Here is a 90,316-nt window from a genome sequence, read left to right on the forward strand (position 1 = left end):
GGCACCCGCGCCGGGGGACTGCCGCAGCTCGCCCGGCGGGGGCGGCGGCGGAGCGGAGGCCGAACCCCGGCCGAGGGAGACCGGTGCTCCGCCCGGAGCGGCCGAGCCGCCGCGCAGGGCGGCCGGCGGGGGCGGCGGGGGCACCGAGGCCGACCCCCGGCCGGGCCCCCCGTGCGACGCGTCGGCGGCCGGGGCGGAGGGCGCGCCGGGCAGACCCATCAGACCGGGCAGCGCGTCCGGCGAGGCCAGCATGGTCGCGGCGTGTTCGACGCCGGGACCACCCGGCGGCGGGGTCGCCGGTGCACCCGGAGCCGGGACCCCGGGAGCCGGGACCCCGGGAGCCGGTGCGCCCGGAGCCGGGACGCCGGGGCCACCGGGGCCGGGCGCGCCGGGCAGACCCATCAGGCCGGGCAGGCCGCCCGGTGGCGCGAGCACCGTCGGTGCGGGCTCGGCCGCCGGTACGGCGGCGGGGGGCACCGGGGCCATGCCGTAGCCGCTCTCGGGCAGCAGCACGGTGGCCGCCTCGGCGCCGGGCCGGGACTCGCCGGGCAGGCCGGCGCCGTTGGTGCGCAGACCGTCGGGCAGCAGCACCGTCGCCGCCTCGGCGCCACCGGCCTGCGGCGCGGGGGCGGCCGGCGGGGCGGCGGCAACCGGCGGGGCGAGCGGCGTGTCGGGCGCGGGCGGAGCGACGGGAGGGGCCATCGGCGGCGGTCCGCCGTGACCGGGCGGCGGGGCCAACATGGTCGGCGCGTCCCCGGCCGGGCGCTCGGAGACCGGCGGCGTGGTCAGCAGCGCGGGCGCCGGCACGGCCTCGGGCACCACCGGTGCGACCGGCGCGACGGCGGGGGCCGGCGCGGGCACGACGGGAGGAGCGGCGGCCGGAACCGGGGCCCCGAGCCGCTCCGCCTCGGCGGCGATCGCCGCGGCGCCCGCCTCCTGGAGCCACTGCGGCGGGCTGAGCAGGAAGGACGTCGCCTCGACCGGACCGGGCGCGGGCTTCGCCGCTCCGGCCGGGTTGGCGGCGACCGGCCGCCCGTAGACCTCCTCGTACTGCCGGACCACCTCGTTGACCGGCAGCGCGGGCCAGAGCGTGCTGGCGCCGGAGTCCCGGGCGATCACCAGCCGAGCCTCACCCGCCGAGCCGCCCGAACCCGGATCCACCGGGCCGCCCGCCCCGTCGGAGCCGTCGGCCCGGCCGCCGGAATCACCGGCCGCGCCCTCCACGGGCTGCACCGCCCAGCAGACGAAGCCCAGGTCGAACTCCCGGACCCGTACCTCGCGCTGCTGCGAACGCGGCACCCCGCCGTTGATCCACTCGTCGGCGAGCTCCTGTGCCTGCGCGTACGTCACCACGCCCGGTTCACCCCTGTCCCCTTCGTCCCCGTTTGTTCCGCTACCACCACCGCCGCCGGAGCCGTACGAGCCACGTCAGCCCACCGGCACGGCGCGGGCGAAGCCGCCGTCCACCATCAGCTCCGCGACCGTCTCCAGCTCCGGCGGACTGCCGGCCAACCGGAGCAGGAAGTCGTCGAAGTCCTCGCCGCAGGGCAGCAGCAGCCGGGCGACCCGCTCCTCGGGCGCCTCGGGTCCGCCGTCGTCGCGGGCGTCGTCGTAGAGGCAGAACCAGACCGAGCCGATCCGGTCGCCGCGCACCTTGAGCGCCACGATGCCGCCCTGGGCGTAGGCGATGCCCAGGTAGTCCTTGGTGAGGTGGTCGCGCAGGCACTTGTTGGCGTAGACGACGTCCTCGGTGCCGTACTCCTCGCTGAGGGTCAGGAACGGCTGGTCGAGCAGCAACCCGAGCTCGGGACCGAGCGCCACGCCGACCGGGGCCCGGCCGCCGGCGAGCTTGAGGAAGGTGCGGTAGGCACCGGGCAGCCGGTAGCCGAGGCGCTCCTCGGCCCGCTGCACCAGGTCCTCGGGGACACCGATCGGGTCGCTGCCGTCCCTGGCGAGCGAGAAGTGCACCGGCCGGCGCTCCTGCAGCGGGCGGGTGCCGCGGCGGCCGTGGTCGGCGGTGGAGGTGGCCAGCCCGCCGTGGTGGCGCAGCAGCGCCTTGACCTCGACCGGGACGAGCTCCATCCGCCGCCAGCCGGGCGCGGCCCGGCCGACCGCGTGGTGCCAGGTCCAGCCGGGCGGGGTGGCGACGGCGGTCTCCAGGTCGGCCCAGAGCGGATGGCCCTGGGTGAACTGCGCGGCGTTGGCCGAGACGTAGTCGGTCAGCCGCAGTTCGTCGACGCCGAAGCCCGGCGGCGGGTCGGCGACCTCGGCCGCGGCGGCCGCGTACGGGCCGAAGTCCGGATGGCCGTACTCGTCCACCCGGACCCCGGCGGGGTGCCGCTCCGCGCGGACCGGGTCCGGGAACTGCACCACCTGACCTGCGTACGCCGCGTTAGGCGCGGCGGCGACGCCGGGCCGACCTGTCGTCATCTGGGAGCCCCCACTGGCTGCTGCAAATTCGGTGCGCTTGCTGGACACCAGCGTAGGGGGTCCCCCCGCGCCCCGGCCCCCCGCCCGGGTGACACCGCACGAGCGGGAGCGCGGGCCGGGACGGCGGACGGGGAGCACGGGCGGGGAGAGCGGCCGGGACGGCGGACGGGGAGCACGGGCGCAGCGGGCCCGGAGGGCTCAGGCGGCGAGCGCCTTGGCCAACGCCTCGGCGACGCGTTCCTGCTGGCCCTCGGTGATCTGCGGGTAGAGCGGCAGGGTGAGCAGCTCCCGGGCGGCCCGCTCGGCCACCGGGAACGCCCCCGCCCCGTGCCCGAGATGGCGGAACGCGGGCTGCAGGTGGACCGGCACGGGGTAGTGGACGCCGGCGCCGATCCCCGCGGCCTGCAAGGCGGCGAGGACGGCGTCGCGGTCCCGGCCGGGCCCGATCCGCACCGCGTACAGGTGCCAGACGTGCTCGTTGCCGGGCGCGGACCGCGGCAGGGTGAGGCCGTCGAACCCGGCCAACAGCCGGTCGTAGCGCCCGGCGGCGGCGCGGCGGGCCTCGTTCCAGGCGGGCAGCCGGCGCAGCTTGGCCCGCAGCACGACGGCCTGCAGGGCGTCCATCCGGGAGTTGAAGCCGAACCGCTCGTGCTCGTACTTGCGGCCCGAGCCGTGGTCGCCGATCAGCCGGACGGCGGCGGCCAGCCCGTCGTCGTCGGTGACGACGGCGCCCGCGTCCCCGTACGCGCCGAGGTTCTTGCCGGGGTAGAAGCTGGTGGCGGAGATCAGCCCGTGGAAGGCACGGCCGTGCTGCCGGGCGCCCTGGGACTGCGCGGCGTCCTCCACCACGGGCCGGCCGGCGGCCAGCTCCAGCAGCGGGGCCATCGGGGCGAGCTGCCCGTTGAGGTGGACGGGCAGCAGTGCGACGGCGCCGGGCAGGGCGTCGGCCGCGCGTTCGGGGTCGATCAGCAGGTGGTCCGGGTCGGCGTCGACCAGTACCGGACGCAGTCCGGCTCGGACCACGGCCTCGGCGGTGGCGACAAAGGTGTTGGCAGGGAGCACCACGCCGCCGCCGGGCCGCAGGTCGAGGGCGCGCAGGGCCAGTTCGAGCGCGTCGGTGCCGTTGGCGGCGCCCACGCAGTGCCGGGTGCCGGAGAAGGCCGCGTACTCCTGCTCGAAGCCGGCCGTCTCGGGGCCCTTGATGTAGCCGCCGGTGGCGAGCACCCGGTCGAAACCGGCCCGGACCTCGGCCTCCACCTCGGCGTGCGCGGCCTTCAGGTCCACGAGCGGAACGGGCCGGTCGCCGGGCTGCTCGACGGACTGACCGATGGGCTGCTCGACGGACTGATCGGTGGTCATCCTGTTCTCCCCCTGGGGCGTCTCGGCGGATCGGAGCGGGCGTACGGCGGTGACGGCCCGCCCGCGAGCGGGTCCGGGCGCAGCGGGCGGCCCCCCGGGACCCGAAAGCCCGGGGCCCGGAAGCCCGGCTCAGCCGAGGGCCGCCCGCAGGGCGTCGACCACCCGGTCCTGCTGCTGCTCGGTGAGCGCGTGGTAGAGCGGCAGGATCAGCGAGCGGCGGGTGAGCAGCTCGGTGGCGGGCAGCGGCACCCGGGCGGCGCCCTTGTACGGGGCCTCCAGATGGGCCGCCATGATGCCGCGCCGGGCGGAGACGCCCGCGGCGGCGAGGTGTCCCAGCACCGTGCGGCTGTCGCGGGCGGTGTCCGGCAGCAGCAGCCAGCAGGACTGGTAGTTGGTGCGGCCGTGCGCCGGGTCGGCCACCAGCCGGGCGCCGGTGCCGGCCAGCCGCTCCCGGTACCGCTCGGCGAGTTCGCGCCGCCGGGCGACCATGGCCGGCAGCTTGCGCAGCTGCACCAGGCCGATCGCCGCCTGGATGTCGGTCATCCGGTAGTTGAAGCCGATCTCGTCGTACGTCTCCAGCCGGCCGGCCCCGTCCGTCGCGGCGTGCCGGTCGGCGGCCGAGACGCTCATCCCGTGCTCGCGCAGCCGGCGCAGCCGGGCGGCGAGCGCGCCGTCCTGACAGGTGACCATGCCGCCCTCGCCGGTGGTGAGCAGCTTGCGCGGGTGGAAGGAGTAGGCGGCGAGCGCGGCCGTGCCGCCCACCGGCCGGCCCCGGTGGAGCGAGCCGGCCGCGCAGGCGGCGTCCTCGACCACGGTGGCGCCGCGCGGCTCGACCAGCTCCCGGAGCCCGTCCAGGTCGACCGGGACGCCGCCCTGGTCGACCGCGATCACGGCTCTGGTCCGCCCGGTGAGCAGCGGTTCGACGGTGGCGGGGGTGAGGTTGCCGGTGGTGGCGTCCACGTCGGCGAAGACCGGGACGGCGCCGACGTAGGTGACGGCGTTGGCGGTGGCGATGAAGGAGAGCGAGGGGACGACCACCTCGTCCCCCGGCCCGACGCCGGCACCGACCAGCGCCAGGTGCAGGGCGGTGGTGCAGGAGGAGACCGCGACGGCGTGCGGCACCCCGAGGTGCTCGGCGAAGGCCCGCTCGAACTCGGCGACCCGGGGGCCCTGGGCCACCCAGCCGGAGCGGACGGCCTCGGCGGCGGCGAGGGCCTCCTCCTCGCCGAGCCAGGGGATCATGACGGGGATGGTGGACACAGGTGTACTCCGAACTGCCGTGCAGACAAGGGGACTACTGCTCGCGCCACCAGGCGACCAGCCTGCGCAGGCCGTCGTCGAGGCCCAGTTCGGGCTTCCAGCCGAGGTCGCGCTCGGCGGCGGTGATGTCCGCCAGGCGCCGGACCACGCCGCCGGCCGTGCCCCGGGCGGGGCCGTGCTCGACGTCCAGGTCGGTGCGGTCCATCGCGGCGAGCAGGGCGTCGGCCAGGCCGCGCAGCGAGACCTCGGTGCTGCTGGCGATGTTGTAGACCCGGTCGGTGACGGGCGCCGCGGCGGCCAGCAGGTTGGCCCGGGCGATGTCCTCGGTGTAGACGAAGTCCATGGTCTGCGCGCCGTCTCCGAAGATCAGCGGCGGCTGCCCGGCGGCGATCCGCTCCATCCAGCGGATGAACACCTCCGTGTACTTGCCGTGGACGTCCATCCGGGGCCCGTACACGTTGAAGTACCGGAGCGCGACGTAGTCCAGGCCGGCCATGGCGTGGAAGCTGCGCAGCAGGCCCTCGTTGAAGACCTTGGCCGCCCCGTACAGGGTGTCGTTGTGGTACGGGTGCTGGGTCTCGGGCGTCGGGAAGACGTCGGCGAGGCCGTAGACGGAGGCGGTGGAGGAGGCGATCACCTTGCCGACGCCGACCTCCGCGGCGGCCTCGACCACGTCGAAGGTGCCGTCCACCATGATCTCCAGGGCGAGCCGGGGCTCGGTGGCGCACTGGGTGATCCGGATCGCGGCCAGGTGGAACAGCAGGTCGGTGCCGGGGTCCAGCAGTTCGCGCAGGAGGCCGCGGTCGCGGATGTCACCGTCCACCACCCGCAGCTGCCCCGGTGCGGCGATCTCCTGGGCGTACGCCAGGTTGGCCCTGCGGCCGCGGACGAAGTTGTCGAGCACGATCACCTCGCGGGCGCCCGCCTCGATCAGCTGGTCGACCACGGTGGAGCCGATGGTGCCGGCACCACCCGTGACCAGGCAGCGGGAGCCCTCGATCTGTACAGCGTTCACCGCGCGGCGGCCCTCTCGTGTGCGTCGGACAGTCGGTTGATCGGCACAGCGTCGTCGAGACCGGCGCCGACCGGGACGGTGGCGCCGCCGAGTTCCAGGCTGAGCGAGGCGGCCTCCAGCAGTTGCAGCACGCGCAGCCCGGACCGGCCGTCGGTGAGCGGGGCCCGGCCCTCGGTGATGGCGGCGGCGAACTCGGCCATCACGTTGCGCAGCGCCTCCTGCTCGACCAGCGCGGGCGCGACCATCTCGCCCACCCGGTAGGAGATCAGCGTCTGGTGGCGGATCGCGTCGGTCAGCTCGTCGGGCGGGGTGAGGTCCACGCCGCGGTCGTGCACCGCCAGCCGGGCCTGCGGGTTGAGGTCGTCCCAGACCAGGGTGCGCCGCGAGCCGCCGATGAGGGTGGTGCGGACCTTCGTCGGGGAGAGCCAGTTGACGTGGCAGTGCGCGAGCGCGCCGTTGCTCAGCCGGACCGTCAGGTAGGCCACGCAGGCCCGGCCGGCGCCGATCGGGTCGGCGCCCTGGGCGGACACCCCGACCGGGTCGACGCCCGGCGGCAGCACGAAGTCCAGGATGGAGAGGTCGTGCGGGGCGAGGTCCCAGAGCACGTCCACGTCCGGCTGGACCAGCCCGAGGTTGATCCGCACCGAATCGAAGAACTGGACGTCCCCGATCTCCCCGCCGTGCACCAGCTCGCGGATCCGGCGCACCACGGGCGTGTAGCAGAAGGTGTGGTCGCACATCAGCACCAGCCCGCGCTCCTCGGCGAGCGCCACCAGCTCGGCGGCCTCCTCGGCGGAGGTGGTGATCGGCTTCTCCACCAGGACGTGCTTGCCGGCCTCCAGCGCGGCCCGGACCAGCCGGTAGTGCGCGGCGGCGGGCGTGGCCACGGCGACCGCGCCGACCCGCTCGTCCGCGAGCACCTGCGCGAAGGAGGTGGTGGACCGGACGGTGCTGTACTCCCCCAGCACCCGCCGGGACTTGCTCTCGTCCAGGTCGCAGAGCCAGTGCAGGCGCAGGGCCGGCGTCTGCTGCGCGTTGCGGACCAGGTTCGGGCCCCAGTAGCCGGCGCCGACCACCGCGATCCCGATCGGGTGCGCGGGCGCGGGCTGCGGCGGCACGCCCGGTGTGGGCACGTGCTCGCCGGGCGCCTCGTTGGCGGTTTCCGTCTCCGTCATCGCAAGACCCCCCTTGCTCGACGCCGGGGCGCCCTTGCCCCGGCGGCCTCAACGGCCATACCGAGCAAAGGAGTTGCCGAACCGGCCGATCAACCCCCCAGGGACCGGCCACCCCCTTGGCTCGCTGCTGGAACGCTACCGGCCGCCACCCCCGACCGGGGGCGGATTCGGGAAACCCGGGGACGAGTCGTGACGATCGCGTGCGGATCCGGCCGACGCGACGTGTCCACCGCGCCGGCCGCCACCGCCGACCGCCCGCCGCCGCCCCCCGGTTGTACGGATGTCGGTGCCATTTGACAGGCTTGCCCCGGACTGACCCCGCTCAGCCCCACCACCGGCGGAGAAACAGGAGGAGGACGACGTATGACCACCGGCGAACCGGCCGGCCCGCCCGTGCTGCGCCACCATCGCGACAGCCTGCTGCCCGCCGTCGCCGCCGCCCTGTCGCTGAAGGGCGGCGCGGTGCACACCCTGGCCGGCGACAAGCCCGCCCGGCGCCCGGCCCTGCACCCGCTGGTCGGCGACTTCCTGGACGCACTGCCGCCGGAGCACCGCGAGCGCTTCACCGGCCGCTGCCCGGAGGCCGTCCTGCTCTCCCAGTACCTGGCCGTCGTCGACGGCAAGCGCTCCAAGCGCGCCGCCCGCAAGCCGATGGGCCTGCCCGAGGCCCGCAAGGCGCTCAAGGGCTCGCGGCTGACCACCGTGCGGATCCGCGAGGAGGGCGATCCGGCGCACGGCACCCACGCCCCGCCCTGCCGCTCCTGCGTACCGCTGCTGGAGCACTTCACCGTCCAGAGCGTCGCCGTCGGCCCGCCCGCCCGCTGATCGCGCGCCCTCGTACGCCCCTGTCCCCGAGCCACCGGAGCCCGCCCTGAATCCGCCCAGCCCGCCCCCGCCCCCGCCGAGCACCCTCGGCGGGCCCGCCCCGCGGACCCGCCCGCGCTTCCCGGCCGACGTCGCCGCCGAGCTCAAGGCGGCCGGCTGGCACCCCGGTCGCTGGCAGATCCGCCAGGCCGAGGAGTGGGCCGACGCCCTGGCGGCGCACGGCGGCCCGGCCGGTGTCGGGCACGCGGTGTTCCCGGCGGCGGTGGAGGCCTGGGCCGAGTTCGGCGGCCTCGCCTTCGACCTCGACGGCCCGGGGCGCCAGCTGGCCCGCACGCCCTTCCTGGTGGACCCGCTGTGCGGTCTCCACCAGCCGCGCACCCTGGCCGACCTCGGCCGCGCCCTGGACACCCGGCTCGCCCCGCTCGGCGAGGAGGCGTACGGCCAGGCCCTCCTGGCCGTCGACGAGGAGGGCCGGATCTACAGCCTGGACCACACCGGCGAGTGGTTCCTCGGCCACGGCATCGACCAGGCGATCACCGCCCTCGTCCTCGGCACCGCCCCCGAGCGGCTGCGCACCGCCGACGAGGGCTGATCACCCCCGCAGACCGCCCCGCACCGCCGCGCCGCCGGCCGGGGCGCGGCCCCGGCCGGCGGCCTCACGCCAGCCGGTCGGCCCGCACGGCCAGCCGGGACGGCAGCACCGCCTCCACCCGGAAGCCCCCGTCCGACTCCGGCCCCGCCGAGAAGGTGCCGCCCAGCGCGACCACCCGCTCGCGCATCCCGACCAGTCCGTTGCCCCCGCTGGGCAGCGCCGCCGCGGTCCGCTCACCGCCCGGGCAGGCGTTCACCACGCTGACCCGCACGCCGTTGGGCGCGTAGGCGAGCAGGACGGACACCTGTGCGCCGCCGGCGTGCTTGTGCGCGTTGGTCAGGCCCTCCTGCACCACCCGGTACGCGGTCTGCTCGGCCTCGGTGGTGAACTCCTGGCGGCTGCCGCTGACGGTCAGGGTGACGGCCATCCCGGCCGCCCGCGACTGGTCGACCAGTCGCGGCAGCGCGACCAGCGAGTCCGGCTCCGCCGCGGTGTCGTCCGACATCCGCAGCACCCCGAGGATCTCCCGCAGTTCGTTCAGCGCCTGCCGGCCGACCTCGCCCATCAGCTTGGCGCTCTGCGCCGCCTTCTCCGGGTCCTTCGCCACGATCCGCTCCAGCGCCCCGGCGTGCACCACCATCAGCGACACCCGGTGGGCCACCACGTCGTGCATCTCCCGGGCGATCCTGGTCCGCTCCTCCAGCCGGGCCCGGCGGGCGCGCTCGCGGGCCTGCTCGGCCAGCAGGTCCAGTTCGGTCTCCAGGCCGTGCGCGCGGTCCTTGAGCGACTCGATCAGCCGCCGCCGCGCGCCCACGTACAGGCCGGTCACCACCGGCGGCACGGTCAGACCGACGGCCACCAGCACCGCCAGCAGCACCTGCCCCCAGAGCGGCGGCTCCTCCACCGTCAGGTCGGAGGGGGTGAGCATCGACACCAGCATCACGCCGACCGCCTCGGCGAAGGCCAGGGCCGACAGCGCCACCACCCGGCGGCGCCGGGTCGGCCACTCCCAGGTCTCCGCGAGCGTGTACAGCGACACGGTCAGCAGCACCACGCCCAGCATCCCGGGCATCGCGACCAGCGCCACCAGCACCGGTACCGCCGGCCAGCGCCGCCGCAGCACCAGGGTGGCGCCCGCCAGCGCGCCGAACAGCGCGACCCCGACGATCGCCACCACTCCCAGGTGGACCCGGGGCGCCAGGAAGGCGACCGCGCTGGCCGCACACTCCAGCGCCGCCAGCGCCGCCAGCCCGATGTCCAGGAGAGCGCTGCGCCGCCGCTCCCACCACCAGAACGACCGGCCCCGCTCGCGCTCCCCAGGCGACTTGCTCATAACCCCACAGCCTAAGCGTGAACCTTGATCCATCCCCACCCGGTTCCGTTCCAACACCCGTTCGGGCCCTCAAGTGGTCCAGACCACATGGGACGACTGTGATCTTGTCCGCCATCCGGCCACCTCGCGGACAGCAACCGCCCCGACACCTATGCTGGGTCGCGTCGGACAGCGCGGTCCGCACGCGTCACACCCGCCACACGTGCGCGGAACTGTGACGATGAGCCGTTGCCGAACCCCACCACCACAGGGAGCCAGCCGTGACCGCTCCGGTCCCCACCCCGGCGGACAGCCCCAGCCGTGTCGGCGCAGCCGGCGCCGATGCTGACAACACAGCCCTGCGCGCGGACATCCGCCGTCTCGGCGACCTGCTCGGCGAGACGCTGGTCCGCCAGGAGGGCCCCCAGCTGCTGGGCCTCGTCGAACAGGTCCGACTGCTCAGCCGCACCGACGGCGAGGCCACCGCCGAGCTGCTCTCCGACATCGACCTGGAGACCGCCGCCAAGCTGGTCCGCGCCTTCTCCACCTACTTCCACCTCGCCAACGTCACCGAGCAGGTGCACCGCGGCCGGGAGCTGGCCACCCGCCGCGCCCGCGAGGGCTCGCTGCTCGCCCAGACCGCGGACCAGCTCGCCGAGGCCGACCCGAAGCACCTCGCGGACACCCTGGCACACCTGGCCGTCCGCCCGGTCTTCACCGCGCACCCCACCGAGGCCGCCCGCCGCAGCGTCCTCAACAAGCTCCGCCGGATCGGTGAGCTCCTCGACCGGATCCACCGCGAGCAGATCGCCGCCGGCCTCTCCCACGCCGACCCGGCCCGCACCTCCTCCGCCAAGCGGCAGGCCGACCGCCGCCTCGCCGAGGTCATCGACCTGCTCTGGCAGACCGACGAGCTGCGGATCGCCCGCCCCGAGCCGACCGACGAGGCCCGCAACGCCGTCTACTACCTGGACGAGCTCTACCGCGAGGCCGTCCCCGAGGTCCTGGAGGAGCTGCACGAGGAGCTCGCCCGGGTCGGCCTCACCCTGCCCGACGGCGTCCGCCCGCTCACCTTCGGCACCTGGATCGGCGGCGACCGCGACGGCAACCCGAACGTCACCCCGACGGTCACCTGGGACGTCCTGAACCTCCAGCACGAGTACGGCATCAAGGACGCCCTCGCCGCCGTCGACGACCTGCGCAACTCGCTCTCCACCTCCGAGCGCCTGGCCGGCGCCTCGGTCGAGCTGCTCGCCTCGCTCAACGCCGACCTGAACGTGCTCCCCGAACTGAGCCCGCGCTACAAGCGGATGAACGCCGAGGAGCCCTACCGCCTCAAGGCCACCTGTGTCCGGCTCAAGCTGGAGAACACCCGCGAGCGGCTCGCCCAGGGCACCCCGCACGTCGAGGGCCGCGACTACCTCGGCACCCGCGAGCTCGTCGCCGACCTCCGGCTGATCCAGGAGTCGCTGCGCTCCCACCGCGGCGGGCTGATCGCCGACGGCCGGCTCGCCCGCGCCATCCGCACCATCGAGGCCTTCGGCCTCCAGCTCGCCACCATGGACGTCCGCGAGCACGCCGAGGCCCACCACCACGCCCTCGGCCAGCTCTTCGACCGGCTCGGCGAGGAGGCCTGGCGCTACGCCGACATGCCCCGCGAGTACCGGCAGAAGCTGCTCGCCAAGGAGCTCCGCTCGCGCCGCCCGCTCGCGCCCACCCCGGCTCCGCTGGACGCCGCCGGCACCAAGACCCTCGGCGTCTTCAACACCATCCGCGAGGGCTTCGAGCGGTTCGGCGACGAGATCGTCGAGAGCTACATCATCTCGATGTGCCAGGGCGCCGACGACGTCTTCGCCGCCACCGTGCTGGCCCGCGAGGCCGGCCTGATCGACCTGCACGCCGGTATCGCCAAGATCGGCATCGTGCCGCTGCTGGAGACCACCGACGAGCTCCAGGAGGCCGACCGGATCCTGGACGAGATGCTCTCCGACCCCTCCTACCGGCTGCTCGTCTCGCTGCGCGGCGACGTCCAGGAGGTCATGCTCGGCTACTCCGACTCCTCCAAGTTCGGCGGCATCACCACCTCCCAGTGGGAGATCCACCGCGCCCAGCGCCGGCTGCGCGACGTCGCCCACCGCTACGGCATCCGGCTGCGGCTCTTCCACGGCCGCGGCGGCACCGTCGGCCGCGGCGGCGGCCCCTCGCACGAGGCCATCCTGGCCCAGCCCTGGGGCACCCTGGAGGGCGAGATCAAGGTGACCGAGCAGGGCGAGGTCATCTCCGACAAGTACCTGCTGCCCTCGCTGGCCCGGGAGAACCTGGAACTGACCATCTCCGCCACCCTCTCCGCCTCCGCGCTGCACACCGCGCCGCGCCAGGCCCCCGAGGAGCTGGCCCGCTGGGACGCCGCGATGGACCAGGTCTCCGCGGCCGCCCACACCGCCTACCGCGCCCTGGTCGAGCAGGAGGACCTGCCGAAGTACTTCTTCGCGGCCACCCCGGTCGACCAGCTCGCCTCGCTGCACCTGGGCTCCCGCCCGTCCCGCCGCCCCGACTCCGGCGCGGGCCTGGACGGCCTGCGGGCCATCCCGTGGGTGTTCGGCTGGACCCAGTCCCGCCAGATCGTCCCCGGCTGGTTCGGCGTCGGCGCCGGCCTCGCCGCCGCCCGCGAAGCGGGTCTGGGGGACGTGCTGGACGAGATGTACGGCCAGTGGCACTTCTTCCGCAACTTCCTGTCCAACGTCGCCATGACGCTGGCCAAGACCGACCTGCGGATCGCCCGCCACTACGTCGAGCAGCTGGTGCCCGCCGAGCTGCACCACGTCTTCGACCAGATCACCGCCGAGCACGAGCTGACCCTGCGCGAGGTGCTCCGCCTCACCGGCGAGAACGAGCTGCTGGAGCACAACCCGGTGCTGAAGCAGACCTTCACCGTCCGCGACGCCTACCTCGACCCGATCTCCTACCTCCAGGTCGCGCTGCTGCGCCGGCAGCGCGAGGAGGCCGCCACCGGCCGCCCGGAGGACCCGCTGCGGGCCCGCGCCCTGCTGCTGACCGTGAACGGCATCGCCGCCGGCCTGCGCAACACCGGCTGACCGGCGCCACCGCACCGAAAGGGCCCTGCGACACCCCGTCCGAGGGGGTGTCGCAGGGCCCTTGGCGTCAGGTCAGCCGACCTGCACGACCTCGGCCACCAGCCGGCCGTACCGGGCGACGATCTCCGCCCGGGCACTCTGCGCCTGCGGACTGTCCACCCGCACACCGGCGCCGTCGAGGCAGACCGCCACCCGCCTGATCTCGATCCCGCGGTCCTTCCAGTACCCGGCGGCGTCCGCCGTGATCCGGGTCAGGAGCTCGTCCACCGCGGCTCGCGAGCCGGCCGCCTCCCAGAACACCAACCGCGCGTTCGAGGCCGGCAGCCGCTCCTTCACCCGCGCCCGGACGGCCTGGTCGAAGTCGCCGCCCGGCACCCGCATCACGTACAGCGTGCGGGTCGCCGCGTCCCCGCACGCCCCGAAGTACTGGTCCGGGTACTCGGTGGTGGCCAGTTCCCCGACCACCTGCGCGAGCCGGGTCAGCTCGCTGACCTGCGGCCGGCCCGACGGAGCAGAGGCCGAGCCCGACGGCGAACCCGACGCGGCCCCACCCGGCCGCCCGGACGGCGAACCCGACGACGAACCCGTCGGCCACCAGCCCGGCGAACCCGTCGGCGAACCCGAAGGCCCACCCGTCGGCCACCAGCCCGGCGAACCCGTCGGCGAACCCGAAGGCCCACCCGTCGGCCACCCCGAGGCTGAAGACCCCGTCGGCGAACCCGACGACGAACCCGTCGGCCACCAGCCCGGCGAACCCGTCGGCGAACCCGAAGGCCCACCCGTCGGCCACCCCGAGGCTGAAGACCCCGTCGGCGAACCCGACGACGAACCCGTCGGCCACCAGCCCGGCGAACCCGTCGGCGAACCCGAAGGCCCGCCCGTCGGCCACCCCGAGGCCGAAGACCCCGTCGGCGATGCCGGCGTCACCGGTGTCCCCGAGGCAGCCGGGGGCCCGGTCCAGCCCGGGGTCCGGTTCGCCGAGGGGCCGGCCGTGCAGGCCAGGACCGGCAGCCCGGCCTCGTCCCAGGAGGACCCCGAGCCGCCCGCCCCGCCGGAGGCCGCCACCTGCGCGGTGCCGCCGGTCGCTCCCCCGCCGAACTGCGTCAACACCCCCGCCCCGAGGGCCAGGACCGCCGCCCCCGCCACCACCCGCGCCGTCGTCCGGCGCCGGGCCCGCCGCTGCCCGGCCCGCCGCAGGTCGGCCAGCGGCGGGCTGCCGCCCACCGCCCCCGCCCGCGCGCCGAGCCGGACGGTCAGCTCCTCCTCGAACCCGTCCGCCGCCCCGTCCGCCGTCCTGTCCTCAGCCGCCATGGCCCACCATCTCCCTCGCCGGTGCCAGCTCCTGCCGAAGTGCTCTCATCGCCCGGGCCAGGTGCGTCTTGGCCGTCGCCTGCGAGCAGCCGAGCTCCTCGGCGACCCGCGCCACCGGCAGGTCGACGTAGTAGCGCAGCACCACCGCCGCCCGCTGACGCGGCGGCAGCGTCCGCAGCGCCACCTCCAGCCGCTCGTCCCGTGCGTCCACCGCCGGTGCCGGGGTGTCCGGCAGGAACGGTGTCAGCACCTCCCGCCGGGTCCGCCGCCACCGCGACACGTGGGTGCGGACCATCGTCATGCGGACGTAGCCCTCGGCCGCCCCCGGGTCCCTGATCACACCGCGCCGGGGGTAGACCCGGGCCAGGGCGTCGTGCAGCAGGTCCCGGGCGTCGTGGACGTCCCCCGTGATCAGGAACGCGCCGCCCAGCAGGGACTGGTACCGCGCCGAGACGAACTCGTCGAACGGGTCACTTCCGGTGCCCGCCGACCGGATCGATTCGCGCTTCATGCCCACAGGACGCACCGGCCGCGGAAAACGGATGACACGCGCCGGAAAATGCACAGGGACCGGTGCCCGGCAACCCGGACCCGGCCCCCGCGGACGTCGTCACTCCCCCGGATCGCCCGCGCGGCGGCGCTTCACCCAGAGGGCCGCACCGCCCGCCGCCACGACCAGGCCGCCGCCGACGGCCAGCAGGCCCGCGTCAGCGCCGACCGAGCCGCCGAGCACCGGGCCGAACTGCGCCGAGGCGGGATCCTGGGACACCACACCGGGATCGGGCTCCGCCACCGACTCCGCGTGCGCCACACCGCCGCCGGAGAGCAGCACTCCGGCCGCCCCCAGCGCACCGGCCGTACCGACCCTCCGGCCCAGTCGCCTCAGCCGTACCACCCGGACCGGCCGCAGGCGCCGGATCGGCCGCAAACTCCGCATCGAGAACTCCCCAGGACCCGTTCGCGTACGGGCCTGACGCTATCCGATCCCGCACAGGTTTCTCACACCCATTCAGGTTTGGGGGCCAAGCGTTGTACGACTGTTGCGCGGCCGACCGCGTCCGGCGCCGCCCGCCTCCGCGGCGCCCCGGCAGGAGGTGTGCCGCGGGGACCTGGCCCCTTGCGGAACACCTCTCCTGACGTCCGGTCAGCCGATCGGGGCGGGCCCGCCCCGCACCGCCGGGAGGTACGGCGGTCAGGAGTTGTAGACGCCCTGGGCCCGCTCCAGACCGTCGGAGAGCAACGCCTCCACGGCGTCCGCCGAGCGGTCCACGAACCACTCCAGCTCCTTGCGCTCGGCGCCGGAGAAGTCCTTCAGGACGAAGTCCGCGACCTCCATCCGGCCCGGTGGCCGGCCGATCCCGCAGCGCACCCGGTAGTACTCCGGGCCCAGCGACTTGGTGATCGACTTCAGCCCGTTGTGGCCGTTGTCGCCGCCGCCGAGCTTCAGCCGCAGCGTGGCGTAGTCGATGTCCAGCTCGTCGTGGACGGCCACCACGGCCGAGGCCGGTGCCTTGTAGAAGTCCCGCAGGGCGGTCACCGGGCCGCCCGAGAGGTTCATGAAGGACATCGGCTTGGCCAGCACCACCCGTCGGCCCGACAGCCGCCCCTCGGCCACCTGGGCACGGCTCTTGTGCGCCTTGAACCTGGCACCCATCCGCTGCGCCAGCAGGTCCGCCACCATGAAGCCGATGTTGTGCCGGTTCCGGGCGTACTGCTCCCCCGGGTTGCCCAGCCCGACCACCAGCCAGGGGCCCTCGTACACGTCCTCGCTCATCGCATCGCTCCTCGTGCTCTCGCTCGTCGACATCATCCCGGACACACCGCTGCCCCGGCCGCTCCAGAACGGAGCGGCCGGGGCAGCGGTCAGACGGTGCGAGAGGCTCAGGCCTCGGCGCCGGCCTCGGCCTCGGCGGCCTCGGCGTCGGCGTCGGCCTGCGAGGCCTGGGCGCCGATGACCTGCAGCACGACGGTGTCGGCCTCGACGGCCAGCGTGGTGCCCTTGGGCAGCTCGATGTCACCGGCGGTGATCGAGGCGCCGGCCTCCAGGCCCTCGACCGAGACGGTCACGGACTCGGGCAGGTGGGTGGCCTCGGCCTCGATCGGCAGCGCGTTGAGGACGTGCTCCAGCAGGTTGCCGCCGGGGGCCAGCTCGCCCTCGGTGTGCACGGGGATCTCGACGGTGACCTTCTCGCCGCGCTTCACGAGCAGCAGGTCGACGTGCTCGATGGTGCGCTTGATGGCCTGGCGCTGGATGGCCTTCGGCAGGACGTACTCGTCCTTGCCCTCGATCGGAACGACCAGCAGGGCGTTCGGGGTCTTCAGGGCCATCATCAGGTCGTGGCCGGGCAGGTTCAGGTGAACCGGGGCGTGGCCGTGGCCGTAGACGACACCGGGGACCAGGCCGGCACGACGGGCCCGGCGGGCGGCGCCCTTGCCGAACTCGGAACGGGTCTCAGCGGCGATGCGGATCTCGGACACGACTGCACTCCTCGTGAAAACTGGCGCGGGGGTGCAGGCAACGCGAAAAACCGCCGGGACCACACCCACAGAACGGGGGTCACTCGGCGGCGCACGACCTCTGCCAACAACCGGCAGAACCGGCTCCAGCAGCGCGTCGATCACGGAGCGGGCACCCGACGAGCAGGCACACGGCATCCCTCGCCGAGCAGTTTCACGAGTCTAACCGCACGGGTGGCCTCCCGCGAAATCGGCGGCGGCCCCGGCCCCTGAGGGACCGGGGCCGCCTGCGCGGGGCTTCGTCAGTGCACACCCTCGAACAGGCTGGTGACCGAGCCGTCCTCGAACACCTCGCGGATCGCGGCGGCGATCGACGGGGCGATCGACAGCGTGGTGATCTTGTCCAGCTGGAGCTCGGCCGGGGTCGGCAGGGTGTTGGTGAACACGAACTCGCTGACCCGGGAGTTCTTCAGACGGTCCGCGGCCGGCCCGGAGAGCACACCGTGGGTGGCGGCCACGATCACGTCCGCGGCACCGTTCTCGAACAGCGCGTCGGCCGCGGCGCAGATGGTGCCGGCGGTGTCGATCATGTCGTCGACCAGGACGCAGACCCGGTCCTTGACGTCACCGACCACCTCGGCGGACAGGATGGTGTTGGCCTGCGTCATGTCGCGGCGCTTGTGGATGATCGCCAGCGGCGCACCCAGGCGGTCCGACCACTGGTCGGCGACCTTCACCCGGCCGGCGTCCGGGGACACCACGGTGAGCCGGTCGCGGTCGACCTTCTCGCCCACGTAGTCCGCCAGCAGCGGCAGCGCGAACAGGTGGTCCACCGGGCCGGAGAAGAAGCCCTGGATCTGCGCGGTGTGCAGGTCCACCGCCATGATCCGGTCCGCACCGGCCGTGGCCAGCAGGTCCGCGATCAGGCGGGCCGAGATGGGCTCGCGGCCCAGGTGCTTCTTGTCCTGGCGGGCGTAGCCGTAGAACGGCAGGATCGCGGTGATGCTCCGGGCCGAGGCCCGCTTCAGAGCATCGATCATGATCAGCTGTTCCATGATCCACTGGTTGATGGGAGCCGTGTGGCTCTGCATCACGAAACAGTCCGCACCGCGCGCCGAGTCCAGAAAGCGGACGTAGATCTCACCGTTGGCGAAGTCCAGGGCCTTGGTCGGAACCAGTTCGGTCCCGAGCGACTCGGCCACCTCCCTCGCCAGCTCAGGGTGGGCACGGCCGGAGAAGAGCTTGAGTTTCTTCTCACCCGACGTCGTGATCCCGCTCACTGCACCGTCTCCTCGCGTTGCTGACGCTGAACCCGTCCGCACCGCAGGCAGGCGCGAGCCCGCTGGCGATAGGGGTCGGGGAAATGTCGGTACGCCTGGACACGGGCGGTAAGCCCAGTGGCGCACGTATGTCCCCAAGGTTACGCGCCCGCGCAGAAACCGTCCGCCCCGGGACCGCTCCTCGGACTCCCGCCCGGCCCGTCAGGCCTCCCCGGCCTCCTGCGACGCGGCAGCCGCGGCCTGCGCCGATGTCGTCCCGGGGCGCTTGCGCTCCACCCAGCCGGCGATGTTGCGCTGCTGCGCCCGGCTCACGCCCAGCGCGCCGGCGGGGACGTCGCCGGTGATCACCGAGCCGGCCGCGGTGTAGGCGCCGTCACCGACCGTCACCGGCGCGATGAACATGTTGTCCGAACCGGTCCGGCAGTGCGCCCCGATCACCGTGCGGTGCTTGTTCACCCCGTCGTAGTTCACCGTGACGGAGGCCGCGCCGATGTTGGTGCCCTCGCCGATGGTGGCGTCCCCGATGTAGGACAGGTGCGGCACCTTGGCGCCCTCGCCCAGCTCCGAGTTCTTCACCTCGACGTAGGTGCCGACCTTCGCCTTGCGCGCCAGCCTCGCCCCCGGCCGCAGGTACGCGTACGGGCCGGCGGTGGCGAAGTCGCCCACCTCGGCGCCGTCCGCCGTGGTGTTGCTCACACGCGCGCCGGTGCCGATCCGGGTGTCCTTGATCGTCGAGTTCGGGCCCACCTCGCAGCCCTCGCCCAGATGGGTGGCGCCCTGCAGCTGGGTGCCCGGCAGGACCACGGCGTCCGGCTCGTAGGAGACCTGTACGTCGATCCAGGTGGTCGCCGGGTCCACCACCGTGACGCCCGCGCGCATCGCCCGGTCCAGCAGGCGGTCGTTCAGCAGGCGCCGGGCCTGGGCCAGCTGCACCCGGTCGTTGATGCCCAGGATGTCGCGGTGGTCCGCGGCCACCACGGCGCCGACCCGGTGGCCGGCCGTCCGCAGGATCTCCAGGGTGTCGGTGAGGTACTCCTCGCCCTGCACGTTGTCGGTGGTGACCCGGGACAGCGCCTCGGCCAGCAGCTTGGCGTCGAACGCGAAGACCCCCGAGTTGATCTCGTCGATCGTCCGCTGGGCGTCCGAGGCGTCCTTCTCCTCGACGATCGCCGCGACCGCGCCGTCCGCCTCGTCCCGCAGGATCCGCCCGTAGCCGAACGGGTCGGGGACGACGGCCGTCAGGACGGTGACGCCGTTGCCCTGCTCGGTGTGCGCCCCGGTGAGGGCCGCCAGCGTCGCGCCGGTCAGCAGCGGCGCGTCACCGGTGGTGACGATCACCGTGCCGTCCAGCTCCACCCCGTCGGCCGCCAGGGCCTCCAGCGCGGTGCGGACGGCGTGCCCGGTGCCCTTCTGCTCCTCCTGCACCACGGCGCGCGCCGCCGGGTAGTGCGCCTCCAGGTGCTCCTGCACCTTCTCCCGCATGTGCCCGACCACGACGACCAGCTGCCGCGGCGTCAACTCCTGTGCGGCCGCCACCGCGTGGCCCACCAGCGACCGCCCGCAGACCTCGTGCAGCACCTTGGGCAGGCTGTTCGACTTCATCCTGGTCCCGCCACCGGCGGCAAGCACGACAACGGCGGCAGGCGAATTGGCACTCACGGGGGGAGGCTCCTCAGTCGGTTCACAGAGAGGGCAGTGCAGCCCGGCCGGGACCCAGGCCGGTCGCCTTCGCACAGTCCGCCGAGCAGCCCCGACAATACCGGGGGGCGGGTGATACGCCCGAAACAGAGGCGTCTACTGGCTCCGCCGCTAGGATTCGAACCCAGACAAAGGCCTCCAAAGGGCCCTGTGCTGCCATTACACCACGGCGGATCGATCATCAACTCGCAGCGCCCGGGGCGCTTCGACACAGCCTAAGGGTTGCGGCCGCGTACCTCCACCATCCTGGCGCAGTCGACCCGGGCCGCGCGGATTCCGGGCGTTGTCCATCCAGTCGGGTGAAATACGCCGAGCCGCCCGCGGTCACGTATTCCCCTGACGGCCGAACGCAACCTACGATGCCGTAGGTTACGCAGACGTAACCTTCACCCCCCGCCCTCAAGGGACACCCATGACCATCCAGGCCGGCGAGGCGCGCGCCGATACCGCGCACTCCATCGATCCCGCCCCGACCCTGCTCTCCGCCACCCGCGGCGGAGAGAGCCAGGGGCTCGCCGAGCGGGTCGCGCTCGGGCTGTTCATCGCCGTACCGTTCGCCGCGCTCCTGGCGGCCGTGCCGGTGGCCTGGGGCTGGGGCCTGGGGTGGACCGACCTCGCGATCGCCACCGTCATGTACTTCCTCACCTGCCACGGCATCACGATCGGCTACCACCGCTACTTCACCCACGGCTCCTTCAAGGCCAACAAGGCCCTGCGGGTCGCCCTCGCCGTGGCCGGGTCGCTGGCCATCGAGGGGCCGCTGGTCCGCTGGGTGGCCGACCACCGCAAGCACCACCGGTACAGCGACAAGGACGGCGACCCGCACTCGCCGTGGCGCTACGGCGAGACCGTCCCCGCCCTGCTCAAGGGCCTCTGGTGGGCGCACATGGGCTGGCTCTTCGACGAGGAGCAGACCTCCCAGCTGAAGTACGCGCCGGACCTCGTCGACGACCCGGCCATAAGGCGGATCTCCCGGCTGTTCTGGCTCTGGACCACGATCTCGATGCTGCTCCCGCCCCTGGTCGGCGGGCTGGTCACGCTCTCCTGGCAGGGTGCGCTCTCCGCCTTCTTCTGGGGTTCGCTGGTCCGGGTCGCCCTGCTGCACCACGTCACCTGGTCGATCAACTCGATCTGCCACGCGATCGGCAGCCGCCCGTTCCGCTCCCGCGACCGCTCCGGGAACGTCTGGTGGCTGGCGGTGCTCTCCTGCGGCGAGTCCTGGCACAACCTGCACCACGCGGACCCGACCTCGGCCCGGCACGGCGTGCTGCGCGGCCAGGTCGACTCCTCGGCCCGGCTGATCCGCTGGTTCGAGCTGGCCGGCTGGGCCCGGGACGTCCGCTGGCCGGACGCGCAGCGGATCGCCGCCCGCCGCGCCGCATGAGGGCGCGCCTGCAGCATGATGTAGGGGTGAACGGGAGCAGCGCAGACAGCACAGGCGGCCACGAGAGCACGCGGACGGACGCCGCGCCCGATGCGGCGCAGGCCCGTCCGCGTGCCGCTGCCCCGGCGGGCGCGGCCGCGCCCGCGGGCCGCCGACGGGGCGGCCGGGTGCGGATGACCGGGAAGCAGCGGCGCGAGCAGCTGCTGGAGATCGGCCGGTCGGTGTTCGCGGAGCGCGGCTACGACGGCACCTCGGTGGAGGAGATCGCCGAGCGGGCCGGGGTGTCCAAGCCGGTGGTGTACGAGCACTTCGGGGGCAAGGAGGGGCTCTACGCGGTGGTGGTGGACCGCGAGATGCAGCTGCTGCTGGACATGGTGACGGGGGCGCTGACCGGCGGGCACTCGCGGGAGCTGCTGGAGCAGGCGGCGTTCGCGCTGATGGACTACATCGACACCTCGACGGACGGCTTCAAGATCCTGGTCCGGGACTCCCCGGTGGCCCAGTCGACCGGCACCTTCGCCTCGCTGATCAGCGACATCGCGACGCAGGTGGAGGACATCCTGGGCCTGGAGTTCAAGGCCCGGGGCTTCGACGCGCGGCTCGCCCCGATGTACTCGCAGATGCTGGTGGGGATGGTGGCGCTGACCGGCCAGTGGTGGCTGGAGGTGCGCAAGCCGCAGAAGGCCGAGGTCGCCGCCCACCTGGTGAACCTGGCCTGGCACGGCCTGGAGGGGATGGAGCGGCACCCGAAGCTGGTCGGCGACCGCAAGGCCTAGGGCCCCGGCCTCCCGGGGCCGCTCGTGCCCTACCGCTTCACGCCGACGGCGAAGATCCGCCGGAACGGGAAGACCGTGCCGTGCGGCCCGGCCGGGTAGGCCTCGCGGAGCAGGGCGCCGTACTCGGCGAGGAAGGCCGCCCGCTCGGCCGGGTCGGTGAGCCGGGTGAGCACGGGCCGCAGGGCGGTGCCCTTGACCCACTCCAGGACCGGGTCCGCACCCGGGAGCAGGGTGCTGTAGGTGGTCTCCCAGGCGTCGGTGGAGCAGCCGGCCCCGGCGAGGGCCGCCAGATACGCGCCGGGTTCGTGGACGCCGGCCCGGGTGGCCCCGTCGCCCAGGGCGTCGCGCCAGCGGGGGCTGCTGCGGAGCTCGGCGAGCAGGGTGTGGCTGGGCGCGTCGAAGTTGCCGGGCACCTGGAAGGCGACCACGCCGCCGGACTCCAGTGCCGCGGCCCAGCGGTTCAGCAGGTCGAGGTGCCCCGCGGGCCCGTCCTCCCCCTCCGGTGTGAAGCCGATCCACTGCAGGGCCGCGTTGGAGACGATCAGGTCCGGTGCGGCGGCGGCCGGGTCGTAGACGCGCGCGTCGGCGAGCAGGTAGTCCGCGGTGGGCTCGCCCTCGGTGCGGGCGGCGGCGAGCATCTCGGCGGAGTTGTCGACGCCGGTGATCCGGGCCCGGGGCCAGCGTTCGCGCAGGACGGCGGTGGAGTTGCCGGGGCCGCAGCCGATGTCCAGGATCGTGGCGGCCGCCTCGTGGGCCGGGGCGGGGACGCGGGCGAGCAGGTCGCGCAGCGGGCGGGTCCGTTCGTCGGCGAAGCGCAGGTACTGCTCCGGGTCCCAGACGGGGGTGCTCATGACCGACCTCGCAAGTATCTCGACATCAAGATATCCAGCCGCAGCTTCCACGTTACATTTCTCGATGTCAAGAGACTTCACATCGACACATCCCCCGATACACTGATCGTCATGGAGGACGAGGTCGACCGCCTGGTCGCAGCATGGCGCCGAGAGCGCCCCGACCTCGACGTGGAACCACTTGAGGTGCTCAGCCGGGTCAGCCGGCTCGCCCGGCACCTCGATCGTGCCCGCCGGACGGCCTTCGCCGAGCACGGCCTGGAGCCCTGGGAGTTCGACGTCCTGACGGCACTGCGACGGGCCGGCTCCCCCTACCAGCTCTCCCCAGGCCAGCTGCTCACCCAGACCCTGGTCACCTCCGGCACCATGACCAACCGGATCGACCGATTGACCGGCAAGGGCCTGGTCAAGCGCCTGCCCGACCCGGACGACCGGCGCGGCGTGCTGGTCCGGCTCACCGAGGACGGACGCGACCGGGCCGATCAGGCACTCGCCGGGCTGCTGGCGCACGAGCGCGAGCTGCTGGCCCAGCTCACCGGCACCCAGCAGGGCGAACTCGCCGGACTGCTGCGGCAGCTGGTCGCCCCCTTCGACAACATCCCGAGCTGACCCCCGACCCCGCCGGCCGTCAGAAACCGTCCGGGTACGGGGTGCTGAGCGCCGGCACCGGAGCCGGCTCAGACTCCGCGGTGCGGTAGCCGGGCAGCAGTTCGGCCAGCCGCCGGCGGACCTCCTCGTCGCTGTTGCCCACCGCCGCCTCGTACAGACCGGTCAGGCCGCCCGCGAGGTCCTCGGGGCCGGCGCCGCGCTCGGCCACGGTGGCGTAGATCCGGGCGTGCGCGGTGGGCAGCCGCTCCTCGCCCTCCGAGAACAGCGCCTCGTTCAGCTTCTCGCCCGCCCGCAGGCCGGTGTAGCGGATCTCCACCTCGTCCCGGCCCAGCTGCACCTGCTCGGCGAAGTTGTGCACCAGGTCGACGATCCGCACCGGCTCGCCCATGTCGAGCACGAAGACCTCACCGCCGCGGGCCATCCGACCGGACTCCAGCACCAGCCCGACGGCCTCCTCGATGGTCATGAAGAACCGCGTCACATCGGGGTGGGTGATGGTCACCGGGCCGCCGCTGCGCAGCTGCTCGGCCAGCACCGACAGCAGCGAGCCGCGCGAGCCCAGCACGTTGCCGAAGCGGACCGCGGAGAACACCCCGGTGCCGAGGTTGCGCGCGTCCCGCGCGTTCGCCTGCACGATCAGTTCGGCCAGCCGCTTGCTGGCGCCGAGCACCGAGGTCGGGTCGGCCGCCTTGTCGGTGGAGATCAGGACGAACCGCTCGACACCGGTGGCCAGCGCCGCCTCCACCAGGTGGTCGGTGCCCAGCACATTGGACTTGACCGCCTCACTGGGGTGGCGCTCCAACAGCGGCAGGTGCTTGTGCGCGGCGGCGTGGAAGACCACCTCGGGCTTGAGGTCGCGGAAGATCTGCTGGATCCGCGGCCGGTCCCGGATGTCCGCGATCACCAGTGACTCGTCGGTGAGCAGCGCCTCGCCCCAGATCTCCAGCTGGAGGCGGTGCAGGTTGGACTCGTCGTGGTCCAGCATGTAGAGCGCGCTCGGGTTGAACGCGTGGACCTGGCGGCAGAGTTCGCTGCCGATCGAGCCGCCGGCCCCGGTCACCAGCACCCGCCGGCCCTCGATCACGTCCCGGACGTCGGCGGAGACCACATGCACCTCGTGCCGACCGATCAGCCGGTTGACGTCCAGACTGCGCATGTCCGACCCGACCACCTCACGGCGCAGCGCGGCGAGGAAGGACGGCAGGTAGCGGACGGCGGCGCCGGCCGCGGCGGCGGCGGTGGCCAGGGCCCGGACCCGCTGCGGGGCGAGACCGGGGATGGCGAGCGCGACCGCCTGGACGCGGTGGCGGACGGCGAGCCCGGTGAGCTCGGCCAGGGTGCCGAGGACGGGCACGTCGCCCACCGACCGGCCGGCCTTGGCCGGGTCGTCGTCGAGCAGGCCGATCGGGTCGAGCCCGAACTCCGGTGTCCGGCCGAGGTCGCGGACCAGTGCCGTCCCGGCGGCGCCGGCTCCGACGATCAGGGTGCGCAGGCCCGTCGGTGGTGTCGCGGCGGGGGTGCTCACGGCCGGCGAGGGGGCGTCCGGACCCCCGTTCGCGCCGGGCTGGGCTGTGTGCGGGCGTGCGGAAGTGCTGTGCGGCGACATCTGTCCTCCGGATTTCCCTGACCTGACGGACCTGAGCCGGTACCTGGGTGTGACGGGCCGATCAGCCGGCGCCGGGAGCTGTGGTCGAGGCGACGGACGGCGGAGCTGTGGGCGCGGCCGGCTCGGAGGGGCTGACGCCCGCCCGCCGTGCGACCGCGACGGCGGCCAGGGTGGAGTGCACCCCGAGCTTGCCGAGGACGTTCTGCATGTGGGTGCGCACGGTGTGCGGGGAGAGGTAGAGCCGCTCGGCGACGGCCTGCCGGCCGAGGCCGGCGACCATACAGCGCAGGATCTGCTTCTCCCGGGGGGTGAGCGTGTCGACGAGGCGCTCGCTCTCGGTGCGGTCCCGCCGGGCGGTGGTGAGCTCCCGGATCACACCGGTGAGCAGGGCCGGCGGCAGGTGCGTCTCGTCGCGCAGCACGCCCCGGACCACGGCCAGCAGACGGGCCAGCGAACTCTCCTTGGCCACCCAGCCGGTGGCGCCGGCGTGCAGGGCGCGGGCGGCGCGGAGCGGGTCGTCGGCGGTGGCCAGGACGATCGCCCGCAGCGCGGGATGGTTGCGGCGGGCCCGGGCGAGCAGGGTGATCCCGTCGGGCACCGGGGCGGCGGGGTGGTACCGGTCGGGCGGGTACGGGGCGGTCGAACAGGCCGGGGGCGGGGTGGTGCGGGCCGGCGTGCCGAGGCCCGCGGGCGGTCCGGGGACGGCGGCCGGGCGGCGGGGTGCGGGCAGGGGGAGCGGCGGGCGACGGCGTACGGCGTCGGGCGGGTCCGCTCCGGGCTGGCGCGGTTTGCGCACCCCGTCGGACTCGGCGCCGAGGTCGGCATCGATCAGGACGACGTCGAAGCCCCGGCCCTCGGTGGCGGCGCGCTCCAGCGCCCGCTCCGCGGCGGCCGCACTGCCGGCCGCGCCGACCTCCACGTCGGGCTCGGCGGCGAGCGCCGCGGCCAGCGCCTCGGCGAAGATCCGGTGGTCGTCGACCACCAGGACGCGGATCCGCCCCATCGTCACTCCCCCCTGTTCGGCCGAGCCTGCGCCCGGGGCGCCGACCCGTCCCACCGCCGTGGCCCGGGTACTGCTCCGCCGCCCACCCCCCGGCTCCCGGGAGGACCAAAGCACCGACCCCCACCGGTACCGGAATCAGCGTACGGGGTGGGGGACGGCTCGGTGGGGGTTTGGTGAAGTTTCGTCAGGAGGTGCGAACTTGGCGTGACTTGGTACCCCCGGCGACGCCTTCCGGCGCGCGGCGGGAGAGCAGCAGCGCGGGCAGCAGGGCCAGCGCGAGCAGTGCGACGGCCCACCCGTAGGTCCCGCGGAAGGCCTCCGCGAGGTCGGGGGCGAGCGCGGCCCGCGCCGCCGGGTCCAGGGCCCGCACGGCGGCCAGGCCTCCGTCGGCCGCACCGGGCAGCCGGTCGGCCAGTGCCCCGGCGAGGAGGGCGGACATCAGCGCGGTGCCGACCGAGCCGGAGACCTGCTGGACGATGGTGACCAGGGTGCTGGCGGCCGGGACCTCGACCGGGGCGACGCTGCGGGTGGCGGCCGCCATGGCGGGCATCAGCGTCATGCCGATACCCGTCCCCATCACCACCAGGGCGGCGATCAGGCGCGGGTACGGGGTGTCGGCACCGACCTGGACGGTGAAGCCGAGGAAGCCGGTGGTGGCCACCGCGGCGCCGGCGAGCACGATCCGGCCCGGGGCGAAGCGGTCGGCCAGCCGCCCGGCGAACTGCATCGTGATGCCGGTGGCGAGCGCCTGCGGGATGCCCAGCAGACCGACCTCGGTCGCGCTCTGGCCGCGCAGCAGCTGGTAGTAGAGCGGGAGCAGCAGCATCGAACCGAAGTAGCCGCAGCCGAACAGGGCGATGGTGGCGGCGGGAGCGGCGAACGCCCGGCGGCCCAGGAGGCGCAGGTCGAGCAGCGGTTCACGGGTGGTCAGCGCCCGGACGACGAACCCGGCGACCAGGGCCGCCCCGGCCAGGACGGACACCGGACCGGCCGCGCCGGAGTCCCCGGGCCCGACGCCCAGTCCGTAGATCAGCGCGGCCAGGCCCGGGGAGAGCATCAGCAGGCCGGGCAGGTCCAGCCGGCGGCCGGCGGCCGCGCCGGCGTCGCGGGGCAGCAGCCGGGCGGCCAGGCCGAGCGCGAGCGCGCCGATCGGCAGGTTGACCAGGAAGACCCAGCGCCAGGAGGCCTCGTCGACCAGCCAGCCGCCCAGCACCGGCCCGGCGAGCGGGCCGATCAGCACGGGGATGCCGAGCACGCTCATGGTGCGCCCGGTGCGGGCCGGGTCGCAGGCCCGGAGCAGCACGGTCATCCCGACCGGCATCACCATGCCGCCGCCCAGCCCCTGGAGCACCCGGAAGGCGATCAGCGACGGGGCGTCCCAGGCCGCGCCGGCCAGCAGCGAGCCGAGCACGAAGAGGGCGAGCGCGGTCAGGTAGAGGCGCCGGGCACCGAAGCGTCCGATCGCCCAGGCGGTGACCGGCGTGACGGTGGCGAGCGCGAGGGTGTAGCCGGTGGTCACCCACTGGATGGTGGCCAGCGGGGCCCGGAAGTCCTCGGCGAGGCGGTTGAGCGCGACGTTGACGATCGTGGTGTCGAGGACGGTCATCAGCGAACCGAGGACCACAACCGCGGCGATCGCCGCGGTGCGCGGGCCGGGCGCGGTGGCCGCCTCGGCGGTGGCGGGTGCGGCGGTGCCGGTGGTGCTCATCGGTCCCCCCTTGGGCGACGGGCTTCGGGCTTCGGGCTGTCGGTCCGGGACGCCGTCCGCCGGGGCCCGGTGCGCCGCGGACCGGACGGGTGCGGGCCCGGTGCGCGGCGGGCTCCGGCGGACGGGCGTCGGGTCAGGCGCCGTACGGGCGGGCGGCGCGGGCGTCCCGCAGCGCGTGGGCCCACCAGGTGAGCTGGTCGAGCATGCCCTTGGCGGCGCCGTTCGGGACGGTCGGGTCGACGGGCTCGCCGTCCTCCCCGAAGGCGGCCCAGACACCGTGGAAGCTGACGGAGTCCCGGACGGTGACGGTGTGCAGCTCGGCGAAGATCAGCCGGAGCTGCTCGACCGCGCGCAGCCCGCCGCCGAGGCCGCCGTAGGAGACGAAGCCGACCGGCTTGGCCTGCCACTCGGCGCGGTGCCAGTCGATGGCGTTCTTCAGCACGGCGGGGAAGCTGTGGTTGTACTCGGGCGTGATCACCACGAAGGCGTCCGCGGCGGCCAGCCGCGGCGAGAGCCCGGCGAGGCACTCGGCCTGCTCGGCGGTGGGCTCCTCGCCCAGGTGCGGCAGCGGGTGGTCGGCCAGGTCGATGACGTCGAGGTCCAGATCGGCCCGGTGCCCGGCGGTGCGCAGGAACCACTCGGCGACGGTGGGCGCGACACGGCCCTGGCGGCTGCTGCCGACGATGACGGCGACGCGGTACGGGGTCTCGGACATGACGGTCTCCGGGAGTTGTTCTGGACGGTCACCGCCCGATCGGACGGCACGTCAGGTAAAGTACAACGTGCATGGCAATGAGTACAACGCTTACTGCAAACTTCCTGGGAGGTCCTCGATGACCGGTGAGAACGAAGCGCCGCCCGCACCCCGCCGGGGGCTGGCCGAGAAGCGGCAGGCCATCACCCGGGCCGCCCGGACGGTCTTCGGCCGGGACGGCTACTCCCGCGCCAGCATCGACGCCATCGCAGCGGAGGCCGGGGTGTCCACCCGCACCATCTACAACCACTTCGCGGGCAAGGAACTGCTCTTCCGAACCGTCGTCCAGGAGAGCGCGGGGCAGGTCAGGGACGCCCAGCTGGACGTCATCGAACGCCATCTGGCCAAGGTCACCGACCTGGAGACGGACCTCGTCACACTGGGCCTGGCCTGGGTGGCGGCGCTCACCACCTTCGTCGACCACTTCGCCCTGGTCCGGCAGATCAACGCCGAGGCGGCGCACCTCCCGAAGGACCTGCTGGACGCCTGGCAGGCCACCGGACCGGGCCTGGTCATGGCCGAACTCAGTGCCCGATTCGACGGGTTGGACGACCAGGGCCTGCTGGACGCGCCCGATCCGGCGCGCGCCGCCCAGCACTTCGTCCTGCTCATCGGGAGCGAGATCACCCAGCGCTCCTACTGGGGCGCGCATCCGCTCGCCCCGTCGGAGACCGAGGAGATCGTCACCGCCGGCGTGCAGGCCTTCCTGCGCGCCTATGCCGCACGCCCAGCGCGGTAGCGCCCGGCGTGCGGCGCCCGGCGTGCGGCGTGCGGCGTGCGAGAACGCTGGGGCACCGGAAGGTCCGCGCGGCGTGCCGGAACGCCGAAGCGCCGCCCCCGGAGCGGGAGCGGCGCCTCGCCCACGGCGCGGGCCGCTGCCTACAGGCCGTTCTTCTCCAGGGTGAACTTCCAGGCGTCGGCGACGATGTCGTCCAGGTTCGGGCGGCTCGGGGTCCAGCCCAGCGCCTGGTGGGCGCGCTCGGCGGAGGCCACCAGCACGGCCGGGTCGCCGGCGCGGCGGCCCGAGGTCACCACCGGGATCTCCCGGCCGGTGACGCGCTTGACCGACTCGATCACCTCGCGCACCGAGAAGCCGCTGCCGTTGCCCAGGTTGCAGATCAGGTGCTCGCCCGGCTTGGCCGCGTCCAGCGCCAGCAGGTGCGCCTCGGCCAGGTCCGCGACGTGGATGTAGTCGCGGACGCAGGTGCCGTCCTCGGTCGGGTAGTCGTCGCCGTACACCGCGATGTGCTCGCGCTGCCCGAGCGCGGCCTGGAAGACCAGCGGGATCAGGTGCGACTCGGGGTCGTGCCGCTCGCCGTACGCACCGTACGCGCCGGCCACGTTGAAGTAGCGCAGCGAGACGGCGGCCAGGCCGTGGGCGACGGCCTCACTGGTGATCAGGTGGTCGACGGCCAGCTTGGTGGCGCCGTAGGTGTTGGTCGGCGCGGTGCGGGCGGTCTCGGCGATCGGCACCGACTCCGGCTCGCCGTAGGTGGCGGCGGTGGAGGAGAACACCAGCTTGCGCACGCCCGCCGCGCGCATCGCGCTGATCAGCTCCAGCGAGCCGGCCACGTTGTTGCGCCAGTACTTCTCCGGGTCCGCGACCGACTCGCCGACCTGCGAGGAGGCGGCGAAGTGCAGCACCCCGTCGAAGGAGGCGTCCAGTACGGTGCCGGCCTCCTGGATCCGGCCCTGCACGAACTCCGCACCGGCGGGCACACCCTCACGGAAGCCGGTGGAGAGGTCGTCCAGGACGGTCACCTGGTGTCCCGCCTCCAGCAGGTGGGCGGCGACCACGCTGCCGACATAGCCGGCGCCACCCGTGACCAGGTACTTACTCATGATGAGACCTCCAGCGGGCGATGGTCCGCCGGTGGGCGGCCATCGGTGACGTACATACGACTGGGGCCATTGTCCCTGGCTTCCGGAGTGCCCCGGACCGCGCACCCGACCGCCGCCCCGGGGCTCCGGCCGGGCCGCCCGCTCAGTCCCGCGCCATCCGCTCCAGCAGCCCCGTCCGGGCGGCCACCGCCGCCGCCTCCAGCCGGGTGCGCGCACCGAGCTTCATGAGCACCCGCTGGACATGCGTCCGGGCGGTACTGGCCGCGATCCGCATCCCGGCCGCGATCGCCGCGGTGTCCTCGCCGTCCGCGATCCGGGCCAGCACCTGGACCTCACGGCGGGTCAGCAGCCGCAGCAGCCGCAGCGCCTCGTCGTCCGGCTCCACCGCCGGCCGCAGCAACTGGTCGAAGGCGCCGCGGAGCACGTCCACCGCGACCGCCGCCTCCCCGGCCCGAGCCCGCCCGATGGCCCGCTCGACCACCTCGATCCGCTCGTCGCTGGGCACGTACCCCGCCGCGCCCGCGGCGAACGCAGCTGCCACACCCCGGAGTTCACCGACCGGTCCGAGCACGATGACGGCCACCTCGGGCCGCTCCCGGCGAATCCGGCGCAGCCCCTCGAAGGCACCGGGCTCGGCCGGACCGGCCACCCCGAGCAGGCACACCTCGGGTCGGCGCCCGGCGACCAGGTCGGCGGCGGACCCGGCCGGCGAGCCGACCGCGAGCACCCGGTGGCCACGCAACTGGAGCGCGGTGGCCAGCGCCTCGGCCAGCAACCGGTGGTCGTCGACCACCACGAGTCGAACGCCCATGACACCCTCCCGGTCGGGGTCCGGCTCCGCGCCCGCACCCGGTGGGGCGGGCGGCCGATGACGCACCATCACAGCGCATTCCGTGCCCGACCCGCTAGCCCGCCTCCGCGCCGGCACCACCGGGCGGAAACGAAAAGGACCCTCGCCGTTGGGCGAGGGTCCTTCACTTTGAGCCCCCATGCGGAATCGAACCGCAGACCTTCTCCTTACCATGGAGACGCTCTACCGACTGAGCTATAGGGGCGAACCGGTCGAACAAGGAAGACATTACACGGCCGACGGCCCGGAAGGGAAATCGGCTCCGATCATCCGACCGAGGGCGCCCGACCCCCTCACCGGAGGCATGGCGCGACACCGCCGGAGGGTGCGCCGCACCCGTCGCACGGCTGGTCAGGCCTCGGGGTGCGCCCGGTCGAACTCCTCGCGCGCGACCAGCATCTGCGCCGTCCGGTCCTGCGTCCAGCGACCGACCGGCGCCAGCAGCACGGCCAGCTCCCGGCCGAGCGGCAGCAGGTCGTAGACCACCCGCGGCGGCGTCTCGGGGTGGACGGTGCGCCGCACCAGACCGTTGCGCTCCAGGGTGCGCAGCGACTGGGTGAGCATCTTGCGACTGACCCCGTCCACCGCGCGCTGCAGCTCCGAGAACCGCTGCGGACCGAACTCGCCGAGGCTCATCAGGATCAGCATCGACCACTTGTCCGCCAGGTCCGCGAGCATCGCGCGACTCGGACAGAGCTGGGCGAAGACATCGAGCTCCTGGGCCTGCCCGGCCCCGGCCTGGGACTGCTCCTGCGTTGTCATGCCCTCCAGGGTAGCTCCGGGTCTCCGATCCACTCTTGGTAACCAATGGAGACTTGGTCTATATTGGAGACCGCTGGGGGCCGGACGCCGCCGTCCCCTCCCCCGCCCTTCCTGGCTTCCCGCCATGTCGCCGCCCCATGTCCCGAGCCCCGCCGAGGAGCACCCCGCCATGACCGCCATCCGCCCGACCGTCGCCATCGCCTACCACTCCGGCTACGGCCACACCGCCGTCATCGCCGAGGCCGTCGCCCGCGGCGCCGCCGCCACCGGCGCCGAGGTCGTCACCGTCGCGGTCGACACCATCACCGAGGAGCAGTGGGCCCGACTGGACGCCGCGGACGCGATCGTCTTCGGCTCGCCCACCTACATGGGCACCGCCTCCGGCGCCTTCCACACCTTCGCCGAGGCCAGCAGCAAGCGCTGGTTCGGCGACGCCTGGCTGGACAAGGTCGCCGCCGGGTTCACCAACTCCGCCTCCAAGAGCGGCGACAAGTCCGGCACCCTCGGCTTCTTCCAGACCCTCGCCGCCCAGCACGGCATGAACTGGGTCAACCTGGGCCTCAAGCCGGGCTGGAACTCCTCGACCGGCAGCGAGAACGACATCAACCGCCTCGGCTTCTTCGCCGGTGCCGCCGCCTCCACCCCGTCCGACGGCGGCGCCGACGCCGTGCACAAGGCCGACATCGCCACCGCCGAGCACCTCGGCGACCGGGTCGCCAAGCACACCGCGACCCTGCTGGCCGGCCGCGCCGCCCAGGCCGCCGCCGCCGTCTGACCCGACCGGACACCCGACCGGGCCTGCTCGCACCACCGACCCGAGCAGGCCCGGACCAGCATCGCACCCACCGCGCGCTACGCCGCCGGGTCCGCCCCCAGGACCGGCGCCCGGCGGCGTCCGCCGTCCGCCCCGGCCACCGCGAGGTCCGTACCGCTGGTCTCCGGCAACAGCCGCAGACAGAGCAGCGACACCAGCCCCAGCGCCGCCAGGTACCAGCCGGCCGGCTCCGCCGTCCCGTACGCGTCGGTCAGCCTGGTCGCGACCAGCGGCGTGGTCGCACCGCCCACCACTCCGCCCAGGTTGTACGTCAACGCGGCCCCCGTGTACCGCACCCGGGTCGGGAACAGCTCCGGCAGATACGCCGCCACCGGCCCGAGCAGACACCCCAGCACCACCATCGCCCCCGCCAGGGCCAGGAACATCAGCGGCCGGCGCACCGTCTCCAACAGCGGGAACAGCAGCAGCGACCAGAACACCGCGAGCCCCGTCGCCGCCTGCAGCGTCCGCCGACGCCCCCACCGGTCACTGCGCCGCGCACTCACCCAGACCGTCGCGGCCATGCCCACCGCGCCCGCCAGCAGCATCGACAGCACCACCGTGCTCGGCACCCCGAGCCCCGTCGTCGCGTACGCCAGCGCGTAGGTGGTGGTCAGGTAGAACAGCGCGTACCCCACGGTGATCACACCGCAGCCGATCAGCACCGTCCGCCAGTGCCCGCGCAGGACCTCCACCACCGGCGGCCGCCCCCGGGCCTCGCCGGCCCGGAACAACGGCGTCTCCTCGATCTGCAGCCGCACGAACAGCCCCACCGCCACCAGCGCCAGCGACGCCAGGAACGGCACCCGCCAACCCCAGCTGTGGAACGCCCGCTCGTCCAGCATCAGTTGGAGCACCAGGAAGACGCCGTTGGCGAGCGCGAACCCGATGGTCGGCCCCAGCTGCAGAAACGCGCCGTACCGCCCGCGCCGCCCGGCCGGCGCGTTCTCCGCGATCAGCAGCGCGGCCCCGCCCCACTCCCCACCGAGCCCCACCCCCTGACAGACCCGCAGCACCACCAGCGCGACCGGCGCCCACCACCCCCACGCCCCGTACCCCGGCAGCACCCCGACCAGCACCGTCGACAGGCCCATCAGCAGCAGCGACACCACCAGCGTCGCCCGACGCCCCAGCCGGTCCCCGAAGTGCCCGAACGCCACCGCCCCCAGCGGCCGGGCCAGGAACGCCACCGCGTACACCGAGAACGCCGCCAACAACGCGCCCACGGTGCTCAGTTCCGGAAAGAACACCCCACCGAAGACCAGCGCGGCCGCCGCCCCGTAGATGAAGAAGTCGTAGAACTCGATCGCCGTACCGATCAGCGCCGCCGCCGCGACCCGGCGCAACTGCGCCGCCCGGCGGGCTTCCTGCGTATCCATACCGCCACCCTGGCGACCCCCGCACCCCCCGCAACAGACCCACCCGGGTGACGGCAGCGCACGGCCGACGCCTCACGCCCGCCCCGCACCCCTGTCACCACCAAAGACGACTGCCCGGCCGCCGGGGCTCACCCCAGCGGCCGGGCAGTCGTTCCGACTCGCTACCGGGCGTACGGATTGTCGCTCGGCGGAGCCGGCGGCTCGTACGACGGCGGCGCCGACGGCGTCCCGGGTCCGGCCTGCTGCTGCGGCGGCTGCCCCGGAACGTGCGGGTACCCCACCGGAGCCGGCGGCGCAGCCACCGCCTGCGGAGCGGCGGCGGCCCGTCGACGCAGCACGAAGAACACGATGCCCGCCACGACCACCAGCCCGACGACCACCGCGACGACGATCGGCATCGCGCTGCCGGAGTCGGCCGCCTCGTCCGCCTGCGGCTGCGCGGCCGGCGGCTGCGCGGCCGGCGCCGCCACCGGTGTGCTGTCCTCGCTCTGTGTGGTGGGCGCAGCCGACGAGGGGCTCGCCGTGGTGGACGGGGCCGCCGACGACGGCGTGGCGGTCGGCGCGGTCCCGCCGACCGGCGCCTCGGGGATCGGGCTCACATCCGCCGGCCCCGGGTCCCCCGGGGTGGTGAGTGCGATCCGCGGCCGAACCGCCCCGTAGCCGATGCCGTCGTTGCGGTTGGAGCCGTCGGTGGGCTTGCCGGCGGTGTTGATGAGTACCCGGAGCACCTGATTCGCGCTCCAGTCCGGGTGGACGGACCAGACCAGCGCCGCCGAGGCGGAGACGATGGCGGTGGCGTCGGACGTCCCGTGCGTCTTGCAGTACCCCGAGGCACCGGTGCAGGCGTCGTACATGTCGATGCCGGGAGCGACCAGATCGACCTGCGGGCCCTGCTCCGACTCGGCCGTGGTCGTGACGTTCCGGTCGATCGCCCCCACTCCGACCACGTTGGGCAACGCGGCCGGGTACTCGACGGGGTTGCCCGCCTGCGCGGAGTTGCCCACGCCCGCCACGACCAGGGAGCCCTTGGCGGTCGCATGGGCGATCGCGGTGTTCACCGCGGCAACGGACTCGGAGGAGGCCCGAGTCGCAGGGCCGGCCTGGGAGATGTTGATGACCTTGGCCCCCTGGTCCGCCGCGTAGGTGATGGCCTGGCCGATCCGGTCGAGGAACTCTGAGGTGCTGACATCTCCTGCATTGCCGTCGTTCTTGATCTTCAAGGGAAGGATCTTGGTGCCTGGGGCCAGCCCGTAAGCGCCCTGACCGCCCAGGCCCTTGCCAGTTCCTGCGATCAGGCTGGCGATCCCCGTGCCGTGGCCGTCCTTGAAGTCCCCGGTCCCTCCCGGCAAGCCACTGAAGTCCTTCCCCGGCAGCAACTGCCCCACCAGGTCCGGGTGGTCCAGCTTGAACCCGCCGTCGATCACGGCAACCGTGACGCCCTCACCCTTGGTGGTCTTCCACATCTCCGGCGCCTTCATGGCGTCCAGATGCCACTGCTGCTCGCGAATCGAATCCACCGCGGCGGCAGGCACCGCTGCCGGCCCCGCGACAACGCCCGCAGCCAACAACACAGCGGCGAACCCGCGCCTGCGTCCCCGTACGTCCGTCCGCCGCATCACCACTCCTCGTCGATCTCCCCGTCGGCCGGAGCAGCGCCCCGGACAGGTCTGCCCGGCCACCGGGGTCAAGCCCAGTGGCCGGGCAGTCGTTGCCGTGCTACTCAATCACGCCCGGATTGCTCTGCGGCGTACCGCTCGTCCAGGTCTCTTCGTCCTCGTGCAGGTAGTCGGCACGATTGCGGCGCTCGCGCTCGCTCTTGCCCGCGCCACCCGCCATACCGGGACCGCCCGGCATGCCGTTCTGCCCCGAACGCGACCCGTTCTCCGCGCCTGCGCCCGCCGCTGCCGCCCGACTCCGCAGACCGGTGCCGCCGGGTGTGAAGGCGCCGCCCGCAGCCGGACCCTTGGAGCCGCCGACCGTGCCGCCGCCGGTCGAGGTCAGACCCCGCCCGCGTGCGCTGCCGCCGGAGGCTCCGCCGCCGTGACCGCCGCCCATGCCCGGGTGCATGCCGCCGCCCGAGCCGCCCATGCCGTTGCCGGCTCCGGAGCGGCCGCCGCCCTGGGCCTCACGGGCTCCGAAGGCCTGCCCGCTACCGGGCACCCCGGGTGTGGTGCTCTTCGGGGGAAGCGAGCCGCCGCCGAAGGTGCTCGTCCGGCCCGAGGCCGGACCAGGGCCCTTGGGCGGGAGCGAACCGCCGCCACCACCGGTGGGACCGAAGGGGTTGAACGGCAGGGGCCCACCGCCGGGCTGACCAGGGCCGACCGGCTGGGTGTGCGGGCCGCCCGGAATGTTCGGCGGCAGGCTGCCGCCACCGCCCGGCCCGACCGGGCCGGTCTGCCCGGGAACGGTCGGCAGGGTCGGCACACTGTCGATGCCGGTGCCCGGGCGGTCACCCGGGTACGTCGGCACCGGCGCCGGCCCCGGCGGGGCCGGGTCGTGCGGCAGCGGCGCCGGTCCGGTGTGCGGCGGGACGGGGTCGATGTGCCCCGGCCCACCCGGGCCCTGCGGGCCCGGCACGGACGGACGGGGAGCCACCGAGCCGCCTCCACCACCGCCACCACCGCCGGGCGGGCTGTAGCTCCCGCCTCCGCCGCCGACCCCGGCGTGGGGGCTGCGGGTGTAGCCGCCCGAGCCCGTGCCGCCACCGCCACCGCCGACCGGGACGTCCTCGCTTCCGTTCACGCCGCCGTCGCCCGGGACCCCGGGCAGACTCGGCATTTCGAGCGAGTTCAGCTTCGTGGTCGCCGCCTCGTAGGCCTGCGCCAGCTTCACCATCTGGTTGATGGCTTCCTGGTGCTCCTGGTCGACCTTCTTCTTCGCCGCCGCGGCCTCGGTCGCGGTCACCCAGCTGGAGTCGACCTTCTTCATGATCTGGTCGGCAGAGCTGCCCACACCGCCGTACTTGATCTCCAGTACGGGCGTGATGGTCGGGCACGGCTGCTTGTTGTGCTTGCTGACCGTCGCGACCTCGGTCTTCGGCACCTCGGGCACCGCGGTCTTCGCGGTGCTGAGTGCCTCACCCGCCTGGTGCATCGCGTCACCGGCGCCCACGGAGTACTCACCGAGCAGCGCCGCCGACTTGTGGAAGTTACCGGCCCAGGTCTTGAAGCTCTCGGCCGCCGGACCCTCCCACTGGATCTGGTCGACGTGGGCCTTGAGAGCCGCACTGAGGTCGCGCAGCACGCGGCCGGCCGCCTTGAGCTGGGTGCCCCGGCTCAGAACCTTCGCCGGATCGGTGCTGGCGACCATCGCCTTGAGTTCTTCGTGCTGCTTGCTCTCGAAGTCCGTTCCGCCTGCCATCACTCACTCCCCGTGTCACTCGAAGTCCCGCCCTGCACCACCGTCAGAGCCCCTGGCCGCTCGCCGGAGCCGGCCCGTTCGGCCCCGCCGCCGGACGCGGCACACCGGCGTTCTTGGCGATGTTCGTCTGGGTGGCCGTCGTGTGCTCCTCGTTGCCGGCGTAGTTGCCCGCCGTCTTCGCCACCGCCGTCTTCATCGCCTCGATCTGGGAGACGAAGTCCTTGTGCAGCTTGACCAGGGCGTCGTGCGTCTTCCCGTACGCGGCCGTCAGGTCGGTGGACTGCGTGAAGCCCTTGCCGAAGTTGTCCGCGTGCAGCCGCTGCTCCTGGAGGTTGTACGGCGCGGCCTCCGAGCCCTCCATCGCCTGGAGCAGTGCCTCGATCTTCTTCGCGAACGCGGTCAGCGTTTCCAGCTCGATCTTGACGTTCTGACTGCCGAAGGCGGACACCAGCGCCGAGGCGCTCACGTTCGTCTCGGCAACACGGACGACGGTGTCGACCACGCCGGCCACACCGGGAATGCCGAACATGCTGAAAATGCCGTTGTCATGACCGCCGAGCGAGAACGGCGTGTCGTCCGGAGTCGTCGTCGCTCCGTTCGTCGTCCCGGCTTCTCCGCCCACTGGTGCGTCAGCCACCGCAAATCCACCTCTCCCCCGCGTGCGGGGCGACCCTCGGGCCGCCGCACCGCAACACACCGTCAACTTCTCGGTCGTACAGTCGTACTCGACGCGCCGTCCCTCGTTCAGCACAGCGGTCGCCTCGACCATCGTAGCCACCCGCTCCGTCACGTCGGCAGGGCCCGTGTCACGACTGAGCGCGATCGGTACGAACTTGACACGTACAAGGCCCCCGTGGAGACCACCCGGACGGCCGCTAGACTGACCGGGTCCGGTTCGACCGGGTACGACCTCATCTGCCGCGCAATGTCGCACAGCAGCGACCCCCGCCCCCGCCCACCCGCGTGCGGGGCCGCCGGCAGCGGAATGGATGTGATCACGTGCCGTCCCGGTCGGCCGATCCCGTACGGCGGAGCACTCCCTGGTGGGCCCGGGCCGCCCGCCCGGCCCGGCCGCCGCTGCCGCTCGCGCTGATGGCGCGTGCGGCGGTCGGCATGGCGGTGCCGCTCGCGCTCGGGCAGCTCACCCACCGCCTGGACCTCGGCACCTTCGCCGGTCTCGGTGCGATGCACGCCACCATGAACGACCGCGTCGAGCCCACCCGGCTGCGGGCCCCGCGGATCGCCTCCGCCGTCCTCGCCTCCGCGCTCGGCATGCTGATCGGCTCCGCCCTGCAGGAGTTCCACCCCCAGGCGGTCCACTCGACCGCCCTCGTCATCGGCGCGGCGCTCACCGCCACGGCGTTCGTGTCCGGTGCGCTGAGCGCCACGGGGCCGCGCGGGTCGGCGGCCGGCATGCTGCTGCTGGTCTCCGCCGCACTGGGCAGCGGGATGCCGCTGGCCCGGCCGTGGTGGGCGGCGGCGCCGATGATGCTGGCCGGGGCCGCGTTCGTGGTCCTGCTCGGCCTGCCGCGCAGCGGCTACCGCCGTCCCCGCGCCGATCCGCGCAACCGCGCGCTGGCCGCCGCGTACGACGCGCTCGGCCGGACCCTGGCCGACCTCGGCACCCCGCAGGGCTCCATCTCCCGACAGGTCCTGACGGCCCGCCTGAACCAGCTCCAGGACCTCCTCCCACCACCTCGTCCCCGGACCCCCGAGTCCCCCCGCGCGGTCCGGCTCCGCCGGATGTACGAGGCGGCGCTGGCCGCCACCGAGGCGGCGACCGGGTTGCTCTGGGCCTGGCGGCCGGTGCCGCCGGAGGTCGCCGCCGTCCCCGGGCGGCTGGCCCGCGCCGTCGAGCGCGGCGGCGGGGAGGTGGCGGTGCCCGACTGGCAGCCCGACACGCCGTCCCGGCAGGCCCTGGACGTGGCCCTGCGCGCGGCCGCCGAGACCGTCGCCGGGCGCGCGGCGGTGCTGGGCACCGCGCCGCCCCCGCCGCCGGACCCGTGGCGGCTGCGCGTGCGGCTGCTCTCCCGGGGGTCGGTCCGGTACGGCCTGCGGGTGGCGCTCTGCATCGCGGTCGGCTCGGCCGCCACCGCCTCGCTCCCGCTCAGCAAGAGCTACTGGGTACCGATGACGATCGCCTTCGTGCTCAAGCCGGACCTCGGCTCGGTGTTCCTGCGCGCGGTCAGCCGTTCGATCGGCACGGTGCTGGGGGTGGCGGTGACGGCGGGGGTGCTCTCGCTCACCACCGACGCGTGGGCGCTGACCGCGATCGCCGCGTTCTGCGTGGCCCTGCTGCCGTATGCGACGGCGGCGCACTACGGTCTGAACACCGTCGTCATGACCCCGATGGCGCTGATCCTGCTCCAGCTCGGCGGGCAGAGCGGCGCGGCCGAGTTCTGGCCGCGGGTCCTGGACACCGTGCTCGCGAGTGCGATCGTGCTGCTCTTCGGTTATCTGCTCTGGCCGGAACGCCCGCGGCACCGGATCGAGCCGCGCCTGGTCGACGCGACCACCGCGCTCCGGGCCTACCTCGCCTCGGTCACCGGCGGAGGAACCCCCGACACCCCAGAGACACCAGGGATGCCAGGGACGCCATCAGCCCCCGTCGCCGAGGTCTGGCTCCGCCGCACCGCCTACCGCGCCCTCGCCGAAGCCCGCCAGGAGGTGCGGCAGGGCCTGGCAGAGCCGCCGCCCACCGGCCGGCTCGCCGAGCAGTGGCTGCCCGCGACCGCCGCGCTGGAGCGCCTCAGCGGCGCGGTGGCGGCGTACGCGGCGCAGATCCGGTACGGCGGCCGGGTCCCCGACCCGGGCGAGGTGACCCGGGTGCGGCGGGCCCTGGACGAGCTCACCGCGGCCGCCCGCGAGCACCGGCCGCCGACCGGGTCGGCGGCCCGCCCGACCCGGCCGCACGACCCGGCGCGCAGTGCGCTGGGCCGTGCGGCGGACGAACTCGAAACGCTCCTCGGCGACCGGGGCTGACCCACGGCCGCCGGCCGGGCCGTGGCCCCGAGCGGCCGTCAGACCTGCTCGGCCAGCTCCATCCAGCTCATCTCCAGCTCCTCCTTCTCCTCCCGGACGCCGCGCAGCTGCGTGTCCAGCTCCGCGACCTTGGAGAAGTCGGCGGCGTGCTCGGCCAGTTGGGCGTGCAGCTTGGACTCCTTCTGGTCCAGCTTGGCGATCTGCCGCTCCAGCTTCTGCATCTCCTTCTTCGCCGCCCGCGCGTCCCCCGCGGACAGGCCGGCCCCCGGCGCCTCCACGGCGGTGGCGGCGGCCGGCACGGCGACGGCCGCCATCCGGGCGCGGCGCTCCAGGTACTCGTCGACGCCGTTCGGCAGCATCCGCAGCTTCTTGTCGCCGAGCATCGCGTGCACGACGTCCGTGGTGCGCTCGATGAAGAAGCGGTCGTGGCTGATCACGACCATGGAGCCGGGCCAGCCGTCGAGCAGGTCCTCCAGCTGGTTGAGCGTCTCGATGTCGAGGTCGTTGGTGGGCTCGTCCAGGAACAGCACGTTGGGCTCGTCCATCAGCAGCCGGAGCAGCTGCAGCCGGCGCCGCTCGCCGCCGGAGAGGTCGCCGACCGGCGTCCACTGCTTGTCCTTGCCGAAGCCGAACTGCTCGCAGAGCTGCCCGGCGCTCATCTCCCGGCCCTTGCCGAGGTCCACCCGGGAGCGCACCTGCTCGACCGCCTGCAGCACCCGGGTCTCCGGCTCCAGCTCGGCGACCTCCTGCGAGAGGTACGCCAGCCGGACCGTCTTGCCGACCTTGATCACGCCGGAGGCGGGCTGCACGTCGCCCTCCGAGGCGTACGCGTCGCGCATCGCCCGGAGCAGCGAGGTCTTGCCGGCGCCGTTGACGCCCAGCAGGCCGATCCGGTCGCCGGGGCCGAGCTGCCAGGTCAGGTTCTCCAGCAGCAGCTTCGGACCGGCCGTGACGGTCACGCCCTCCAGCTCGAACACCGTCCGGCCGAGCCGCGCGTTGGCGAACTTCATCAGCTCGCTCTTGTCCCGCGGGTCCGGCACGTCGGCGATCAGGGCGTTGGCGGCCTCGATCCGGTAGCGCGGCTTCGAGGTCCGGGCGGGGGCGCCGCGGCGCAGCCAGGCCAGCTCCTTGCGGGCGAGGTTCTGGCGCTTCTGCTCCTCGGTGGCCTCGATCCGGGTGCGCTCGGCGCGGGCGAAGACGTAGTCGGAGTAGCCGCCCTCGTACTCGTGCACCGCGCCGTGCTGGACGTCCCACATCCGGGTGCAGACCTGGTCCAGGAACCAGCGGTCGTGGGTCACGCAGACGAGCGCGGAGCGGCGGTTCTGCAGGTGCTTGGCGAGCCAGGAGATGCCCTCGACGTCGAGGTGGTTGGTGGGCTCGTCCAGGACGATCAGGTCCGGCGAGCCGAGCAGCAGCTTGGCCAGGGCGATCCGGCGGCGCTCGCCACCGGAGAGCGGGCCGATCACGGTGTCCAGGCCGTCGGCGAAGCCGGGCAGGTCGAGGCCGCCGAAGAGGCCCTCGATGATGTCGCGGATGCGGGCGTCGCCGAGCCACTCGTGGTCGGCCCGGCCGGCGATCACCTCGTGCCGGATGGTGGCCTTCGGGTCGAGCGAGTCGTGCTGGGTGAGGACGGCCATCTCCACCCCGCCGGCGTGGGTGATGCGCCCGCCGTCCGGCTCCTCCAGCTTGGCGAGCATCCGGATCAGGGTGGTCTTGCCATCACCGTTGCGTCCGACGACGCCGATCCGGTCCCCCTCACTGACGCCGAGGCTGACCCCGTCCAGAAGGGCCCGGGTGCCGTAGACCTTCGTGACGGACTCGATGGTGGCGAGGTTGACGGCCACGTGTGCTGCGCTCCAGGGTTCGGCGGTCTCGGGGCCGCCCCGATCTCCCGGTGCGCGCCCCACTCGGGGACGCCCCGATCTCCCCAGCCTAATGGGGAAGCCCGAGGAGCCTTGCTACGGCAGTACGGTCGCCCCCGGTACCGGGCCGTGGGTGGCGTGCGCGGTGCGGCAGGTGCCGGACGCGCGCAGGGCCTCGGCGACGGCGGCCGCCGCCTCGGCGTCCTTGGCGAGGAAGGCACAGGTCGGGCCGGAGCCGGAGACGAGGGCGCCGAGGGCGCCGGCCTCGGTACCGGCCCGCAGGGTCGCGGCGAGCGACGGGCGCAGCGAGAGGGCGGCCGACTGCAGGTCGTTGGCGAGCGCGCCGGCCAGGGCGACGGCGTCGCCGTCGGCGAGGGCGGCGAGCAGCGCGGGGTCGGCGTCGGGGGTGGGCACGTCGGTGTCGCCGGAGCCGGTGCCGGCCTCCTCGCGGAGGCGGTCGCACTCGCGGAAGACGGCGGGGGTGGAGAGCCCGCCGTCGGCGACGGCGAAGACCCAGTGGAAGGTCCCTGTGACGGGCAGCGGGTCCAGGATCTCGCCGCGGCCCCGGCCGAGGGCGACGCCGCCGAGCAGGGCGAACGGCACGTCGGAGCCGAGTTCGGCGGCCAGTTCCAGCAGCGTCGCGACGGGGGTGTCGAGCTGCCACAGCGCGTCGCAGGCCACCAGGGCCGCGGCGCCGTCGGCGCTGCCGCCGGCCATCCCGCCGGCCACCGGGATGGCCTTGTCGATGTGCAGCCGCACGTCCGGCTCGGCGAGGCCGTGCCGGGCGGCGAGCAGCCGGGCCGCGCGGGCGGCGAGGTTGCTGTCGTCGAGCGGGACGACGGCCGCGTCGGGGCCGGAGCAGGTGAGGGTGACGCCCTCGCCGGGCCCGGTGGCGCTCGCCGTCACCTCGTCGCCGAGGGCGACGGCGAAGAAGACGTTGGCCAGGTCGTGGAAGCCGTCGGTGCGCAGCCCGCCGACCCCCAGCTGGACGTTGACCTTGGCGGGGACGCGTACCGTGATCACTCGGACTCCGACTTCACGGGCTTGTGCTCGGCGATCGCGGCGAACTGCTCCACCGTCAGCATCTCGCCGCGCAGCTTGTGGTCGATGCCGGCGGCGGCGAGCGCCTGCTCGGCCCCGGCCGGGGAGCCGGCCCAGCCGGCGAGGGCGGCGCGCAGGGTCTTGCGGCGCTGGGCGAACGCGGCGTCGACGACCGCGAACACCTCGGTGCGGCTCGCGGTGGTCTGCGGCGGGTCGCGACGGATCAGCGAGACCAGTCCGGAGTCGACGTTCGGCGCGGGCCAGAAGACGTTGCGCCCGATGGCGCCGGCCCGCTTCACGTCGGCGTACCAGTTGGCCTTGACCGACGGGACGCCGTACACCTTGTTGCCGGGCTTGGCCGCGAGCCGGTCGGCGACCTCGCTCTGGACCATCACCAGGGTGCGCTCGATGCTGGGGAAAGTGGCCAGCATGTGCAGCAGGACGGGGACGGCCACGTTGTACGGCAGGTTGGCGACCAGCGCGGTGGGCGGCGGGCCGGGGAGTTCGGTGACCTCCATGGCGTCGCTGAGCACCAGGTCGAAGGCCTCGGCGCGGGCGGGCAGCCGGGCGGCGACGGTGGTGGGCAGGTGCCGGGCGAGCAGTGGGTCGATCTCGACGGCGGTGACGTGCGCGGCGACGTCGAGCAGCGCCAGGGTGAGCGAGCCGAGCCCGGGGCCGACCTCGACCACCGCGTCCTCGCTCGTCACCTCGGCGGCCCGGACGATGCGGCGGACGGTGTTGCCGTCGATGACGAAGTTCTGCCCGCGCTGCTTGGTCGGCTTCACCCCGAGGGTGGCCGCCAGCTCCCTGATGTCGGAGGCGCCGAGCAGGTGGGTGTCGGAGGTGGGGTCGGTGGTGCTCACCCCGCAAGGATACGGGCGGGGCGGGTGCTCACAGTTCGACGACCGCCGCGAGGTCGATCTCCACGGGGTAGGGCACCGAGGTCCTCAGCACTCCTTCGTGCTGGGCGACGGGCAGGTAGACGCCCTTCTCCTCGTCCCGGTGGAACTCGTGGACGATCGGGAGGTTGTCGATGCCGCGCTCGACGCGCCAGAAGTACGGGATGCCGGCCTCGGCGTACTGCCCGGGCTTGCGGAACCGGTCGGCGGCCCGGGAGCCGGGGGAGACGACCTCGACCGCCAACGCCACCGACTCGGGCGAGGTGCACTCCAGCTCGAAGAAGTCCAGACCGGTCTTGTCGATGACGACGACGTCGGGCTTCGTCACGTTGTGTTCGTCGAGCAGCACACAGCGCTCGACGTTGACCACGTAAGGCTGGATCCGCGCGCTCGCCAACGCGAGCAGCAGCTGATCCCGCACCTGATCGTGCCACCACTTGGCCATCCCTCGGACCACGACGGCTCCGTCCACCAGTTCCCAATCGAACGGCAGGTCCATGTCCTTGACCTGCTCGTACGTCCAGCCCTGGGACGGCGGAAGCTTCCAGTCGATCGGCTCGGCGGTCATCGCCACCTCCCTCACTGCACTCATGCTAGCCAGCATCGCGGTCCGACGAGAGTGCCGAATCGTTTCGGCGTGACCCGATATTTGTTCGACCGATATCCGTTCGACCCGACTCAGTACCCGAACGCCCGCGCCGTGTTCGCCGCGATGGCCGTCGCCAGCTCGTCCTCGTGCAGCCCCAGGGTCTGCGCCATCGAGCGGACGGTGACCGGGATCAGGTACGGCGCGTTGGGGCGGCCCCGGTAGGGGTGCGGGGTGAGGAAGGGCGCGTCGGTCTCGACCAGGACGCGGTCGAGCGGGGTGGCCGCGAGGGCGTCCCGCAGCGGCTGGTTGGCCTTGAAGGTGACCGGTCCGGCGAAGGAGAGGTACCAGCCGTGCTCGGCGCAGACCTTCGCCATCGCGGCGTCGCCGGAGTAGCAGTGGAAGACGGTCCGCTCGGGGGCGCCCTCCGCCAGCAGCACGGCGATGACGTCCTCGTGGGCGTCCCGGTCGTGGATGACCAGCGCCTTGCCGTGCCGCTTGGCCATCTCGATGTGGCGGCGGAACGACTCCTTCTGGATCTCCACCCCCTCGGGGCCGGTGCGGAAGTAGTCCAGGCCGGTCTCGCCGACGGCGCGGACCTGCGGCAGCGCGGCGAGCGCGTCGATCTCGGCGAGCGCCGCGTCCAGCGCCGCCTGCCCGCCGGCCGGACGCTCCTGCCCGGACCAGCCGTCCGGGTCACCGAGGTGGATCCGCGGCGCCTCGTTGGGGTGCAGGGCGACGGCCGCGTGCACCTGCTCGAACTCGGCCGCCAGGTCGGCGGCCCAGCGCGAGCCGGGCACGTCGCAGCCCACCTGGACGACGGTGGTCACGCCGACGGAGGCGGCGCGCGCCAGCCCCTCGGCGGGAGTGCCGGACTGCATGTCCAGGTGGGTGTGCGAGTCGGCGACCGCCACCGCCAGCGGGGCGGGCAGTGGCGGCGGCGTCGACCGGTCCTCGTCCTTCCTGGCCATCAGGCGGCGGGCTTCTCTTCGAGACGGGGGAACAGGATCTCGCCCTTGGTGACGGTGGCCCCGACGGGCAGCCGGCCCCAGTCCGCCGCGGTGGCGACGGTCTGCGCGGACAGCGCGCCGAGCCCGGCGGCCTCGGCGCCGAGCGAGACCCAGAGCTTCTCGGCGGTGGCCGGCATCACCGGGTTGAGCAGGACGGCGGTGGCCCGCAGCGCCTCGGCGGCGGTGTAGAGGATGGTCGCCAGGCGGGCCCGGCCCTCCTGCGAGTCGTCCTTGGCGACCTTCCAGGGCTCCTGCTCCGTGAGGTAGCCGTTGACCTGCTTGACGAACTCGAAGATCGCCGCGAGGCCGCCGGCGAAGTCCAGCTCCTCGCCGATCCTGCGGTCGGCGGTCGCGACCGCCGCCGTCAGCCCGTCCGCGACGGCCTGCTCGGCCGCGCCGTGGGCCACCGAGGCCGGCAGCACCCCGTCGAAGTACTTGCCGACCATGGCCGCCACCCGGGAGGCCAGGTTGCCGAAGTCGTTGGCCAGCTCGGAGGTGTACCGGGCGGTGAAGTCCTCCCAGGAGAACGAACCGTCGGTGCCGAACGGGATGGCCCGCAGGAAGTAGTAGCGGTAGGCGTCCACGCCGAAGTGCGAGGTGAGGTCCTGCGGGGCGATGCCGGTCAGGTTGGACTTGGACATCTTCTCGCCGCCGACCATCAGCCAGCCGTTGGCGACGACCCGCTTGGGCAGCGGCAGTCCGGCGGCCATCAGCATGGCCGGCCAGATCACCGCGTGGAACCGCAGGATGTCCTTGCCGACGAGGTGCACGGAGGCCGGCCACAGCTCGGCGAACCGTTCCGGGTCGGCGCCGTAGCCGGCCGCGGTGATGTAGTTCTGCAGCGCGTCGACCCACACGTACAGGACGTGCTTCTCGTCCCAGGGCAGCGGCACGCCCCAGTTGAAGGTGGAGCGGGAGATCGAGAGGTCCTGCAGACCCTGCTCGACGAAGCGCAGCACCTCGTTGCGGGCCGTCTCGGGGGCGATGAAGCCGGGGTTCTCGGCGTAGAACTCCAGCAGCTTCGGGCCGTACGCGGAGAGGCGGAAGAAGTAGTTCTCCTCCTCCAGCCACTCGACCGGCTTCTTGTGGATCGGGCAGAGCTTCTCGCCCTCGGTGGCGCCGTCCAGCAGCTCGGCCGGGAGCTTGTACTCCTCGCAGCCGACGCAGTACGGGCCGGAGTAGCCGCCCTTGTAGATCTCGCCCTTGTCGTAGAGGTCCTGGACGAACTCCTGCACCCGGGCGGTGTGCCGCTCCTGAGTGGTGCGGATGAAGTCGTCGTTGGCGATCTCCAGGTGCTGCCAGAGCGGCTTCCACGCCTCCTCGACCAGCTTGTCGCACCACTCCTGCGGACTGACGCCGTTGGCCTCGGCCGTCCGCAGGATCTTCTGACCGTGCTCGTCGGTGCCGGTCAGGTACCAGACCTTCTCGCCGCGCTGGCGGTGCCAGCGGGTCAGCACGTCGCCCGCCACGGTGGTGTAGGCGTGGCCCAGGTGCGGGCGATCGTTGACGTAGTAGATCGGGGTGGTGACGTAGTACGCCGGGGTCGCGTCCCCGGTGGTGCTGTGTTCTGCAGTGGCCGCCATGGTCGGCAAGCTTAATCGGGTGCGGGGGCGGCCCTCGACCGGTGACCCCGGCACCGCCGGCCGACGCCCCGGCGCCGGTCGGCCATCGGTCCGCCGGAGCCCCGGGCCCTCGAAGCGCCCGGCCCCCGCCCGAACCCCGCCCGGCCGCTCAGGCCCGTCAGGGCCCGGCCGATCAGCCCGTCAGGCGCGCCCAGAGCCGGCCCAGGCGTCCGCGCGGCTCGGCGGGCGCGTCCACCGGCAGGGGCCCGGCCGGCTCGGCGTGCGCCGAGAAGCCGGGCGCGTGCCGCACGGACTTGTCCGCGACGGCCACCCGGCCCTCGCGCATGATCCGGACGGTGTGGCCGCCGCACCCCGGGCAGGTCGGCTTGAGCAGCGGGGACGGCACCCGGACGCCGTTGGCGTGGTACTCGAACACGACGTGCCCGTCCCGGGCCACGTGGTGCTCGATGTCGTACGCCTGCTCCCAGCCGTACCCGCAGCTCAGGCAGGCGAAGGAGTAGGCCTCCCGAACGGTCTCGACGGGAGTCTGCGGCCGGCCGGTCAGGCCGGGGTCGCTCAGCGCATTGCCACCGCGGGGGCTACCGATCGTCTCGCTCATAGCCGTCTCCCAGCGCCCGCCGGACGCTCGCCCGGCTGGGTCTTTCCATCCCAGGAAATGCCCGGAACGCCCCGGCCGATGCCCGTCTTGTGAAGACTTGGACGCGGATTGGGAATCCCTATACGAAAGGGTGGGTCCTGACCGAAAACCGCGGCCAAAGCTTCAGCTCACCGGGCGTTTACCGGGGCCTTCCCTCCAAGGTACGCGCCACCGCCACCCCCGGCACCTGCGGGTTTCAGGCCTTGCCGGCCGCCGTGTTCTTGGCCGCGACCACCGCGTCGAACACCTCCCGCTTGGGCCGGGCGAGCTCCGCCGCGACCGCCGCGATGGCCTCCTTGCGCCGCTCGCCGGCCTCCTCCCGGACGGCCACCAGGCGGGCCAGCTCGGCCGGGCTCAACTCCTGCGGCGCGGCCGGCGGGGCGCCGGCGACCACCACGGTGATCTCGCCCCTGACGCCCTCGGCGGCCCACTGCGCCAGCTCGCCGAGCGGGCCCCGCTTGACCTCCTCGTACGTCTTGGTCAGCTCGCGGCAGACCGCCGCGGGGCGGTCCGCGCCGAACGCCTCGGCCATCGCGGCCAGCGTCTCGGCGATCCGGTGCGGCGCCTCGAAGAAGACCATGGTGCGCGGCTCGGCGGCGACCGAGGCCAGCTGTCGGGCCCGGTCCCCGGTCTTGCGCGGCAGGAAGCCCTCGAAGGTGAAGCGGTCCACCGGCAGGCCGGACAGCGCCAGCGCGGTGAGCACCGCGGACGGCCCGGGCACCGCGGTGACCTTGACGTCGGCGGCCACCGCGGCGGCCACCAGCCGGTAGCCGGGGTCGGAGACCGAGGGCATCCCGGCGTCCGTCACCAGCAGCACCCGGGCGCCGCCCAGCAGCGCCTCGACCAGTTCGGGGGTGCGGCCGACCTCGTTCCCCTCGAAGTAGGAGAGCACCCGCCCGGTCGGGGTCACCCCGAGCGCCTGGGTGAGCCGGCGCAGCCGCCGGGTGTCCTCGGCCGCGATCACGTCCGCCGAGGCCAGCTCGGTGAGCAGTCGGGGCGGGGCGTCCGAGACGTCGCCGATGGGGGTGCCTGCGAGAACGAGTACTCCTGTCACGTGCCCCATCCTTCCAGTAACCGGGCCCCCGGTGTTTTTGGTGACGATTCGGGCAGCTTCGGAGGGAGCCGTCCTCCCCGAACGAACCGCCCCTACGATGTGGCGGATGAACGGCGACACGGCGGCGCAGACGCCCACTGGTACAGACCACACCGCGCAGGGTGGCGTCGGCGTGCCGGTCCTGACGGACCAGGCGTCCCCCGCCGTCCCCGCCCCGCGCGCGCCCGGCCCGGACCGGCCGGAGCGCCCGTCCTGGCTGCACCGCCTGGCCCGGCACGGCTACACGCCGCCGCCGAAGGCCACGCTCACCGAGCGGCTGGTGCCGCCGATGCCGGACGGCCCGGGCGTGACGCCGGCCCGCGTCGCGCCCTCCCCGCTGCTGCTGCGGCTCGGGGTGGCCGTGCCGGCGCCGCTGTGGTCCTGGCTCTGCCGCTGGGCGGGCTGGCTGGGCCCGCTCGCGGTGGCCCTGTTCGGCGGGCTGCTCCGGTTCACGAACCTCGGCGAGCCGCACGCGATCATCTTCGACGAGACGTACTACGCCAAGGACGCCTACGCGCTCTGGCACGGCGGCTACGAGATCAGCTGGCCGGACGGCGCCAACGAGCAGATCATGGCGGGCTCGACGGTGCCGTACCGGCCGGACCCGAGCTACGTCGTGCACCCGCCGGTCGGCAAGTGGATCATCGGCGCGGGCGAGCAGCTGTTCGGGATGAACCCCTTCGGCTGGCGGTTCGCGGTGGCACTGCTCGGCACGCTGTCGATCCTGATGGTGGCCCGGATCGCCCGCCGGCTCTTCCGCTCGACCCTGCTGGGCTGCGTCGCCGGGCTGCTGCTCGCCGTGGACGGCCTGCACTTCGTGCTCAGCCGGGCCGCGCTGCTGGACCTGGTGGTGATGTTCTGGATCCTCGCCGCGTTCGGCTTCCTGCTGCTGGACCGCGACCGCACCCGGGCCCGGATCGCCGCGCGCCTGGGCGGCGTGGCGGACGGCGCCGCGGCCCGCCGGCTGAACCTCGGCTGGCGCCCGTACCGGATCGCTGCCGGCGTCTGCGTCGGCCTGACCTGCGCGACCAAGTGGAGCGGCCTGTACGTGGCGGCCGCCTTCGGCGTCCTGACGGTGCTCTGGGACGCCGGCTCGCGCCGCCTGGCCGGCGCGGACCGCCCCTACCTGTGGACGCTGGTCCGGGACGTGGTGCCGGCCTTCGTCTCGATCGTCGTGGTCTCCGTGGTGGTGTACGTGACCTCCTGGTGGGGCTGGTTCGCCAGCAGCACCGTGCCCGGCCGGGGCGGCTACGGCCGGGACTGGGCGGTCGGCCGGGACACCGCGTTCCCGTGGATCCCGGAGGGCCTGCGCGCGCTCTGGCACTACCACTCCACGGTGTACGACTTCCACACCCACCTGAGCGACCCGCACACCTACCAGTCGAACCCGTGGAGCTGGCTGGTGGTCGGCCGCCCGGTCTCCTTCTTCTACGAGTCGCCGAAGCAGGGCCAGGCCGGCTGCACCGTGAGCGACTGCGCCCGCGAGGTGCTGGGCATCGGCACCCCGCTGCTCTGGTGGGCCGGCGTGGTGGCGCTCGTGTACTGCCTCTGGCGCTGGGCGGCCCGCCGCGACTGGCGGGCCGGCGCGGTGCTCTGCGGCCTGGCCGCCGGCTACCTGCCCTGGTTCGCCTACCAGACGCGGACGATCTTCCTGTTCTACGCGGTGGCCTTCGTGCCGTTCCTGGTGCTCGCCGTGACCATGCTGGTCGGCGCCCTGATCGGGCCGCCCGGGGCGTCCCGCGACCGCCGGATCATCGGTTCCGCGGCGGCCGGCCTGCTGATCCTGCTGATCGTGTGGAACTTTCTGTTCTTCTACCCCCTGTACACGGGGCAGACGATTCCGATGGACGACTGGCGCAAGCGGATGTGGTTCAACAGCTGGATCTGACGAAAACCGGGGGCGGGAACCGTGCGGAGGTGGTGCGCGACACGTACCAGATCCGTCACAAGACCCGGGCGTTTCGTCGGCGCACGGAGCTCGGCTGCCTAGGCTGGGCACCGAACGCGTATCCGGCCATCTCCGGCTGCGGCCAGTCGCCAGACCCTTGGGGGAGCAGCACCATGCGCAGAGGCGCCAAGATCGGCATCATCACCGGCGTGTCCGTCGCCGTGCTCGCGGGCGGCGGGTACGGCGCGTACAGCCTCGTCGGATCGGGCGACTCCGACGCGCCCGAGGGCAAGAAGGCCCGCACGGTGGTCGCCGAACCCCCCAGCGCCGAGCAGGCCGCCGCCGGAGCCAAGGACTTCCTGGAGGCCTGGGCCGCCGGTGACATCGCCAAGGCGGCCGGGCTGACCGACGACCCGGCGGCCGCGACCACCGCGCTGACCGCCTTCCGGGACCAGGTCAAGCCCAGTGCGCTGACCCTCGCGCCGGCCGGTCCGGCCACCCCGGCCGCTTTCGCCTCCGCCACCGGCACCCCCTCGCCGACCGCCGGCAAGCCCTCGACCGCCGCCGGTTCCGCGACGCCGACCGCGGCGGGCACCGAGTCCCCCTCGGCCACCGCCCCGGCCGCCCCCTCCGGTGTGCTGATGGGCTTCAAGGCCCGCGCCGAGTTCGAGGGCACCAACCGGGTCTGGGACTACAACGGCTTCCTCGGCGTCGTGAAGATGAGCGACAACACCCCGGCCGTGCACTGGGCCCCGTCGGTGCTCCACCCGCACCTGGGCGCGGGCGAGGTGATCTCCACCCAGCCGGTCTTCGCCCCGCCGTCCAACGTGGTCGACCGCAACAACAAGCCGCTGCAGGGCTCCTCGATCACCCCGGCGCTGATCACCACCCTCCAGGACAACGCCCGCAAGATCCTCCAGGCCGACCCGACCAAGGACCAGAGCGACGCGGGAAGCGGCGTGGTGATCACCGACGCGGCCGGCAAGGGCACCACCGACAAGCTGTTCACCATCGTCGAGCCGAAGCCGGCCAAGCCGTTCAAGGTGACCATCGACAACACCGTGCAGGCCGCCGCCGAGAAGGCGATGGCCGACCTCGGCGGCAAGCAGGGCTCGATCGTGGCCATCGAACCGAGCACCGGTCAGGTGCTGGCCTTCGCCAACGCGCCGGCCACCGGCCAGAACCGGGCCTTCGTCGGCCTGCTGGCCCCGGGCTCGACGATGAAGATCGTCACCTCGGCGGCCCTGCTGGAGGCCGGCGTCAACCCGGACACCCCGGTCGCCTGTCCGGTGAAGAGCAGCAACCCGAAGGCGATCCCGAACTCGTTCCCGGACGCCTACCCGAACAACACGCTCCAGCAGGACTTCATGATCTCCTGCAACACCGCCTTCATCGACCAGGGCCTGGCCAGCCTGAAGCCGGGCACGCTCGGCGCCACCGCCAAGGACGTGTTCGGCATCGGCCTGGAGTGGAAGACCGGCCTGCCCAACGTCGACGGCCGGGTGCCGGACCCGGGCACCAACAAGGACGAGCAGGCCATGCAGTCCATCGGCCAGGGCAAGGTCCAGATGAACCCGCTGGCCATCGCCTCGATCACCGCCACGGTGCAGAGCGGTGAGTTCAAGCAGCCGATCCTGGTCGCGGACCTGCCGCAGCAGAAGGCCGCCCGGAACCTCTCGCCCGACGCCGTCGGCAAGCTGAAGGCCATGATGGCCGCGACCGCCAAGGACGGCACGGCCAAGGGCGCGATGGCCGGCATCTCGGACAACGCGGGTGCCAAGACCGGCTCGGCCGAGGTCGCCGGGGTGGACACCACCAACAGCTGGTTCACCGCCTACCGGGGCAACATCGCCGTCGCCGCCGAGGTCCAGGCCGGCGGCCACGGCGCCGACGCGGCCGGCCCCGCCGTCGCCGCCGTCATCAAGGCGGCCGGCAACCGCTGACGCCCGGCCGGCCCCGCCCCGCGGTCAGCCCCGGGGCAGGGCCGGCTCCGGCCGGGTCAGCAGACAGTTGGCCGGGACGGGCCTGCGCCCGCTCCACCGCCGGGCCGCCAGCCGGGGCCAGATCACCAGCACCACGGGCAGCGCCAGGTAGCCGAAGCGCCCGGCCGGCGCCAGCATGAACGCGATCGCCAGCCCCGCCGCCAGCAGGTCGGCGGCGGCGATCGCGGAGACCGGCGGCCGGGCCAGCAGCCAGATCGCCACTCCCAGCCCGCCCACCGTCATCAGCGCCAGCGACACGGTGTGCCCGGTCGGCCCGAAGCCGGCCAGCACCTTGCCGGGCAGCGGGCTGCCGGCCGGCGTCTGGATCGCGGTCAGCCCCAGCGGGAAGCGCACCACCTGTTCGCGCAACGCGTCCGCCCGGACCAGCGCCGAGGGCAGGATCACCAGCAGGCCCGCGCCGAGCGCGGTCAGTCCGGCCCGGGCCGCCGGACGCCGCCCGTAGAGCCGCCAGAGCAGCAGGACGGCCACCGGCAGCGCCGGCCAGGCCGTCCACTTCAGCGTGCAGGCCAGCGCGAGGACCAGCCCGGCCGCGACGGTGCGGTCCCGTTCGGCGAGGGCCATGGCCAGGCAGCAGACCCCGATCAGCGGCAGGTCCACCCCGCCGACCGCCAGGGCCAGCGCGATCAGCGGCGAGGCGGTGAGCACGGCCAGCGGCAGCACCGGGGCCCGGTCCCGGGACGGCCTCAGCAGCCGCCAGCTGGCCAGCAGGCAGGCCAGGAAGGTCAGCGCGAACCAGATCCGGGCGTCCCCCACCACCTGCGCGACCGGGTTGCCGCTGCCCACCAGGGCGCGCGGCATCCCGAACAGCGTCATCGCCGGCAGGTACGGGTTGTAGTCGGTGACCACGACCGGGTGCGGCAGGTACGGACTGCCGGTGGTGAGCAGCAGGTGCGCCGACCGCTCGACCACCATCACCTCGGACTGGTGGCGGCCCTGCAGCGCCAACAGCGCCAACGGCACCAGGACCGCGCCCAGCACGGCGACCGTGGCGGCCGCGCGGGCCGCCCACCGGCGCGGCAGGACCAGGCAGAGCAGCCCGGCGAGGGCGTACGCGGGAGCCGCGACGGTCCCCCACAGGCGCTGGTTGGGCAGGTCCGACACGAGCGGGAACGCCGCCGCCCAGCCGGCCGCCACCAGGCAGCCGAACAACTGGACGCGCCGCAGCGACGCGAGCCGGGCCGGGTTCAGCCGATCGGGCGGGGTGCTCGTCCCGCCGTCACCACGCTGACGGGGGAACGGACCGGGCGCCCGCGTCCCGCGCGGACGACCGCGCCCGGTCGCCGACGCGGCCTCTGCGGGCGGGGCCGGCGTGCCGCCACGGCCGGTGAAGCGGCCGCGCGGGCGGGAGTAGCCGGGCGTGCGGGTGCTCACCATGGTGGAAGGTTATGGGTGGGGGCCACGCCCTGTCGCCATGTCCGGTGAGGGAGTCTGCGGTCGTACGAACGGGGCCGCCGGGGTGCGATCACCCTCCGGCGGCCCCGTCCGCGGGTGCTCGGTACGCGAATCTCAGCCGGCCGAGTTGTCGGCCGGGTCCGCGGCGACGGGCTGCCCCGACCGCTCCAGCTTGGAGTGCTTCATGCTGTAGCCGAAGTACACGACCACGGCGAGCGTCAGCGCGATCGCGCCGGCCCGGAAGGTGTCGGCGTGCAGGCCGGTGATCAGGTAGATGCAGAAGCCGACGCTGACCAGCGGGACGACCGGGTAGCCGGGCACCTTGAAGCCGCGCGGCAGGTCGGGCTGGGTGCGGCGCAGGATGATCACGCCGACCGCGACCACCGAGAAGGCGATCAGGGTGCCCAGGCTGGTGATGTCGGCCAGCACGTTCAGCGGGATGAAGGCGGCCAGCGCGCCGACGCCGATGCCCACCACGATGGTGTTCCAGACCGGGGTGCCGGTGCGAGGCGACAGCTGGGCGAAGCGCTTGGGCAGCATGCCGTCGCGGCCCATCGAGTACAGGATGCGGGTCTGGCCGTAGATCACCACGAGGGTGATGCTGAAGATCGAGATGATCGCGCCGATCGCGAAGACGATCGCGGGCCAGCTCTGGCCGGTGATGTCCTGCAGGATCTGGGCGAGGCCGGCCTCCTGGCCGTCGAACTTCTCCCAGGGCTGGGCGCCGATGCCGGCCAGGGCCACCAGGATGTAGAGCAGGGTGACCACGACCAGCGAGATGATGATCGCCAGCGGCAGCGTGCGGCGCGGGTTCTTGACCTCCTCACCGGCGGTGGACACGGCGTCCAGGCCGATGAACGAGAAGAAGATGCTGGAGGCCGCCACCTGGACGCCGCCGATGCCCAGCGGCATGAACGGGGTCAGGTTGCCGGAGTGGAAGCCGGTCAGGCCGACACCGATGAAGAGCAGCAGGATGAGGATCTTGATGCCCACCATCGCCGCGTTGACCTTCACCGACTCGCTGACGCCGCGGATCAGCAGGGTGCAGACCATCGCGACCAGGAGCAACGCCGGCAGGTTGAACCAGTGGGTGGCGTCGGGCGCGCCGGAGATCGCCTCCGGGATCTTGAACCCGAAGGCCAGGTCGAAGAACTTGTTGAGGTACTCGGCCCAGCTCACCGCGATCGCGGAGGCCGAGACGCCGTACTCCATCAGCAGGCAGATGCCGACCGCGAACGCGACGCCCTCACCGAGGGTGGCGTAGGCGTAGGAGTACGAGGAGCCGGAGACCGGGATCGCGGAGGCCATCTCGGCGTAGCAGAGCGCCGTGAGGCCCGCGGTGACCGCGGCGATCACGAAGGACAGGATGACGGCCGGACCGGCCGACGGCACGGCGGTGCTGAGCACGAAGAAGATGCCGGTGCCGATGGTGGCGCCGATGCCGATCGAGGACAGCTGCCAGAGGCCGATCGAGCGGCGCAGGTGGATGCCGGAGCGTCCGCCCTCCTCGGGCGCACCGGCGGGAAGGCCGTCGCGGCCCTCGCTCTCGGCGATCAGGGTCGAGACGGGCTTGCGCCGCAGCAGGCGCGCGCCGAGGGTGTTGCTGGCCAAAACGAGGATCCTTCTAGGCGAGGGAGGGTGTCCTAGCGGCCGGTCACTCGACGCGCCGTGGGGTGTCATCGGGGACCAACCGAACAAAGATGGGACAGTACCCCGCGAAAGCACCAGTGTCGCAAACGAACAGTCGCGCAGCGCGCATTGTACGAATCGTCGCATTGGCGTGTACAAACCGGACGCTTCGCAAACGGCGGATCTTCAACCGAGCGGCTAAGCCGCAGGTCAGAGGCCCTTCCCCGGCATCGGCACCCCGACTCGCCCGCTCAGCCGCCCAGGACGGCCCGCATCACCGAACGGGCGATCGGCGCCGCCAGCGCGCCGCCGGTGACATCGGTGGCGGCGCTGTCGGCGATCACCACCGCGACGGCCACCGGGGGCACCGCGTCGGATCCGGCCGGCTCGGCCCAGGAGATGAACCAGGCGTACGGCGTCCCGGTGTTGTCCACCCCGTGCTGGGCGGTGCCGGTCTTCCCGCCCACCACCGCGCCGTCGATCCGGGCGCTCCGCCCGGTGCCGTTCTCCACCACGTCGGTCATCAGCCGCCGCACCTGCCCGGCCACCCCCGGGCTCATCGCCTGCCGGTACGCGGTGGGGTGCATCAGCCGCACGGTGCTGCCGTCCTGCTTGGTCAGCCTGTCCACAAGCTGTGGACGCATCACGGTGCCGTTGTTGGCGACCCCGGCCGCGACCATCGCCATCACCAGCGGGGTGGCCGCGGTGTCGAACTGGCCGATCGAGGAGAGCGCGAGCTGGGACCGGTTCATCCGGGTGTCGAAGTTGGAGCGGGCCGGCCGGACCGGGACGTCCAGCTTCGGGTCGTTGAAGCCGAAGTTCTCGGCCATCTCCACCATCTTGTCGAGCCCGACCTGCACCCCGAGGTAGCCCATGACGCTGTTGCAGCTGTTGACCATCGCGGTGTCCAGCGACTGCCCGGGCTCGTCGCACGCCGGGGTGTCGTTGACCAGCGGCGTGGTGGTGCCCGGCAGGACGTACGGGTAGGGTGCTCCGGTCGGCGCGTCGGGGTCGGTGACGACGCCGTTCTGCAGCGCGGCCGCCGCGGTGACCACCTTGAAGGTCGAGCCGGGCGGGTAGGTCTGGCGCAGCGCCCGGTTGAGCATCGGCTGGTCGGTGTCGGCCTGCAGCCGGTTCCAGGCCGCCTGGTCGGCCGCGGACGAGCCGGCGAAGCTCCCCGGGTCGTACGAGGGGGTGCTGGCCAGGGCCAGGATCCGGCCGGTGGCGGGCTCGATCGCGGCGACCGCGCCCTGCTGTCCGCCCAGTCCGCGCATCGCGGCCTGCTGGGCCGCCCGGTCGATGGTCGTGTAGACGTCCCCGCCGGGGTTCTGCCGGCGGGCGACGGCGTCCCAGACCGCCCAGCCGGCCAGCCGGCTGTCGGTGCCGGAGAGCAGGTCGTCCTCCGTCCCCTCCAGCTGGGTGTTGCCGTACGCCTGCGAGGAGTACCCGGTGACGGCGGCGTACAGCGGGCCGTCGGTGTAGGTGCGCTTGTAGTCGTACCGGCCGCCGGTGGGCTCGGAGCCGGTGACGCTGTCGGCGCCGACCAGGATGTTGCCGCGCGGCTGGGAGTACCGCTCGATGGTGAGCCGCTGGTTGGCCGGATTGTGGTCCAGTTCGTCGGCCCGGAACACCTGCACCCTGGTGGCCTGGACGCAGAGCGCCACGGTCAGCAGCAGGCAGAAGGTGCCCGCCCGGCGCCCGGTGACGGAGATCCCCGGCCGGCCCTGCGGCCCGTTGCCCCGGGAGCGGCCGAGTGCCATCAGACCTCCCCGGTGGACGGGCGGCGGGCGATGTCGCTCATCCTCACCAGCAGCGCGACGATGATCCAGTTGGTGACCACCGAGGAGCCGCCCTGGGCGACGAACGGGAGGGTCATCCCGGTCAGCGGGATGAGGTCGAGCACCCCGCCGGCCACCACGAACACCTGCAGGCCGACGATCGACGCCAGCCCGATCGCGAGCAGCCGGCCGAAGGGGTCGCGCAGCGCGATGCCGGTGCGAAAGCCCCGGGCGACCAGCAGCGCGTACAGCAGGAACAGCGCGATCAGCCCGGTCAGGCCCAGCTCCTCGCCGATGGTCGCGAGGATGAAGTCGGACTTGGCGGCGAACCCGATCAGCACGGAGTGCCCGTTGCCGAGGCCGGTGCCCAGCTCCCCGCCCCAGGCGAAGGCGAACAGCGACTGGGCGATCTGGTTGGCGCCCCGGCCCGCGGCGATCGAGCCGAGCGGGTCCAGCCAGTCGTTGACCCGGCTGTGCACGTGCGGCGAGAGCCAGCCGACCCCGACCGCCGCCACGGCGGCCAGGAACAACCCGATGGCGATCCAGCCGCTGCGCGCGGTGGCCACGTAGAGCATGACCACGAAGAGGCCGAAGAAGAGCAGCGAGGTGCCGAGGTCGGTCTCCAGGACGAGGACGCCGACGAAGGCCGCCCAGATCAGCAGCACCGGCCCGAGCACCCGCCCGCGCGGCAGCTGGAACCCGAGCACCCGGCGGCCGGTCAGCGCCAGCGCGTCCCGGTGCACCGCCAGGTAGGCGGCGAAGAAGACCGCCAGCAGGATCTTGGCGAACTCGCCCGGCTGGAAGGAGAGCGGCCCGACGGTGATCCAGATCCGCGAGCCGTACACCGGCGGGAAGAAGATCGGCAGCACCAGCAGCACCAGCGCCACCAGCGCACCGATGTACGCGTAGCGCTGCAGTCGCTTGTGATCCCGCAGCAGCACCACGACCGCGATGAACAGTGCCACCCCGAGGGTGGACCAGAGCAGTTGGGTGGGGGCCGCGCCGCCGCCCGGGGTGGCCCGGTCCAGGCGGTAGATGACGACCAGTCCGATCCCGTTGAGCAGCACGCCGATCGGCAACGGCAGCGGATCGGCGTACGGCGCCTTCCAGCGCACCACGGCGTGTGCCAGCAGCGCGAGCACGCCGAGTGCGGCGCCGTACTCGCCCGCGTCGGCGGGTACCGTGCCGTCGACGTTGACGCCGACCTCGGCGTAGCCGAAGACGGCGATCAGCACGGCGGCCAGGACCAGCGCGAGCTCGGTGTTGCGCCGGGTCCGCACCGTCCGGCGGGGCCGGCCGGCGGTTCTCGTCACGGCGGAGGGTGTCGCCACGGACCGTCCTGGGTGTCCTGCTGCGGTGGTGGGCCGACGCCGGGACGACGATCGGGACGGACGGGCGAACGGGCCCGTCCGTCCCGACGTGAGCGGCCGGTCCGGCGGGGTCGGGTCAGGCGGCGGCCGGGGCGGGCTGCACCCGGGACGCCTCGACGGTGGCCCTGAGTTCGGCCTCCGCCCCGGCGGAGAGCGAGGTCTGGATGATCCGGCCGCCGTGACGCGCCAGCGCCGGGACGACCTTGTCGGCGGTGGCCTTGCGGACCAGCAGGAACACCGCGGCGGTGCCCGGCTGGAGGTGCTGGGCGACCTCGCGCATGAAGTTGTCGTCCACTCCGATGTCGGTGGAGGCGCCCACCGCGGCGCCGGCGGCGCCGCCGACCGCCGCGCCGAGGAACGGCATGAAGAACAGCAGGCCGATGACACCGCCCCAGAGCGCTCCCGAGGCGGCCCCCGCGCCCGTCGTGCTGACCTGCTGGTGCAGCTTGATCCTGCCGTCGTCGCGGCGCTCCACGACGACCGCGTCCTCCAGGTCGATCAGCTTCTGCGTCTGCAGTCCGACCGCTTCGTTGCGCACCGCCTGGGCGGTGGCCAGATCCGGGTAGGCGATCGCGAAGAGGTTGCTCACGTGCTGGTCCTTCCACTGTGTCGGACGTACCGGCCGGGTGCGAGCGCCGGCCCGGCGCCCGTGCCCCAGTTCGTCACCCTAACGAGCACTATCCATATGTATTAGCTCTTCCGACCGGTGTGTCCCGTATTGCCGAACCAGCCCGCCGGCGCCGCGCCACCGCCCGCGGTCCGCCGCCGCGCCCGGCGCCACCCACCCGACCGGCGCACGCCCGGACGCCCGGCACCCGATCTCCCACCGGCGCCAGGGAGTTCGCGCCGGAGCCCGGCGGCCCGCGCACCGGACCGCGTTGGCCATGGCGAACTGATGATCCCTAGGATCGGGCGGGTGACTACCGGACGACGCCCGAAGGCCAGGCTCGGCAGCCTGCTGGCCGCCCTGGCGATAACAGGCGGCGCGCTGCTCAGCGGCCTGCCCGCCCATGCCGACGAACCATCAGCCGGCGCCGCCGGCAAGGAAGCCCCCCGGGTCGACCTCGTCCTGGACGTCAGCGGCTCCATGCGAGCCACCGACATCCAGGGCAAGAGCCGCATCGCGGTGGCCCAGCAATCCCTGAACGAGGTGATCGACGCCCTTCCCCCGGAGACCGACTTCGGCATCCGCACCCTCGGCGCCAACTACCCCGGCGACGACAAGACCCAGGGCTGCCTGGACACCAAGCAGCTCTTCCCGGTCGGCAAGACCAACAAGGTCGAGGCCAAGACCGCGGTCGCCACCCTGCGCCCGACCGGCTGGACCCCGATCGGCCTGGCCCTGCGCGGCGCCGCGCAGGACCTCGGCAAGGGCGAGACCACCCGCCGGGTGGTGCTGATCACCGACGGCGAGGACTCCTGCGCCCCGCCGGACCCGTGCGACGTGGCCCGCGAACTCGCCGCCCAGGGCATCCACCTGGTGGTCGACACCCTCGGCCTGGCCCACGACGACAAGACCCGCCAGCAGCTGCTCTGCATCGCCAACGCCACCGGCGGCACCTACACCGACGTCCGCACCCAGGAGCAGCTCACCGACAAGGTGAAGCAGCTGGTCGACCGCTCCAACGACACCTACACCGTCGCACCGGTCAAGACCGCGGGTACCGACAAGTGCGAGAGCGCACCCGTCCTCACCCCCGGCGTCTACAGCGACCGGGAGAAGTTCTCCGAGCACCGCGTCTACCGCGTCCCGGTCAAGGCCGGACAGGAGCTGCGCGCCTCGGTCAGCGTCGCACTGGACCGCGGCGTCGCCCGCGACTACGGCGTCCTGCTCCAGGCCACCAGCGCCACCGGCCAGGAACTGGTCCGCGGCACCGATGCCGGCAGCGGCCGGACCGACGTGATCTCCACCGGTCTGCGCTGGTCCACCGACGACTCCAAGGGCTACGCCTCCGCGACGCCGTCCGCCTCGCCGAGCGGCAAGCCGGAGACCACCGTCTGCCTGGTCGTCAGCAACTCGCTGGCCGCCCAGCCCGGCGTCCAGGCCGAGCCCGGCCTGCCGCTGGAGCTGACGGTCGACCTGTCCGCCGCCTCGCCCGCCCCGGACGGCCCGGCGATGGGTCTGGGCCGCGGCTGGATCCTGCTGCTGGTGCTCACCCTGGCCGGCCTGCTGACCGGCCTGCTGTTCGGCTGGATCGCACGCTGGCGGATCGCTGTCTGGCGGGAGAACTGACCATGCGTACCTCGACGAATCGCAGCACCCTGCGCGGCGCGCTCGCCGCACTCGCGCTGCTCCCCGCCCTGGCGCTGGCGGCACCGGCCGCCTCCGCCGCCTCGCCGTCCCCCTCGGCCAGTGCGAGCGGGAAGCCCGCCCCGGCCACCAAGGCCGGGACGACCTTCCTGACCGCGATCAACCTGGCCCCCGGCCAGGACGCCAAGGTCGCCGCCTCCACCGGCGACTACCTGTACTGGGCGTTCGGGGCCTCCGAGGGCCAGACCCCGACGGTCGGCCTGACCGTCGACCTGGCCCCCGCCGCCGACCGGCAGGGCCCGCAGACCTGGAGCGTCGAGGTGTTCGACGGGCTGCGCCGCCGCCAGTCCTGCACCGCCGGCACGCAGAACGCCACCGCCGCCCAGTCCGCCGCCTCGCTCGCGCTGAGCTGCACCCTGCGCGAGATCCGCTCCTGGGCCGAGCCCTGGTCCGGGGACCCGCTGCCCGGCACCTACTACGTCCGGCTCTCGCTCGCCGACGCCCAGCAGCCGGACCTGGGCCTCGCCGCCTCCGTCCAGCTGCACGTCAGCGCCAAGGGCGACGCCGACAACGCCCAGCCGGAGGGCGGGGAGCTCAAGGCCCCGCTGGTCCCGCCGGTGGGCGGCGGCGCCGCGACCGCCAAGGCGGCCGCACCCGAGGAGGCCGAGGACCACTGGTACACCGGCTGGTTCTCCGGCTGGAACGGCCGCTGGTTCTGGACCCTGGCCGGCGGCGCGCTGGCGGCCCTGGCCGGTGTCGCGGGCTACACGCTCACCCGCCACCCGCGCGGCCGCCGGCCGGCCCGCTACGGCTCCGTCCCGCCGCAGGCCGGTGCCCCGCAGCCGGGCCCGTACGCGGGCTCGGGCCAGCCCTGACCGAACCCGACACCCCCCGAGGGCCGGCCGGAGCTGCTCCGGCCGGCCCTCGGCCGGCCCGCCGCCCCCGCGGTGCGGCGCGTGCCCCGGCCTCGCCCCGCAGGCGGAGGTTGGACGACAGGCCCTAGGCTCGAACCATGACCCGGCAGCCGGACGGCAGGATCGTGGTCGGCGTGGACGGCTCCCCGCTCTCCCTCGCCGCCGTCCGCTGGGCCGCCCGGCTGGCCGAGCTCACCGGGAGCCCGCTGGAGGCGGTGACCGTCTGGGAGTTCCCCTGCCTGTTGGGCGAGCACGGCCTCGTCCCGCCCGCCCTGGACGGCTTCGGCCCCGAGCGGCATGCCGCCCGGATCCTCGACGAGACCCTCGCCGCCGCACTCTCCCCCGCCGGGGCACCCGTCGTCCGGCGCCACCTCAAGGCCGGCTCCCCCGGCCCCGCGCTGACCAGCGCCGCCGAGGGCGCCGCCGTGCTCGTCCTCGGCAGTCGCGGCCGCGCCGCGCCGCCCGGCGCCGCCCTCGGCACCGTCACCCACTACTGCGTGCACCACGCCCCGTGCGCCGTACTGGTGGTCAGGTGATCATCGTCACAGACCCAACCCCCGCGCCGCCGCGGCCCGCTGACCCCCGGCCAGCCGCACCTCCGGGCACAACGCAGAAGTCCCGCCCGATCTGATCGATCGGGCGGGACTTCCTGTTGGGTGGAGCTGAGGGGATTCGAACCCCTGACCCCCTCGATGCGAACGAGGTGCGCTACCGGACTGCGCCACAGCCCCAACGAGAAGAAACTTTAGCACCTTTCCGAGGGGGCTCGTGACCACCCCCGGGCACCGGCCGGAGCCGGGGACGCCGCTGCGCCCCCGGCCGGTCACTCGTTGGCGGCGCGCGGGCGGGACTCGGCGGCGGAGGGCTCGGCGTACTGGTCGAAGAGCGGGGTGTTGCGCGCCTCCGCCGAGCGGGCCTCCGCCGAGCGGACCTCCCCCGTACGGGCCTCCGCCGGGCGCCCGGCGGTCCAGGTGCCGGGGGCCGACAGATCGAGCCCCCGGGTGACGCGGGGCGCCACCGGAGCCGTGACGTAGGTCGGCAGCGGGACGGGGACGGGCTCCCAGGAGTCCGGGCCGGCCGCACCGCGCTCGCGCATGCCGTCGACCCACTCCTCGTGCTCGGTCGCCTCCGCCAGCGCCGAGGCGGACCCCGGGCGGGCGGGCACCGGGGCCCGGTCGCGGTCGGTGGCGAGCCGCAGGTGCGGTCGGCCGCGGCCGACCGGCTCCGCGGCGGCGGGGGCCTGCGGCGGCACGTCCTCGGCCGGGCGGGCCTCGGCCCGCTGCTGCTCGCGCTTGCGCAGCCGCTCGGCGGCCTGGGCGGCCCGGGCGCGGTCGATCTTCACCTCGTACCGCAGGCGCTCCAGCTTGCGCAGGTGGCCGATGTAGAGGGTGAGGAGGGTCGCCGGCACGGCCGGGACCCAGAGGAAGGCCAGGCCGGACACCGCCGCGACGACCGCGCCGAGGGCGAAGGCCAGGAAGAGGACGGTGACCATCCGACGCCGCCGGGCCAGCAGCCGCGCCCGGGGTTCGATCCCGCCCCGCAGCCCGGCCGGCCGCTCGGGGGCGCGGACGGCGGGCCGGTCGGGCTCCGCCGCCACCTCCCGCTGCCGCTCCGGCAGCGGCTCCGGTGCCGGCCGCGGCTCCGCCGCGGCCTCGCCGTCGGGGTCGCCCGAGGCGGCCTCGTCCCGTACGGGAGGGCCGTCGTCGTTGCTCTGCTCGTCGTCACGCGGTTCGTCGCCCAGGGCCCGGGACGCCCGCCGCTCCAGCGCCGAACGCCCGGCCAGCAGGCGGATGGCGGTACTGAAGCGTTCCGTCGGGCGCGCCTCGTTGAGCTCGTCCTGCCTGCGGAGCCACATCGGCACCAGATAGGCGGCCCAGGCCCCTACGATGACGGCGTAGATAAGGCCGCTACTGCTCACGTTTCACACCGTACGGGCGCCGGGGAAGGCCTGGCAGCAATTTGGCACGGCGTGTCGTGTGATCAAGCTGATTCTCCGACTATTTTGCCGGTATTTGTGCCCGTCCGTCGCCACGCCGATGCCATATCGATATTTCTTTCGAACATATATTCAATTACGTGGGCGGCGGGCGGAACTGAGCGTCCGCCAGCGCTTCAGCATCCCCTCGGGAACCTCCTCGGCGGTCAGGGCGTACACGAGGTGGTCGCGCCAGTCGCCGTCGATGTGCAGATAGCGCGGCCGCATTCCCTCCGAGCGGAACCCGAGCTTTTCCACCACCCGGCGGCTCGGCCCGTTCTCCGGCCGGATGCAGACCTCGATCCGGTGCAGGCCCAGGGTGGTGAAACAGTGGTCCACCGACAGCGCCACGGCCGCCGGCATGATGCCCCGGCCGGCCACCGCCTCGTCGATCCAGTAGCCGACGTTGGCCGAGCACATCGAGCCCCAGGTGATCCCGCCGACGGTCAGCTGGCCGACGAGCTTGCCCTGGTGCAGCACGACGAAGGGCAGCATCCGCCCGGCCGAGGCCTCGCCGCGCAGGAAGCGGACCATCTGCCGGTAGGTCGGGCGCGGGCCGGCGCCGCGGCCGGCCGGGCCGGGCGGCACGGTGGCCTCCCAGCGCCGCAGCCAGTCCCGGTTGCGGCGGCTGACCTCCTGCCACTCCCGCTGGTCGCGGCCCCGGATCGGGCGCAGCGCGACGTCCCCCTCGTGGAGTTCTACCGGCCAACCGGCGTTCAGTGCGCTCTCCCGGAAGCAGGTGCGTCGGGCCGGGGGTGGTCCCCGCCGCCGAGTTGGTCGACGGCGTGCGCGAGCAGCGGCTCCAGGACGGCCAGGCCGTCCTGGACGCCGCCGGTCGAGCCCGGCAGGTTGACGATCAGGGTACGTCCGGCGAGGCCGGCCAGCCCGCGGGAGAGCGCGGAGGTCGGGACCTTCTCGCGGCCGTACGCCCTGATGGCCTCGGCGATGCCGGGGACCTGCCGGTCGATCACCCGGGCGGTCATCTCGGGCGTGAGGTCCATCGGGGAGATGCCGGTGCCGCCGGTGGTGAGCACCACGTCGTAGCCGGCCGCGACGGCCTCGCGCAGGGCCGCCTCGACCGGTTCGCCGTCCGGCACCACCCGGGGGCCGTCGACCGTGAAGCCCATCGCGCTCAGGCCCGCCACCAGCAGCGGGCCGCCGCGGTCCGGGTAGACACCGGCCGAGGCGCGGTTGGAGACGGTGAGGGCCAGCGCCCTCATGGCCGGCGCCCTCATGCCGGGCTCCCCGGAGCGAACCAGTCGCCGCTCTTGCCGCCGGTCTTGCTGAGCACCCGGACGGACTCGATGGTGGCGCCCTTGTCGACGGCCTTGACCATGTCGATCACGGTGAGCCCGGCCACCGCCACGGCGGTGAGCGCCTCCATCTCGACCCCGGTACGGTCGGCGGTCCTCACGGTGGCGGTGATCTCGACCGCGTCGTCGGTGACGGCGAGCTCGACCTTCACCCCGGAGACCGCGATCGGGTGGCAGAGCGGGATCAGGTCGGGGGTCTTCTTGGCTCCCATGATCCCGGCGATCCGGGCGACGGCGAGGGCGTCGCCCTTGGGCACGCCCTCGCCCCGCAGCAGCTCGACCACCCGGGGGGAGACCCGGACCCGGCCGGCCGCGACCGCGGTGCGCGCGGTGGTGGCCTTCTCGGAGACGTCGACCATCCGGGCCGCGCCCTGGTCGTCGACATGGGTGAGGCGGTCGCCGGGGGGTGAGGTGGTCACGGGTGGCTCCAGGGGGCGCGCAGATCGAATACCGCGCTACCGTACTCCTCGCTCCGGCCAGGGCGTGGGACGGGCCGTGTCAGGGAGCGGGACGGCCCGTCGCCGGGCCCGCTCAGCCGCCCAGCAGGACGACGTCCACCTCGCTGCCGGCGGGGAGTTCGGTGACGTCCTCCGGCACGGTGATCAGGCAGTCGGCCCTGGCCAGCGCGCCGACCAGGTGCGAGCCCGCGCCGCCGACCGGCTCCACCACGCCGTCGGCCGCCGCGTACCGGCCGCGCAGGAACTGCCGGCGCCCGGCGGGTGAACGCAGCGCCACCGGGCAGAGCGCCCGGACCACCGGGCGGTGGACGTCGGCGGCACCGAGCATGGTGCGGATCACCGGGCGGACGAAGAGTTCGAAGGAGATGTAGGCGCTGACCGGGTTGCCGGGCAGGGCCAGCAGCGGAACGCCGGCCCCGGCACCGATCCGGCCGAAGCCCTGCGGCTTGCCGGGCTGCATCCGCAGCCGACGGAAGTCGACCCCGCCGTAGGACTCGAAGACCTCCTTGACCACGTCGTACGCGCCGACGCTGACGCCGCCGCTGGTGACGATCAGGTCGGCGCGGCCGAGCTGGTCCTCCAGGACGGCGCGCAGCCGCGCCGCGTCGTCCGGCACCCCGCCGACGCGGTAGGCGATGGCACCGGCGTCCAGGGCGGCGGCGGTGAGGGTGAAGCTGTTGGAGTCGGTGATCTGCCCGGGGCCGACCGGCTCGCCGGGCTGGACCAGCTCGCTGCCGGTGGAGAGCACCACCACGCGCGGGCGGGGGCGGACCTTCACGGTGGCCCGGCCGATCGCGGCGAGCAGGCCGAGCTGGGTCGGGCCGAGCCGGGTGCCGGCCTCCAGGACCCGGGCGCCTGCGGTGACGTCGCTGCCGCGGCGGCGGACGTGGGCGCCCTCGGAGACCGGGCGCAGCACCCGGACCTCCTCGTCCTCGACCGCGGCGCCCATCGCGTCGGCGGCCAGGCCCGTACCGCTGCCGCCGTCGGTCCACTCGACCGGCGCGACGGCCTGGGCGCCGGGCGGCACGGGGGCCCCGGTCATGATCCGGGCGGCCTGGCCGGGGCCGACCCTGGGCAGTTCGGCGGCGCCGGCGGCGATGTCACCGACCACCGAGAGCACCGAGGGGTACTCGGCGGTGGCCCCGGTGGTGTCGGCGGTGCGGACGGCGTAGCCGTCCATCGAGCTGTTGTCGAAGGGCGGCAGGTCGCCGTCGGCGAGCACGTCCTCGTCGAGCCGGCAGCCCTGGGCGTCGAGCAGTTGGAGCTCGATCGCGGGCAGCGGGCCGACGGTGGCCAGTACGTCGGCGAGGTGCTCGTCGACGGTCCACAGGCGTGCCGGGCGAGCGGCCGGTGCCGGGTCCGCGGATCCGTCGCAGCAGGCTGCGGCGGGGGTGGGGCTGCTCTCCGTGGACCCGGTCATCGGCGCTCTCGCTCTCTGTCGGTGTGTCAGTCCTGCAGCTCGGAGGCGACGAACTCACGGAGCCAGGAACGGAACTCCGGGCCCAGGTCCTCGCGCTCGGAGGCCAGTCGGACGATAGCGCGCAGGTAGTCCGCGCGGTCACCCGTGTCGTACCGGCGGCCCTTGAAGAGCACGCCGTGCACCTGGCCGCCGCTCTCCGCGTCGCGGGTGGTCAGCTCGCGCAGGGCGTCGGTGAGCTGGATCTCGCCGCCGCGGCCGGGCGGGGTCTCGCGCAGCACGTCGAAGACCGAGGGGTCGAGCACGTAGCGGCCGATGACGGCGTAGTTCGACGGGGCGTCGGCGGTCTCCGGCTTCTCGACCAGGTCGGTCACCTGGAAGACGTCCTCGCCGAAGCCGTTGGCCTTGACGGCCGCGCAGCCGTAGAGGTGGATCTGGGAGGGGTCGACCTCCATCAGCGCGACGACCGAGCCGCCGAGCTCCTGCTGGACCTCGATCATGCGGGCGAGCAGCGGGTCGCGCGGGTCGATCAGGTCGTCGCCGAGGAGAACGGCGAAGGGCTGGCCGGCGACGTGCTGCTCGGCGACCGAGACGGCGTGGCCGAGGCCCTTCGGGTCGCCCTGGCGGACGTAGTGCATGTTGGCCAGGTCGACGGACTCGCGCACCCGGCGCAGACGGTCCTGGTCGCCCTTGCGGGCGAGCAGCTCCTCCAGCTCGTAGGCACGGTCGAAGTGGTCCTCGAGAGCGCGCTTGTTGCGGCCGGTGACCATCAGTATGTCGGACAGCCCGGCGGAGGCCGCCTCCTCGACGACGTACTGGATCGCCGGCTTGTCGACAACGGGCAGCATCTCCTTCGGAGTGGCCTTGGTGGCCGGGAGGAAGCGCGTGCCCAGTCCGGCCGCGGGGACCACGGCCTTGGTAACCGGAATTCGGGGGCTGATCGTCGTCATGCGTTTACCTTACTAAGGCATGTTTTCGCCCGGCCGAGCGCGGTTGACCGGCTATGACAGCACGTCGCTGGGCCCGGCCACGGTGGCAGGCAAAGGGGAGATGCCGGGTGAGGTGAGGGGGTCCTCTCCAGCACAGGGCGACAGACTACCCGGCTTTTCCGAACGGTCACGCTCGGCATCGGAGCCGTCGAGTGGCCGGGAGGAGGCGGCTGCGCGCCAGCAGTCCCCGCCGGCCGCGCGGGCCTCGGCCAGGGCCCGGTCGGCGGCCCGGAGCAGGACGGCGGCATGGGTGCCGTCGGTGGGCAGCCCGGCGAGGCCGACGGCGGCGGTCAGCCCGTTGCCGTTCGGGCGGCGGCCCTCGCGCGGGCCGGAGGACCAGTCCAGCAGCAGGTGGCGGCGGACCGACCAGACCAGCCGTTCGGCGACGTGTGCCGCGCCCTCGGCGCCGGTGTCCGGCAGCACGACCAGGAACTCCTCGCCGCTGTACCGGCCGAGGGTGTCGGAGCGGCGGATCTCCATGCCGAGCCGCTGGGCGAGGTCGCGCAGTATCGCGTTGGCCCGGGCCCGGCCGTGCTCGGCGATGACCGTGTCGAAGCCGGTGATGTCCAGCAGCAGGACGGCCAGCGGGTGCGGAGCCTCCTGCTGGTCGGCCTGCTCGGCACGGCGGGCGCGCTCGATCTCCCGGTCCAGGGTGAGCTGCAGGTGGCGGTAGTTCCAGACCCCGGTGACCGGGTCGCAGGAGGCGGTGCGCTCCAGCTCGGCGCAGCGGGCCTCCAGCTCGCCGACCTGCTCGCGCAGCCGGGCCTCGCGGTCGGCGGCGGCGCCGTCGGCCCGGCGCAGTCGGAGCCCGAGCACGGCGGCACCGGCCAGCGCGGGGGCGCTCAGCGCGGCCAGGGCCTGGACCAGCAGCGGGGTCGACATCGGGGCGCCTTCCGCATGTCAGGCTCTGGGCGTCACGGGCACAGAGCTGTGGAGGATCCCATGCACAACGAGAAGAGCGCGCTGAGGACACGGCTGCTGGCCGAGCGGCGCGCGCTGGCGGCGCAGGAGCGGGAGCAGACGGCGCGCGTGCTGGCCGGGCACGCCGGGGAGCTGGCCGTGCCGGGCGCCACGGTGGCCGCGTACGTGTCGGTCGGCGCCGAGCCGGGCACCCGGCCGCTGCTGGACGCCCTGCTGGCACGGGGCGTCCGGGTCCTGCTGCCGGTCCTGCTGGCCGACAACGACCTGGACTGGGCCGCGTACGAGGGGCCGCAGGCGCTGGCACCGGCCGGGCGCGGGCTGCTGGAGCCGGTCGGCGGGCGGCTCGGACCGGAGGCCGTGACCACGGCGTCGCTGGTCCTGCTGCCCGGCCTGGCGGTGGACCGGCGGGGGCTGCGGCTGGGCCGCGGCGGGGGCTCGTACGACCGGGTGCTGGCCCGGCTCGAACGGGCCGGGGCGCGCCCGCTGCTGGCGGTGCTGCTCTACGAGCACGAGCTGCTGGAGAGCGTGCCGGCCGAGCCGCACGACCTGCCGGTGGACGTCGCCCTCACCCCGTCCGGGCTGCACCGGCTGGGCCGACCGCCGCGGTGACCCGGCCGCCGTCACGGCGGCGGCCCCGCACCCCGGGATCCGAGGTGCGGGGCCGCCGTACGGGCCGAGCCCGGTCAGCCGGTGGTCAGCACCAGCTTGTTCTTGGCCGACTTCTCGACCGCGTCGGGCGAATAGGACCAGGTCAGCAGCTTGCCCTTGAGCCAGAGGTCGGTCTGGTCGTTGTAGTTGGGGTGGAACGCGTGACCGGAGGCGCCGCCGACGTTGATCCAGCGGGACGCGTCGAAGTCGCTCAGGTCGACGACCATCCGCATCGACGGGATCCAGTCCACCTCGTAGCCGGCCGCCGCGTTCCAGCCCGCCGCGTCGACCGCCCCCGAGCCGCCGGAGAGGCGGTACGGGCCGCGGTTGAGCAACCGCTGGACGACGCCGGAGGCGAGCGAGGAGTCGTCGCTGCCCATGGTCTGTTCGCGCAGCGTCAGCTTGTGCAGACGGCCCCAGCTCCAGGTGGAGACGTCCTTGCTGAGCAGCGCGGTGAGGTCCTGACGGGCATTCTTCATTGCCTCGGCGAGCAGGTTGTCGAGGCCCTTCTGCTCGTGGTGCTGCGAGTCGATGTACGTCCACCAGCTGCTGTCGGGCTTCTCCAGCTGCTGGCGCACCACCTCGGTCCACCGGTCGCCGCCGTCCGGCTGGGCCTTGCCCGGGTCGCGGGTGCCGCACTCGGTGACGATCTGGGTGCTGCTGTCCGGCTTGGTCGGATCGGTCTGCCGGCGGACCAGCAGGCAGTTGTCCTCCGCGCGCAGATCGGCCGGGAACTTCTGGCCGAAGGAGAGGCTGAGCAGCTGGCGCCAGACGCCGTTGTAGTAGGCGGCCGCGGCCGAGTCGGCGTCCTGGTGGTAGTTCCAGTCCTTCAGCAGGTCCTGCGCCTCACGGACGTACGGGTCGTCGATCTGCACCTTGAGCAGCAGCGGGACGAGCGTCCTGGCGAGGATGCTGGTGTTGTCGAGCTGCATCTCCTGCATGTCGTCCGGCGAGATCCTGCCGTTGTTCTTGAGCTTGGCGTCGATCTGCTCGGTGATCTCCTTGGCCCGGGTGCCGTACTCCCAGTCCTTGGTCAGCAGGTACTTGTACGACGGGTCGACCACGGCCTGGTTGGCGGTGACGATGTAGCCGGCGGCCGGGTTGAAGCTGTACGGCAGGGCGGTGAAGGGGATGGAGCCCTTCCACTGGTAGGCGGAGTCCCAGCCGGGGGCCGGGTAGCCGCCGTCGCCCTTGCCGCGGACCGGGATGTTGCCGGGGGCCTGGTAGCCGATGTTCTTGGCGTCGGCGTAGATCAGGTTCTGGGCGGGGACGGCGAAGTCCTTGGCGGCGGCCCGGAAGTCGTCCCAACCCTTGGCCCGGTCCAGCGTGAAGACCGCGTCCATGGTCTTGCCCGGGTCGAGCGCCGTCCACTGCAGGGCGACGCCGTAGCCGGTGGTCGAGCGGTCCGGGGCGGAGGTGCCGTTCGGGGCGTACTTGCCGACGTTCTGCTGCTCGGTGCTCTGGTCGGAGATCAGCGGCGCGCCGGTCTGCGTGGTGCGCACGGTGATGGTGCGGTCCTCGCCGCCGGCCACCTTGATGGTCTCCTTGCGCAGGTTGAACTTCACCTCCTTGCCGTCCACCAGGTAGGTGTCCGGGCCGGTGACCTTCTCCAGGTAGAGGTCGGTGACGTCCGCGCCGAGGTTGGTGAAGCCCCAGGCGATGTCCTTGTTGTGGCCGATCATCACGCCCGGCAGGCCGGCGAAGGTGAAGCCCGAGACGTCGTACTGGCAGGCGGCCGAGACGGTCCGGCAGTGCAGGCCCATCTGGTACCAGACCGAGGGCAGGCCGGGGCCGAGGTGCGGGTCGTTGGCCAGCAGCGGCTTGCCGGTGGTGGTGTGCGTGCCGGCGACCACCCAGGAGTTGGAGCCGATGCCCTGGCCCTGCCGGCCGAGCAGCTGCGGCATCGCGTCGATCCGGTCGGTGACGTCCTTGAGCATCGCCTTGGTCGCGGCCGCGCCCTGGGCGCTGGCCGCGCCGGCGGCGCCGGCCGGTGCGGAGCCGTCCGCCGGGCGGTAGGTCTCGCCGGCCACGGTGCCGGTCTTCACGATCGTGCCGTTGCGCGCGTACGGGTACTCCGGGTACAGCTCGGCGATCTTCTCCGGGCTGAAGTCCTGGGCGAGCAGCGAGCGGTCGATCTCCTCCTGGAGGTTCCCGGAGAGGTTCCAGGCCATCGCCTTCAGCCAGGACACCGAGTCGACCGGGGTCCACTGCTCGGGCTTGTAGTCGCCGTTCGCGACACCGAGCAGGGCGTACTCCAGCGAGGCGCTGGCGCCGCCCGGGTGCTCGCCGAGCCAGGCGTTGACGCCGTCCGCGTAGGCCTGGAGGTACTTCTTGGTCTCGGGCGACAGCTGGGAGTCGAACTCCTTCTGCGCCACGTCGCGCCAGCCCATGGTGCGGATGAAGGAGTCGGTCTCGACCTGGCTGTCGCCGAACATCTCGGAGAGCCGGCCCGCGGTGATGTGCCGTCGGACGTCCATCTCCCAGAACCGGTCCTGGGCCTGGACGTAACCCTGGGCGCGGAAGAGGTCCTCCGAGGTGTCGGCGTAGAGCTGGGGGATGCCGTTGGCATCCCGCTTCACGTCGACCGGCGCGCTCAGGCCCGCCACCTTGACGCTGCCGTCGACCTCCGGGAAGGACGCGCGGACCGCGGCCACCCCCCGGTAGCCGCCGTAGCCGGCGCCGGCCACCAGCAGCACGACCAGCACGATCACGATCAGACGGGCGCGCCGGAACTTCTTCGAGCGGGGCATCTGGGTCCTTGCGGTCCTCGATCTGGGGGGCGGGCGGGCATGTCCAGGGCACTCGGCCGTGACAGGGCACCACATTAGGCCGCCTCGGCTGGCGGGCGTGCACGGGGGACGCTCACGGTGGGATCGGACGAGGTCAGCGAAGGGGAGGAAGGGGCCCATGTGAACAGCGAAGCTAAAGATATGGCAAAATGTTAGACTGAGTAACGATCCGCTAGGGGAGCAATCTCCCTGGCCGGTCGGCTCCCTCCGGCCTCACCGCCGTCAGACACCCCGCCCGCCCCCAGCCTGTCCGAGGTGCCCCTGCGTGAATGTCGACCACCTGAACCAGCTGCTCCTCGAGTTCTCCGTGATCCTGCTGGTCGCGGTGGTCGCCGTGCGCATCTCGACCCGGTCCGGGCTACCCAGCCTGCTGATCTACCTCGGCATCGGCGTCGCGCTCGGCCAGAACGGCCTCGGCTTCGCCTTCAACAACGCCGAGCTGACCCAGGTGATCGGCTACGCCGCCCTGGTCGTCATCCTGGCCGAGGGCGGCCTCAAGACGAGCTGGCGCGAGGTCAGACCCGTGATGCCGGCGGCCACCGTGCTCGCCACCGTCGGCGTCGGGATCAGCGTCTTCGTGACCGCCGCCGGCGCGCACTGGCTGGTCGGCCTGGACTGGCGGACCTCCATGCTGCTCGGGGCGATCGTCTCCTCGACCGATGCGGCCGCCGTCTTCTCCGTCCTGCGGATGGTGCCGCTGCCGCACCGGCTGACCGGGCTGCTGGAGGCCGAGTCCGGCTTCAACGACGCACCCGTGGTCATCCTGGTCGTCGCCTTCGCCACCACCGGCGAGCTGGACTCCTGGTACGTCCTGGTCGGCACGATCGTCGCCGAGCTGGCGATCGGCGCGGCGGTCGGCCTCGCGGTCGGCAAGCTGGGCGCGTTCGGGATCAAGCACGTCGCGCTGCCGTCCTCGGGCCTCTACCCGATCGCCGTCCTCGCGCTCACCGTGCTCGCCTACGCCGGCGGCGCGCTGCTGCACGGCTCCGGCTTCCTCGCCGTCTACATCAGCGCGGTCATCCTGGGGAACGCCAAGCTGCCGCACGGCCCGGCCGTCCGCGGCTTCGCCGACGGCCTGGCCTGGATCGGGCAGATCGGCATGTTCGTGCTGCTCGGCCTGCTCTGCACCCCCGAGACCATGGGCTCGGCCGTGGTGCCCGCGCTGGTCATCGGCGCCGTGCTGGTCTTCCTGGCCAGGCCGCTGTCGGTGGTGCTCACGCTCACGCCCTTCAAGCTGCCCGGCCGCGAGCAGGCGCTGCTCAGCTGGGCCGGGCTGCGCGGGGCGGTGCCCATCGTGCTGGCCACCATCCCGATGGTGTCGGGCGCGCCGATGGCCCAGGACGTCTTCAACATCGTCTTCATCCTGGTCGTGGTCTTCACCCTGCTCCAGGGCCCGACCCTGCCCTGGGTCGCCAAGTGGCTGAAGGTCTCCGAGGGCTCGATGGGCCAGGACCTCGGCATCGAGTCCGCCCCCCTGGAGAAGCTGCACGGGCACCTGCTGTCGGTGGCCCTGTCGCCGGCCTCCAGGATGTCCGGCGTGGAGATCGGCGAGCTGCGGCTGCCCGCCGGCGCGGCGGTGACCCTGGTGGTCCGGGAGGGGAGCAGCTTCGTCCCGGACAAGGCCACCGTGCTGCGCGGCGGGGACGAGCTGCTGGTCGTCACGACGGACGAGGTGAGCGAGGCCGCGGAGCGGCGGCTGCGGGCCGTGGACAAGGGCGGCAAGCTCGCGGGCTGGCTGTACGGTCGGTGACCATGGGGGCTTCGCCCAGCGTTCACCTTCCCTTGGCGGGACAGATTTGGATGTCCTCTGTATTGTGGGGGAAAGCGCGTCATCTACGCGCGTATACGCTTGACGATTGACACACCCCAGCATCTGTCTGAAGCAGAGTTGGCGCGACCGCTCGGCGGCCGCGGCCCGGATCTCGGTAACCATGCCGAGCCGGCCCGGTAACTACCCCGGTCGACGCGCGAGAGGACGACTCTCGGCGCCGTCGGGGCCACCCCATGCCCCTTCCGCGCTACCAGGCAGCAGGAAGGACCGACCGTGACGGCCCGCCGAACGGTCGACAACACCGCGGACACCCGCGCCGCCCTGGCCACGCACCCGGACACCGAGCCGGGCGCCGAGGCCGCCACCGACCGGGGCGCACCCGCCCGCGTCGGATACGGGGCACTGCTGCGCACCCCCGGGGCCCGGACGTTCCTCGCCCCCGCCTTCGCCGCGCGACTCCCGTACGCGATGCTCAGCCTGGGCATCGTCCTGCTGGTCCTGGACACCCACGGCTCGTACGGCACGGCCGGCAGCGTGGCGGCGGTCTCGGCCGTCGCCCAGGCCTTCGTCGGGCCGCAGACCGGCCGGCTGGCCGACCGCTACGGCCAGGCCGCCGTGCTCGTCCCGACCGTGATCGTGCACGCGATCTCGGTCGGCGCGCTGATCGCACTGGCCCTGGGCCACGCCCCGGTCTGGACCCTCTTCCTCGCCGCCGCCCCGGCCGGCGCCAGCGTGCCGCAGGTCGGCGCGATGGTCCGCTCCCGCTGGGTCGCCAAGCTCTCCGCGGAGAGCACGGAGGCTCCCGCCCTCTCCGCCGCCAAGCTGAACACCGCGTTCGCCTTCGAGTCCGTGACGGACGAGTTCACCTTCGTGATCGGCCCGGTGCTCGCCGGCGCCATCGCCACCTCGCTCAACCCCTCCGCCGGGCTGATCGCCGAGGCCGCGCTGACCGTGGTCGGCGGGCTCGCCTTCGCCGCCCAGCGGCGCACCGCGCCGGCCAGGCACCCGCACCAGCCCGGCGTCCGCCGCGTCTCCGCGCTCGCCTCGCCCGGCGTCCGGCTGCTGGCCGGCGCGTTCCTGGGCGTCGGCACCGTCTTCGGCGCCATGCAGGTCTCGGTGACCGCCTTCACCGAGTCGGTCGGACAGCCCGGGGCCAACGGCACCGTGTACGGGATCTTCGCCGGCGGCTCGATGCTGGCCGGCGTGCTGTACGGCATGGTCGCCTGGCGGCGAGCCGCCCGGCACCGGCTGATCGCCAGCTACGCGCTGCTGGTCCTGGGCTGCTCGACGCTCTGGGCGATGCCCAACCTGGTCGCGCTGTCCGTCGCCGGACTGGTCTGCGGCCTGGCCATCGCGCCCACGCTGATCACCGGGTACACCCTGGTCGAGACGCTGGTCGCGGACGGCGCCAAGACCGAGGCCTTCACCTGGCTGACCGGTGCCATCGGGCTGGGCCTAGCGGCCGGGTCCACGGTGGCCGGGCGGCTGATCGACGGGCACGGGCCGTCGGCCGGGTTCCTGGTGCCGATGGCCGGTGCCGGACTGGGCCTGGTCGCGCTGGTCGCGCTGCGGCACCTGCTGGTCGCGCCGGGTACGCCGAGCACGGTGATCGCGTCCGCCGGCGAGCGCGGTCCGGCGCCGCAGCTGGTCGGGGCGGTCAAGGGCTGAGGCGCGGGGGCGCGGGCGCCGGCGGACGCGACGCCGGGTGGGCCCGGGCCTGTTCCTTCCGGGGCGCGGACCTGACCCGACCGGTGGCCTGCCGGGACGCGCGCCCGCTCCGGCCGGTGCCCTCCGGGGCGCGGGCCCGGGGCGGGAACGGGACACTTCGGCGCGCCCCCGACTCATCTCACATTCGAGTCGCTGGACTGATCCAGCGGAATGCCGCATCATTGACCATCGTTAGCACTCATCAGGCGAGAGTGCCAGGAGGAAGACAAGTGCCCACGTACCAGTACCAGTGCACCGAGTGCGGCAACGGCCTGGAGGCGGTGCAGAAGTTCACCGACGAGGCGCTGACCACGTGCCCCGACTGCCAGGGACGACTCCGCAAGGTCTTCTCGGCCGTGGGTGTGGTCTTCAAGGGCTCCGGCTTCTACCGGACCGACAGCCGTTCGTCGTCCAGCAGCTCGGTGGGCACCGGTTCCTCGGCACCGGCCTCGGGCGCGACCTCGTCGAGCTCGTCCTCGTCGGCGGCCTCGTCCTCGTCCTCGGGCGGCTCGACCCCCGCGGCGAGCCCGGCCCCGGCGGCGAAGCCGGCCGGCTGAGTCCAGACTTCGAAAGGCCCGTGGGCCCGCGCCACCGCGCGACCCACGGGCCTTTCGCCTGCCCGGGGGCGGGCGGGTGCTCCCGGGCAGGCCGGCCCGTGACCGGCGATCTCTGACCGCCGGCGGAGCGGGCGCGGCCCAGGGCGGCCTGCGACCGGCACCCGGCGCCCTGGTGTCCTGGTGTCCCGGTGCCTGGCGTCCACCGGGGGCGGCGGTCAGCCGAGCACCAGCCGATTGCCCCGTACGGGTGTACGAAGTTGTCCACAGGGCCGAGTTGTCCACAGGCCTGGGGAAGGGGATTTCGCCGAACTCGCGGGCCGCCCAGAGTGTGCGTCCAAGAGCCGGACCGCTTCTCGGGCCGGCACCCTGCGACCACCGGCGGTGCCCATGTCGACCACGAGCCTCCCCCTGCCGTTCCCGCTGCCGCTCCCCGCTCCGGCCGTCCCACCGCGGCAGGAGGTGCCGTCCTTCCCGCCGATCCGGCGTGGCGGCGGGCGCCTCCACCGGCTCCGCAGGGCCCTCCGGCACCGGCCCGGGGCGCCCGCACTGATCCTGCTCGTGCTGGCGGCCGTGCTGGCCTTCGGGCCCGCGCGGGCGGGTCTGTCCCCGCCGGGCGCCGCGCCGGTGGGCCGGACGGGTTGTCAATCAGGCACCCTCGAAGATCACCCGTAACCGGACAACGACTTCGTCGTTCACGCGGCATGAAAGGCTTCAAGCAATTCCTGCTGCGTGGCAATGTCGTCGAACTCGCCGTCGCCTTCGTCATCGGCGCGGCCTTCACCGCCGTCATCAACGCCTTCGTCAAGGGCGTGATCAACCCGATCGTCGGCGCCTTCGGGGCCAAGGACCTCACGTCCTACAGCTCCTGCCTCAAGGGCCCTTGCGAGGTGAGCGCGACCGGCGAGGTCACGACCGGCATCCTCATCCTGTGGGGCTCGGTGCTGAGCGCCCTCCTGCAGTTCGTGATCACCGCAGCCGTCGTCTACTTCTGCCTGATCCTGCCGATGACGAAGTTCTCCGCCAGGCGCAAGAGCCTCGCCGAGGTCCAGGCGGAGGCCGAGGCCAAGGAGGTCCTCCTGCTCACCGAAATCCGCGACGCGCTGGTCACGCAGCAGCGCTGAGCGCCTTCCCCGTCAGTCGCCGTGGTGCGGCGGGCGCTGGCTCAGGTACCAGTCCAGTCCCCGCACACCGCCCTCCCCCGCTCCCGGGCGCCCGCCCCAGCCGGCGTCGGTGTCGTCGCGGGACTGCTGGTCCAGCGGGTCCTTGAAGACCAGCCGGGCCTTCGCCGCCGCCTCGGTGCCGCCGGTCGCGGCCTTGGCTCCGCCCGCCGTCGTCACGGCCTCCGCCGTGTCCGTCCCGTCCGCGCCGTCCGTCCTGTCCGCGCTGTCCTGCCCGGGCTGCTGCTCGCTCACCGGCCCGCCTCCGTCTCGCACATCGTCCACCCCTCCAGCCTAGAAGCTCCCCACCCCGGTGCTGCCCGGCCTCCCGGCACGCCCCCGGGCCCCGGTGCGGAGCAGTCCACACCGGGGCCCACGACAGCGGCCGCCACCGCTGTCACCGGCGGCGCAAGCACGACCGACCGCGACCGGGAGGCCTCAGGCGGCCTCGAAGCCCGCGTGGTCGGCGATCCGCTTCAACTCGGCCAGCGCATGCTTCTCGATCTGGCGGATCCGCTCACGCGTCAGCCCGTGCTGCTTGCCGACCTCGGTGAGCGTCCGCTCGCGGCCGTCCTCCATCCCGTACCGCGACCGGATGATCGAGGCCGTCCGGTCGTCCAGGCGCCCGATCAGGCCGTCCAGCTCCTCGCGGCGGAGCATGACCATCACGGCGTCCTCCGGGGACGTCGCCCCGGTGTCCTCGACCAGGTCGCCGAACTGGGTCTCGCCCTCGTCGTCGACCGACATGTTGAGGCTCACCGGGTCACGCGCCCAGTCCAGCACGTCCTTGATCCGTGCCTCGGTGGTGTCCAGCTCGGCCGCGATCTCGGCCGGCTCGGGCTCGCGGCCCAGCTCCTTGGACTTCTCACGCTGGACCCGCCGGATCCGGCCCAGTTCCTCGACCAGGTGGACGGGCAGCCGGATGGTGCGCGACTGGTCGGCGATGGACCGGGTGATCGCCTGCCGGATCCACCAGGTGGCATAGGTGGAGAACTTGAAACCCTTGGCGTAGTCGAACTTCTCCACCGCCCGCACCAGGCCGGCGTTGCCCTCCTGGATGAGGTCCAGCAAGGGAAGACCGCTGCGGGGGTAACGCCGCGCGACGGCGACCACGAGCCGGAGATTGGAGCGGATGAAGACGTCCTTGGCGCGCTCGGCGTCCTCGGCTATCGCCTCCAGCTCCTCGCGCTTGACGCCCTTGGGGAGCTCCGCCTCCTCCAGCAGGTGCTGGGCGTACACGCCGGCCTCGATCCGCAGCGAGAGCTCGACCTCCTCGGCGGCATCGAGCAGGGGCGTCCTGGCGATCTCGTCGAGGTACATGCCGACCAGGTCACGGTCGGCCTCAAGGTTGGTCGGGCGGGCCGCGCGAGTCCGGTCGGCCCTGTCGCGAACGACGGCACGGGTGGCCATGCTTGCTCCCTTTGCTGGTGTTGCCGAGGTCTGCCTGCCTGCCCCCGAGAGGGCAAGAATGCGGGCCCCGAGGGGCTCACACGTAACGATCCAACGAACAGATTCCGGACAACATTCCCAAGTCGCTCAGATTCTTCCAGCGATGCAGTATCCTGCCGGATTTCACCGCGATCCTGGACGGAGGGTGACCACTGCGGCACCACAGGTGTCGGCCGGGTGACCGATCCGGAGCGGCCACCGGCGCCGGGCGGCACTCCCCCGGGGGCCACGGCCGCCCACGCGTGGAGCTGCCGGCCCGCCTCTTTGCACACTCTTCACTTTTGTGAACCATCCGACAGCCGCCCGCGTTCCCGCTCCGCTCGGCCTCGGTCGGCACCCCCGGGCCTCCCGCACCCCGAAGCCGCCCGCGCTCGCGCCCCGGCGCACGCAGGTTCTCCGCACAAAAGATGCCAAATCGCTATCGCCCCGGCGTCCGATCAGCACAACGCATGGGGAAGGTGTCAGCCATGCACCTGACCAACAGCCCGCCGTCGCTCACCCCGCGTAATCGCCATCTGCTCCGGCACGCGGCGCTCGCGGCGGGCTGTGCCGCGCTGTTCGCCGCCCTGGCCACCCTGGTGCAGGCCACCTGGTCCCCGCTCGCCGGCCTCGACCAGGGGTGGACCGACAGCATGCACAGCGACGCCCGGGGCCGAAGAGTCTGGGTCGCCTCGGTGCAGATGCTCTCCGACATCGGCGGCACGATCACCATGCGTACGCTGCTCGGCGTGGCCGCCGTCTGGCTCTGGCTGATCGGGGCACGGGTGCTGGCCTGCTGGACAGCGGCACAGACCCTGGTCGGCTGGGGCCTCCTGTGGGCGCTGAAGCTCTCCTTCGACCGCCCGCGGCCGCACTTCACCGACCCGGTCGCGCACGCCGGCGGCCCGGCCTTCCCCTCCGGGCACGCGATGGCCTCCGCGATCACCTGCGCCGTCCTGGTCGGGCTGGTCTGGCACCGGACCTCACGCGGCGGGCGGATCGCCGCCTGTTCGGTCGCCGCGCTGACGGTGCTGACGGTCGGCTGGACCAGGATCGCCCTCGGTGTCCACTGGCCGAGCGACGTGCTGGGCGGCTGGCTGGCCGCCGGGGTCGTCCTGGGCGCGGTCACCGTCGCCGTCGAACTCCGCCGGCCCGGCGCGCTGGCCCGGGACATCCGACGGGTCAGCTGGCGGACCAGGCCGAGGGTCCAGCGCGTCCTGGTCTCCCCCGTCGCTCCGGCGCCCTACGACCCGGCCTTCGAGGAGGCCGGCGACCGCCCGGACGGCGCGGTCCACTGACGCGAACCGCCGGGAGGCCGGGCCGCGGCACCTCGACGCGGGGCCGACCGGAACCGCGGCCCCGGCCTCGCCCGGCCCACCGGCCACCCCTAGCCTGGCCGCCATGCCGCTTCCTTCGACGCCCGACCGCCCCGCCGCCTCTCCCGACCACCCGGACCGGCCGCTGCGGGTCGCCGCGGCCCAGGCCCAGGCCGTGGCCGGTGACATCCCCGCCAACGTCGCGACCGTCGCCGAACTGATCCGCGAGGCCGCCTCGGCCGGGGCCCGCCTGGTGCTCTTCGCCGAGAAGTTCCTGTCCGGCTACGAGCCCGAGCTGATCCGGACCGACCCCCTCAAGTACACCGTCCAGCCCGGCGATCCCCGGCTCGCGCCGATCGCCGACGCCTGCCGGGAGAGCGGCACCGCCGCCGTCGTCGGCGCGGCCGTGCGGGACGCCGACGGCGAACTGCGCATCTCCGCACTCGTCTTCGGCCCGGACGGCACCATCGCCACCCGGTACGACAAGCAGTACCTCTTCAAGACCGAACGGGACACCTACCGCCCCGGCGACACCGGCTGCACCCTCCAACTCGACGGCTGGCGGCTCGGCCTGGGCATCTGCTACGACTCCGGCTTCCCCGAGCACGCCCGCGCGGCCGCCCTCGACGGCTGCCACGCCTACCTGGTCGGCGCCCTGTTCAGCGTGGGCCACGGCCACCACGAGTCCCGCACCTGGTTCCCGGCCCGGGCGCTCGACAACACCGTCTACACGGTGCTGGCCAACCACATCGGCACCACCGGTGGCTGGCAGACCTGCGGCGCCAGCGCCGTCTGGTCCCCCGACGGCCGCCTCCTCGCCGAGGCCGGCCCGGACCGGCGTGAACTGGTCGTCGTCGACCTCGACCCCGAGGTCCTGCGCGCCACCCGCGAGGCCGAGAGCCTGCTCGCCGACCTCGCCACCCGGCCGCCCGCCACCTCGCGCAGCCGACACCCCCTCGGCTGAGCACGCGCCCCGGTCGGGGGCACGAGCGCCCGCGCCCCCGACCACGGGTACTCCCCGACCGCGGTGGCCCGCTACGCCGCCCGCATGGCGGCCACCACCGTCATCCTGCCCACCCGGCGGGCCGGCAGGACCGCCGCGGCGAGCCCGGCCAGCACGGTCAGCGCCAGCGCCGCGAGCACCGGCAGCACGGGCGGACCACCGACCGTCCCCAGGGTGGAGGTGACCGACCGCGCGGCCGACCAGCCGTAGACCAGCCCCAGGCCCGTGCCGACCAAGGCCCCGGCCGACGAGAGCAGGACCGCCTCCAGCGTGAGCATCCGGCGCAGCTGCTGCCGGGACATCCCGATCGCCCGCAACATGCCGATCTCCCGGGCCCGCTCGCTGACGCTCAGCATCAGGGTGGCCGCGACGCCCAACCCGGCGATCGCCACCGAGAAGCTCAGCAGCGCCATGCTGATCAGCATCATCCGGTCCAGCATCGAGCGCAGGTTCTCGGCCTGCGCGGCCGTGTCGACGACGGTGACCTGCGGTTGGCCGGCCAGGGCCCGGTCCATCGCCTGACGGGCCGCGAGCCGATCGGTGCCCTCCGCCGGGCTGATCCAGAGCGTGGTGACGGCCGCCCCCGGGGCGAGCCGGTCCAGGGTCGTCCCCGTCACCAGCAGGACGCCCCCGCTCTGGAGCGCGAACGGGAGGGTGCTGCGCCCGGGCTCGAACCGCAGGGTGGCGGCGGGCCCGCCCACGGCGGCGCCGATCCGGTGCACACCGTCCGCACCCTCGCCCGGCGCGTCACCGAGGCCGCTGAGCGCGACGCCGTCCGTCAGCGCCCGGGCCCGGTCGACGCCGTCCGCGGTCGAGCTGAGCAGCGCCGGGTCGGCCGCGACCACCAACGTGCTGCGGCCGTCGACCTCCAAGGTGGCCGAGCGGACGGGCGTGACGCCGAGCGCACGTTCCCGCCCGAGCGCGCCGAGCACCCCGGCATGCAGCGGTCCGCCACCGGTGGTGGTCACCGAGAACGCGCCGGGCTGGCGGGCGGAGACCGCCGGCACCAGGGCGTCGGAGGTCATCTCCAGCGCGGTCACGGCGCTGACCATCACCGTCACGCCGAGCAGGAGCGCCGACCCGGTCGCACCGGTGCGCCTCGGATTGAGCCGCAGTTGCTGGGTGGCGAGCCTGCCCGCCGTCCCGCAGAGCCTGCGCGCCGGCACCCCGAGCCCGGCGACCACCACGGGCAGCAGCCGGTGGCAGAGCCGCAGCACCCCGAAGAAGCTGCTGATCGCGCCCAGGGTGACGGCGAGCAGCGACAGCGGCGGCCCGGTCGTCACCCCGGCCGCCAACAGCGCGGCGCCCGCCACCAGCAGCAGTCCGGACAACAGCCCGGCCCGCCACCCGGCCCCGCCCTCGGCGGCACCGGGCGCTCCCCCCAGCGCGGCGATCGGCGCCACGCCCGAGGCGGCCTTCGCCGGCCCGCGCACGGCGAGCACGGTGAGCGCGACACCGAACAGCCCGGCCAGCAGGCAGGTGAGCGGGGACGGCATGAGCGAGATGTGCACCGGCCCGAGGTCGGCACCGCCCGCCAGCGCGGTGGCGGCGCCGCAGATCCCCGTACCGACCAGCACCCCGGCCACCGACGCGCCCGCACCGAGCAGCAGGCCCTGGCGGCGGATCAGTCTCCGGACCTGCGCACGGTCGGCGCCCACGCAGCGCAGCAGGGCGAGCTGGCGGCTCCGCTGGGCCAGGACGACGGAGAAGGTGTTGCCGACCACCATGCGGGCGACGGCGAGGGCGATCAGGACGAACGACAGCGCGGCGATCAGCACCACCCCGTAGAGGGTCCCGCTCTGCCGGGTCGCCTCCTCGACGGCGGCGTCCCGGGTACGCACCTCGGCGCCGTCGAGGGCGCGGCGCAGTGCCTCGGCGGTCTGCGAGCGCGAACTGCCGGGGGCGAGCCGAAGGTCCAACCGGGTGGCGCCGACGCCGGTCGCGTACTGCGCCATCAGGCCCTCCGGCACGGCGAGCACGGGACGTCCGGCCAGGCTGGGCGCGCCGCGCCCGTCCAGGGTGCCCACCAGGCGGGCGGTGGCGACGGTGCCGTCGGCCCGGCCGAGCCGGAGCTCCGAGCCGGGCCGGGCCTCGACGCGCTCGGCGGTGTCGGCGTCCAGCAGGACCTCGTCGGGAGCGCCGGGCCACCGGCCGTCCTTGAGCAGTTGCCAGCGCAGCGCCGGGTCGGTCGCGATCGAGCTCACCGCAGCCGCTTCGTCCAGCGCCCGCCCGCTCGGCGCGAGCACCCCGCCGCGACCGACCAGCCGCAGCACCGCCTCCGCCACCCCCGGCACCTGCCGCGCCCGGTCGGCCGCCTCCGCGTCCAGACCACCCTGCGCCGGGGCCCTGGTCACCTGGATGTCGGCCGGGCCCACCTCGGCGGCGGCGCTCTGGCCGAACGAGTCGACCAGCGCGCCGCTGCCGCCGACCGAGGCGATCAGAAAGGCCACCCCCATCGCGACCGCCGCACCGGTGAGGGCCAGCTGCCGGAACTGCCCGCGCAGCTCGGCCAAGGTGTATCGGTACGTCGTCATCGTTCCTCGTTCGACCCGCCCGACCGGCCGTGATGCGCCGTCAGGATCATGATCGAGCGTAGGTCGGGCAGCGGGCCGCCCTCATCGGCGCGACGTAGCTTCCTCGATCAACCCGAGGGTTGACCCGGAGCCGCACACCTCCTCCCCGAGAGGTACGGCCACCCCTGACCCGGGCACCCGGCCCGGACGCCCCGTCAGGTTCGGGCGACTGCGGGGAACGGCCGCGGACCCCCTCCACCCGTCGCCGCACGGCCGGGGCGCGGCTGCGACGGCGGCGCACGGCATCCGGCGGCGGGCGGCGGGCGGTGACTCGCGCGGTCGCGGGACCGGTCACCGGGCGACCGCATCGGCCCCCGTACGCCCGGACACGGGCGAGCCCAGCACGAGAGCCCCGCGACGGCGACCGACCCACCGCAGCCGCGACCGGCCGCCCGGCGGAGTGCGCAGGAACGCCGCAGGCCCTCCACCCGGATGGGCGGAGGGCCTGCGGCCTGCGCGTTCGTTGTGCCCCAGGCAGGATTCGAACCTGCGACACCGGCTTTAGGAGCACAGTTGTCGCTCACGTGCCGTGACCTGCGCGAAGGCAGTACTTGGTTCCACGCCGAGGTCCAACCGCCACCGCCCGCATTTCCCCGTGGCTCCCCGTCCGTCCTGGCACGTCTGTGGCACGGGCCGGGAGCCTCAACCACGCCAGTCGGCAGAGCGCGACGGCCACGTCGTCGCCCGGCTTGAAGCGCGGCCTGCGAAGGCTGTCCAGTGAATAATCGCGCTGCGACACCTAACCCTGCTGCACATCAGCTGGCGCTATGAGGAACGATCCAGGAAGGGATCCTGCTCCCGGAATGAAGCAAGCAGCTGCCGCAACTGGCCCCGCGAGCACCAGATTCCGTACGACACAGACCAAGTTGCCCGCGATTGTCAGATCGAGAGCATCACTGATCGTCATCGTCTGGCATCCCGAACCCGCAACACAAACAAGTACCACCGATTCCGGCGGAAGCGGGAGATCCGGAAGGTGCGGAAGTACAGCAGCCACTCCCGCGTCGCGGTCCGGCACCTGAGGCAAGTGCGACAGCGGATCAGCTGACCCAGCACTCGGGGCCGGCGCGTGACCCACCACCTCGACTCCAGCATGGGCCTGGCTGGAGTCACCTGCAAACGCCAACCCGGCGCCACCGGTCACCATTGCTGCGGATGTTACTGCAACCACTACCGTACGAGATAATCTACTTGCGAAGCCCATGACAATGCTCCTCAGTGGGCGTCTTTCGCAGTCTCAATTACGCTCGAGCAAATATCCCGCCCGAGCTCTAATGGCACAACGGCACTCCCATGCCAGCATTTCCGATTGGCTGCTGGCTGCACTTCCACTGCAGCATAGAGATGGGGGCTGACGCAACCCCCGGCCCACTGCCTTGAAATACAACGCTGACGCAACCATTCAGAGGCCCGGAGTCGGTAGCTCTCTGCTGCTGACGCCGGGCCATTTCCAGTCCACTCAGGAGTTCACGTGCCAACTCCCGGTCCCCTGCGGTGGCGTCGTCAGAGTGTCTGACGACGACGGACCCTGGAGCTTCCGCGATCCCTCGACAGTTGCTCCTGGTGAGCAGTGGGCCACCCCACAAGTCCATGACGCGCGGAGAGCAGCCGGACCCAACCGCCGAGGAGCCTGCGGCTTAGAACCGAGACGAAGCCGAGCGCGGGTAGGGTCACCGTCATGGGCAGGCTCGTTCTCATGGACCTCGACAACACGCTGATTAACCGGAACGGTGCCGTGACAGATTGGGTCACCGACTTCAGCGTGGCTCGGGGGTTGTCAACAGAGGCCGTCCAAGCGGTGTCCGAGGCCGTTCGGGAGCGCGCGACGCCGGAGACGTTCGAGGGCCTTCGCAGCGCCCTCGGTCTCGCGGAGTCCGCAGTAGAACTGTGGGATAGCTACGTGGCCGGGCTAGCTGCGCGGGTGGTCTGCGCTCCTGCGACGTTGTCCCGGCTCGATCGACTGCGCGTTGCTGGTTGGTCGGTGGGCGTGTTGACCAACGGGGCTACCGACATACAGCGGGCCAAGCTCACGGCTACCGGCATCCTCGACCGCGTGGACGCGGTCTGCATCTCGGAGGAGGCTGGGGCCCGAAAGCCTGAGCCAAAGGCGTTCCAGGTTGCGGTTGCGCGGTGCGGGGGAGCGCTTCTAAGCGATGTCTGGATGGTCGGCGACAATCCGGTGACGGACATCGCTGGGGCCAGTGGGGCCGGTCTGCGGACCATCTGGATCTCGGCTGGGAGCGACTGGACCAGCCCGGACCATGCCCCTGACCACATCGCCGAGACCGCTGCCGATGCCGCAGACTTCCTGCTCGGACTTCCGGAGACTTCACGATGACCATCAAGCCGACCGTCGGCATCCTCCATCCCGGGAGCATGGGCGCCGCAGTGGCCGCCTGCGCCCAACCGAACGCGGCGCGGGTGCTCTGGTGTCCGGCGGGCCGTAGCGCGGCCACCAAGGCCCGGGCCGAGCGGAACGGGCTGGAACCGGTTGCCGGATTGGATGAGCTGCTGGAGCAGGCTCACATCGTCCTCAGCGTCTGCCCACCGGCCGCCGCCGAAGACTTGGCCCGCGCTGTCGCCGATCGGCGGTACGCGGGCGTCTATGTGGAAGCCAACGCGATCAACCCCGAACGGACGCAGCGCATCGCCGCGGTGTTGGACGGATGCGCCCACGCGGTGGTCGACGGCGCTGTGATCGGCTCACCTCCGGTCGGTGGCAAGCGGACCCGGTTGTACCTGTCCGGTCCAGCGGACGCCGTCTCGCTGCTGGAGGACCTGTTCGCCGGTAGCCCAGTAGAGACACCCGTACTGGGCAGCGACGTTGGCCAGGCATCGGCCCTGAAGTTGGCGTACAGCTCCTATCAGAAGGCGTCCCGCGTGCTGGCGGCCGTGGCGTTCGGCGCGGCGCGGGCCCACGGCGTGGACGAAGCGCTGCTGGATGTCGCAGGCAAGCGGCAGGGCAGCTACCTGGTGGAGACCGGATACATCGCCAAGACTGCAGCGCGAGCGTGGCGATGGGGACCGGAGATGGAGGAGGCCGCTGACATGCTGTCCGCCGATGGACTACCGGACGAGCTGTTGCGGGCTGCTGCCCAGACCCTGGCGCGCTGGGAGGACAGCAAAGACCTCGCCGAGCTGACGCCCGACGAGGCCCTTGACCGCCTGGCCCGCCCGTAACGGCCGGACTTATCTACTGCGGACGGCCCACTTCACCGCCTCGTGAGAGCAGCGCGTGGATGAGCCGGGCCGCCTCCGCCGGTTCGACGCTGGCGGTGTCCAGCGACAGGTCCCATGCCTGCGCCGGGTGTGCTTCGACATCGGCCTGTGTGGCGTCCCACGCGGTCAGCCGGGCTTCGGTATCGCTGTCCCCGCGGCCGGCGGAGCGGGCCTTGGTGGTTTCGCGTGAGCACCAGAGCAGTACGGCTGACCAATCCGCCGGGTAGCCCGTCACAAGAGCGTCGATGCCCTCAACCTGGCCCAGATGCACGATCGGGACACCGAGGTCGAACGCGTCGTCCAGTCCGGGGCGATCGATGACGTAGGTGTTGCCGTACCGGCTGTTCTGGTACAGGACGTCGCCGGCCTTCTCCAGTTCGGCGAGTTGCTCACTGGTGCCCATCCGGTAGCCAGCAGACTTCCCCGATCCGACCTTCAGCCGGGAGAACAGCCGGTAGTTCGCACTGACCTCTTGGAGGGCCCGGGTAACTGTGTCCTTTCCGGCGGCCGGTGGTCCATAAAGAATCAGACCCGGGGCAGTCACAGTCCACCGCCACTCAGCACGTCGCGGGCTTGGTCGGCAGCAGCGATGGCCGCGCCGAGGCGGTTATCCACGACGAAGTGCGGACCCTGGGGCCGCAGTTTCAGGTCGATCGCGCCCAGGTACTCGTCCCAGGACTCCATCTTCCACATGTCCCGGGCCGCGCCACGGAACTCGATGTACTCGCGCATTGAGTCTGGGTCACACTCGACCCAGATGGCCGCGACGGTGGCCCGCTTGGCCTTGCAGCGATTGTAGAACCGCTGCATCCAGTCCGCCTGCGAGAATTCCGCAATGAACGGTGCGTCGAGGATCACGGAAGTGCCGCAATCGATGTTGTCCCATGCCGATTCCATCAGGCAGCGGTATTCGAGCGGGCGAATCTTCTCGCGGTAGAGGTCGGAACTCCGGTCGTTTGCTTCGCCGCCAAGCGCCGTTAGGAGCTGATCGACGAGCGGCCGAGTCAGCGAGTCCTTGTCCAGGATCGGCCAGCCGGTGAGGCGTCCGAGGAACTTGGCGAACTCACTCTTTCCGGAGCCTGCATACCCGCCGACCAGGAGAATCATCGGGCCGGAGTTCTCTCCGCTGGCGCGACGCTGCCACTCGTCGATCACGCGGTTGCGGAAAGCGTCGGCATTTACGCCGTCCGCGCCCTCCCGGATGCTGCCGAGAGCTTCGCGGATCGCCTTGGCCAGATCGGGGACAGTCTCTACTGCGCGCTGGTTGGGCACCGTGGTGACCTCTCCGGGGAGAGCCCGGCGAAAGCCCAGTTCCGCCTCGTTCAAGCGGTAGAGAATGCGGTATGCCCGGCGATAATCGGGGCGCGGGTATGAGGTCCCTTTCTCGTGCGCCCAGACCGTCTGAAAGTTCGCGGCAAGGTTGAACTTGTGCCGTTCGCCGATTTCCCGCAGCTTCTCGCCGACTTCCTCAAGGGTCAGGTTGTGGGATTCCCTGGCCTCCCTGAGTGCTGCCGGATTCCAATCTGGGCGTTGCCGAGCCATATTCCCCTCCTAGGAAACTGCTCGTGCCGCGAGTGTAGCGGCTCGTTGAGTCACCAGAAAATCGTGATAGCGGTCGTGATAGCAGTCGTGTAAGAGTTCGCGACTGAATGTCGGTAAGGCTCCGTGATACAGATCTCGCGGCAACGGGTGTGAACTGAACTCCATTCCACCCCAGGAGGCATCAATGAAGTGCCACCCGCCCCAATATGCAGTCAGGGGACCGCAGCGAAGCCGCGATCCCCTGACGCCCCCGCCCGCTGATCACCGGGCTTCAAGCTCCGCGACTCGCGCTTGCAGGTCGCGCAGCTCGCCCCGAACCTCTGCCAGCTCGCGCCGCAGCTGTCCGGCCTCGCCGGCCGTCGCGGCTGCCGCCTTGGAGGCTGCGTCTGAGGTCAGAAAGGCAGCCTTGCCTTGGTGGCTTACGACCAAACCGGTCTCCCGCAGGTGGGCAACGGCCGCCCGGGCGACCGTTGGGGTCACCCCGTAGTGAGCCTGGAGCTTCGCCAGTGACGGGATCTTCCCGTCAGCAGCGAACTCTCCGGCCGCGATCCTTGCGCAAAGGTCGTCCGCCACCTGCCGGTAGGCGGACTTCTCTCCGGTCCATTCGACCATCAGCACTCCACATCCCTCTGCGTCTCTGCCACATAGTGCCGCAACGCCCGGCCGGAACCAACGCTTCCGCATGTCGTGGGACCGATCGGCTTGCCAACTCTGCCTCTCTGCCTCACAGTGGACTCTGAGGCAGAGAGAACAAAGCTCTCTCGAACCTCGCTATTCCCGCACGTCCAACGCCCGGAGGGGTGGGGTGACAGCCCCCCGAAGGAAGCGGCCGTTCCTTGATAACTCAACAGAGTGCTGATCAACGAACGAGTGTCTTTGGTCCCCGATCCGCGCCTCTCGTGGCGGGTCGGGGGTCATGGCTACTCGTGACATGACGAGTGGCTCGGACCCAACAAGTCGGGCCGCCGCGCTCCGGCCAAGGAACGCGCGGCGGCCCTCGGGTCCACACCCACCTAGTGCCGTATCAGGCAACGTTCGCCCCGCGTTCTTGCCGGTCGAGTGCGGCGCGCGCGGGGCACGTAGTCTCGCGGGATGCATTCTCACCTGA

The 90,316-nt window shown here is 73.2% G+C and carries 75 protein-coding genes, 3 tRNA genes and 1 pseudogene; 23 read left to right on the top strand and 56 right to left on the bottom strand.

Annotation, left to right across the window (positions count from 1 at the left end):
• The 6 genes and pseudogenes from ACFVYI_RS26570 to ACFVYI_RS26595 all read right to left on the bottom strand — a co-directional run.
• Positions 1-1,353 (bottom strand): annotated as a pseudogene (locus tag ACFVYI_RS26570) (hypothetical protein); the annotation flags it as partial.
• 75 nt (positions 1,354-1,428) lie between these two features.
• Positions 1,429-2,430, bottom strand: coding sequence for an SMI1/KNR4 family protein (locus tag ACFVYI_RS26575; RefSeq protein ID WP_387889927.1), 1,002 nt, complete (start codon positions 2,428-2,430; stop codon positions 1,429-1,431).
• Between the two features lie 198 nt (positions 2,431-2,628).
• Positions 2,629-3,789 (bottom strand): DegT/DnrJ/EryC1/StrS family aminotransferase, encoded by a 1,161-nt coding sequence (locus ACFVYI_RS26580; protein ID WP_387889929.1) that lies wholly within the window; start codon positions 3,787-3,789, stop codon positions 2,629-2,631.
• Between the two features lie 129 nt (positions 3,790-3,918).
• Complete coding sequence (locus tag ACFVYI_RS26585; protein WP_387889932.1) at positions 3,919-5,031, bottom strand: DegT/DnrJ/EryC1/StrS family aminotransferase; 1,113 nt, start codon at positions 5,029-5,031, stop codon at positions 3,919-3,921.
• Positions 5,032-5,083: 52 nt separating this feature from the next.
• Complete coding sequence (locus ACFVYI_RS26590; protein WP_387889933.1) at positions 5,084-6,064, bottom strand: NAD-dependent epimerase/dehydratase family protein; 981 nt, start codon at positions 6,062-6,064, stop codon at positions 5,084-5,086.
• Positions 6,061-7,239 (bottom strand): Gfo/Idh/MocA family protein, encoded by a 1,179-nt coding sequence (locus tag ACFVYI_RS26595; protein WP_387889936.1) that lies wholly within the window; start codon positions 7,237-7,239, stop codon positions 6,061-6,063. The genes ACFVYI_RS26590 and ACFVYI_RS26595 overlap by 4 nt, the downstream gene beginning before the upstream one ends.
• 363 nt (positions 7,240-7,602) lie before the next feature.
• On the opposite strand from ACFVYI_RS26595, the gene ACFVYI_RS26600 reads away from it, so the two are divergent.
• Both ACFVYI_RS26600 and ACFVYI_RS26605 read left to right on the top strand, forming a co-directional pair.
• On the top strand, positions 7,603-8,064 hold the full coding sequence (locus ACFVYI_RS26600) for a YwqJ-related putative deaminase (RefSeq protein ID WP_387889938.1): 462 nt from the start codon (positions 7,603-7,605) through the stop codon (positions 8,062-8,064).
• A gap of 46 nt (positions 8,065-8,110) precedes the next feature.
• Positions 8,111-8,656 (top strand): SUKH-3 domain-containing protein, encoded by a 546-nt coding sequence (locus ACFVYI_RS26605; RefSeq protein ID WP_387890086.1) that lies wholly within the window; start codon positions 8,111-8,113, stop codon positions 8,654-8,656.
• 64 nt (positions 8,657-8,720) lie between these two features.
• On the opposite strand, the gene ACFVYI_RS26610 is transcribed toward ACFVYI_RS26605, so the two are convergent.
• Positions 8,721-9,989 carry a sensor histidine kinase gene (locus ACFVYI_RS26610; protein ID WP_387889940.1) on the bottom strand — a complete coding sequence of 423 codons (1,269 nt, stop codon included), beginning with the start codon at positions 9,987-9,989 and terminating at the stop codon, positions 8,721-8,723.
• 260 nt (positions 9,990-10,249) lie between these two features.
• Here ACFVYI_RS26610 and ppc point away from each other — a divergent pair, with 260 nt between their 5' ends.
• A complete protein-coding gene (gene ppc, locus ACFVYI_RS26615) occupies positions 10,250-13,063 on the top strand; it encodes a phosphoenolpyruvate carboxylase (protein ID WP_387889943.1) in 2,814 nt (937 codons plus the stop codon).
• Between the two features lie 72 nt (positions 13,064-13,135).
• Here ppc and ACFVYI_RS26620 read toward each other — a convergent pair whose 3' ends face one another.
• The 8 genes from ACFVYI_RS26620 to ACFVYI_RS26655 all read right to left on the bottom strand — a co-directional run bounded on the left by ACFVYI_RS26620 (position 13,136) and on the right by ACFVYI_RS26655 (position 19,983).
• Positions 13,136-13,528: a hypothetical protein gene (locus tag ACFVYI_RS26620; protein ID WP_387889944.1), complete on the bottom strand. Its 393-nt coding sequence runs from the start codon at positions 13,526-13,528 to the stop codon at positions 13,136-13,138.
• 835 nt (positions 13,529-14,363) lie between these two features.
• Positions 14,364-14,885, bottom strand: a complete 522-nt coding sequence (locus ACFVYI_RS26625; RefSeq protein WP_387889946.1) for a SigE family RNA polymerase sigma factor — start codon at positions 14,883-14,885, stop codon at positions 14,364-14,366.
• Between the two features lie 99 nt (positions 14,886-14,984).
• A complete protein-coding gene (locus ACFVYI_RS26630) occupies positions 14,985-15,311 on the bottom strand; it encodes a hypothetical protein (RefSeq protein WP_387889947.1) in 327 nt (108 codons plus the stop codon).
• 255 nt (positions 15,312-15,566) lie between these two features.
• On the bottom strand, positions 15,567-16,148 hold the full coding sequence (pth, locus tag ACFVYI_RS26635; protein ID WP_387889950.1) for an aminoacyl-tRNA hydrolase: 582 nt from the start codon (positions 16,146-16,148) through the stop codon (positions 15,567-15,569).
• 107 nt (positions 16,149-16,255) lie between these two features.
• A complete protein-coding gene (locus ACFVYI_RS26640) occupies positions 16,256-16,852 on the bottom strand; it encodes a 50S ribosomal protein L25/general stress protein Ctc (RefSeq protein WP_387889953.1) in 597 nt (198 codons plus the stop codon).
• A gap of 281 nt (positions 16,853-17,133) precedes the next feature.
• Positions 17,134-18,111 (bottom strand): ribose-phosphate diphosphokinase, encoded by a 978-nt coding sequence (locus ACFVYI_RS26645; RefSeq protein WP_387889955.1) that lies wholly within the window; start codon positions 18,109-18,111, stop codon positions 17,134-17,136.
• 201 nt (positions 18,112-18,312) lie between these two features.
• Positions 18,313-19,770 (bottom strand): bifunctional UDP-N-acetylglucosamine diphosphorylase/glucosamine-1-phosphate N-acetyltransferase GlmU, encoded by a 1,458-nt coding sequence (glmU, locus tag ACFVYI_RS26650; RefSeq protein WP_387889957.1) that lies wholly within the window; start codon positions 19,768-19,770, stop codon positions 18,313-18,315.
• A 139-nt stretch (positions 19,771-19,909) separates the two neighbouring features.
• Positions 19,910-19,983, bottom strand: a tRNA-Gln gene (locus tag ACFVYI_RS26655).
• Positions 19,984-20,221: 238 nt separating this feature from the next.
• Here ACFVYI_RS26655 and ACFVYI_RS26660 point away from each other — a divergent pair.
• Entirely contained in the window at positions 20,222-21,193 is a 972-nt protein-coding gene (locus ACFVYI_RS26660) for an acyl-CoA desaturase (protein ID WP_387889960.1), read from the top strand.
• 26 nt (positions 21,194-21,219) lie between these two features.
• The gene (locus ACFVYI_RS26665) at positions 21,220-21,969 is read left to right on the top strand and encodes a TetR family transcriptional regulator (RefSeq protein ID WP_387889962.1); all 750 of its coding nucleotides are present in this window, start codon (positions 21,220-21,222) and stop codon (positions 21,967-21,969) included.
• A gap of 29 nt (positions 21,970-21,998) precedes the next feature.
• Here the strand turns inward: ACFVYI_RS26665 and ACFVYI_RS26670 are convergent, their stop codons facing one another.
• Positions 21,999-22,820 (bottom strand): methyltransferase domain-containing protein, encoded by an 822-nt coding sequence (locus ACFVYI_RS26670; RefSeq protein WP_387889964.1) that lies wholly within the window; start codon positions 22,818-22,820, stop codon positions 21,999-22,001.
• A 111-nt stretch (positions 22,821-22,931) separates the two neighbouring features.
• Here ACFVYI_RS26670 and ACFVYI_RS26675 point away from each other — a divergent pair, with 111 nt between their 5' ends.
• Positions 22,932-23,429, top strand: coding sequence for a MarR family transcriptional regulator (locus ACFVYI_RS26675; protein WP_329489314.1), 498 nt, complete (start codon positions 22,932-22,934; stop codon positions 23,427-23,429).
• A gap of 19 nt (positions 23,430-23,448) precedes the next feature.
• Here ACFVYI_RS26675 and ACFVYI_RS26680 read toward each other — a convergent pair whose 3' ends face one another.
• The 4 genes from ACFVYI_RS26680 to ACFVYI_RS26695 all read right to left on the bottom strand — a co-directional run bounded on the left by ACFVYI_RS26680 (position 23,449) and on the right by ACFVYI_RS26695 (position 28,461).
• Positions 23,449-24,954: a polysaccharide biosynthesis protein gene (locus tag ACFVYI_RS26680; protein WP_387889966.1), complete on the bottom strand. Its 1,506-nt coding sequence runs from the start codon at positions 24,952-24,954 to the stop codon at positions 23,449-23,451.
• Between the two features lie 142 nt (positions 24,955-25,096).
• The gene (locus ACFVYI_RS26685; RefSeq protein ID WP_387889972.1) at positions 25,097-26,038 is read right to left on the bottom strand and encodes a LuxR C-terminal-related transcriptional regulator; all 942 of its coding nucleotides are present in this window, start codon (positions 26,036-26,038) and stop codon (positions 25,097-25,099) included.
• A gap of 184 nt (positions 26,039-26,222) precedes the next feature.
• Positions 26,223-27,746 (bottom strand): DHA2 family efflux MFS transporter permease subunit, encoded by a 1,524-nt coding sequence (locus ACFVYI_RS26690; protein WP_387889974.1) that lies wholly within the window; start codon positions 27,744-27,746, stop codon positions 26,223-26,225.
• Positions 27,747-27,879: 133 nt separating this feature from the next.
• Positions 27,880-28,461, bottom strand: a complete 582-nt coding sequence (locus ACFVYI_RS26695; RefSeq protein WP_387889977.1) for an NADPH-dependent FMN reductase — start codon at positions 28,459-28,461, stop codon at positions 27,880-27,882.
• 118 nt (positions 28,462-28,579) lie between these two features.
• Here ACFVYI_RS26695 and ACFVYI_RS26700 point away from each other — a divergent pair, with 118 nt between their 5' ends.
• Positions 28,580-29,239 (top strand): TetR/AcrR family transcriptional regulator, encoded by a 660-nt coding sequence (locus ACFVYI_RS26700; RefSeq protein ID WP_387889979.1) that lies wholly within the window; start codon positions 28,580-28,582, stop codon positions 29,237-29,239.
• 140 nt (positions 29,240-29,379) lie between these two features.
• Here the strand turns inward: ACFVYI_RS26700 and galE are convergent, their stop codons facing one another.
• The 4 genes from galE to ACFVYI_RS26720 all read right to left on the bottom strand — a co-directional run bounded on the left by galE (position 29,380) and on the right by ACFVYI_RS26720 (position 31,954).
• A complete protein-coding gene (gene galE / locus ACFVYI_RS26705) occupies positions 29,380-30,342 on the bottom strand; it encodes a UDP-glucose 4-epimerase GalE (RefSeq protein ID WP_387889982.1) in 963 nt (320 codons plus the stop codon).
• 142 nt (positions 30,343-30,484) lie between these two features.
• Positions 30,485-31,153: a LuxR C-terminal-related transcriptional regulator gene (locus ACFVYI_RS26710; RefSeq protein ID WP_387889985.1), complete on the bottom strand. Its 669-nt coding sequence runs from the start codon at positions 31,151-31,153 to the stop codon at positions 30,485-30,487.
• A 171-nt stretch (positions 31,154-31,324) separates the two neighbouring features.
• Positions 31,325-31,397, bottom strand: a tRNA-Thr gene (locus tag ACFVYI_RS26715).
• 146 nt (positions 31,398-31,543) lie between these two features.
• Complete coding sequence (locus ACFVYI_RS26720) at positions 31,544-31,954, bottom strand: winged helix-turn-helix transcriptional regulator (RefSeq protein ID WP_387889987.1); 411 nt, start codon at positions 31,952-31,954, stop codon at positions 31,544-31,546.
• Positions 31,955-32,123: 169 nt separating this feature from the next.
• Between ACFVYI_RS26720 and ACFVYI_RS26725 the strand changes: the two genes are divergently transcribed.
• On the top strand, positions 32,124-32,729 hold the full coding sequence (locus ACFVYI_RS26725) for a flavodoxin family protein (protein ID WP_387889990.1): 606 nt from the start codon (positions 32,124-32,126) through the stop codon (positions 32,727-32,729).
• Between the two features lie 77 nt (positions 32,730-32,806).
• Here the strand turns inward: ACFVYI_RS26725 and ACFVYI_RS26730 are convergent, their stop codons facing one another.
• From ACFVYI_RS26730 to ACFVYI_RS26745, 4 genes are all read right to left on the bottom strand, one after another.
• Positions 32,807-34,147 carry an MFS transporter gene (locus ACFVYI_RS26730; protein WP_387889992.1) on the bottom strand — a complete coding sequence of 447 codons (1,341 nt, stop codon included), beginning with the start codon at positions 34,145-34,147 and terminating at the stop codon, positions 32,807-32,809.
• A 161-nt stretch (positions 34,148-34,308) separates the two neighbouring features.
• Positions 34,309-35,664, bottom strand: a complete 1,356-nt coding sequence (mycP, locus tag ACFVYI_RS26735; RefSeq protein WP_387889993.1) for a type VII secretion-associated serine protease mycosin — start codon at positions 35,662-35,664, stop codon at positions 34,309-34,311.
• Between the two features lie 199 nt (positions 35,665-35,863).
• Positions 35,864-37,507, bottom strand: coding sequence for a WXG100 family type VII secretion target (locus ACFVYI_RS26740; RefSeq protein WP_387889995.1), 1,644 nt, complete (start codon positions 37,505-37,507; stop codon positions 35,864-35,866).
• 43 nt (positions 37,508-37,550) lie between these two features.
• Complete coding sequence (locus ACFVYI_RS26745) at positions 37,551-38,144, bottom strand: hypothetical protein (RefSeq protein WP_387889997.1); 594 nt, start codon at positions 38,142-38,144, stop codon at positions 37,551-37,553.
• Positions 38,145-38,506: 362 nt separating this feature from the next.
• On the opposite strand from ACFVYI_RS26745, the gene ACFVYI_RS26750 reads away from it, so the two are divergent.
• Positions 38,507-40,489 (top strand): FUSC family protein, encoded by a 1,983-nt coding sequence (locus ACFVYI_RS26750; protein WP_387890000.1) that lies wholly within the window; start codon positions 38,507-38,509, stop codon positions 40,487-40,489.
• Between the two features lie 38 nt (positions 40,490-40,527).
• Here the strand turns inward: ACFVYI_RS26750 and ACFVYI_RS26755 are convergent, their stop codons facing one another.
• From ACFVYI_RS26755 to rsmI, 8 genes are all read right to left on the bottom strand, one after another.
• Positions 40,528-42,333, bottom strand: coding sequence for an ABC-F family ATP-binding cassette domain-containing protein (locus ACFVYI_RS26755; protein WP_387890003.1), 1,806 nt, complete (start codon positions 42,331-42,333; stop codon positions 40,528-40,530).
• Between the two features lie 114 nt (positions 42,334-42,447).
• On the bottom strand, positions 42,448-43,374 hold the full coding sequence (locus ACFVYI_RS26760; protein ID WP_387890005.1) for a 4-(cytidine 5'-diphospho)-2-C-methyl-D-erythritol kinase: 927 nt from the start codon (positions 43,372-43,374) through the stop codon (positions 42,448-42,450).
• Positions 43,371-44,255: a 16S rRNA (adenine(1518)-N(6)/adenine(1519)-N(6))-dimethyltransferase RsmA gene (gene rsmA, locus ACFVYI_RS26765; RefSeq protein WP_387890007.1), complete on the bottom strand. Its 885-nt coding sequence runs from the start codon at positions 44,253-44,255 to the stop codon at positions 43,371-43,373. Before rsmA ends, ACFVYI_RS26760 begins: the two co-directional genes overlap by 4 nt.
• A 28-nt stretch (positions 44,256-44,283) precedes the next feature.
• The gene (locus tag ACFVYI_RS26770) at positions 44,284-44,883 is read right to left on the bottom strand and encodes a Uma2 family endonuclease (protein WP_387890008.1); all 600 of its coding nucleotides are present in this window, start codon (positions 44,881-44,883) and stop codon (positions 44,284-44,286) included.
• Positions 44,884-44,969: 86 nt separating this feature from the next.
• Positions 44,970-45,848, bottom strand: a complete 879-nt coding sequence (locus tag ACFVYI_RS26775; protein ID WP_387890010.1) for a TatD family hydrolase — start codon at positions 45,846-45,848, stop codon at positions 44,970-44,972.
• Positions 45,848-47,470 (bottom strand): methionine--tRNA ligase, encoded by a 1,623-nt coding sequence (metG, locus tag ACFVYI_RS26780; RefSeq protein ID WP_387890013.1) that lies wholly within the window; start codon positions 47,468-47,470, stop codon positions 45,848-45,850. Before metG ends, ACFVYI_RS26775 begins: the two co-directional genes overlap by 1 nt.
• A gap of 172 nt (positions 47,471-47,642) precedes the next feature.
• Positions 47,643-48,068, bottom strand: a complete 426-nt coding sequence (locus tag ACFVYI_RS26785) for a hypothetical protein (RefSeq protein ID WP_387890015.1) — start codon at positions 48,066-48,068, stop codon at positions 47,643-47,645.
• Positions 48,069-48,303: 235 nt separating this feature from the next.
• Positions 48,304-49,161, bottom strand: a complete 858-nt coding sequence (gene rsmI, locus ACFVYI_RS26790; RefSeq protein WP_387890018.1) for a 16S rRNA (cytidine(1402)-2'-O)-methyltransferase — start codon at positions 49,159-49,161, stop codon at positions 48,304-48,306.
• Positions 49,162-49,267: 106 nt separating this feature from the next.
• Between rsmI and ACFVYI_RS26795 the strand changes: the two genes are divergently transcribed.
• Entirely contained in the window at positions 49,268-51,088 is a 1,821-nt protein-coding gene (locus tag ACFVYI_RS26795; protein WP_387890021.1) for a dolichyl-phosphate-mannose--protein mannosyltransferase, read from the top strand.
• A 173-nt stretch (positions 51,089-51,261) separates the two neighbouring features.
• Entirely contained in the window at positions 51,262-53,031 is a 1,770-nt protein-coding gene (locus ACFVYI_RS26800; RefSeq protein WP_387890023.1) for a penicillin-binding transpeptidase domain-containing protein, read from the top strand.
• Positions 53,032-53,055: 24 nt separating this feature from the next.
• On the opposite strand, the gene ACFVYI_RS26805 is transcribed toward ACFVYI_RS26800, so the two are convergent.
• The 5 genes from ACFVYI_RS26805 to ACFVYI_RS26825 all read right to left on the bottom strand — a co-directional run bounded on the left by ACFVYI_RS26805 (position 53,056) and on the right by ACFVYI_RS26825 (position 59,849).
• Complete coding sequence (locus ACFVYI_RS26805) at positions 53,056-54,465, bottom strand: glycosyltransferase 87 family protein (RefSeq protein WP_387890025.1); 1,410 nt, start codon at positions 54,463-54,465, stop codon at positions 53,056-53,058.
• 132 nt (positions 54,466-54,597) lie between these two features.
• Positions 54,598-56,163, bottom strand: coding sequence for an amino acid permease (locus ACFVYI_RS26810; RefSeq protein ID WP_387890027.1), 1,566 nt, complete (start codon positions 56,161-56,163; stop codon positions 54,598-54,600).
• Positions 56,164-56,363: 200 nt separating this feature from the next.
• Entirely contained in the window at positions 56,364-57,872 is a 1,509-nt protein-coding gene (locus ACFVYI_RS26815; RefSeq protein WP_387890030.1) for a penicillin-binding transpeptidase domain-containing protein, read from the bottom strand.
• A complete protein-coding gene (locus ACFVYI_RS26820) occupies positions 57,872-59,203 on the bottom strand; it encodes an FtsW/RodA/SpoVE family cell cycle protein (RefSeq protein WP_387890032.1) in 1,332 nt (443 codons plus the stop codon). Before ACFVYI_RS26820 ends, ACFVYI_RS26815 begins: the two co-directional genes overlap by 1 nt.
• A 133-nt stretch (positions 59,204-59,336) precedes the next feature.
• Positions 59,337-59,849, bottom strand: coding sequence for a DUF1269 domain-containing protein (locus ACFVYI_RS26825; protein WP_387890035.1), 513 nt, complete (start codon positions 59,847-59,849; stop codon positions 59,337-59,339).
• Positions 59,850-60,176: 327 nt separating this feature from the next.
• On the opposite strand from ACFVYI_RS26825, the gene ACFVYI_RS26830 reads away from it, so the two are divergent.
• The 3 genes from ACFVYI_RS26830 to ACFVYI_RS26840 all read left to right on the top strand — a co-directional run bounded on the left by ACFVYI_RS26830 (position 60,177) and on the right by ACFVYI_RS26840 (position 62,961).
• Entirely contained in the window at positions 60,177-61,493 is a 1,317-nt protein-coding gene (locus ACFVYI_RS26830; RefSeq protein WP_387890037.1) for a VWA domain-containing protein, read from the top strand.
• A 2-nt stretch (positions 61,494-61,495) separates the two neighbouring features.
• Positions 61,496-62,386 carry a peptidase gene (locus tag ACFVYI_RS26835; RefSeq protein WP_387890040.1) on the top strand — a complete coding sequence of 297 codons (891 nt, stop codon included), beginning with the start codon at positions 61,496-61,498 and terminating at the stop codon, positions 62,384-62,386.
• A 137-nt stretch (positions 62,387-62,523) separates the two neighbouring features.
• On the top strand, positions 62,524-62,961 hold the full coding sequence (locus ACFVYI_RS26840; protein ID WP_387890043.1) for a universal stress protein: 438 nt from the start codon (positions 62,524-62,526) through the stop codon (positions 62,959-62,961).
• Between the two features lie 121 nt (positions 62,962-63,082).
• Here the strand turns inward: ACFVYI_RS26840 and ACFVYI_RS26845 are convergent.
• From ACFVYI_RS26845 to ACFVYI_RS26880, 8 genes are all read right to left on the bottom strand, one after another.
• Positions 63,083-63,156, bottom strand: a tRNA-Ala gene (locus ACFVYI_RS26845).
• Positions 63,157-63,248: 92 nt separating this feature from the next.
• Positions 63,249-64,343, bottom strand: a complete 1,095-nt coding sequence (gene glpR / locus ACFVYI_RS26850) for a gephyrin-like molybdotransferase receptor GlpR (protein ID WP_387890045.1) — start codon at positions 64,341-64,343, stop codon at positions 63,249-63,251.
• A gap of 150 nt (positions 64,344-64,493) precedes the next feature.
• Complete coding sequence (locus ACFVYI_RS26855; protein ID WP_387890089.1) at positions 64,494-65,120, bottom strand: GNAT family N-acetyltransferase; 627 nt, start codon at positions 65,118-65,120, stop codon at positions 64,494-64,496.
• Entirely contained in the window at positions 65,117-65,635 is a 519-nt protein-coding gene (locus ACFVYI_RS26860; RefSeq protein ID WP_387890047.1) for a molybdenum cofactor biosynthesis protein B, read from the bottom strand. The genes ACFVYI_RS26855 and ACFVYI_RS26860 overlap by 4 nt, the downstream gene beginning before the upstream one ends.
• Positions 65,632-66,072, bottom strand: coding sequence for a cyclic pyranopterin monophosphate synthase MoaC (gene moaC, locus ACFVYI_RS26865; protein WP_387890091.1), 441 nt, complete (start codon positions 66,070-66,072; stop codon positions 65,632-65,634). Before moaC ends, ACFVYI_RS26860 begins: the two co-directional genes overlap by 4 nt.
• 172 nt (positions 66,073-66,244) lie before the next feature.
• Positions 66,245-67,591 (bottom strand): gephyrin-like molybdotransferase Glp, encoded by a 1,347-nt coding sequence (glp, locus tag ACFVYI_RS26870; protein ID WP_387890049.1) that lies wholly within the window; start codon positions 67,589-67,591, stop codon positions 66,245-66,247.
• A 26-nt stretch (positions 67,592-67,617) separates the two neighbouring features.
• On the bottom strand, positions 67,618-68,538 hold the full coding sequence (gene galU / locus ACFVYI_RS26875) for a UTP--glucose-1-phosphate uridylyltransferase GalU (RefSeq protein WP_387890052.1): 921 nt from the start codon (positions 68,536-68,538) through the stop codon (positions 67,618-67,620).
• Between the two features lie 51 nt (positions 68,539-68,589).
• Positions 68,590-69,459 (bottom strand): GGDEF domain-containing protein, encoded by an 870-nt coding sequence (locus ACFVYI_RS26880; RefSeq protein ID WP_387890055.1) that lies wholly within the window; start codon positions 69,457-69,459, stop codon positions 68,590-68,592.
• 60 nt (positions 69,460-69,519) lie between these two features.
• On the opposite strand from ACFVYI_RS26880, the gene ACFVYI_RS26885 reads away from it, so the two are divergent.
• Positions 69,520-70,107, top strand: coding sequence for a 5-formyltetrahydrofolate cyclo-ligase (locus ACFVYI_RS26885; protein WP_387890058.1), 588 nt, complete (start codon positions 69,520-69,522; stop codon positions 70,105-70,107).
• Between the two features lie 74 nt (positions 70,108-70,181).
• Here ACFVYI_RS26885 and ACFVYI_RS26890 read toward each other — a convergent pair whose 3' ends face one another.
• A complete protein-coding gene (locus ACFVYI_RS26890; protein WP_387890060.1) occupies positions 70,182-72,896 on the bottom strand; it encodes a penicillin acylase family protein in 2,715 nt (904 codons plus the stop codon).
• Between the two features lie 304 nt (positions 72,897-73,200).
• Here ACFVYI_RS26890 and ACFVYI_RS26895 point away from each other — a divergent pair, with 304 nt between their 5' ends.
• The 4 genes from ACFVYI_RS26895 (at position 73,201) to mscL (ending at position 78,091) form a co-directional block, all read left to right on the top strand.
• On the top strand, positions 73,201-74,685 hold the full coding sequence (locus tag ACFVYI_RS26895; protein ID WP_387890062.1) for a potassium/proton antiporter: 1,485 nt from the start codon (positions 73,201-73,203) through the stop codon (positions 74,683-74,685).
• Between the two features lie 423 nt (positions 74,686-75,108).
• The gene (locus ACFVYI_RS26900) at positions 75,109-76,374 is read left to right on the top strand and encodes an MFS transporter (RefSeq protein ID WP_387890094.1); all 1,266 of its coding nucleotides are present in this window, start codon (positions 75,109-75,111) and stop codon (positions 76,372-76,374) included.
• 269 nt (positions 76,375-76,643) lie between these two features.
• Positions 76,644-76,970, top strand: a complete 327-nt coding sequence (locus ACFVYI_RS26905; protein ID WP_387890064.1) for an FmdB family zinc ribbon protein — start codon at positions 76,644-76,646, stop codon at positions 76,968-76,970.
• Positions 76,971-77,671: 701 nt separating this feature from the next.
• Positions 77,672-78,091, top strand: a complete 420-nt coding sequence (mscL, locus tag ACFVYI_RS26910) for a large conductance mechanosensitive channel protein MscL (protein WP_387890067.1) — start codon at positions 77,672-77,674, stop codon at positions 78,089-78,091.
• Between the two features lie 12 nt (positions 78,092-78,103).
• On the opposite strand, the gene ACFVYI_RS26915 is transcribed toward mscL, so the two are convergent.
• Together ACFVYI_RS26915 and ACFVYI_RS26920 are read right to left on the bottom strand one after the other, a co-directional pair.
• Positions 78,104-78,382 (bottom strand): hypothetical protein, encoded by a 279-nt coding sequence (locus ACFVYI_RS26915; protein WP_387890068.1) that lies wholly within the window; start codon positions 78,380-78,382, stop codon positions 78,104-78,106.
• A gap of 183 nt (positions 78,383-78,565) precedes the next feature.
• A complete protein-coding gene (locus tag ACFVYI_RS26920; RefSeq protein WP_329489273.1) occupies positions 78,566-79,537 on the bottom strand; it encodes a sigma-70 family RNA polymerase sigma factor in 972 nt (323 codons plus the stop codon).
• A gap of 506 nt (positions 79,538-80,043) precedes the next feature.
• Between ACFVYI_RS26920 and ACFVYI_RS26925 the strand changes: the two genes are divergently transcribed.
• Together ACFVYI_RS26925 and ACFVYI_RS26930 are read left to right on the top strand one after the other, a co-directional pair.
• Positions 80,044-80,853, top strand: a complete 810-nt coding sequence (locus ACFVYI_RS26925) for a phosphatase PAP2 family protein (protein ID WP_387890070.1) — start codon at positions 80,044-80,046, stop codon at positions 80,851-80,853.
• 103 nt (positions 80,854-80,956) lie between these two features.
• Positions 80,957-81,835, top strand: coding sequence for a carbon-nitrogen hydrolase family protein (locus tag ACFVYI_RS26930; RefSeq protein WP_387890073.1), 879 nt, complete (start codon positions 80,957-80,959; stop codon positions 81,833-81,835).
• Positions 81,836-81,906: 71 nt separating this feature from the next.
• Here ACFVYI_RS26930 and ACFVYI_RS26935 read toward each other — a convergent pair whose 3' ends face one another.
• Positions 81,907-84,408, bottom strand: a complete 2,502-nt coding sequence (locus ACFVYI_RS26935) for an FtsX-like permease family protein (RefSeq protein WP_387890076.1) — start codon at positions 84,406-84,408, stop codon at positions 81,907-81,909.
• Positions 84,409-86,125: 1,717 nt separating this feature from the next.
• Between ACFVYI_RS26935 and ACFVYI_RS26940 the strand changes: the two genes are divergently transcribed.
• On the top strand, positions 86,126-86,785 hold the full coding sequence (locus ACFVYI_RS26940) for an HAD family hydrolase (protein ID WP_387890078.1): 660 nt from the start codon (positions 86,126-86,128) through the stop codon (positions 86,783-86,785).
• On the top strand, positions 86,782-87,627 hold the full coding sequence (locus ACFVYI_RS26945) for a DUF1932 domain-containing protein (protein WP_387890080.1): 846 nt from the start codon (positions 86,782-86,784) through the stop codon (positions 87,625-87,627). Before ACFVYI_RS26940 ends, ACFVYI_RS26945 begins: the two co-directional genes overlap by 4 nt.
• 13 nt (positions 87,628-87,640) lie before the next feature.
• Here ACFVYI_RS26945 and ACFVYI_RS26950 read toward each other — a convergent pair whose 3' ends face one another.
• The 3 genes from ACFVYI_RS26950 to ACFVYI_RS26960 all read right to left on the bottom strand — a co-directional run bounded on the left by ACFVYI_RS26950 (position 87,641) and on the right by ACFVYI_RS26960 (position 89,820).
• On the bottom strand, positions 87,641-88,069 hold the full coding sequence (locus tag ACFVYI_RS26950; RefSeq protein ID WP_387890083.1) for a guanylate kinase: 429 nt from the start codon (positions 88,067-88,069) through the stop codon (positions 87,641-87,643).
• 137 nt (positions 88,070-88,206) lie between these two features.
• Entirely contained in the window at positions 88,207-89,208 is a 1,002-nt protein-coding gene (locus ACFVYI_RS26955) for an AAA family ATPase (RefSeq protein WP_387890084.1), read from the bottom strand.
• Positions 89,209-89,469: 261 nt separating this feature from the next.
• The gene (locus ACFVYI_RS26960; RefSeq protein ID WP_387890097.1) at positions 89,470-89,820 is read right to left on the bottom strand and encodes a winged helix-turn-helix domain-containing protein; all 351 of its coding nucleotides are present in this window, start codon (positions 89,818-89,820) and stop codon (positions 89,470-89,472) included.
• Between the last annotated feature and the right edge of the window lie 496 nt (positions 89,821-90,316).

The organism is Kitasatospora sp. NPDC058218 (genome assembly GCF_042882445.1).
Lineage (GTDB): Bacteria > Actinomycetota > Actinomycetes > Streptomycetales > Streptomycetaceae > Kitasatospora.

Bases quoted from the DNA above. Each gene is read 5' to 3' on its own strand.
- ACFVYI_RS26575 (WP_387889927.1), bottom strand. From the start codon at position 2,430: ATGACGACAGGTCGGCCCGGCGTCGCCGCCGCGCCTAACGCGGCGTAC.
- ACFVYI_RS26580 (WP_387889929.1), bottom strand. From the start codon at position 3,789: ATGACCACCGATCAGTCCGTCGAGCAGCCCATCGGTCAGTCCGTCGAG.
- ACFVYI_RS26585 (WP_387889932.1), bottom strand. From the start codon at position 5,031: ATGATCCCCTGGCTCGGCGAGGAGGAGGCCCTCGCCGCCGCCGAGGCC.
- ACFVYI_RS26595 (WP_387889936.1), bottom strand. From the start codon at position 7,239: ATGACGGAGACGGAAACCGCCAACGAGGCGCCCGGCGAGCACGTGCCC.
- ACFVYI_RS26600 (WP_387889938.1), top strand. From the start codon at position 7,603: ATGACCACCGGCGAACCGGCCGGCCCGCCCGTGCTGCGCCACCATCGC.
- ACFVYI_RS26610 (WP_387889940.1), bottom strand. From the start codon at position 9,989: ATGAGCAAGTCGCCTGGGGAGCGCGAGCGGGGCCGGTCGTTCTGGTGG.
- ACFVYI_RS26625 (WP_387889946.1), bottom strand. From the start codon at position 14,885: ATGAAGCGCGAATCGATCCGGTCGGCGGGCACCGGAAGTGACCCGTTC.
- ACFVYI_RS26630 (WP_387889947.1), bottom strand. From the start codon at position 15,311: ATGCGGAGTTTGCGGCCGATCCGGCGCCTGCGGCCGGTCCGGGTGGTA.
- pth (WP_387889950.1), bottom strand. From the start codon at position 16,148: ATGAGCGAGGACGTGTACGAGGGCCCCTGGCTGGTGGTCGGGCTGGGC.
- ACFVYI_RS26660 (WP_387889960.1), top strand. From the start codon at position 20,222: ATGACCATCCAGGCCGGCGAGGCGCGCGCCGATACCGCGCACTCCATC.
- ACFVYI_RS26670 (WP_387889964.1), bottom strand. From the start codon at position 22,820: ATGAGCACCCCCGTCTGGGACCCGGAGCAGTACCTGCGCTTCGCCGAC.
- ACFVYI_RS26675 (WP_329489314.1), top strand. From the start codon at position 22,932: ATGGAGGACGAGGTCGACCGCCTGGTCGCAGCATGGCGCCGAGAGCGC.
- ACFVYI_RS26685 (WP_387889972.1), bottom strand. From the start codon at position 26,038: ATGGGGCGGATCCGCGTCCTGGTGGTCGACGACCACCGGATCTTCGCC.
- ACFVYI_RS26690 (WP_387889974.1), bottom strand. From the start codon at position 27,746: ATGAGCACCACCGGCACCGCCGCACCCGCCACCGCCGAGGCGGCCACC.
- ACFVYI_RS26695 (WP_387889977.1), bottom strand. From the start codon at position 28,461: ATGTCCGAGACCCCGTACCGCGTCGCCGTCATCGTCGGCAGCAGCCGC.
- ACFVYI_RS26700 (WP_387889979.1), top strand. From the start codon at position 28,580: ATGACCGGTGAGAACGAAGCGCCGCCCGCACCCCGCCGGGGGCTGGCC.
- galE (WP_387889982.1), bottom strand. From the start codon at position 30,342: ATGAGTAAGTACCTGGTCACGGGTGGCGCCGGCTATGTCGGCAGCGTG.
- ACFVYI_RS26710 (WP_387889985.1), bottom strand. From the start codon at position 31,153: ATGGGCGTTCGACTCGTGGTGGTCGACGACCACCGGTTGCTGGCCGAG.
- ACFVYI_RS26720 (WP_387889987.1), bottom strand. From the start codon at position 31,954: ATGACAACGCAGGAGCAGTCCCAGGCCGGGGCCGGGCAGGCCCAGGAG.
- ACFVYI_RS26725 (WP_387889990.1), top strand. From the start codon at position 32,124: ATGACCGCCATCCGCCCGACCGTCGCCATCGCCTACCACTCCGGCTAC.
- ACFVYI_RS26730 (WP_387889992.1), bottom strand. From the start codon at position 34,147: ATGGATACGCAGGAAGCCCGCCGGGCGGCGCAGTTGCGCCGGGTCGCG.
- ACFVYI_RS26740 (WP_387889995.1), bottom strand. From the start codon at position 37,507: ATGGCAGGCGGAACGGACTTCGAGAGCAAGCAGCACGAAGAACTCAAG.
- ACFVYI_RS26770 (WP_387890008.1), bottom strand. From the start codon at position 44,883: ATGAGTGCAGTGAGGGAGGTGGCGATGACCGCCGAGCCGATCGACTGG.
- ACFVYI_RS26775 (WP_387890010.1), bottom strand. From the start codon at position 45,848: ATGGCCAGGAAGGACGAGGACCGGTCGACGCCGCCGCCACTGCCCGCC.
- metG (WP_387890013.1), bottom strand. From the start codon at position 47,470: ATGGCGGCCACTGCAGAACACAGCACCACCGGGGACGCGACCCCGGCG.
- ACFVYI_RS26785 (WP_387890015.1), bottom strand. From the start codon at position 48,068: ATGAGCGAGACGATCGGTAGCCCCCGCGGTGGCAATGCGCTGAGCGAC.
- ACFVYI_RS26795 (WP_387890021.1), top strand. From the start codon at position 49,268: ATGAACGGCGACACGGCGGCGCAGACGCCCACTGGTACAGACCACACC.
- ACFVYI_RS26800 (WP_387890023.1), top strand. From the start codon at position 51,262: ATGCGCAGAGGCGCCAAGATCGGCATCATCACCGGCGTGTCCGTCGCC.
- ACFVYI_RS26805 (WP_387890025.1), bottom strand. From the start codon at position 54,465: ATGGTGAGCACCCGCACGCCCGGCTACTCCCGCCCGCGCGGCCGCTTC.
- ACFVYI_RS26810 (WP_387890027.1), bottom strand. From the start codon at position 56,163: ATGACACCCCACGGCGCGTCGAGTGACCGGCCGCTAGGACACCCTCCC.
- ACFVYI_RS26815 (WP_387890030.1), bottom strand. From the start codon at position 57,872: ATGGCACTCGGCCGCTCCCGGGGCAACGGGCCGCAGGGCCGGCCGGGG.
- ACFVYI_RS26835 (WP_387890040.1), top strand. From the start codon at position 61,496: ATGCGTACCTCGACGAATCGCAGCACCCTGCGCGGCGCGCTCGCCGCA.
- ACFVYI_RS26840 (WP_387890043.1), top strand. From the start codon at position 62,524: ATGACCCGGCAGCCGGACGGCAGGATCGTGGTCGGCGTGGACGGCTCC.
- ACFVYI_RS26860 (WP_387890047.1), bottom strand. From the start codon at position 65,635: ATGAGGGCGCCGGCCATGAGGGCGCTGGCCCTCACCGTCTCCAACCGC.
- moaC (WP_387890091.1), bottom strand. From the start codon at position 66,072: ATGGTCGACGTCTCCGAGAAGGCCACCACCGCGCGCACCGCGGTCGCG.
- glp (WP_387890049.1), bottom strand. From the start codon at position 67,591: ATGACCGGGTCCACGGAGAGCAGCCCCACCCCCGCCGCAGCCTGCTGC.
- galU (WP_387890052.1), bottom strand. From the start codon at position 68,538: ATGACGACGATCAGCCCCCGAATTCCGGTTACCAAGGCCGTGGTCCCC.
- ACFVYI_RS26880 (WP_387890055.1), bottom strand. From the start codon at position 69,459: ATGTCGACCCCGCTGCTGGTCCAGGCCCTGGCCGCGCTGAGCGCCCCC.
- ACFVYI_RS26885 (WP_387890058.1), top strand. From the start codon at position 69,520: ATGCACAACGAGAAGAGCGCGCTGAGGACACGGCTGCTGGCCGAGCGG.
- ACFVYI_RS26890 (WP_387890060.1), bottom strand. From the start codon at position 72,896: ATGCCCCGCTCGAAGAAGTTCCGGCGCGCCCGTCTGATCGTGATCGTG.
- mscL (WP_387890067.1), top strand. From the start codon at position 77,672: ATGAAAGGCTTCAAGCAATTCCTGCTGCGTGGCAATGTCGTCGAACTC.
- ACFVYI_RS26920 (WP_329489273.1), bottom strand. From the start codon at position 79,537: ATGGCCACCCGTGCCGTCGTTCGCGACAGGGCCGACCGGACTCGCGCG.
- ACFVYI_RS26925 (WP_387890070.1), top strand. From the start codon at position 80,044: ATGCACCTGACCAACAGCCCGCCGTCGCTCACCCCGCGTAATCGCCAT.
- ACFVYI_RS26930 (WP_387890073.1), top strand. From the start codon at position 80,957: ATGCCGCTTCCTTCGACGCCCGACCGCCCCGCCGCCTCTCCCGACCAC.
- ACFVYI_RS26935 (WP_387890076.1), bottom strand. From the start codon at position 84,408: ATGACGACGTACCGATACACCTTGGCCGAGCTGCGCGGGCAGTTCCGG.
- ACFVYI_RS26940 (WP_387890078.1), top strand. From the start codon at position 86,126: ATGGGCAGGCTCGTTCTCATGGACCTCGACAACACGCTGATTAACCGG.
- ACFVYI_RS26945 (WP_387890080.1), top strand. From the start codon at position 86,782: ATGACCATCAAGCCGACCGTCGGCATCCTCCATCCCGGGAGCATGGGC.
- ACFVYI_RS26950 (WP_387890083.1), bottom strand. From the start codon at position 88,069: ATGGGCACCAGTGAGCAACTCGCCGAACTGGAGAAGGCCGGCGACGTC.
- ACFVYI_RS26955 (WP_387890084.1), bottom strand. From the start codon at position 89,208: ATGGCTCGGCAACGCCCAGATTGGAATCCGGCAGCACTCAGGGAGGCC.
- ACFVYI_RS26960 (WP_387890097.1), bottom strand. From the start codon at position 89,820: ATGGTCGAATGGACCGGAGAGAAGTCCGCCTACCGGCAGGTGGCGGAC.